Here is a 111,942-nt window from a genome sequence, read left to right as displayed (position 1 = left end):
ATGCCGTTGCGCACGCTCTCGCGCCGGGTTGACGGTGCACTACCGGGCATCGTCAACCCGGTCGCCATTTGGGAAATCAAAGAATACTATTGGACGACCACCTTCGGCTCCAGGGTGGCAGATGGTGTTTACGAGACCCTGCTGGATGGCATGGAACTCGAGGAGATGCGTGAGCACGAGGGCCGAAACATCCAACACATGTTGGCACTCGATGCTCACTACACGTGGTGGGTCAAGGGGCGCAGCTACCTATGTCGTATCGTCGACATGCTGCACATGGGCTACGTCGACGAAGCACTCTTTGGCTACGAAGTCGTCGAGCGGCTGCCTGTTCTCGTGGACGAGTGGATTGCGATGGCGCGAGCCCAGTACGGGTACGAGCCCCAAATCCGTGGAGATGAGAGCGCTGAGGATGACAGTCAGGAGTCGCTGATTTGACCTAGTCAGCGTGAAATGGAGCCCGCGTTGTCGGGCGTCGTCGTTTTCAGAGGTGATAGCTCCGATGGCTACGCCCGTGCAAGGTGCCGGGCCTGCTGGACGGCATCCCCACCTCGGTCCAGACCGGCGTGGCGCGCACCCGGGGCCTGGAGCTGGAGGCGCTGGCCTCGCAGGGCGACCTGGACCTGATCGCCAGCTACACCTACCTGGATGCCCGCGTCGCCAGGGGCAAGCCTGCCGAAGAGGGCAGGCAACTGTCCGGCATCGCCCGGCATATGGCATCGTTGTGGGCCAACTACCGCTTCCGCGCATTCGGCGTGGCGGGCCTGGTCGCGGGGGCCGGCGCGCGCTACAACGGCACCCACGACGACGGCACCGGCCACAATGGCATGGCGGCCGTGACCCTGTACGATGCCGTGCTGGCCTACGATGCGGGACCGATGCGGATGGCGCTCAATGTCACCAATCTGTTCGACAAGCGCTACGTCGACGTTTGCCTGGCGCGCGGCGATTGCTTCTTCGGCACCCGGCGCAGCGTGGTTGGCAGCGTGACGTACCGCTTCTGACCGGGCCAGGGCGGGCCAATGCCTCCAGCGCCGCGATGATCGCTTCCTGGCATTCCGCTGAAACAGTGTGACTATAATTCCGCCTCAACATGTAATAAGACTGGTTCTTATTGCCATTCACATGCGAGCGGAGTTTCCATGGCTGTACGCCTTTCGTCCCGCCGGCGCCCGGTGCATTTCCGGGCCCGGCAATTGCCTTTGATCGTATTCGGCCTGGGCCTGCCGGGCGCCGTCCTGGCGCAGTCCGCCCCTGCCGAGGTCCACTTGCCCGCCGTCACCGTGACGGGCAGCGATGTCGAACAGACCGCGGTCGGCCCCGTGCAGGGCTTTGTCGCCAAGCGCGCCGCCACCGCCACCAAGACCGACACGCCGGTGATGGAAACGCCGCAGTCGATCAGCGTCATCACCCAGGATCGCATGACGCTGCAGGGCGCCCAGTCGGTGCAGCAGGCGGCGGGCTATACCGCCGGCGTCACGGCCGGCGCGTTCGGGCCGGACAATCGCGGCGACTCCATCAAGATCCGCGGCACCGATTCCACCCAATACCTCGACGGCCTGCTCAACGCCGTGGGGTCCTACAACAACACCCGGCCCGATCCCTACGCGCTGGAGCGCATCGAGATCCTGCGCGGGCCGTCGGGCATGCTGTACGGGCAGGGCGCCATCGGCGGCATCGTCAACCAGATCAGCAAGCGGCCGCAGCCCGAAGCGATGCGCGAGATCGGCGTCAGCTACGGCAACCACAACCGCAAGCAGATCCAGGCCGACCTCACCGGCCCGATCGACGAAGACGGCAAGTGGCTGTATCGCGTGGTCGCGCTGGGGCGCGACAGCGACAGCTCGGTCAAATACGTCGACGACGACCGCTATTTCATCGCGCCGTCGTTGACCTGGCGGCCCAGTGCCGCCACCTCGTTGACGCTGCTGGCCAATTTCCAGAAAGACAATAGCGGGTCGATGGTCGGTTTCTTCCCGTGGCGCGGCACGCTCACCAGCACGCCGGCCGGCCGCATCCCGCAGGACTTCTTCGTCAGCGAACCCGACTTCGACAAGTACACCGCCAGGCAGAGCGCGGTGGGCTACCAGTTCGAGCACGCCTTCAACGACAACGTCACGGTGCGGCAGAACCTGCGCTACACGCACAGCGAGGTCGACTATCGCAGCATCTACACCGCCGGCTTCAACGGCGCCGGCCACGGCTGGGTGCCGGGCAGCGACACGCTGCTGCGCCGCGTGATCTACCAGAACCAGCCGACCCTCAAGCAGTTCGTGGTCGACACCCAGGGCCAGTTCAAGTTCCAGACCGGCCCGATCCGCCACACCCTGCTGACCGGCATCGACTACCAGCGTTCCGTGCTGGATGCGCGCCAGGGAGTGGGCGGCACGGTCGCGCCCATCGACGTGCACAACCCCGTGTACGGCAACTTCACGCCGCCCACCTCGACGGTCAGCGCGCCGACCTCGCGCGGCAACCAGTTGGGCCTCTACATGCAGGACCAGCTCGAATGGGAGCGTTGGCTGCTGATGCTGGGGCTGCGCCATGACCGCTCGCGCGCGTCGGTGGACGATACGCCGTCCGGGTCGCGCGATGACAACGAAATGAGCAAGCGCTTTGGCCTGATGTATCGCTCCGAGGCCGGCCTCAATCCCTATCTGAGCTACTCGGAATCGTTCCAGGGCCTGGCCGGCTTCAACCGTGCCAACCAGGCGTTCAAGCCGCTGCGCGGCAAGCAATGGGAGGCCGGCCTGAAGTACCAGCCGCCGGGCGAAAACCTGACGGTCACCGCCAGCGTGTTCGACATGACCGAGAAAAACCGCAAGGTCGCCGGCGTGGTCAACGGCATTGCCGACACCGTGCAAGTGGGCGAGGCCCGCACCAAGGGCGCCGAACTGGAAGCCCTGGCGTCGCTGGGCAATGTCGATCTGGTGGCCACCTACACCTTCCTGGACGCCAAGGTGGCCAAGGGCACGCCGGCCGAAGAGGGGCGCCAACTGGCCAGCATTCCCCGACACATGGCGTCGTTCTGGGCCAACTACCGCTTCAGCGTGATGGGAACCCCGGGCTTCCTGGCGGGGGCGGGCGTGCGCTACAACGGCAGCAGCGACGACGGCACCGGCCAGAACGGCGTGCCCGCCGTCACCCTGTATGACGCCGTGCTGGCCTACGATGCGGGTCCCATGCGCCTGGCGCTGAACGTCACCAACCTGTTCGACAAACAGTACGTGGGCACCTGCCTTGCCCGTGGCGATTGCTTCTTCGGCACCCGCCGCACGGTGATCGGGAGCGTGACCTACCGGTTCTGACGTCCCGCCGGGAGCGCGGTCAAATTGGGGACTTATGACCCCCGGGGCGACCGCTTTCCCGTCACCTATCCGCGGCGGATTTCCCCCTAAAATTGCGAACGCCGCCGCAATTTCCTCCTGGCGTGCCACCTCTTTCCGGCCGAGATGCACGTCGATCTCCTCACCCTGTACTTCATTACCATCGGGACGCTGCTGGCCAGTGCCGGCCTGACGTTCTGGGAGTATCGAACCCACCCCCACCGCAGCCGCTCGCTGGGCATCCTGGCGGCCGGTTTCGGCACGCTGGCGCTGGGCTGTATCTGCGCCTTGTTCCGCGCCGACCTGCCGGCCGCGATCGGCGCGCCGCTGAGCAACCTGGTGATCCTCGGCGGTTACCTGCTGGTGCTGGACAGCGTCGCCTCGCTGAGCGGGCGCCATTACCGCAAGCGTTCGATGGGCTTGCTGGCGGTCATGGCGCTGATCTGGCTGGCGGCCGGCGTGGCGGGGCAGGACGTGGTGTGGAAATACGTCAGCGCCTTGCCCATCGCCCTCGTCAGCGCCCTGACCGCGTGGGAACTGCTGCGCTGCGATTCCATGGGGATGCCGAAAACCCGCAACTTCGCCGTGGCGGTGGCCGGCGTGCACGCGCTGATCTATTTCGGCCGCGCCTTCCTGCTGCCGTGGTGGGTGGCCGCCGAGGGGCCCTCGGTGCAACTGCTGGCCAGCAACATCACCATGTACGAAGGGGTGCTGTATTCGGTGCTGCTGCCGATGACGCTGATCAAGCTGATCCGCGAGGAAACCCACGTGCAACTGGTGCACGAGTCGCAGACCGACTACCTGACGCGGCTGGGCAACCGCCGCTGGTTCTTCGAGCAGGGCGCGCGCCTCATCGCGGCCAGCGCGGGGCGCGAGCCTGTCGCCGTGCTGGCGTTCGACCTGGACCAGTTCAAGGCCATCAACGACCGCTACGGCCACCATACCGGCGACCTGGTGCTGGCGGCGTTCGCCACCGTGGCCCGCGACGCGCTCGGGCCGCAGGTCATCCTGGCGCGCCTTGGCGGCGAGGAATTCGCCGCGCTGCTGGCGGGCGATGACGCCCGCCGCGCCCATCAATTGGGGGCGGCGGCGGCCCGCCGCTTCGCCACCACCATCGCCAACCCGGTCGACGGCCTGGGCATCGCCGCCACGGTCAGCATCGGCCTGGCCTATTTCGACGAGGACGTGCCGCCGCTGGCCGATGCGCTGTCGCGTGCGGACCTGGCGCTGTATCGCGCCAAGTCCCTGGGCGGCAACCGGCTGGAAGCGGCCCTGGCGCCGGAGCGCGCCGCCGCGGACTGAGGCGCCGCCGTCGCGGCCGGCGCCTCAGTCCGCGCGGCGAAATGCCCGGGGCCGTTCAGGGACGGGCCGACGCTTTGCCCTGCCGCTTTGCATCGACGGTTTGCATCGACGCTTTGCATCGATAATGACGGCCATGACGCCTCCCACCCATTCCGCTTCCTCCGACCGCGACGGTTTTTGGTTCGACGCCGCCGATCCCGACATGGCGCTTGAACGCGCCGGCAATCATGTCCGCCTGGCGCGCGCCGAGCCGCCCTGGCTGGTCGTTGATCAATCCATTGCCACCATGACGCTGGGCCGCCGCTGGCCCGGGCAGTTGTGGCGCGTGCGCGTGGCGCAACTGGGCGACATGTCCGGCCTGGTGGCGCAACCCGGCTACTGGCGCGCCGCCGCGATCGAACTGCTGCAACCGCTGCCGCTGGGCACGCTGTTTGGCCCGCACGGCCAGGCGGTGGTCGACATCCTGGCCCGCATTCCCGAACTGACGCGCGAACAGGCGCGGGCGTTGGGCGCCGATCTGCCTGCCGACGGCTGGGACCGCTACGGTCGCGCCTGGGAGCGCTGGTCGAAAGACGAAGAGGGCGTCCCCACGCCTGCCGATGCGCCGCCGCAATCGGAATGGTATGGCGTGCTGGCCGCGGCGCGCCGCCGGGGCGGGGCGCGTTCGCCCGTGCATGGCGGCTTGCTGCAGATCCACGGCTTGCTGCGGCAACGCGCCCAGGCCGTCGATGGCGACGCCGCGTTCATCCGCGAAGTGGACGAGGACGGCGAGGTCGACGAGTCGCTCGCGGCGCCGTGGGACGGGGCCAGCGACGCCTTGCTGTTCGCCGCCATGGCGCAGGGGGCGCCGCAATACCTGTCGACGGCGGACGCCGATGCGCTGTCGCGGCCCTGGCGCGAGGTGTTTGGCGACCCGGCCGGATCGATGTGAGCCAACTCGGCCATGGCTGCCGTCAGGGCATGCCGCGCGGCGCAAGGGCGCGCCGGCGCGCTTTATTCCTCGCCCCGCCAGGACTTGCGCCGCCGCGCCCGCGGCTTGGGCGCCACGCCCAGGCGCGGATCGCGCGCCAACGCCAGTTCCACCAACCGGGCCGCCAGCGTCTCGAACGCCTCGTCGGTCTGCGGCAGGTACAGCCACTTGCCCAGTTCCGGGTGCGGCAGCAGGCTCGGCATATCGGCCAGCAGCGCCGCGTGGCGGTCATGCGAGGTGCACACCATCACGCCGTTCCAGGGGATGTCGCGGTCGGCCACCACCAGGTACAGCGCGCCGTCCAGGTAGGCGGCGTCGCAGCCGAACATCTTGCGGCGCAGATAGCCGGGATCACGCTCGAGCGGGTCGAGGATCCACAGCAGTGAATTGGCGCGGGCGGCGCGCTGGCGGGAGGGGGGCGAGAACAGGTCGGGGCGTTGGGGCATTGCGAACGGCACGGGCGGATGGGCCAGGTTCAGACGATACCCGATCCCGGCCGCACGCCGTTCAGGGGTAGCCGTTACCCAGGCCGGCGGGCGCCGGCCCGCGCGGTGTCCGCACAAAGCAGATATGCGATCCCGCGCATAGCGCCATCGCCGCCCCGCGCCTACCATGCTGCAAACACAAGAACCCCCAGGGTGGAGACAGCATGAGAATGGCAAGTGCGCTGACCGCGGTCAGCCTGTGGCTCGGCGCGGGCCTGATATCGGCGGCCGTGGCGGCCGGGGCCTATCCCGACCGGCCGGTCAAATTGATCGTGCCGTTCCCGGCCGGCGGCGCCACCGACCTGATGGCGCGCTCGCTGGCGCAGGGCCTGAGCGAAAAGCTGGGCCAGACCGTGGTGGTGGAGAACCGCGGCGGGGCGGGGGGCACCATCGGCGCCGAGGCCGTGGCCAGCGCCGCGCCCGATGGCTACACGCTGCTGTACTCCACCATGGGCGTGCTGACCATCAACCCGTCGCTATACCCCAAGCTGCGCTACGACCCGCAGCGCAGCTTCGCGCCGGTGTCGATGACCAACCTGACCTCCAACCTGCTGGTGGTCAACCCCGGCCTGAAGGTCAGCTCGGTCGCCGAACTGGCCGAACTGGCGCGGCAGCGGCCGGGCGAGCTGACCTTCAGCTCCTCGGGCAACGGCACCACCAGCCACCTGGCCGGCGAGATGTTCAAGACGGCGGCGCATGCCGACATCCGCCACATTCCCTACAAGGGCACCTCGGGGGCCATCAACGACTTCCTGGCCGGCCGCATCTCGATGATGATCGACACCTCGTCCAACTTCATCGAGCAGGTCCGGCAGGGCAAGGTGCGGGCGCTGGCCGTGACCAGCCGCCAGCGGCTGGCGGCGCTGCCCGACGTGCCGTCGATGTCGGAGACGCCGGGTTTCGAGGACTACGAGGTCAGCCTGTGGTCCGGCGTGCTGGCGCCGGCGGGCACGCCGCGTCCCGTCATCGACCGCCTGAACGCCGACATCAAGGCGGTGATGACGTCGCCGCGGATGGTCGAGCGCATGGCCGGCTACGGCATCCAGACCACCCACAGCACGCCCGAAGCCTTCGCCGAACGCATCCGCGTCGATACGGCGAAATGGGCGCGCATCATCGAACAGTCCGGCGCGCGCGCCGATTGAGGCCCCGGCTCCCGGCCCACCCGGCGGCCGGGCCCCTGGAAGGAAATCCCATGCGATTGATGCTTCGATCCCTGCTGGCGGCGGTGGCCCTGTCCATCGGCGCCGCGTCCGCGGCGGCGGCCTATCCAGACCGGCCCGTCATCCTGGTCAATCCCTACGCCGCCGGCGGCCCCGCCGACGTGGTGGCGCGCAGCTTGGCGCGGGCGCTGGAAAAGCGCCTGGGCCAGCCGGTGGTGGTGGAGAACAAGCCCGGCGGCGGCGCCTCCATCGGCACCGGCTTCGTGGCGCGTGCCAAGCCGGACGGCTACACGCTGCTGCTGGGCACCTCGGCCGGCCACGTGGTCACGCCGCTGATGCAGAAGACCGTGTACGACGGGGTCAAGGGTTTCGCCTTCTGTTCGGTGGTGGCGGTGCAGCCCATCATGCTGGTGGTCAATCCGTCGCGCGGCATCCGCTCGGTGTCCGAGCTGATCGCCCGCGCCAAGGCCGAACCCGGCAAGTGGAGCTACGGCTCGGCCGGCGTGGGCGGCGCCACGCACCTGGGCGCCGAGCTGTTCCAGCAGGTCGCCGGGGTGCAGCTGAACCACATTCTCTATGCCGGCGCCTCGCCCGCCATCAATGACGTGGTCGGCGGCCAGACCGACCTGGCCATGCTGAATCTGTCGGCCAGCCTGCCGTTCATCCGCCAGGGGCGCCTGCTGGCGCTGGCCTATGCGTCGGACAAGCGTTCGCCGCTGCTGCCGGACGTGCCGACGCTGGCCGAGGCCGGCGTGGCGGGCGCGGACGCGGCCACCTGGTACAGCCTGGCCGCGCCGGCCGGCACGCCCGCGGACATCGTGCGCACCCTGAGCGACGCCGTCCGGGCCGTGAACGACGATCCCGACTACCGCCGCGTCATGCAGGAGCAGGCGATAGCGTTGATGGCGCTGTCGCCGCGGGAAGCGGACGCCTACGTCGCCAAGGACCTGGCCGACATGCGCCGGCTGCTGGGCACGCTGGGCTTGCTGGCCAAATGAACACAGGGTCACTGGACACACGACCCCGCATGCCCACGGCCGCCGGCCAGGCGCGGACGCGGCGCCGGCCACCAGGAACGCATCCATGAACTTCGATTTCAGCGAACTCAGCGCCACCAACGCCTTCAAGCTGCTCTCCAGCGTGGTGGTGCCGCGCCCCATCGCCTGGGTGGTGAGCCAGTCGGCGCAGGGGCAGCGCAACGCCGCGCCGTTCTCGTTCTTCAACGTGGTCAGCAGCGACCCGCCCATCGTGGCGCTGGGCATCGGCCCGCGCGGCGGGCAGTTGAAGGACACCTCGCGCAACATCCTGGAGACCGGCGAGTTCGTCATCAACCTGGTGTCGGCCGAACTGGCCGCGCAGATGAACCACACCAGCCTGGACTACGTGGCCGACGTCGATGAGCTGACCCGCGCCGGGCTGGCGACCGCTCCCTCGCGGGTGGTCGCGCCGCCGCGCATCGCGCTCAGCCCGGCGGCGCTGGAATGCCGCGTGTGGCAGGTGCTGGATGCCGCGCCACAGCGCGTCATCGTGCTGGCGCGGGTGGTGGCGCTGTACCTGCGCGACGACGCGCTGCTGGACGCGCAGCGCTTCCATGTGGACACCCCCGCGCTGCGCCTGCTGGGCCGCATGCACGGCGCCGGCTGGTACGCGCACACCAGCGACCTGTTCCAGATGCGCGCGCCGGACGCCGCTAACGATCCGGCGGTGCGGCCCGCGCAGGGCCATTGAACCGCGTCACGATTTCAAATTTCCTGGGAGCCTCTTGATGAAACTGCATTGGTCGCCGCGCTCGCCCTTCGTGCGCAAGGTGATGATCGTCCTGTACGAAGCCGGCATCGCCGACCGCGTGACGCTGGTGCGCACGCCGGTCGCCATGGACAAGCCCAACCTCGACCTGGTGGCCGACAACCCGCTGATCAAGCTGCCGACGCTGGTGCTGGACGACGGCACGCCGGTCTACGACTCGCGCGTCATCTGCGCCTACCTGGACGGCCTGGCCGGCGCCGGCCTGCTGCCGGCGGACCCGGCCGCGCGCCTGCTGGCCGAGCGGCGCCAGGCGCTGGGCGACGGTTTCCTGGACGCGCTGCTGTTGTACCGGCAGGAACGCAACAAGCCGGTCGAGAAGCAGACCCAGGCCTGGCTCGACGCCTTCGCGCTGAAGACCCGCGCCGTGCTGGCCGTGCTGGAGGCCGAGGCGCCGGCCCTGCGCGCCAGCCGCTTCGACCTGGGCCTGATCGCCATCGGTTGCGCGCTGTCGTATCTGGACTATCGTTTCCCGGACCTGGCCTGGCGCGATGGCCATCCGGCGCTGGCCGCCTGGCACCAGGACTTCAGCGCGCGGCCCTCCGTTGCGCGCAGCCAACCCGACGAAACGCCTTGAGCGAAGGACGATGATGAGCCGCATCCCCCTGCCCACGCCCGACAGCATGAGCGACGACCAGAAGCGCGTCTACGAACGCATCGTCTCCGGCCCGCGCGGCCGGCTGGTCGGCCCCTTGCGCGCCGCGCTGCACAACCCCGAACTGGCCGAGCGCTGGCAGGCGCTGGGCGCCTTGCTGCGCTTTGGCACCAGCCTGCCGCCGCGCATCAGCGAACTGGCCATCGTGGTCACCGCGCGCCGCTGGAACAGCCAGATCGAATGGCACATCCACGCCCAGGCCGCCCGCGCCGCCGGCATTGCCGACGCGGTGCTGGACGCCATCCAGGCCCGGCGCGAACCCGTATTCGACAACCGCGACGACGAGATCGTCTACGCCTACGCCCGCCAACTGCAGGAGACCGGCCAGGTCGAGCCCGCCCTGTACGCCGAGGCGGTGCAGCGCTGGGCCGCCGTCGGCGTGGTCGAACTGACCGCCGTCATCGGCTACTACACCATGGTGTCGATGACGCTGAACGCGCACGAGATCCCGATGCCGGACGACGCGCCCGCGCCGCTGGACGCGCCGCAACAGGACGGCTGGCCGGCGCTGAGCCGGCTGGCGCCGCTGGCGGGGGAGGGCAAGGCATGACCGCGCCCGCCGACTCCACGCAACCCTACGTGCCCGACAGCGTCGAGACGCCGCGCATGCCGATGGCGCCCGCGCAGCCCCTGCCGCCCCAAGCCTGCGACACGCATTGCCACGTGTTCGGCCCCTACGAGCGCTTCCCGCTGTGGCATCCGTCCTCTTACGCCGCGCCCGACGCGCCGGCGCAGCGCTATCTGCGCATGCTGGACACCCTGGGCGCCGCGCGCGGCGTGCTGGTGCAGCCCGCGCCCTACGGCACGCATCCCGACGCCTTGCTGGACGCGCTGGCGCAGGGCGGCGACCGCCTGCGCGGCATCGCGGTGGCCGACCCGTCGGCCAGCGACGCGCAACTGCGGGCCTTGTATGACGGCGGCGTGCGCGGACTGCGCTTCGTCGAGGCGCGCGACCCCGCCGGCAATCTGTTTCCGGGCAGCGTGGGGTTCGACCAGGTCGCCGCGCTGGCCCCGCGCATGAAACACCACGGCCTGCATGCACAGTTGTGGGCGCCGTGCGATACCTATCTGCGCCACCTGCCGGCGCTGGCGAAGCTGGACCTGCCGCTGGTGATCGACCACCTGGGCAGCCTGGTCCCGGCGCGTGGCGACCAGGACCCGGCGTTCCAGTTGCTGCGCGGCCTGCTGGCCGACGGCCGCCTGTGGATGAAGCTGACGCTGTGCCGCGTCGGCAGCGCGCCGGACTACGAGAATGCGCGCTTCCTCCACGACGCCTTCGTCGCCGCCAACCCCGACCAGGTGCTGTGGGGCTCGGACTGGCCGTTCGTGCGCATGGGCGCGACGGCGCCGTCCGCCGACGCCCTGGTGGCGGTGGCGCAGCGCTGGCTGGGCGATGACGCCATGCGCCGCAAGGTCTGGGTCGACAATCCCGCGCGGCTCTACGGCTTCGATTGAAGCGCCGGCCCCGTCAGGGGCTGGCGTGCCACACGCCTTCGCCGCCGATCTCGCGCACCAGGCTCTGGATCTGCGCGGCCACCTCGGTGACGGTGCGGCCCGGCCCCTTGGCGCGGGCGAAGGCCATCGAGATGATGCGTCCCATGGCCGGATCGCGCAGCGCCGCGATGCCCAGGCGGCCTTCCTGCACCTCCTGCCAGACCGCGTGCAGCGGCAGCACCGTGTACATGTGTTCGTGCTCGACGATGGACTTCATCAGCGGCAGCGAATCGGCCTCGATCAGCGGCGCGATGCTGATCTTGCGCGCCCGCGCCAGCCCGTCCAGCGCATTGCGCAGGCCGTTGGGCGCGCCGGGCAGGATGAAGGGCAGGCCGTCCAGTTGTTCGAAGGCGACCTCGCCGCCGCGCGTCAGCGGGTCGCCGGCCGCGCCCACCAGGTACGAATCGACCGAGGCCAGCGCCTGTTCGCCCGGCGGGCATTTGTCGCCATAGCGGTACAGGATGGCGATGTCGACGCGGCTGTCGGTCAGCCATTCCTCGATCTGGCCGCTGGAGCCTTCCAGGATCTTCAGGTGCACCTTGGGAAACTGCTTGCGCAGCCGCGAGAACAGCCGCCGGATCAGCGGATGCGCGGTGGACGGCAGCAGCCCCAGCGTGACCTCGCCGGCCGGCTCGCGCGCCTCGCCGTTCAGCTCCAGTTCCAGCCGCTCGGCGTCGCCCAGCAGCGTGCGCACCAGCGGAAACAGGCGTTCGCCCACTTCCGACAGGTGCACGCCGCGGCCGGTGCGGTTGAACAGCCGCGCGTTGCACTCGCGTTCCAGCGCGTTGATGCGGCGGCTCAGCACCGACTGGTCCTGGTCCAGATAGAGGGCGGCGCGCGAGATGCTGCCCAGTTCCGCGATCGCCAGGAAGGCCCGCCACTTGTGCAGGTCGGCGGTGACGTCCAGGCTCAGGCCCGTGGCTTTGGCAGGCGGCATGATGGATAAGGCGGCAACGAAAGAGACGGCATAAGGGTACGGCAAAAGCGGGCCGGCATGGGACTATTCCAGCCCCAGCTTGCCGCGCCGGATCACCTCGCCCCATTTCTTCGATTCGGCCTGCATCAGCGCCTGGTAGGCCTCGGGCGTGGTGGCCGTGGGAATGGCGCCCTGGTCGATCATCTTCTGCCGCAGGGCCGGTTCGGCCAGCGTCTCGGCGATGGCTTGCGACATCTTCTGCACGATCTCCGGCGGCGTCCCGGTCGGCGCGATGATGCCGTAGTTCGATTCGACGATCACACCGGGAAAACCCGCCTCCTTGGTGGTCGGCACGTCCGGCAGGCCCTCGAAGCGCGTCGGGCTGGCCACCGCCAGCGTGCGCAGCTTGCCGGCCTTGATGAAGCCCAGCACCGCCGAGGCGTCGCCCGGGAACATCTGCACCTCGTTGGACAGCAGCGCCGTCACCGCGGGCGAGGCGCCCTTGTACGGCACGTGCATGATGTCGATGCCGGTCTGCTGCTTGAGCAGCTCGCCGCCCAGGTGCGGCGTGGTGACGTTGCCGGCCGAGCCATAGTTGTACTTGCCGGGCTGGCGCTTGGCGCTGGCGACGAAGTCGGCCAGCGTGGCGTCGGGCAGGGACGGGTTGACCACGATGACCAGCGGAATGCGCGCCACCAGCGACACGTACTGGATCCTGGACACGTCATACGGCACCTTCATGACGTGCGGCAGGCCGGTGATGGCGCCCGGCACGCCGAAGCCGAAGGTGTTGCCGTCGGGCGTGGCGCGCACCGTCGCGTCCACGCCGATGGTGCCGCTGGCGCCGGCCTTGTTCTCGATCACGATGGTCTGGCCCAGCCGCTGGCCCAGCGCCGGCGCCAGCAGCCGCGCCAGGTTGTCGACCGAGCCGCCGGGCGGGTAGGGCACGATCAGCCGGATCGGCTGGCTCGGCCAGGGCGCGGCGGCCTGGCCCGGGGCGGCAAAGGCGGCGCCCAGCAGCAGGGCGGCCGCCGTCAGTGCGGTAGCGTGTTTCATCTGTCTCTCTCCTGTGGCGCCGGCTCGCGGCCGGCGCGTCGTTGTCATGCGCCTTCCAGCCCCAACTGCTTGGCGTAGATATTGCGCTGGATCTCGTTGGTGCCGCTGAAAATGGTCGCCGCCAGCGCGTTGACATACGGCGCCAGCGCGTGCACCTGGCCGTTGCCATAGCCCAGCCGCATCGCCGCGCCGCCGTATTCCTCGGCGATCTGGATCAGCAGGGCGCCCAGCCGCTCGTGCGTCTCGGTGGCCCAGACCTTCAGCAGCGACAGCTCGGGCGGCAGCGGCCGGCCGGCCTTGGCCAGCTCGGCGAAGACGCTGTACATGGCGGTCAGGTCGGCCGCGTCCAGCCGCAGCTCGGCCAGCCGGTCGGCGAACGCCGGGTCGGCCAGCAGGCCGCGCTGGCGCGCGATGCTGAAGATCTGCTGCAGGGCGTGGTTGGCGTGCTTGGGACTGCCGCTGAACAGGCGCTCGAAGCCCAGCAGCGCCTTGGCGATGCCCCAGCCGGCGTTCAGCTCGCCTACCAGGTTGGCGCGCGGCACGCGCACCTGGTCGAAGAACACCTCGCAGAACTCCTCGTGCCCCGACAGCGTGCGGATGGGACGGCGGCTCACGCCCGGGCTGGCCAGGTCCACCAGCAGGAAGCTGATGCCGGCCTGCTTCTTGACCGTCTTGTCGGTGCGCACCAGCATGAACATGTGGGTCGCGTCCTGCGCCAGCGTCGACCAGGTCTTCTGGCCGCTCACGATCAGGTCGTCGCCGTCCACCAGCGCCTCGCAGCGCAGTGAAGCCAGGTCCGAGCCGGCGTTCGGCTCCGAATAACCCTGCGCCCACACCGCCTCGCCCGACAGGATGCCCGGCAGGAAGCGCGCGCGCTGTTCCTCGGTGCCGTGGCGGATCAGGATCGGCCCCAGCATCACCAGCCCCTGGTCCGGCGCGCGCGCCACGCCGTGGCGTTCGGCTTCCTCGATGAAGGCGATCTGGCGCGCCGGCGACAGCGCCATGCCGCCGTGCTCGCGCGGCCACGACGGCGCGATCCAGCCCTGGCGCGACAGCGTGAAATACCAGTCCTTGATTTCGTCCCAATGTAGCCGCCACGGCACGTGGCGCAGGTGCTCGGGGTAGTGGGCGCGGAAGAAGCCGCGCACCAGCCGGCGGAAGTCGGCTTCCGGCATGCCGTTCCAGTCGGCCTCGCGCGGGAAGTCCGTGATGGGCGTGGCGTCGTCGTCATCGGCGCTGGGCGCGGGCAGCGCCGCCAGCGCGCCGTAGCGCTGGCGATGGGCGGCGGCATTGCCCAGCCAGGCCGCCAGGTGCAGCGCGCTGCGGAAGTACAGGCTGACGTCGCATTCCTCGGTGTAGCCGATGGCGCCGTGCAGTTGGATCGCCAGCCGCGCCGCCTCCAGGCCGGCGCGCGCGGCGCGGGCCTTGGCGCGGCTGGCCAGCGTCTTGCGCAGGGTGGCGTCGTCCGGTTGCGCGGCCAGTGTATCGAGCGCATCCAGCAGGCTGTTGGCTGCCAGCTCGACCTGCATGGCGGCGTCCACCAGCCGGTGCTGCAAGGCCTGGAACGACGCCAGCGGCCGGCCGAACTGCTGGCGCGTGTTCAGATAGGCCACCGAATCGGCCAACACCTGCCGCGCCACGCCCACCAGTTCCGCCGACTGCATCAGGCGGCCCAGGTCCAGCGCCTCGTCGACCGCGTCCAGCACGCCGTCGCGCGCCAGCAGCGCGTCCGCCGGCACCACGGCCGACTCGATCGCCAAGTGGCAGGCGGCGGCGCCGTCGGCGCGCGCGTGGACCTGCGCGGTCACGCCCGGCGTGCCGGCCGCGACGAAGAAGAGGGCGGTGCCGCGCTCGCCATCGGCCGTGACCAGCCAGCCATCGACGCCGGCCCCCGGCACTACGTGGCGCTTCTCGCCATTGAGCACATACGCGCCCTCGCGTTCGATCACGCTGACGCCGAAGGCCGTGGCGGCCTCGCCGGCCTCCAGCTGGCCCTCCGTTTCCTGCCAGGCCAGCCCCAGCAGCGTTTCGCCGCCGCACACGGCCTGCAGCAGCGCGTCGCGCCGCGCCGCATCGACCGGCGCGATCCGCGCCAGCAGCGCCGCCGGCAGCACGCCGGCGCCGACCAGCGGCTCGGGCAGTTGCGCGCGGCCGGCTTCCTCCAGCACCGCCGCCATCGCCCGCCAGCCCAGCCCCAGGCCGCCCAGCGTCTCGGGCACGCTCATGCCGAGCCAGCCGACCCCGGCGATCTCGCGCCAATAGTCGCGGTCCGGCGGCTCCTCGGCGCGCTTGCGCTGGCGCTGGTCGCGCCGCTGCAGGAAGTCGCGCGCGCTGTCGCGGATCTCTTCGATCAGGTCGTGGTCGACGCCGCTCATACGATGCCCTCCGCCCGCAGCCGGGCGATCTCGTCGTCGGACAGTCCCAGTTCGGCGCGCAGGATCTCGGCCGTGTGCTCGCCCAGCAGCGGCGGCGGCAGGCCGCCCGTGATCGGCGTGCCGGAAAAATGGATCGGGTTGCGGATGACCGGCACGGCGCCCAATCGAGGATGCTCGACGCTGCCCAGCACGCCGCGGTGGCGCACCTGCGGATCCTCGAACACCTGGTCCATGGTGTAGATCGGCCCGCAAGGCACGTTGGCCGCCGCCAGCGCCTGATTCCAGTCCCGCACGCCGCGGGCGCGCAGCGCCGGCTCGATCAGCCGCGACAGTTCGGGCTGCGCGGCGGCGCGCTTGGGGTTGGTATCGAAGCGCGCATCGCGCCCCAGCTCGGGCAGCCCGATCACCTCGCAGAAGGCGCGGAACTGCGAGTCGTTGCCCACCGCCACCATCAGGTGGCCGTCCCTGCATTCGAAGGCGCGGAACGGCGCGGTGATCTGCGAGGCCGAACCCATGCGCGCCGGCAACTGCCCGCTGGCCAGGTAGTTCATGCCGATGTGCGACAGCGCGGCGATCTGCGCGTCCAGCAGCGCCAGGTCGATGTGCTGGCCCGCGCCCGACACCTGGTCGCGGTGTCGCAGCGCCGCCAGGATGGCGCATACCGCATAGAAGCCCGCCGTCAGGTCCGACACCGAGTAGCCCGCCTTGACCGGCCCCGCGCCCGGCTCGCCGTCGGGCACGCCGGTCACGCTCATCAGCCCGCTCATGGACTGGAAGATCGGGTCATAGCCCGGCAGGTGGCTGTAGGGCCCGCTCTGGCCGAAGCCGGTGATCGAGCAATACACCAGGCGCGGATTGACCGCCGCCAGCGCGGCATAGTCCAGCCCGTAGCGGCGCAGGTCGCCGGCCTTGAAGTTCTCGATGACGATGTCCGCCTGCCGCGCCAGCCGCCGCACCAGCGCCTGGCCCTCGGGCCGGGAGATGTCGATGGTCAGCGACTTCTTGCCCCGGTTCATGGCCACGAACGACGAGGTCTGCGGGCTCGGCGCGCCGTCGCGGCCGGGCAGGGGATAGCCCTGGTGGCGCACGTCGTCGCCGCGCCCGGGGCGCTCGACCTTGATCACGTCGGCGCCGAAGTCGGCCAGCATCTGCGCCGCCCACGGTCCCGAAAACACCCGGCTCAGGTCCAGCACCTTCACGCCGTCCAACGCGCTCGTCATGTCGTCTCCTTGTCTTTTTTTGCGAAGTGTAGGCAGCGCCGGGCCTTGCACCTACGGCGCCGCCGCAATAGCTGTTATGCGCGGGGTCCGTGCCGCTAACGGCCCTGGAACACCGGCGCGCGCTTTTCCAGGAAGGCGCGGCGCGCCTCCATGGCGTCCTCGGTCTTGGCGATGGCGGCCGTCATGTCCTGCTCGTAGCGATAGCCGTCGCGCAGGCTCATGTCCTCGATGGCGTTGAGCGTCTGCTTGGCCAGCATGGTCGCCAGCGGGCTCTTGGACGCCAGCTCGCGCGCCAGTTCCAGCGCGCGCGGCATCAGCGCGTCCGACGGCAGCGCCTCCTCGACCACGCCGAGCCGGTACAGCTCGTTGCCGTCCACCCGCAGGCCGGTCAGCATCATGCGCCGCAGCCGCGAATGGCCGAACAGCCGCATGCCATGGCGGCCGCCGCCCAGCAGCCCGACGTTGATCTCGGGCAGGCCCACCACCGCGTCGGACGCCGCCAGCAGGATGTCGCACGAGGCCACGATCGCCAGCCCCGCGCCCAGCGCCGCGCCGTTGATGGCGCCCACCACCGGCTTGGCGCATTCGCGGATGGCATGGAAGCACTCGCGCGTGCGGCGCGAATGCTGCGGCAGGTCGCCCGGCCCCTTGATGGTGGCGGCGCGGTTCTTCAGGTCGGCGCCGGCGCAGAAGGTCTTGCCCTGGCCCGACAGCACCACCGCCCGCACCTCGGGCGTCTCGGAAATGCGGTCCAGCACCCACGACAGCTCGTTCATCATCTCGGTGCTGAGCGCGTTGACGGGGGGATTGGCCAGCAGGATGGTGGCGACGCCGCCGTCGAGGCTGACGTCCAGCGCGGTGTAGGGCCCGGCCAGGTTTTCCGGCATGGTCATGGTGTGTCTCCTTGTGGTCCGGTCTGTGGGGCCGGTCAGATGATCTTGCGGTCGCGGTAGTCCTGGATCTGCGCCGCGCTCAGTCCCAGTTCGGCCAGCACCTCGTCGGTGTGCTGGCCCAGCAGCGCCGGCGCGCGGTCCACCCGCAGCGCCGATTGGCCGAAGCGCAGCGGGTTCATCACTTGCGGCACCTCGCCGGCGGCGGGATGGGGCAGGCGCCGCAGCATGCCGCGGTGCAGCACCTGCGGGTCCTCGAACACCTCGGGCACCGTGTTGATCGAGCCGGCCGGCACCCCGGCCCGCTTGAGCAGGTCCAGCCAATGGGCGCGCGGCTCGCCGATGAAAATGGCGTCCAGCAGCGGATCGAGCGTGTCCAGGTTCTTCACGCGCTGGCTGTTGCTGACATAGCGCGGATCGCGCGCCAGGCCGGGCTGGCCCAGCGCCTCGCACAGGGTGGCGAACTGCGCGTCATTGCCCACCACGATGACGATGTCGCCATCGGCGCAGGCAAAGGTGCGCTGCGGCTGGATATTCGGGTGCGCGGTGCCGGTGCGGCGCGGCACCCGCCCGCCCAGCAGGAAGTTCATGGCCTGGTTGGCCAGGAGGCCGACCTGCACGTCCAGCATGGCCACGTCGATGTACTCGCCCTGGCCGGTCTGCGCGCGCCGCAGCAGGGCGGCCACGATGCCCAGCGCCGCGTACACGCCGGTGGTCAGGTCGACGATCGGCACGCCCACCTTCTGCGGCCCGCCGCCCGGTCGGTCGTCGCGCTCGCCGGTCACGCTCATCAGCCCGCCCATGGCCTGGATCAGGAAGTCGTAGGCCGGCTCGGCCGCGCGCGGCCCGGTCTGGCCGAACCCCGTCACCGAGCAATACACCAGGCGAGGATTGATCGCCGACAGCGACGCATAGTCCAGCCCCAGCCGCGCCAGCGTGCCGACCTTGTAGTTCTCCAGCACCACGTCCGCGTCGCGGCACAACTGCTTGACCAGCGCCTGGCCCTCGGCCGTCTGCAGGTCCAGCGTGATCGAGCGCTTGCCCCGGTTGGTGGCCACGAAATAGGCGCCGTCCGCCGTGTCCTGGCCCTGCTCGTCCTTCAGGAAAGGCGGCCCCCAGGACCGGGTGTCGTCGCCCTGGCCGGGCCGCTCGACCTTGATGACATCGGCGCCCAGGTCGGCCAGGATCTGGCTGGCCCAGGGGCCGGCCAGCACGCGGCTCAGGTCGAGCACTTTCAGGTTTGATAACAGCGGCTGCAACGCCTTCTCCTTGACTGCTGTGAAGTGCGGCCAGTCTAGGATTTCCGCGCGGCGGCAGGCTCCACCCGGATGGCAAAGCTGTTATGCGTGATGGGACGCCGTCCCCGGTACAATTCGGCCCATCATGCCCGGGTCGCAAGGGGCATTCCGGTAGTCCGTGCAGCGTAGACAAAGGTCCCCCGATGCGCCTGAGCCAGTGCCAGAATTTCCACGACTTTCGCCGCATGGCGCGCCAGCGGCTGCCCGGCCCGATCTTCAACTACATCGACGGCGCCGCCGACGATGAGACCACCTACCGCCGCAACACCGAGGCCTTCGAGGCCTGCGACCTGGTGCCCGACGTGCTGCGCGGCGTGGCGGATGTGGACATGTCCGTCACCGTCATGGGCCAGAAGCTGGCCATGCCGGTCTATTGCTCGCCCACCGCGCTGCAGCGCCTGTTCCACCACGACGGCGAACGCGCCGTGGCCGCCGCCGCCGGCAAGTTCGGCACCATGTTCGGAGTGTCGTCGCTGGGCACCGTCAGCCTGGAAGAGGCGCGCCAGATCAGCGGCGGCCCGCAGGTCTACCAGTTCTACTTCCACAAGGACCGCGGCCTGAACCGCGACATGATGGCGCGCGCCAAGGCCGCCGGCGTGCAGGTCATGATGCTGACGGTCGACAGCATCACCGGCGGCAACCGCGAGCGAGACAAGCGCACCGGCTTTGCCATCCCGTTCCGCCTGAACCTGGCCGGCATCGCCCAGTTCGCCATCAAGCCGGCCTGGGCCATCAACTACGCCACCCACGAACGCTTCCGCCTGCCGCAGCTGGACGGCCACGTCGACATGGGCGGCGGCGCCATGTCCATCAGCCGCTATTTCACCGAGATGCTCGATCCCGCCATGACCTGGGACGACGTCGCCGCCATGGTGCGCGAGTGGGGCGGCCAGTTCTGCCTGAAGGGCATCATGTCGGTCGAGGACGCCAAACGCGCTGTCGCCATCGGCTGCACCGGCATCGTCCTGTCCAACCACGGCGGCCGCCAGCTCGACGGCTCGCGCAGCGCCTTCGACCAGCTCGCCGAGATCGTCGACGCCGTCGGCGACCGCATCGACGTGATGATGGACGGCGGCGTGCAGCGCGGCACGCACGTGCTCAAGGCGCTGGCGTTGGGCGCCAAGGCCGTGGGGCTGGGCCGCTACTACCTGTTCCCGCTGGCCGCCGCCGGACGGCCCGGCGTGGAACGGGCGCTGGAACAGATGCGCGTGGAGATCGAGCGCGCGATGAAGCTGATGGGCTGCCGGACGGTGGCGGAGCTGCAGCGCCGGCACCTGCGGTTCCGCTGAAGCGGCCGCTGGCGGCGGGTTTGATACAGTCGCGGAACTGCCCGATAAACAGAACCCCACGCCGGTGGACCGCCGCTCGTCAGTTGGATAGCAATCCGGCTTGCGGGATGTCGAGGACCACCCTGACCCGGATCGTCGACGCTTTGGAGATTTCATGCACATTCGTCCCCGTCTGACCGCTTCGATCGCCGCGCTGACGCTGGCGCTGCTGGCCGCGCCGCCGGTCATCGCCGCCTCTGTTCAAGCCGAAGCCCCCGCGGGCGCGACCACCTGCGCCTTCAGCGCCTGGGCCAACTACGACAAGCCGTCTATCACCGTGCGCGACGCGCCGTCCGCCGGCGCCAAGGTCCTGGGCCAGATCCCCGCCAGGCCCGCCGCCGGCGAGCCGGAGTATTCCTACAGCGTCACCTTCGACGTGAAGGAAGCGAAGGACGGCTGGCTCAGGATCGCCAACGCCAGCGACGCCTACAACGAGGAAGAATATCCGGAGCGTGCGCCGCGCAAGCTCTACAAGGGCGAAGGCTGGATTCGCGCCGACGATGCCCGGGTCGGCATCCAGTCCGCGCGCGGCTATGCCAGGCCCGACGCCGCCAGCCAGCGGCTGGTGGACCTGGGCAGCGACTGGCTGACCGAAATGGGCAAGATCCAGGGCATCCGCGCCTGCCACGAGGACTGGGTGCTGCTGGATTACCTGGTGGACCGCAAGCGCTCGCCGCAGGACGAGATCGTCGAGCGCGCCAAGGGCGAACGACTGGCGGGGCGGGCGTGGTTCCGGGGACTGTGCGACGTGCAGGAAACGACCTGCGACATGAAATCGGTGGATCGGTGAGGGCAGGGTTCATGCCGGTGATCCTGGCGCAGGCATCCATTGCGCAACCGGAACAGGGCGACCCGTGGCCGGCTCCAAGGTGATTCAACAGTGCTTATTCATGACTTCAGCGGATGAGGCTGAATTCGCCGGCGCGCTCATGAAAGCCCGCCCCTCTATCCGGTTCATCAACATGCAGGAGCAGCCGGACGTCGAGCGGCCGGGATACAGGAATCGAATCGAAGCGTGTGAAGGGGTTCACGTGACGATCGTGGATTCCTCCATCATCTCCGAAGCGGATTTTCACAATCGCTATGTGAAACGTCATCCCTCGGGAAAGGGGTGGATCTACGCGCTGGTTGGGTCAGGGCTGGTCAGCCTTTTGAGGTCAAGAGCGGCGGATTTTCTCCCGGATTCCCTTCTCAACGGCGAGCTGCGGGCGTCAATTCCGGCGGATGACGAGGATACCGAGGCATTCGTGGCGATCGTGCTGCGCGAGGCAAAGGCGCGCGCGGAGAAGTTGGTATCCATCGACGCGGCCACCGGTCAGCGCGGAACCAGGGTCGACCGGAAATTCATTGCATGGCCGGACGCGGCACGCAGATTCGACGGCGTGAACGGGGCATACCTGGCCAATGGCGCGCACGCATTATTTGTTCCGACGGGTGTTGGGAAGTAGTTCCCGCCAAGCCAGGCCCGACGCGGCCAGGACAGCGGCGCCATAGCCCGGACGCGCGCGTGCCACGCGTCGAAAACCCCTACAAGGCCTGGCCAAATCGGGGCTATCCCTATTGTGCATATTCGCAACACAAATGCACATGATAAGAGTTCGCATTACACTTGCTTGCCAATTATTCACCAACCCTGCAAGGAAGCGTCATGCAAGACCCGCGGCCCGCCAGCCTGATTTTCCCCATTCGTCCACGCCTCGCCCTGCGGCGCACCACCAGCCTGGTGCTGATGGCGCTGGCCAGCGGCACAGCGCTGGCGCAGGAGTCGGGCGTCGCCACCTTGCCCGCCGTGCAGGTCCAGGCCGACGGCGATCCCACCACCACCGAGGGCACCGGCTCCTACACCCCGCGCGCCACGGCCGCCAGCACCGGCCTGCCGCTGACGCTGCGCGAAACCCCGCAATCGGTCACCGTGGTCACGCGCCAGCGCATCGAAGACCAGGACATGCGCTCGCTGACCGACATCCTGGGCAACACGCCCGGCATCTCGGTGCAGAACTACGACAGCGAACGCTACACCTTCAGCTCGCGCGGCTTCGCCATCAGCAACTATCTGTACGACGGCGTGCCCACCAGTTTCGAGACCGGCTATGCGGCGGGCGAATCATCCATCGACCCCATCATCTACGATCGCGTCGAAGTCGTGCGTGGCGCAACGGGCCTGCTGACCGGCACCGGCAACCCGTCCGCGTCCGTCAACCTGGTGCGCAAGCACGCCACCAGCCGCGAATTCACCGCTGACCTGAGCGTCAGCGCCGGTACCTGGGACACCTACCGTGCCACCGCCGACCTGTCCTCGCCGCTGAACGCCAGCGGCAGCGTGCGCGGCCGCATCGTCTCGGCCTACCAGGACAACCACTCGTACCTGGATGGCTACCAGAACCGCAAGAAGGTCTTCTATGGCGTGGTGGACGCCGATCTGACCGCCCGCACCACCTTGAGCGTCGGCTTCAACTATCAGGACAACGACCCGCAACGCAGCAGTTGGGGCGGTTTCCCGCTGTGGTACGCCGACGGCGGCCGCACCGACTGGAAACGCTCGCTCAACACCGGCGCCGACTGGACCAAGTGGGCCAGCACCACCGAAGGCGCCTTTGCCAGCCTGGAGCACCGCTTCGATAACGGCTGGCGCGTGCAGGCCGTCGGTTCGCACTCCAAGCACGAAATGGACGGCAAGCTGCTCTACCTGTATGGCTGGCCCGACCGCAACACCGGCCTGGGCATGGGCGCCTCGGCCCAGCGCTACTACGGCGACCGCAAGCAGAACAGCCTGGACCTCAAGGCTTCCGGCCCATTCTCATTGTTCGGCCGCCAGCACGAAGCGGTGGTCGGCGCCAGCTTCACCCGCCAATACGCCGATTTCCGCAACCGTGGCGCGGTCTCGCCGGCGCCCATCGGCAATTTTCTGGACTGGGACGGCTCGTATCCCGAACCGCAGTGGAGCGACACCTCCACCCTGGCCAGCCGCTACACCACCAAGCAGGCCGGTTGGTACGGCGCGCTGCGCTTCAGCCTGGCCGACCCGCTCAAGCTGATCGTCGGCGGCCGCTACAGCACGTGGAAGACGGATGCGGTAGGGTGGGGCGGCAGCAGCCGGCAGGCGTTCGACAAGGATGCGTTCGTGCCGTACGCCGGCCTGCTGTACGACATCAACGAGAACTACACGGCGTACGTCAGCTATACCGGGATCTTCAATCCGCAGGACAAGCAGGACCGCAACGGCAACTGGCTCGATCCGCTGGAGGGCAAGGCCTACGAGGCCGGCATCAAGGGTGAATTCCTCGAAGGCCGCCTGAATGCCTCGGCGGCGGTATTCCAGATCAACCAGGACAATCTGGCGCAGGACGACGTCGGCTATCTGGTGCCCGGCACGCTCAACCAGGCCTCGCGCGCCGCCAATGGCACGCGCAGCCGGGGCTTCGACCTGGAAGTGTCGGGGGAAGTCTCGCCCGGCTGGAACGTGGCGGCGGGATGGTCGCACTGGACCGCGCGCGATGGCGACGGCAGCCCCATCCAGACCGACCAGCCGCGCAGCCTGGTGCGCTTGTTCACCACCTACCGATTGCCGGGCGACTGGAACCGGTTGACGGTGGGCGGCGGCGTCAACTGGCAGAGCCACGTCTACACGATCGCCAACGGCCCCAATGGCGAGGAGCGCGTGGGGCAGGGCAGCTATGCGCTGGTCAACCTGATGGCGCGCTACCGGTTCGACAAGAGCCTGTCGGCGCAGTTGAATATCAACAACCTGATGGACCGCAAGTACTACTCGCAGATCGGCTTCTACAGCCAGGGCGCGTGGGCGGCGGGGCGTAGCGCGACGTTGACGATGCGGTATCAGTATTGAGCGCGAGCCCGGCCGGTTCGGCCGGGCTGACTCATCGTCCTGGAGACGGCGCCCGTCATGCCTATCGCGGGCGCCGGGCCCGGTCAGAAGCTCGGCTTGCGGCTGTTCGACTGGTTGATGAACTCGATCCGCGCGTTGGTCCAGGCCGGGTCATACAACTGCACGCTGACGCCGCTGTATTTCAGCACCGCTTGCGTCATGTCGGTCGAGCAACCCATGCCGGGATTGGTGCTGGGCTTCTGGCACCACTCCAGGTTCAACTGGTTGGGAAAGTTCGACTGCTTGCCGTATTTCTGCACCACGGCCTGCGCCATGGCGTCCTTGTTGGCCGGCGTCCACGGCATTTCGTAGCGGACCTGGGACACCGCCAGCGGCCGCTGCTTGTCGACCGGCACGCGTGGCTCGAAATGCACCACCAGCCGAACGCCATCTTTTTCGTAGCTGAAATTCTGCGGCTGCTTGGTATTGGTGACGGGGTTCAGCGTCGGGTAACCCGCCTTGATCTGATGCTTGCCCACGCCGAAATTCTTCGCCGCGGCGGCGACCGCTTCGTCGTAGTCCATGCCCGTCTTGACGCCGGCGATGTCGAAACTCCGGGCATCGACCGAGCGCGGCGGCTCGGCATTCGCGGGGGCGGCAACCACGGCGGTGATGGCGGAGATCAGGAGTGCGGCTTTGAACTTCAAAATAATATCCTCTGCAGGTGGCGACCGGCCTGATCGATGGCGCGGCCGGTTGGCCTTTCAGTGAAGCTGGTCGGAGCCTTCCGGCTGTAGTTCCGCCAGGCCATTCCAATCGGGATCCTTGTACGTGCCCAGTCGGATGGGATAGACCGGATGCCCCGCCAGGCAGGCATTGAACGCATCCAGGAACGCTTCGACGTCGTGCGTGTAGAAACGCCATTCCTTCTGGTGATTGCCGGTCAGGCAGGCCACCTGCACGCCGATGTCGGAGTCGTCGAAAGCCTGTTCGATGGCTTCTTCGAAGCGGTTGGTGCTTTGCTTGTCTTCTTCATTGGGCATGCCGTTTTCGATGCCCGTGTACGGCCAGGAAATGATGACCAGGTTCTCATTGACCTGGCGTGTGGGCACCGGCGGCAGGCCGGTGCGCAAGCGGACCACGACCAACAGATCGTTGATGCGGGCTTCGCCCACGGACCAGAGGTCGCCTGGAAAAATACGGCTCATTGAATGGGATCCTGGGTTGCTGGCCGGGCCCGCGGGCCCGGCGCTTCTTATTGCCCGGCAACGTTGCGCGCGCGCGCTGCCGAGGGAAGGTCCGCATTATCAAGGGCGGATTTGCGTATGTCCCCAATAAAGTGCAACCGGATCTTTCGCCAGGTCGGCGAACGCGGGGATCACTGGCGGGGATAAGAGCCCAGCAGCCGTATCTCCGGATGGGCCGCCAGCATGGACGCCAGCGGCTCCTGCCGGGCGTGGCCGGCCACCTCGATCACGTAGCGATGCGTGTCCAGCGTCTTCTTGCTGGGCCGCTCGTAGATCGTCAGCACCGGCACCTTGGCATCGACCAGCGCCGCCAACGTGTCGTTGAACCTGTCGTCGGATGTGTCGACCAGCAGCGAGCTCTTGTCGCGCCCCGTCGGCGCCGGCATCGCGCGGCCCAGCACCCACCAGCGGGTCACGTTGTGCGGCCCTTGCTCGATGCCATCCACCAGCGATACCAGCGAATAGACCGACGCGCCCACCTTGGGGCCGAACGACGCCTTGTCATGGCCCGGGCTGTCGGCCACCGTCTTGGCGGCGGCGCCGCCGCTGGCGGCCTCGGTGCGCTTGACCTTGGGCATCTCGCGGTCGACCCACGGCTTGACCTCCTCGAACGCCACCGGGTGCGCTAGCACCTCCGTGACGTCCGCCAGTTTGGTGCCCGGCTTGGCCAGCAGGCTGTAGCCGAGCATCTTCGGATACTCGGCCACGATCGTCACGTCCGGCAGGTCCAGCACGGCATCCAGGTACGGCGTCACGCCCACCACCGACGTGGTCACGGGCACGCAGGCGCGTTCGATCTTGCCGGACTGGTAGCCCTTGAACAGGTCGTCGCGCGTCAGCGGCACCAGGTCAGCGGGGCCGAACAGATCCAGGCAGGCCTGGTGCGTCCAGGAACCCGCGGGCCCCAGGTAGCCGATCTGGCCGGCCGCGCTGGCGGCCAGCGGCAGCGCGAACATCGAGCAGCCGACGAGCGTCGACAGAATGGTCTTCTTCATGCTTTCCCCTTGTAGAGCGCGGGTCAGGCGCCCGCGTTGGCATACTCTACAACGGCAATGTCGCGAAAGGCGCGGATCAGCGCCAGCCGTGGCGACCCGCGCGACCAGATCAGGCCGAAGCGGCGCGGCTCGCAGGGCTCGGGCAGCGGCAGGGCGAGCAGGCCGAGCCGTTCGATCGCGCCGTTGGTGGAGCGCGGCAGGATCGCCACGCCCAGGTCGCGGCTGACCATCACCGCAATCGATTCGATGGCGTTCAGCTCGAAGCGCTCGCGCGGCGTGATGCCGACGCGCCGCAGGTAATCGTCGATGTGCTGGCCGCCCCAGTCGCTGCGCTGATAGCGGATGAAGGGCTCCGCCGTCAGCAGGCTGTGCGGGTGCCGACCGGCATGGCGCGGCGCCGCCGCCAGCACGTAGGGTTCTTCGCGCAGCAACTGCCAGCCCAGGCTCTTGGACAGCGGGTAGGGGGCTTGCAGCGCGATGGCGGCGTCCAGTTCGCCGCTTTCGATGGCGGGGTAGAAGCGCGCCGAATGGCCCGGCTGGATCTCGACGTTGATGAGCGGATGGCGCCGCACCAGGTGTTCCAGGATGGCCGGCACCATCGAATTGAGCGCCGTATTGCCGGCCCCGAGCCGCAGCTCGCCCATCATTTCGTCGGAACGGGCCAGGTAGCGGATCTTCTCGATCCGTTCCAGCACCTCGCGCATCGGCCCGATCAGTTCGGTGGCCTTTGCGGTCAGGTGCACGGTGCGGCCGGCGCGCGCCACCAGCGCCACGCCCAGCTCCTGTTCCAGCTTGCGGATCTGCTGCGCCACGGCGCCGTGGGTCAGCCCCAGGCGGCGGGCGGCCTCGGCCATGGAGCCATGGCGCGCCACGGCGGCCAGCGTGTGCAGGAAGTCGGTGTTCATGATGATAGATATTCTATCGTCTTATCGTAATTTGGCTGTCCCCGATCGCACGTCTCCAGCGCCACAATGCGGCCAGGAGACATCAATGAGAAGCAAGCTTTTCGTTCCCGCCTCGCGTCCGGAACTGTTCGACAAGGCCCTGGCCAGCGCGGCCGACGCGCTGTCCTTCGACCTGGAGGACGCGGTCGCGCCGAGCCGCAAGCAGGAAGCCCGCGCCGCCTTGGCGGCCTGGCTGGCCGCGCCCGCGTTCGCCGCCGTCCATAAGCAACATCCCAAGAAAATTATCGTTCGCGTCAACGCCGCCGACACGCCCGACTTTGCCGCCGACCTGGCCGCGCTGCGCGGCCTGCCCATCGACGTGCTGAACCTGCCCAAGGTCGAAAGCGCCGCCGCGCTGCGCACCGCGATCGACGAGGCCGTGGACGCCGGCTTCGCCGGTGAATTTCTGGTCACCGTCGAAACCCCGCGCGCGTTGGCCGACGCCGCGCAACTGGCGGCGGCCCATCCGCGCGTCGCCGGCCTGCAACTGGGCCTGGCCGACCTGTTCGAGCCGCTCGGCATCGAGCGTTACCAGCCCGACACGCTGCGCGCGGTGATGCTGTCCCTGCGCCTGGCCGCCGGCTGCGCTGGCAAGTACGCCATGGACGCGGCCTACGCCCGCGTGCGCGATGCCGAGGGCTTTCGGGCCGAGGCGCAACTGGCGCGCTCGCTCGGGTTCCTGGGCAAGTCCTGCGTGCATCCCAGCCAGATCGCCATCGCCAACGAAGTGTTCGGCTTCAGCGCGGACGAGATCGCCCAGGCCGAGCGCATCGTGTCCGCGAGCCGCGAGCATGACGGCGTCGGCGCCTTCGTGCTCGACGGCAAGATGATCGACGCCCCCTTCGTGCGGCGCGCCCAGGACGTGCTGCTGGCCGCCGGTCGCGCCGCCTGACGCGGTCGCGCTACCGATTTTGAGTGAATCCGCAATGCAACAAGCATCCCCCGCCGACCTGCCGCTGGCCGGCATCAAGGTCCTGGACCTGAGCGCCTACATCGCCGGCCCCTATGGCTGCGCCCTCTTGGGCGACATGGGCGCCGACGTCATCAAGGTCGAGCCGCCCGAAGGCGACAACCTGCGCAAGTACCCGTCGACGCTGGCCAGCGAAAGCCGCGCGTTCCTGGGCATCAACCGCAACAAGCGCGGCCTGTGCCTGAACCTGAAGGAAGCCGCTGGCCACGAGATCCTGCTGCGGCTGGTGCGCGAGGCCGACGTGCTGGTCCACAACTTCCGGCCGGGCGTGCCCGAGCGCCTGCGTATCGACTTCGCCACGCTGTCGGCGGTCAACCCGCGCCTGGTCTATTGCGCCATGACCGGTTATGGCGCGGTCGGCCCGATGGCGCGCCACGCCGGCTACGACCAGGTGCTGCAATCGATGACCGGCATGTGCGCCGCCCAGGCCAAGGCCGACGGTCCGCCTGAAGTGCTGTACGGCTCGGTGGTCGACTACTACGGCGCCGCGCTGATTTCCAACAGCGTGGCGGCGGCCCTCTACCGCCGCGAGAAGACCGGCCGTGGCCAGGCGATCGAGGTCTCGCTGCTGGGCAGCGCGCTGGCGATGCAGTCGGCCCGCCTGGTCTGGGCCGATGGCGAACCGCGCCACATCGAGCGCGACATGCGCTCGGGCGGCATCACCGGCATCCATCCCACCCGCGACGGCTACCTGTACCTGTCGGCCAACACGCCGCACTTCTGGCGCGCGCTGTGCGGCCACCTGGACCTGCCGGAGCTGGCCGAACACCCTGACTACGACTCCGTCAAAAAGCGCGCCGCCCAGGCCGCCGTGCTGGTGCCCCGGGTGCGCCAGGCGCTGGCGCGCGCTTCGGCGCGCGAATGGGCCGAGCGCTTTGGCCAGAGCGTGCCTTGCGCCGAAGTGCGCCCGGTCGAGGACATGTTCGATCATCCCCAGGTCGAGGCCATGGGGCTCATGCGGCCGTACCACAACCCGCAGGCCGGCGACTACCTGGGCCTGGCGCAATGGGCCCACTTCGGCGGCGCCGCGCAAGCGCCTGCCGATGAGTCGGGGGAGGGGCGCGGCGAATCTGGAGCAGGGCGCGGTGAGTCCGAGGCAGCGCGCGACGAGTCCCGAGCAGGGCGCGGCGCGCCCGGCCTGGGCGAACACAGCGAAAAAATTCTGTCCACCCTGGGATACACCGCGTCCGAAATTGCCCAATTACGGCAATCCTCGGTGGTGCAATAGCCGCCACAACGATCATAAGACTCGTCCGAGACAGAACGAGGAGACAAAAAAATGCTTCCACGCTACCAGCAGCGTCCCGACGGCTCCAACTGGGGCGACTTCGGCGACGACGACCAGCTCGGCACCCTGAACCACCTGGGCCGCCAGGCGCGCCTGGCCGCCGTCGCGGAAATCCGCGAAGGCCTGTCGTTTTCCCTGAGCCTGCCGCTGACGGTGCCGCGCGCACCCGTGCTCAACCCGCGGCGCAAGGGCCCCGTGATCCAGCCCGCCGAAAAGAACGGCGTGCCGGTCTACCGCTATCCGCTGGCGCGCGACGTGCCGGGCGCCACCGACGTCGTCAGCGACGACCGCGTCACGCTGTCGCCGCAGTACTCCACCCAATGGGACGCCCTGGGCCACGTCGGCGCGATGTACGACGCCCACGGCACCGGCCAGCCGCAACCGACCGGCTACAACGGTTTCACCGTCAGCGAGCCGCGCACCGACGGCTTCACCGGCACCCAGGACCTGTCCATCGCGCCCATGGCGCGGCACGGCATCCAGGGGCGCGGCGTCATGGTCGACCTGCGCGCCCGCTTCGGCGACGCGCATCGCAAGGTCTCGTACCAGGACCTGATGGACGTGATGCACGCCGACGGCGTGCAGGTGCGCCCCGGCGACATCCTGTGCCTGCATACCGGCCTGGCCGACCTCGCGCTCACGCTGGGCGATGACGAGCAGGACCGGCTCAAGACCAGCTGCTGCGTACTGGACGGCGCCGACGCGCAATTGCTGGCCTGGATCAAGGACAGCCGCATTGCCGCCATCGCCGCCGACAACCACGCGGTGGAATTGCGCAACCATCACCTGGAGAGCGGCAGCGGGCCGCTCTTGCCGCTACACGAACAATGCCTGTTCAAGCTGGGTTTGCCGCTGGGCGAACTCTGGCACCTGACCCCGCTGGCGCACTGGTTGCGCCAGCACGACCGCCACGCCTTCTTCCTGACCGCCGCACCGATGTACGTGCCCGGCCTGGTGGGCGCGCCGGTCAACCCCATCGCGACCGTCTGACCTCGGACGGACCGCGCCACGATCCTTGATCCATTCAACATCCCCGCAGGGGAGACGTGAGGAGCACACATGAAGAAAACCCGTCACGCGGCCCTGGCCGCACTGCGCCCCGTGGCCGCCGCATTGGCCCTGGCCGGCACCCTGGGCGCGGCCCACGCCGCCGGTTACCCCGACCAGCCCATCACCGTGGTGGTGCCGTACTCGGCCGGCGGCGGCGCCGACAACGCCGCCCGCATCATCGCCCAGGGCATGGGTGAAGTCGCCGGCCAGAGCGTCGTCATCGAAAACAAGGGCGGCGCCAGCGGCTCCATCGGCGCCGCCTACGTGGCCCGCGCCAAACCGGACGGCTACACCGTGCTGTACGACGCCTCCGCGTTCTCCATCAACCCCGTGCTGCGCAAGCTGCCCTACGACGCCAAGAAGGACTTCATTCCCGTCTCGCAGGCCGTCAGCGTGCCCAACATCCTGGTCGCCGCCACCGGTTCGGCCTTCAACAGCCTGCCCGACTTCGTCAAGGCCGCGCGCGCCAACCCCGGCCGCTACACCTACGCCTCGTACGGTCCGGGCAGCCTGGCGCAGATGGCCGCCGAACTGCTCAAGAAGGACGCCAAGATCGACATCGTGCACGTGCCGTACAAGGGCGGCGCGCCCGCCATCGTCGACGTCATGGGCGGGCAGGTCGACGTGTACTTCGCCAACGCCGCGTCCAGCCTGAACTACGTCAGCACCGGCAAGCTCAAGGCGCTGGCCGTCTCGTCGGCCGCGCGCATGCCCGACCTGCCCAACGTGCCCACCGTCAGCGAAGGCGGCGTCAATGCCTTCGACGTCGTCGAATGGAACGGCTTCTTCCTGCCGGCCGGCGCCGATCCGCAGGTCGTCGCCAAGCTGCAGGACCTGGTGCAGAAGGCGCTGGCCCGCCCCGAAACCCGCGACAAGCTCGCCAAGCTCGGCCTGACCCCGGTCGGCAGCAGCGCCGCGGACTTCGCCAAGTTCGTCGACGCCGAACAGGTCCGCTGGGCCGAGGTCGTGAAAACCAATAACATCACCGTGAACTGATCGGCCGGGGCGGGCAGCGCCGTTGCCCGCCCCGCCGACGCAAGCACCCAAGGGGAGATGCCGCAATGAGCCGGGAAGACGATTTCGAGCGCGGCCTGGCCAACCGCCGCGCCGTGCTGGGAGAAGAATGGGTGCAGCGCTCGCTGGACCGCGCCACCACCTTCACCGCCGATTACCAGAACCTGATCACCCGCTACGCCTGGCACGACATCTGGAGCCGTCCGGGCCTGCCGCACAAGGCGCGGCGGATGATGGTGCTGGCGGTGACGCTTTCGCTGGGCCGCTGGGAGGAGTTCGAGCTGCACGTGCGCGCCGCGCTGACGGCGAAGGACGAGTCGCGGCTGAGTCCGGATGAACTGAAGGAAGTGCTGCTGCAGAACGCGATCTACGCGGGCGTGCCGGCGGCCAATACCGCGTTCAACCTGGCGCAGGGGATTCTGCGCCAGGTGGCGGGGGAAATTGGGTATGTGTTGGAGCCGGCGGATGCGCGGGGGGCGGATTTGTTTGGTGGGGGAAATTGAGGTTTTAGGCGCGAATGGCGAACAGATACCGTTATCTGCCTGATAATGGGAATTCCATAGCGCTTAGATGTTGGCAGTGTAAGATTGCTCGCTTTCCTAATAATGCAAGGTTATGCAGCTCCCTACGCTTACGGAAGAACAAGTCGGCAAGTTCCGATGGATATGCGAACGCTTTGGGCACGATATCCGACTGCCGCCAGCGGATCATTGGAAAACGATGTCCGATACCGATATTTGGATCCGCGTCGTAAGCCAGGTTGTCGTGGTGGGAAAATCCGATCCCGCCAAGCGGCTTTCCGAGGCCGCCATCCGGGAAAAATTGAACTACGAACGTCTATGTGCCATGCCCGAAGCCCAGGTGGCAATGGTGCTTGGCGAAGTGTTGCGTGAAATAGGTGCGCGCTATGTGTCCGACGTTAATCCGGAGCTTTCGCCAAAGGTCCTTGCCCTGATAAAGAACTTCGCCTTTCTTAAGGCGTACAAAGGCGGGCCGAGCGGTTTCATACGGTACGTGGTGGCGCTGAAAACGTCAGAGGAACGCTGGCAATATGTTGCGAAGTCTCTGGCCTATGTCAAGAACAAGGGAGCGCGTGACTTTCTTACATCCGGCTTTGGTCTGGCCACTGATCGCATTGCATTGGATAGCCGGGTCATGGGAGTGGTGAACAGAATCGTTCCTGAACTTCCAACAAAGGTACCTGCAACCTCATATGCCGCCGTCGAGACTCTTCTCGCGCAGGATGTATGCAAACCGCTTGGCATCACCCCTGCATTTTTGGATCAACTCCTGTTCAAAAATTATGGCTCGATTCTTGAAGGGCTTGGGTCGTCGATGGGTGACGCAGATCTGACTCGCGTGAGTACCGAATCCCTACTGCTGCAGTATCGTCAAATACAGCATGAATTGAAACGACGGGAAGTCCTGTACGAATAGCGAGAGAGTTAGGGTGCGTCAATCGAGGGTATCGCACCCGCAATCGAGCCGGGCAATATCAAATTCGACGTGTCCGGTCTCGGGTGTTTCTCCGAATTCGATCAAGAATCCCATCGTTTCAACCAAGCCTTCAGACGCCTTGGCTACGCGCCCGCGGCCTCGATAGGCGTAATGTCCGGTACGCTCCAGTTGTTCCGCCGACGCGGCGTCTTTCTCACCCTGAGGCCAGTCAACTCCGTAGGCGCCGCCGACTTCACCATCCATTGCAGACAGGCGATTCATGACGACGTCACCGGCCTTGACGGAGCAGGGCCAGCAGAAAACGGTGACTTCCCCTTGGTCGCTGCGAAGCGTGACCGAGGCGGCATCGTCGTCTGGTGCGTATCTTTCTACTGATACAACGGTGAGTGGTTTCATATCTCGGCTGCTCGCCTCTGTTTCCAATGCAGGATCATAAATCGCTGTCTTTATGTCGTTCCCGGTTCGGCACGAAACACTCCTTGTGGTCGAGGGAGGAATGGGGAGGCCGGTTGCCCACGTTATGCCCCTTGATTTCCCGTGTTACGCCGATGAGAACTCGCCGGTAACTATAATCCCCCCTCGATCCCCGCTTTGACGGCATTTCCCGCCGTGTCTCATGTCCGCCACGCCCCTTCGCGTGCTGTCCGTCATCCCGCCGATGACGCAGCTCAATACGCCATACCCGTCCACCGCCTACCTGACCGGCTTCCTGCGCTCCCGCGGCGTCACGGCCACGCAGGAAGACTTGGCGTTGGCGCTGGTCTTGCGCCTGCTGTCGCCCGAGGGCCTGCGCGCCGTGGCGGCCAAGGTGGATGCGTTGCCGCTGGACAAGCACACCCCCGCGATCCAGGCCTTCATCGCCATGCAGCCGCGCTACCTGGCCACCATCGGCCCGGTGATCGCCTTCCTGCAAGGGCGCGACTCGACACTGGCGCACCGCGTCGTCGGCCGTAACTTCCTGCCCGAGGGCCCGCGCTTCGCTTCGCTGGACGTGTACGTCGACGACGAGGGCGGCGATCCGCTGGGCTGGGCCTTCGGCGCCCTGGGCCTGCAGGACCGCGCCAAGCACTTGGCCACGCTGTATCTGAACGACCTGGCCGACGTGTTGCGCGACGCCATCGATCCGCGTTTTGAATTCGTGCGCTACGCCGAGTCGCTGGCCGGCAGCCAGCCGACCTTCGACCCGCTGGCCGAAGCGCTGGCCGTGCCACTGAACCTGGTCGACGACACCCTGCGCGACTTGACCCTGGAAGCCCTGGCGCGCCACCAGCCCACCATGGTGCTGCTGTCGGTGCCGTTCCCCGGCGCCGTCTACGCCGCCTTCCGCATCGCCCAGGCGATCAAGGCGCAAGACCCCAGGATCATCACCGTGCTGGGCGGTGGCTTCGTCAACACCGAACTGCGCGAACTGAAAGACCCGCGCGTCTTCGACTATTTCGACTTCGTCAGTCTCGACGCCGGCGAGCGCCCCTTGCTGGCGCTGATGGAACACGTCGAAGGCAAGCGCTCGCGCCAGCGCCTGGTGCGCACCTTCCTGCGCGACGCCGACAGCGGCGCGGTGCGCTACGTCAATCTGGTCGAGCCCGACGTCGCCTTCGCCGAGGTCGGCACACCCACCTGGGACGGCCTGCCGCTGGACCGCTACCTGTCGCTGCTGGACATGCTCAACCCCATGCACCGCCTGTGGAGCGACGGCCGCTGGAACAAGCTGACCGTGGCCCACGGCTGTTACTGGAAGAAGTGCAGCTTCTGTGATGTCAGCCTGGACTACATCGGCCGCTACGAAGGCGCCTCGGCCACGGTGCTGGCCGACCGCATCGAGACCATCGTGCAGGAAACCGGGCAGACGGGCTTTCACTTCGTCGACGAGGCCGCGCCGCCCAAATCCCTCAAGGCCCTGGCCACGGAACTGATCGCGCGCAACGCCGGCATCTCGTGGTGGGGCAACATCCGCTTCGAGAAGACCTTCACCCCCGAGCTGTGCGAACTGCTGGCCGACAGCGGCTGCATCGCCGTCTCCGGCGGCCTGGAGGTCGCCTCGGACCGCCTGCTGAACCTGATGAAGAAGGGCGTGTCGGTCGACCAGGTAGCGCGCGTCACGCGCGCCTTCAGCGACGCCGGCGTCCTGGTGCACGCCTACCTGATGTACGGCTTTCCCACGCAGACCGTGCAGGATACGGTCGATGCGTTGGAGTACGTGCGCCAGCTATTCGAGAACGGCTGTATCCAGAGCGGGTTCTTCCACCGCTTCGCCTGTACGGTGCATTCCCCGGTGGGATTGAATCCCGAAGAATACGGCGTGACGCTGCGGCCGCTACCGGACGTGACGTTCGCCAAGAACGATATCGGCTTCGACGACCCGACCGGGGTGGATCACGACGCGTTGGGACGGGCGTTGAAGAAGGCGATCTACAACTACATGCACGGGATCGGGCTGGACGAGGACGTGCGTAGCTGGTTTCCGTTCAAGGTGCCGAAGACGACGGTGGGGCGGCATCGGATTGCCAAGGCGTTGAGCCAGCGGGGGTAGGGGGCTGGTTGCGCTTGTATTCGCCAGGGCCAACGCCGAATTGCTTGCGGAACGCCACCGCGAAATGACTGGGGTTCGAGTACCCGAGCCCGAATGCCACCTCCATGACGGTCACCCCGCCTGCCCGCAGGCGCCGACGCGCCTCGCGCATCCGTTCCTGCTGGAACAGCCCGTACACGCTGTGCCCGAACAATTCCCGGAATCCGCGCTGGATGCGTATGGCGCTGATGCCAGCTTCAAGCGCCATCTGTGCCAAGGTTGGGGGACGGGCCAGATCGGCGAGCAGGTGATCGCGGGCGGCCAGCAGTTGCTGGCGATGCGTCACGACCCGACCCTGGCGCCCGCCGCTGGCGCGCCCGGTCTCCAGGAAGTGACCCACCAATAGCAAGGCGTGGCCTTCGCGAACCAGGCTGGCGCCCGCCGTCACCGGTGTCGTCGTCGCGGCATGTTTGAGCGCACGGCTGAGGGTATAGGCCGCCTCGTGTAGCCGGGCGCCGCGATAGCCCGCCATGAAGCACGCGCCGGATTCCACCGATCGCCGCAATGGTCGGTCCAGCTCGCCGATCCAGTCTTGCAGCATGTCCGGACGCACCGCAACCGAGACACTCTCGCACGCTCCCTGTTGATGAAAACGGCTGTGCCGGCCCGGCGCGAATTGGATGCTGCCAGCGTTCTCACGCATGTATTCGCCTCGGCTTGCCGTCCCCCGATCCAGCCAGCATTGGGTGCGGCCGCGCAATTGGTACGTGAATAGCACGCGATGATGATCGCCTCGCGCGTCCAATGTCACCGGTTCGTTGAACGCGCTCTGCCAATAGTGCAGTTCGATGCCGTCGCTGGCGGGCAGGGAGACCAGGCGGTGGCGTTGCCGCGCCAGCAGCGTCGCCAGGCGGGCCGGATCGAGCATGGCCGACATGTGTACTTCGGACGGGGCGGGCAGTTGGCAGGGCGTCATGGTGTCGATGGTGATCCGATGCGGGTGGAATGGACTTGATTCAGGTGTGGCCGGGCAGGGCACGCCACATCCAATGAGGTGGCTTGAAACAGCATCCATGCGCGTCCGAGGAATGGCTTCTGTCGCCGCGCGGGTGCCTTGCCGTCAACCCACCGGATGTACGACTATGATCTTCCAATTCCGCTCCCCATATGCGACGTCCCGACTTCTCGGCGTCGGATTTCCCCTGCTGCTATTGGCGTGGACCCAACCGGGCGTCGCGCAATCGGCCAATGCTGGCGAGGCCGCCACGTTGCCCGTCATCGAAGTCGCCGCGCCGGCCGAGGACGACGGCCTCGTGCCCCGGCACGCCAGCGCGGCGACTCGCAACAGTACGCCGCTAGTCGAGATCCCGCAGTCCATCTCAGTGGTCACGCGCTCTCAAATGGATGCGCAAGACGTCCATTCGGTCAACGAGGCCTTCCGCTATGCGCCCGGCATTGCGACAGAAGCCTGGGGCGGCGTCAGCGGGTATGACGAGCTCACCATCCGTGGTTTCACGTCGACCAACGATATGGCGGACACCTTTCTGGACGGCTTGCGCATGGGCGAAGGCCTGGTCTTCGGATCGCAGCAGGTCGACGCATTTCTACTTGAACGCATGGAGGTTCTGCGCGGTCCGGCATCGGTGTTGTATGGCAGGGCCAACCCGGGCGGGGTGGTGGTCCTGACCAGCAAATTGCCGCGCGATCAGGCCATCCGGCGGGTCGAGCTGGAGGGGGGCTCGTATGGCAACCGGCGCGCTTCCTTCGACCTGGGCGGCATGGCCGATGCGAGCGGCACACTGCTGTTTCGCGTCGTCGGCACGGCCATGAACAGCGAAGGCCACATGGACGGCGCGCCGGCTCGCCGCCGCGCGGTTGCGCCGTCGTTGACCTGGCAACCGAGCGCGGCCACCCGCTTTACGTTGTACGCGCGTTATCAGGGGGACCCCCAGTCCGGCATGATCGGTTCGCTGCCCGCGCAGGGCACGATGCTACCCAACCCGCATGGTCGGCTGCCAATGCGCTTCAACACGGGCGAGCCTTCGTATGATCGCTTCTCTCGCACCCAGCGCGCGGCGGGCTATCAATTCGACCAGCGTCTGGCCGACGACTGGTCGCTGTCGCTGAACGGCCGCTACGCCGATATCGACGTGCAGTACGCCGCCGTGCGCATGACAGGCTTGGGGCCGGACCTGCGCACCATCGATCGCTACGCCAACGCGTCGGACGAACGCTATAACACCCTCGCGCTCGATAACCAGGTGCGCGGACGATTCGCCACCGGGGTCTTGCAACACGAACTGCTGGCCGGCATAAGCTGGGAACAACTGCGGGGTCGTGGCGACTTCAGAAAGGGCAAGCCGCCGTCGCTGGACATCCCGTCGCTGGACATCTTCGAACCGGCGTACGGGATGCCCATCCCCGCCGCCTTGCCCGTGGGCATGGACAATCGCGTGCGCTCGACGCAGATGGGCTTCTACCTGCAAGACCAGTTGTCGCTCGGCGGTTGGCACACCATGCTCGGCCTGCGGCATGACCGCTCCACCATCGACACCGTGGACTTTCGTTGGCACAACGACTTTACGCAGCGTGATCACGCCACTACTGGCCGCATCGGCACGCTCTATCGTTTCGAGAACGGTTTGGCGCCCTATGCCACCTACGCGCAGTCGTTCCAGCCCATCAATCAGCTTTCGGCCAGCGGCACGCCGTTCAAGCCCAGTCGGGGAGAATTGTTCGAGGCGGGCCTCAAATACCAGCCACTGGAGTGGGACGCGCTGTTTACCGCCGCCCTTTACAACCTGACGCAAGCCAACGTGCTCATCCCAGACCCCGCCAATCCATGGCAGCGTATCCAGGAAGGCGAGATGCGTTCCCGAGGCCTGGAACTGGAAGCCCGTGCGCGCCTCGCCGCGCAATGGAGCGTGATCGCCGCCTACACCTGGCAACAGGTTGAATACACCAAGGGCAGTGCGGATATCGTCGGCAAGCGGCCCGTGCGCGTGCCGGCTCAATTCGGCGGCGTTTGGCTGGCATGGGATGCGCCGTCGGGCCTCGGTGCGGCGCTGGGCGCGCGCTACCACGGCAATACCGCCGGCGGCATGCAGGTGGAGGAATTCCGCGCGCCGTCATTCACGCTGTTCGATGCGCAACTGCACTACGATTTCGGACGGCAATCGCCATCCATGAAGGGCGCCCGGCTGCAGCTTAACGTTGCCAACCTGACCAACAAGCGCCACGTGGCGGGTTGCTATGACATGGGCACGGGTTGCTTCCCTGGGTTGGGCCGGCAGGTGAATCTGACTTTGGCGTATCAGTGGTAACCGGGACGGGGCCGGCATTGCGAGGCGACGCCGGCGCTTCAGACGCCCGCCGCCCTGCGCTTATATTCCCCCGGCCCCACGCCAAACTCCTTGCGGAATGCCGCCGCGAAGTGGCTGGGATTCGAATACCCCAGGTCGAACGCCACCTCCATCACCGTCACCTTGCCCGCCCGCAGCCGCTGCTGCGCCTCGCGCATCCGCGTCTGCTGGAACAAGCCATAAACACTGTGCCCGAACAGCTCGCGGAACCCGCGCTTGATGCGCATGGCGCTCAAGCCCGTTTCCGCGGCCATCTGCGCCAGCGTGGGCGGATGGGCGAGGTCGGCCAGCAGATAGTCGCGCGCCGCCATCAGGCGTTGCCGTTGCGGCGTGGCGGCATTGGCGCGGCGAGTGTCCGCATGGCCGGCCTCGAGAAACAGCCCCGTCAGCATCATGGCCTGCGCTTCGCGGATCAGCCGCGCGCCGGGCGTGTCGCAGACGGGCGTGCGCAGATGCTTCAACTCGCGGCTGATGGCGAGCGCGGCTTGATGCAGCTTTTCGCCGCGGTAGCCGGCGCGAAAGCAACTGCCGGAGTCCAGTGAGCGCCGCAGCGCCGCGTCCTCTTCGTCCTCGATCCACGTGCGCAGCACGTCCGGCCGCAGCGCAACGGTCAGGCTCTCGCACACCCCATGTTGGGCAAAGTGTCCACGGCGATCTGGCGTGTAGTACAAGCAGCCCGACGTTTCCCTGATGGCCTCGCCCTGTCCGGCGACGCCGCCTTCCAGCCAGCAATCGGTCTCGCCGCGCAATTGGTACGACAGCAATACGCGGTCGCCGTCGTCACGCGTGTGCACGGTGAACGGCTGCTCGAATGCGCTTTGCCAATGGCAAAGCTCGATGCCCTCCGCCACTTCCGCGTACACCAACCGATGTCGTTGTCCTGACAGGTAGTGCGCCAGGAAGTCCGTGTCGAACATCGAGGACGTGGGCACATCGGGCAGGGAGGAAATGGCGCCGTGGCGCGGCGCGTCGGGATGGGTCTTCATGAAGCGATGCCGGGGGACCCGTTTCGGGGGTGACGACCCGATCCGGGTAGTTAAAGGAATGAGACGCAATATTAAATGGAGCGGCTTCCAAGCAATGCCCATACATCGCGCCCGGCGACACGCGCCGGGTCTCGGGATGCATGCCATCAAACAAACGGACCACGCTCATGATCTTCCAATCCCGCGCCAGATGCGCATCGCCCCGGGTTCTTACCGTCGGATTTCATTTGCTGCTGCTGGCCTGGACCCAGCCCGGCGCGGCGCAGGCGGCCGCAGCGGCCACGGCGGGGGACGCGCGCACCTTGCCGTCCGTCGAGGTCGTCGGCATCCCGCAGGACGACGGCGTGGTGCCGCGCCGCTCCAGTGCCGCCACGCGCACCGACACGCCCCTGATCGAGACGCCGCAGTCCCTCTCGGTGGTCACCCGCGAGCAGATGGACGCGCGCAACGTGCGCTCGGTCAACGAGGCCTTCTGCTACGCGCCCGGCGTCGCCACAGAATCCTGGGGCGCCGTCACCGCCTATGACGACATGAGCATCCGCGGCTTCAGCACGGGCAACGGCCCCGTCGACACCTTCCTGGACGGCATGCGCCTGAACCGCGGCGTCGTCTTCGGCGGCCAGCAGGTCGATCCTTTCCTGCTCGAACGCATGGAAGTGCTGCGCGGCCCCGCCTCGGTGCTGTACGGCACCTCCACGCCCGGCGGCGTCATTGCGCTGACCAGCAAGCTGCCGCGCGAAGACGCCGTGCGCCTCATTGAGCTTGAGGGCGGCACCAGCCGCTACCGTCGCGGCTCGTTCGACCTGGGCGGCAAGGCCGACGAACGCGGCACGCTGCTGTTCCGGGTCGTCGGCACCGCCATGAACAGCGATGGCCAACTGGACGGCACCTGGCTGCGCCGCCGCGCGGTCGCGCCCTCGCTGACCTGGCAACCCAGCGCTGCCACCCGCTTGACGCTGTACGCGCGCTACCAGGACGATCCCGGCCTGGGCATGATCTCGTCGGTGCCGGGCATCGGCAGCGTACTGCCCAACCCCCATGGCCAACTGCCGCCCCGCTTCAACGTGGGCGAGCCGGGCTACGACACGTTCGCGCGCACCATCCGCGCCGTGGGTTACCAGTTCGACCAGAAGCTGGCGGGCGACTGGTCGATGAGCCTGAACGGCCGCTACACCCGCGTCGACAGCGACTATGACGCCGTGGTCCTGGCCGCCTTGCAACCGGACCTGCGCACCATCGACCGCCAGGTGCTCGGTTCCACCGAGCGCTACGACAGCTTCACCCTGGACAACCAGTTGAAAGGCCGCTTCGCCACCGGCGCCGCGCGCCACGAACTGCTGGCCGGCCTGGTGTGGGAGCAGATGCGCGGCGACGGCGACTACCGCACGACCTACAACGGCACCAAGCTGGATATCTACAGCCCCGTCTACGGCGCGCCGCAGCCCGTCCCGCCCACGGTCATGGACAAAGGCATGCGCTCGACGCTGACCGGCCTTTACGTGCAGGACCAGGTCGCGCTGGGCAACTGGCACACCACCGTCGGCGTGCGCCAGGACTGGTCGACCATCGATTCCACCGACAGGCTCTGGCACAGCGGCTTCACGCAGAAGGACCAGGCAACCACCGTGCGCGTCGGCACGCTGTATCGCTTCGGCAATGGCCTGGCGCCGTATGCCACCTACGCGCAGTCCTTCGAGCCCGTGAACAGCCTGTCCGCCAGCGGCGAGCCGTTCAAGCCGACCCGGGGCGAACTGTTCGAAACCGGCCTCAAGTACCAGCCGGAGAACTGGGACGCCCTGTTCTCCGCGGCGATCTACCACCTGACCCAGACCAACGTGCTGAGCGCCGACCCCGCCAACCCGCGCCTATCCGTGCAGTCGGGCGAGGTCCGCTCACGCGGGCTGGAGCTGGAAGCGCATGCGCGGCTGTCGCCGCAGTGGAGCGTGATCGCGGCCTATACGTGGCAGAACGTCGAATACACCAAGGGCAATGCCAACGAAGTGGGCAGGACGCCCTCGCGCGTGCCGACGCGCTTTGGCGGCGTCTGGCTGGCGTGGGATGCGCCCTCCGGCCTGGGCGCGGCGTTCGGGGTGCGGCATAACGGGGGAAGCTGGGGCGGGTACCAGACGTTGCAGGATTTCCGCGTGCCGGGATACACCTTGGTGGATGCGCAACTGCATTACGACCTGGGGCGGCAGGTGCCCAGCTTGAAGGGGACGAAGGTGCAGTTGAATGTGTCGAACTTGACGGACAAGCGGTATAGCGGGGGATGCTATGACCTGGATAACGGCTGCTTCGCGGGGGCGGGGAGGGTGGTCAGTTTGAAGGTGGGGTATCAGTGGTGAGGCGGGTGGATTGATGGCGGGGGCGGGCGCGTCGGTGGGCGGCCCGCCTCCCCGGCTATTGAATCCATGACGCAGGGGCGTGCGCTCATGCAGCTATGTCGTCGCCGCGATGTTGGAATGCCGTAGTTTGGCTCGCAGCTTGGCTTCCAATTCACCCAGGCCGATATTGCCGCAACCCACCAGGGTCAGGTCTTGCAGGGCGGGCAGCGCCTCCAGGGTATTGATATCCGTGATCCGCTTGCAATATTGGATATTCAATTGTTCCAACGCAGGCAGGGCGGCAATCGGGCCAATGGTTTCCAACAGGCCTTGATTCTTGAGCCGCAATGAACGCAGTCCGGAAAGCTGTTCGATTCCCGCCAGCGTTTTCAACGAGCGCCCCGCCATCAGACCCAGCGATAACAGGGGCAACGCCGCGATGCGGTGAAACAACGATTCATCGAACGGGACATTGAACAGATTCAATTCCTGCAGCGGCAGCCGCAAGGCCTGATCGAGCAGTTTGCCGGGTTTGTCCGGCAACATCGACAGCGACTTCAGCGCCGGAAAATCCTCCGCCTTGAACCGCATCGGAACGTTGACCTCCAGCGACTCCAACTGCGGCATCGGCCCCGCCGACCAGGTATATGACCCTGGGCAATCGAAAATCGACAGATGCCGCAGGCTGGCCGGCAGCATCTCGGCGCGCAGGTTCTTGACCACCGAGGCCTGGATATTGCCAGGGCCAATGGACAGATGGGTCAGGGATGGTAGCCGCGCGATCAATGCCGGCAATTCCTCTACCGGGTCCAGGGGCGGCGCCCACAGATGGACATATTCGATTGCCGCTAGCGTCGCCGTACTCGGCGGCGCATCGTAGAAAAGGACTTGATCCGAGCCAAGCGCCTGCGCGGCCTGCCGGCTGTGCATCAACAGCCATCGCTTGTCGCGGCCGGGTTGATGGGACGAAAACGGGGCTAGGGACATGGGGTTCCGTAAGAATAGTGTCTCGGGGCAGCACGAATATCGCCGATAGCCTGAGGTGTGTCTTGGAAGGGTAGAGCAATAAAGCAAAAAGAGCCTTGGCCAAGCGCACTTGATCACCCGAAGTATGCGTGAGATGACTATGAAGTCGGGTGTGTTGCGTGCCTTACTGGGGCAGCCTGTTGTAGGAAGTCACGCGTAGAGCTGGCCCAATGGGCTGGACGCTGGGGGGCGGAATTTCCTGATGCAGGCGACGGAGATCTGTCGAGTGGAAGAACCAGGGGGCATAACGAAGTAGACAGCCTGGAAAATTTAACAATAGTTGAAAATAGATTTCAAAGTACTATGTCGCGGTTCCGTGCAATTTTTCGCTTTTCTAGGGGGGCGAACCCCCCGGGGCGCGTGTACTGCACTTGATCTTTTTGATTGCGGATTGCCAAACGGGTGTGATTATGCGCGATCTTTCGAGGGTGGATTTTGTGTGATAGTTAATAGAATGTAATGTCTGTGTTAGTCGATCGTTCTGGTCGTTTTTAAAGTGAGAGGTTCCGATAAGTGATTAATCCGAGTCTATTCTGGCATGAACCTCAGTTTTTACGTTCCTATCCCTATGTTCCAGATCTGGATGTTGTGCCAAAAAAAGGTGGTGTGTATATCTACTATAGAGTGTATGGTGGTTTAAGTGACGTTTTCTATGTGGGCCGCGCGTTGAACCTTAGACAGCGAATTAAGGGGCAGATGAATAACTTGAAACTTATGAATGGGATAAAGGCTGCCGCGAAAGGGAAAAGATATTTGGCATACGCTGAAATTGTCCTCAGGCCCGGGCAGACAAAGAGCGCCGCCGTTAACGCTGCAGAAAAGCTCCTGATTCGTCATTTTGTTGATGATGGTCATAATCTGATGAACATTCAAGGTGTAAAAATTAAACTCCAGACGCTTGAAAACCAGCGACCGACCGCGCTCAAATCTGTTGTACCAATCCGCACCCAGATAGTGGCGCAACGTTGATTTTTTTGCCTGCAATGGCCCCCAGGGAACTTGGGGTTATTAATCTAATTAATATTGAGTTCAGGATGTTATGGCTTCGAATGGATTGGGGCTTTCATGCCGCGAGTGCTGGTGGCGGGTGCTGGTAATTTTTGCTGCTATTGGCTTTTTTGTAGTGGCCTGTGTGTCTAAATGGCCTTGGATGGAATCTCCTTGGTCCGCTGCCTCAGCCGTGGCCACGGCGGCGGCGGCACTTGTGGCTCTTTGGCTTGGAAGGATAAATATTGCTTCGGAGGAAACGAAGGAAAAAAACAATGCGTCCGTTATGAAAATATGCATAGAAGAGGACTTGAAAGAAATGCTTGTCCTATTGGGGCGCATCGCGGTGATAGTGAGAATGGCCGAAACAGCGAAAATTCCGGAAAAGGACCATGCGGCACTCTTAGGAGCTTTTAAAGATGCCGCTGATCGCATAGAAATGCCGTCAGCATCAAAAATGATTGATAAAGCTTCCTTTCTTGAAGTCGAACAGAGAGAGGCTTACCTGAAAATTCACACGGGCCTTCCTCATCTAAAACGACGGTGTGATAAGCTCCCTGACCTTAATAGATTTGGCCTGGATGCTGCAAAGTATTTCGATTCGGGTCTTCAAATTAAAGATGATATAAAAAAAATATCTCATTTCTCCAAAGTTTTTTTATCTGATCAAAAAAAATATTATTGGAGAAGCTTGAAATTTTGGTCGGATGCTTATGATTCTGGGGGAAGGAGTTTTCATGATCACCCGCTGGATCGATAAATATGTATTCGGATAAAAATGCTGTTTTATGCATTATCTCGGATATGGGTTGAGAGATTTCCTTTGACGGATGTATCATTTTGATCGGTAAGATTAAGGTGGCTCGTTCTGAGTCCTTCAATCTGGTCACGTCAGCACTATGTCGTGGGTACAGGCCGGGTAGGGGGTAGGCATAAAGAGCACACTTGTCGCGGCCTTCAGCCAAGCTTCCGTCCTTTGCTGATCGGCTGGGGGCGTATAAGACGGGAGGACCAACGCCATCGAGAGCATCAATGCGCAACTGTGCCGTGAACCGGTTCGCCACCATTTATGCCGAACGCTTCACTGACCCGTATCGCTGAGATAGCATCAACAAGCCTGACAGATCCTCGACCGGGTGTTTAATGCCTTAAACACAAGAATACTCACAGTCCCCTGGGAGTCGATATTCAGGACTGGATCAGTTTGAACGTCGATGATCCCAGGGTCCGTCTGCTTATTCCGCGGCCTTCGGCGGCAGATCCTCCGCCGTCACGCCGCCCCGTCCCAGATACGCCCCGAACACCGTGCCAATGGTCTTGACCAGACTGTGCGAGTTCATCACCTCGCCATGGATCTCGTCGATACCTTCGTCGTCCGGTTGCAGCTTGCTGGCGTGCCCGACCCATTCGATGGCGGCAAAGCGGTTCTTCTTGGCGCCGTGGCCGCGCGCATAGGCCAATCCGATTTCGGCGCTGGCGCGGGCGGCGCGCCAGTCGTCGTCTTCGTCGACCAGCGGCCGCAGATAATCGCGCACGCCGCTCTGTTTTTCCGCGTCGGTGCCGTGGTCGCGCAGCAGCACCCCGATGCGCAAACGCGCCAGGCCGTCGGCGCGCGGTTCCTCGCGCGACTCCTGTAGCAGCCGCAATACCGTCTCGATATTCTCGCGGCGCGAGAAATCCATCTTGCCGTCGAACAGGTGCCGATGCGCCATGTTGTACTTGGCCAGCGGCGAACCATCGTCCACCGCGCGTTGCAGCCATTCGTCGCGCACCGCCTCGTCCAGATAATGGTCGGGCGTGTTGTCGCGGAAACCGCGGTGAATGTCGTACATGCTGCTGGCCGAGTCGGGAAAACGCCGATCCGCCAACTGGCGGGTCAGGAAATAACCTTCCTCGTGCGCGCCGCCATCCCACAGCATCGCGGCCGCCGCCAGCACATTGAAACTGTCGTCCGTCTGGTCGCGGCCGAGTTCGGCGGCGCGATCCAGCAGTTGTTGCGCCTTGGCCGGATCCTTTTCAAACCCCCACAGCCCGAACTGATGCGCCACCGCCACCAACCCCTGCGGCGTCGCCAACTGGTCCCAGCCGCTCATGCGCTCCAGCACGCGCTTGAACGCGCCGTCGTCGTCCGGGATGTGGTGAATCAGCGTCACGTGCGCGAAACTGCGGAATGGCCCGTCCACTTCGCCAAAATACATATTCCCCGGGAACGCCGCCACGCTCTGCGCGTGCAGCTCGCGGGCACGCGCGTGGTCGCCCAGCGAATAACTGACGAAATTCGCGAACCGACCGAGCGCCTCGCCGCGTTCCTGGGGCCGCAGATCGCGTTGCAGGAACGATTCGAAGGCCTGGCGATGGGCTTGCACCGCCTGCGTTTCTTCGGCGTCCGGAAAATCGCTCAGCTCGTCCCATAGGCCGATCCAGCGGATCGCGTTGCGCTGCGGTTCCGTCAGCGTCTCGCACAGCGGGCCGCTGGCCAGGCCGTCGATATCCTCGTAACTGCCGCCCCAACGCGGTTGCAGATACTGCGCATACGCGATCAGCGTTTCCAGGTGGCCCGGGCGCAATTCCAATGCGCGCAGCAGCCAGTAATCCTTGCCCTGTTCCATTTCATGCTCGGCGCGCGGCGCGAGCCATGCGGGCAGGGACTGCGGCGCCTGATTCGGTTGCAGGCGCGGCACGCCGTATTCCGCCAGATGCGCCAGCGCGGCGTCCATCAGGCCGGGTTCCTCGACATCGTCGTGGGTAATGGTTTCCGGAGGATTGCCTTCGAACAACTGGCGCAGCCAATACGGCTCTTTGAAATGCGCCGCCATTTGCATCATGGTCACGCAGGCCGCGACGGGACGCGGCGACAGCGTCATGGCTTTCAACAGCGCGGCGGCGGCGGTTTCGCAGGCCAGGGCGGCGCCGATCCAGCGATCCTGCGTCACGCTGTCCGCCCAGCCAAAGCCGCGGATATCCGCGGCGCGGCCGAAGCAGAAGTTAGCCAGGACCAGGTGCGCGTGGTAGGAGTCGGGGCAGGCGGCGATCCAGGCCTGGAGGAAGTCGGCGGCCTGCGGGTAGGGGACGGTGCTGTAGTCGAAGAGGGTGCCGGAGAGGACGGCTTCGGAATACAGCGAGTCCGATGTACCTGCCGCGGTCCAATCCTGCTGCTCAAGGTCGGCGAAGTAGGCGTCGATTTCGCGGACGGAGTTGGATTGCACTAAGACGCGCAGGCGGCGGCGCACGGTCATGAGATTGAGCAAGATGCATCCACAGAAAGTTTGGGGAAAATCCCTATTCTCTCAGCAGAAGAAACTTCTAGGTGACAAGAAAAAACTGTAGTTTCGAAATGTTATATAACATAGGGCGTACATAGCCGATTTCGTTCGTTCAAGTGGTACCTCATGGCTAGAGGCCAAGACGTGCTTTGCTATGAGGGTAAACCCTCTTTTTGTCAGACGGGAACTGCAAGGAGCAGTGGTCTGGATCGAACGTACTCGCTTTCACACGGTTGGGGGGGCACGTAGGATGTGTGGGGGGTTACCACAGCGTTTTTCCAATCTATTTGATGTGTCAAATGCTCGGAGATCTAGGGGTGAGTAATAATAATGAGGAAGCTAAATCGCATGCGGCGATAATTTTCGTATCCGCTTTTGTTGACTGGAACTCACAGATTTATATAAGTGGTGATTCTGCCGAGCGTGATCCTGTTCAAGTGGCAAAGCTAGTGCTACGAAAAACTTCTGAACGAATTTCGCGGTGTCTGCAAACGCTGGATTCGTCGCTTAGGTTTAGGGTCCAGCTTCGCTTGTACCATGGCTGGCACAAGGGCTATGAGCCAACCGCAAACAAGAAGGCAATAACATACGTATTGGCTTCAACGAATTGCGCTGACTTATCTTCGGTTAGAAATGTGGTATTTGAGAGCAATGTTGGTTACGGCGACCGTTTGCTTCATGCTCTGCCCCAAAGACTACATGAGAAGTTGGGAATCCATTTGCCTAATACGTTGCGCGAACAGAAAGGAATTTTGGGCGAAAAAATGGTTGATACTGCAATGGCTGCTGATGTTGTATTGGCAGCAGCCAATGAGCCGCGAGAGTGGATTCTAGTGGTGGCAGAGGATGATGATTTAATACCGCCTATATTTACAGCCGAGGCTTTGCTGTCAAAATCGTCATCGCGAATTATTCTGCTTCAGAATAGGCGGCGAACCAGTAATTTTGTCAAGTTGGAAAATATAATGGTGAGGCTCTAATGTTCTCTAAAGAATCCATCGCAAATGATCTGTTGCCCTTTGTGGATATAGGTGCGGAATCTCCAAAAGTTACGCAAAAGTCTGGGGTAATTAATGCAAAGCTGGTTAGAGATGGACGAGAGTTTAGAGTATCTATAGAAGAGTCAAATGGGAAAGTTCTTCTTCAGAAGAAAGGATTTCCTGCGAAAAATATAGCTTCCTTTTCCGCAATGCTGGCGTCGGAAGATTTCGCCAATCTTCGGAGATGGGCGGAGTCTCAGGCGGAATTGTTGCGACGTCTTGTGGTGGATTCGAAAAAGCTCTTGCCGATCAATGGTCATACTCACAAGCAAGAGCGAATTGAGGGAGTGCACAAAGTCGCTTCGCTTCTCGGCGCTGAGCCGCGCAACCCGGAAGCTGCAGAGGTGATGCTAATTGATGGCCCGGCTGGGATCGGTAAGACCAATCTCGTCGAGCAGCTTGCACTAATGAAAGCCGAGGCATATCGGACCTCGCCGTCCTCGCTTATTTTGCACGTACGCAGCCGCGGTAGGGTGCTTTCTAATTTGCAAGATCTCATGGCATTCAGTTTGCAGACTTTGCGATCTAACACTACCTATGATCAAGTCCCTATTCTTCTAAAATATGGTCTTATAACCGTGGCGGTGGATGGTTTCGATGAGCTCGGGGACCCGAATGGATACGAACTCGCGTGGTCCCAAGTAAATGATCTAATTTCGTCTGCGCGCGGAAAGGGGGTCGTGCTGTTGTCTGGAAGGGACACATTTCTGGGGCGAGATCGACTTTTTCGAGATGTTAAATCACTGCGTGAGGGATATGACATTGTTTCGAGTCTGACCCTTGATCCACCAACCCCAGAACAAGCATGTGACTGGCTGAAAACGAAAGGGTGGGCGGACGTTCATCTTAAGATCCCCGCAGTTTCTTCTTTATTAGAAGATGGATCTTTTGCATTGAGGCCCGTGTTCTTGAATTTGATGGCGGATCACTTGGAGCCCAAGCGACTTCGAGAACAGAGCGACAGCTTCCTTACCCCTTTGCTAGTCGAGCATATGCTCAAGCGGGAGGCCGCTCTTTTTGGTGATAGTGTCGAAGCGGTAATTTCGCGCCCTAATCTGGAAAATTTCCTATTACGTTTTTTGATTGAAGTGTCGCGAGACATGGCTGATAGTCAATCGGATTCTCTCGATGAGACATCATTGTCTTGGCTCGTGGAAATCTCGTTGGACGAGGGAATTCCACAGGAGATCGTTCGTTTAATTCGGAATCGAGCTGGCGTCATTGCGGCTTTAGGACCCGATGTCAGAAATGGATATAAGTGCTTTGTACATTCGCATCTTCAAAGCTACTTTCTCTCGCTAGCGTCCTTAGATGCGATTGGAAAAGGAGAGATACCAAAGTACTTGAAAAGAAATGTGCTTGGATCGGAGCTGGTGGCAGTCTTCAGCGAAGTTGCGGCAAAAGCTGCGGAATCTCAGGTCCCTCAGATGAATGCGTTTGTAAATAGGGCAACCTCTCTTGCTAGTGTATATGGAGGAGCCGATCGAGCCGGAAGAAATATTGGTGCTCTGGTAATATCAGCGCTTGCGCAATTAAACGACGGTCAAGAGATAAATGATTGCGAAATCGATGAGACCGTGGTGAGGGGCACCGCTAGTAGAGTTTCGTTGATTCGTGTAAACATTCATCAGTTGGACTGCCGAGGGGCTGATTTAAGTGGCGTCAGATTTAACGAATGCCGAATTGTAAATGTCATCGCTAATGAGGCAACGAGATTTTCACCAACGTTCCCATTGCCAAAGCAAATCGTTGTTGGCGGAGGAGGAGACCTTATCACCCAGGCACCAATGGAGCAGTGGTTGAATCGATACGGTAGAAATGCAACGTCTACTGTAGCTACAGGACTGGCTTTGCCAGCCTTGACAGCACATGGCATATATAAACTATTGGGGAGAGCTTGTCGTGTACGCCAATATTGGCTTCGCCTCGGTGACGATTTTCAGGCAGACAAAATCTTGCGCGATGAATTTTGGGTTGATTTGGCTCTAATGCTAAGGCAGTGTAACCTCTTGCGTGAAGAGGCCCGCCAAGCTTCTGGTGCGAGCTCCACATTTACACATATTCGCATGCGAGAGAGGATTCTCGTTGAGGACGCTTCCGTAGCAGAGGTAGTAAATTTGTTCCAGAAGTTGAATGCTTATGCCTATGCCGATTCCTAAGTCGATACCAGGCTGTGGGGGGCTTATTTGAGTTCATCCTCTATGCCGCCATATGGTTGCATTCGTATAAATATTTGTTTCTCCTAAGGTAAATAATTTTTCTTGGAGAATGAGTGGCCTGATTTTCATTGAGGTTGTGGAATAGTCATGTCGACTGTTTGGACATTTTTGCTAGAGAATAGTGGCCCACTTTCTGTTTTGCTGGCTGGCATTCCGTTGCTGGTTACAGCCATCAGGTATGTCAATGTGCGATCAAGTGAGGCGGAGCGCGAGCAGTTTGCTAGGTATCATGAGATTATTAAGCGTATTAATGTTAATCATGATCCTAGCGATTCTAATGATTTGGCTCCTTACCTGGAGGTTCAAATTTCTTCGGTCTATGAGCTTAGGCGGTTGCCAAAATACTTCCCAGTAACGCTGAGAATACTTGAGCGCAGAAAAAATACTGCCCGCCATCCAGCTTTGCAAGAGGAAATTTTATTGGCCATAAAGCACATAGAAATGCGAATGAAATCGTGTGTGTGGGCTATGAAATATGAGGATAAGGAGTGAGCGGGCGGGGAAATCTTAGGGTGATGTGTTGATAAATTAATGGTGCATATTGCCACGCCGATGCGAATGTAAATGCACTTAGCTTCGTAGAAAACTATCGAAGTATGTTGCTCCCGGTCCTCACTCACTGGCCGTCTTCATCCCGTACACTACCCCCATCAATTAAGGAGCCCCATGTCGATTCAAACCCTAGGCCGTTGCGGTGTCGTTCTGTTTCTCGCCGCGCTGACTTCCGGCTGTTCCCTGACCAACGAATGCCGCTGGAATCGCAGCAGCTGCATGTATGACGGCAAGTATGAGCCGGGCGAGGAAGACTACGCGGAATCCGAGGCGAAGCGCCTGAACAAGGCCTCGACCGATCGGTTGCGTAGAAGCTCGGGGGATTGAGCGATAGTTCAGCGCTGGCGGTGGCGCGGCTAGTGGCCCGGCATCCTGTCGATTGCCCACTCTTGCGACGTGCTGGCATCCCAATGGCGCCAAGCACATCGCAACCGCGCCAATCAATGCAATGACCCTTCCGTCATCGCTATCCCAAGGTCCAACCGTGCCCCGTCCATAGCCGACTCTGCAAGATCCGCAATGTGATCGCAGAGGCTCTCAATGCCGCCTAGCAAGTTGGCGTTGATCCACGGTTCCAGCGGTTCCGCGCCGGTGCTCTCGGGTTCTGTTGCGCTATTGCCCACGATCCGGGCGATGGCCCAGATGCCCAGGCAAGCCCGTTCTATCTTCCGAAGATCTGCAAATCGAATAGGGACGCTCTCCGGATCATCCGGCGTGGCCCAGCGGTCAAGGGTATAGGGATGGTGGCTCATTGCACGCTCCTTTGGGGTGTGAACTATGGCTGTTGCTGTTTGCTCCCTTGGCCTTCCGGCTGTCATCCCGGGCGATCATTGGTGTGATCGCAGGGCGAGTGTAGGCACAACGCATATGGGTGCCAGTGCTAAAGGTGGCGTTTTCATCCCTTTCCGAGACAAGCGCTCAAAAATAAAAAGGACCTCGCAAGGTCCTTTTTCAATTCTCAAGCCGCTTCCGGCAAGAAAAACCGATCCTTCAACTCCTGCAACCCGATCCGATCCAGCATCTCCGTCAGCCGTTCCGCCGGCTTCCGACGCGGCAGATCCTTGTACTGCGCAATGATCAGCTCATTCTTCATCGAATGCTCCCACCCCACCAGCTCCGTCACGCTGACCTGATACCCGTGCGCTTCCAGTTGCAAGCACCGCAGCACGTTCGTGATCTGGCTGCCAAACTCCCGCGTGTGCAGCGGATGCCGCCAGATCTCCGCCAGCGGATCGGCCAGCGCCTTGGCCTTGTTCTTTCTCAGCACCGACGCCACTTCCGCTTGGCAGCAGGGCACGACCACGATGTACTTGGCCTTTTTCTCCAGCGCGAAATGGATCGCGTCGTCGGTGGCGGTATTGCAGGCGTGCAGGGCCGTGACCACGTCGATGGTGGCGGGCAGTTTGTCGGAGGTGATGGATTCGGCCACCGACAGGTTCAGGAACGACATGCCGCCAAAGCCCAGGCGCGTGGCCAGTTCTTCGGATGACTTGACCAGTTCCTCGCGGGTTTCGATGCCGTAGATGTGCGAGCCGTTCTTCAGCGCCTCGGGCTGTTCCTTGAAGAACAGGTCATACAGGATGAAGCCCAGGTACGACTTGCCCGCGCCGTGGTCGGCCAGGGTGACGGCGCCGCGTTGTTGCTGGACGTCCTTGAGCAGCGGTTCGATGAACTGGAACAGGTGGTAGACCTGCTTGAGCTTGCGGCGGCTGTCCTGGTTCATCTTGCCGTCGCGGGTCAGGATGTGCAGGGCCTTGAGCAGTTCGATCGACTGGCCGGGGCGGATGTCGTGGGTTTTGTCGGACATGGGGGTAAGGCAATGCGCCCCGCGTGGGGCGGGGCGCAGTGGAAGGCGGAAAGCGTCATTTTAACGAAACCGGTGACTCTCCGTCCGGCAGCCGACAGGGCGGGCCTGCTTGGCGTCGAGCCGTGCGCGGGTCGGCCGACTATCCGGCGGCTATCCGCCGGCGGCCGGCGCGACGGCGGCGCCGTCGATGCCGTGGCGGGCCAGGGCCTGGGCCACGAAGCCGCTGCGTTTCATGTCTTCGACGAAGTCGGCCAGGACGCGCGCCGCCGCTTCGCCGCGCCCGCGCGGCAGGCCCATGGCCTGGCGGATGGTCATGAAGCTGCCGGGCAGCAGGCGCAGGCCGCCCAGGCGGCGGGCGTCGGCTTCCAGTTGCTGGCGCACGCCGGCGGCGACGTCGGTGCCGGTCTGCAGGAAGGTGTCGACCACGGTGGGAGAGGTGGCGGCGCGGGTGATGGCGGCGCGTTGTAGTTCGCGCGTCAGGTAGAGGTCGTAGGCGCTGCCCAGGCCGACGGTGACGCGATGGCGCGGGTCGTCGACCTCGGCGATCTCGCGCAGGGGCGAATCGTTGCGCACCAGGTAGGCGCCTTCGATCAGGACGTAGGCGTCGGTGAAGGCGATGCCGGCGGCGCGCTTGGGGTCGATGGCGAAGAAGCCGATGTCGGCGGCGTCCTGGCTGACGGTGTCGACGGCCTTGCCGGCGCTGTCCAGAACGATGAGTTCCAGGGCCACGCCGAGCCGCTGCGCGAAGGCGCGGGCCAGGTCGACGGAGACGCCGGCGGCCGCGCCGCTGGCGTCGCGGGTGGCCAGGATGGGGTTGCCGAGGTTGATGGTGGCGCGCAGCGCCCCGGTGGGGGTGAAGGCCTGGATGATGTTGGCGGGGATGTTGGTGGCGCCGGAATGGGCGGGGACGTCCGAACGTGCGGTGGTGCTGGAAATCGCGGTCATGGCGTTATTGGTGGAGGACAGTGGGAAATTCAAAGGCGATTGCTGATGGCTTGTCTGCCGTGGCGGAAGCTCAAGGCGGCAGCTACTGTTCAAGGGCCGCGGCGGATGGTTCACACCGGGTAGCAGCCGATTCACACGCTGTACCGCCCCGCACCCGGCGCACAGCACAGGTCGATCCGTTGCGGCTCCAGGTCATCCCCGAACCACGCATTGATCGCGGCGCGGCGCTCGCCGACATAGACCGGCGCGCCATCGGCGTCGAGTTTCATGCCCAGGTCATGGCCCGGCACCAGCAGCGTGCCGGGCCGCTTGCGCCACCATTCCCAGATGCGTTCCAGGCTGGCATGGCTGGCGGCGGCGTCGGCGGTGTCGACCACCTGGCCCGAGACCAGTTCGGCGCGGTTCTTGGCGGCGTCGCCGGTGAAGAGGATGGGCTGGCGCGGATCGTCGACGTAGAACAGCAGGTGGCCCGGGGTATGGCCGGGCGCGGCGATGGCGGTGATGCCGGGCAGGAAGGCGTCGCCGTCGCCGATACGGCGCACGCGGTCCAGCCGGTCGAGTTCGCGCACGTACAGTTCGGGCAGCGGGTTGAAGCCGGGCGGTTGCGCGGCGGCCCATTCCATTTCCCGCGCGCCGATCCAGACGGTGGCGTTGGGGAACAGCGTGAAGTTGACGGCGTGGTCGTAGTGGGCGTGCGTGAGGACGACGTCGGTGATGTCGGCCGGCGCGACGCCGCAGGCGTCCAGGTGGCGGCCGAGCAGGTGGCGCACGCCGAACGCGCCGACGTCCACCAGGATCCTGTGGCGGTCCGAGCGCAGCAGGGTGCTGGTGCTCCAGCCCAGGCCGCCATGGCAGACGGCGCGGCCGGGGTAGCCCTGGATCAGGATGTCGATCTGGTACATGGGGTCACTCCGCGGTGATGTGGGCTTCGCTGATCAGTTGGCGGTAGCGTTGCAGGTCGTCGCGCAACTGGCGCGTGAATTCCTCGGGCGTGCCGGCGATGATTTCATTGCCGCCTTCGGTGGCCAGCTTGCGCACCACTTCCGGGTCCTTCACCGCCTGGACCACGGCGTCATGCAGGGTGGCGATGATGCGCGGATCGGTGCCGGCGGGCGCCAGCAGGCCCTGGAACTGGGTGATGACGAAGTCCTTGTAGCCCAGTTCCTGCATGGTGGGCAGGTCGGGCAGGCTGGAGGCGCGGCGCGGGCCGGTGACGGCGTAGGCGCGCAGCTTGCCGGACTGGATGTGCGGGGTGGCGGTGACGGTGGTGTCGAAGGTGAACGACAGTTGCCCGCCCAGCACGTCGGTCAGGGCCTGGGCGTTGCCCTTGTAGGGCACGTGCGTCAGTTGGGTGCCGGTGCGCAGGGCCAGCAGTTCGCCGGCCAGGTGGCCGCCGGCGCCCAGGCCGGCCGAGCCGTAGGTGACCGCGCCGGGTTTCTTGCGGGCGGCGGCGAGCAGGTCGTCGATGCTGTGCGCGGGCGATTGCTGCGGCACCACCAGCGCGTACTGGTAGCTGGTGATCTGGCTGATCGGGGCGAAATCCTTCAGCGGGTCATAGGGCGTTTTCTTGTACAGCGACGGGTTGACCACCAGCGGGCCGCTGGCGTCCAGCAGCAGGGTGTAGCCGTCGGGCGCGGCCTTGGCGACGAAGTCGGTGCCGATCATGCCGTTGGCGCCGGGCTTGTTCTCGACCACGATGGTGCCCTGCAGGGTCTTGGCCATGCGGGCCGCGACCACGCGCGCGGTGATGTCGGCCGCGCCGCCGGCCACGTAGGGCACGATCAGGCGGATCGGCTGGCTGGGATAGTCGGCGGCGCCGGCCTGCGGCGCGGCCAGGGTCGCCGCCAGGACCAGGGTGAGTCGGGCGATGTTCTTCATGTTGTCGGTCTCCTCCGGGATGCCGGCTCAGCCCTGGCCGGCGTGTTGGCGCAGCAGGGCCAGGACGTCCGCGGCCACTTCGATGCCGTGGGCGCGCTGGCGCGCCAGCTTGGCCAGCTCGATCTCGCCGGGCTGGATCACGGGGCGGGCCGGGTCGGCGGCCGGGCTGGCGTGCAGGATGGCGGCGAAGTCGTTCATGCGTTCGGCCAGCCATTGGGTCGAGCCCAGGCGGCGGGTGTCGATCAGCAGGAAGAAGTGGCCCAGGTTCTGCGGTTCGTCGGGCGCGTCGACCCAGGATTTGACGTGGGTGAGGTAGGCGGCGTTGGACAGCAGGCCGGCGAACAGGTCCACCATCAGCGCCAGGCCGTAGCCTTTGTGGCCGCCGATCGGCAGCAGGAAGCCGTCCAGTGCCTGCCTGGGATCGGTGGTCGGTTGGCCCTGGGCGTCGGTGGCCCAGGTGTCGGGGATGGCCTGGCCGGCCTTCAGGGCGTTGCGGATCTTGGCGCGGGCGACCACGCTCATGGCCATGTCGAGCAGGAAGTGCGCGCCGTCCGGATTCGGCACGGCAAAGCCGATGGGGCTGTTGCCGACGCGCGCGTCGGTGCCGCCCCAGGGGGCGATGGTGGTGGTGGCGTTGCTGCCGATGATGCTGGCGTAGCCGGCCTCGGCGGCGATCAGGCCGTAGGGCGAGATCGGGCCGAAATGGTTGCTCTGGCGGGCGAACGCCAGGCCCACGCCGCATTCGCTGGCGGCCTGCATGGCGGCGCGCAGCGCGTGCATGCCGACCAGCGGGCCGACGCCGTTGTCGCCGTCGACCAGGCGCAGCGCGGGGGCGGGGCTGTCCACGCGGATGCGGGCCTGGCGGTTGATGCCGCCGACCTGCAGGCGCTCGCCATACGATTCGATGCGCGACAGGCCGTGGGTGGACAGGCCGAACAGATCGGCCAGCACCAGGATGTCGACCACGTCGACGGCGTCCTGGCGCGGCAGGCCCAGGCCTTCGAAGGCGCGCGCGCCAAGCTCGCGCAGTTCGGTTTCCGGGACGAGGGAGGGGGAGCCAGCAGTGGCGGCCATGATCAGCAATCCTTGTGTGAAAAAAGAGGGGGGATTTATTCGGCGGAAAGACGGGCGTCTTTCACCACCTGGCTCCAGCGGCGCTCTTCGGCGTCGATGAAGGCGGCGAATTCGGCCGGCCCGGCGCCGGAAGGCTCGGCGGCGTCATGGGCCAGGCGCTGGCGCACGGCGTCGGTCCGCAGGGCGCGCTGGGCGGCGGCCTGCAGGCGCGAGATCGCTTCCTGCGGCGTGCCGGCCGGGGCCAGCAGGCCGAACCACTGCGAGCTTTCGAAGCCGGGGTAGCCCTGTTCGGCCACGGTGGGCACGTCCGGCAGGATCGGCAGGCGCTGGGCCGAGCCGACGGCCACGATCTTGATCTTGCCGGCCTGCGCATGCGGCAGCAGGCCGGGGATGCCGGCCGCGGCGGCATCGATGTTGCCGGCCAGCAGGTCGGTGACCTGGGCGCCGGTGCCCTTGTACGGCACATGCACCACGTCGATGGCGGCGGCGGTCTTGAGCATTTCGAAGGCCAGGTGGCCGGCGCTGCCGTTGCCGGCCGAGCCGTAGTTCAGGACGCCCGGTTTGGCGCGCGCCAGCGCCACGAATTCGGGCAGGCTGGCGGCCGGCACCTTGGCGCCCACGGCGAACACCATGGGCAGCTTGGCCAGCAGGATGATCGGGGCGAAGTCGCGGCGCGGGTCATACGACAGGTTGGGCATCATGGTCGGGTTCACCGCGAGGGTGCCGACGTGGCCCAGGATCAGCGTGTAGCCATCGGGCCGGGCGCGCGCCGCTTCCACCGTGGCGATGCTGCCCTGGCCGCCGCCCTTGTTCTCGACGATGACCTGCTGGCCCAGGTCGCGCGACATCTCCACGGCGACGGCGCGCGCCACCACGTCGGAACTGCCGCCTGGGCCGTAGGGCACCAGCAGGCGGATGGGGCGTTGCGGCCAGGCGTCGGCGTGGGCCGAGAAGGGGGCGGACGACAACAAGGGGGCGGCGGCCAGCGCCAGCGCGGTGCGCAGGCAGGCTCTCCGTAGCGGATTCATGGGTGGGGTCTCCTGTTCGGGCCGCTATTGGTTGCGGCTGGGAGACATCGTGCCCCGCCCTCGGAATCGAGTAAAGTGCAAAAATTCGTTCAATTCTTGATGAAAACGCATGAATTTCGATCTTGCCGATTTGCGCGCCTTTCTGGCGGTGGCCGACCTGGGCAGTTTCCGCGCCGCGTCCGAGGCGCTGCACCTGTCGCAGTCGGCGCTGTCGCGCCGCGTCGACAAGCTGGAGGCGGCGCTGGGCGTGCAACTGATGACGCGCACCACGCGCAAGGTCGAGCTGACCACCCTCGGCCGCGGCTTCGTGCCGCGTGCCCGCAGCGTGCTGAATGAGCTGGAGAGCGCGCTGGTCGGCATCCGCGACGTGGCCGAGCGGTTGTCGGGCATGGTGACGATTGCCTGCGTGCCGTCGGCGGTGGCGTATTTCCTGCCGGATGTGATCCGCGAATACCACGCCAGCTATCCGCGTATCCGCATCCGCATCATCGACGAGTCGTCCTCGCAGGTGCTGACGGCGGTGGCGCGCGGCGACGCGGATTTCGGGCTGACCTACATCGGCGCCAATGACGCGGAGATCGAGTTCAAGCCGCTGCTGGAAGAGCCGTTCGTGGCGGCGGTGAGCCGCAAGCATCCGCTGGCCAAACGCAAGTCGGTGGATTGGGCCGACCTGGAGGCGCATCCGTACATCACGCTGGCGCAGGGCAGCGGCAATCGTTTCCTGATGGACCAGGCGCTGGTGCACAGCGGCAGCCGGCCGCGCCATTTCTGCGAGGTGCAGCACGTGCCGGCGCTGGTCAGCATGGTGGAGGCGGGCCTGGGCGTGGGCGTGGTGCCGCGCCTGGCGATGCCGGATGAGGATCATGGCACGCTGGTCAGCGTGCCGCTGCGCAATCCCGCCGTGAGCCGCACGATCGGCCTGATCCATCCGCGCGGCAAGACCTTGAATCCGGTGGCGCGGCTGTTCTACGACCTGCTGTCGCAGCGGGTGGAGGCGCGGCAGAAGTAGGCGGGTGCGCGGTTCAACCGGCACGCCGCTGCGTTGTCGGCCGCCTGCGGACGACGGGCATCAACCGCGAGCCGCAAAGCAGACAGGCCGCGAAAACGCGGCCTGTCCAGGTACTGCGCGGCGCGATGCGCGCGCGATCGTCAGACCTGCACGACCACCGGCTCGCCCAGGTTCAACATCAACCGGTTGGCCCACGCGAAGATCGCGTCCGAATGCAGCAGGTCCAGCACTTCGCCGTCGCTCAGGCCCACGTCCTTCAACGCCTGGATGCTGGCCGCATCCACCGAGGCCGGCGCATCGGTGATCTGGATCGAGAACTTGCCGATCGCCAGTTCGCGCGCGGTGGTGCCGGCGGTGGCCGGGTCCTCGAACACCTGCGCGATCACGTCATTGCGCTTGGCCAGTTGCTCGAAGCGCTGCGCGTGCACCGAGGCGCAGTAGACGCAGCCGTTGACGCGCGACACCACGGTCGCCCCCAGTTCCCGCTCGGCGCGCGACAGGCCGCCGGGCGCGTACATGATGGCGTTGAACGCGGTGGAGCGCTGGCGCAGGATCTCGGGCTGGTGCACCAGGAATAGGTAGTAATCCGAGACCTTGGCCTTGGGGTGGCTTTCTTCCAGGACCGCGATCTGCTCGGGCGTGGCGCTGTCGACCTGGACCACGTCCAGCCACGCCTTCCACTCCAGCACTTCGTTGGTGAAGCCGTGGGCCTTGATGACGTCGCCGGGTTCGGTGGCGGCGGTGTTGGCCGGGAAGGGCGCGGGCGGGGTGCCGGCCGCGATCGGCTTGGTTTCCAGCGCCAGCATGGCCTGCAGGCCGGCGACCAGGCGCACCTGATACGACAGGAACGCCACCAGTTGCGACAGCGTGACCACGGCGGGCGTGGAGACGCCGGCGGCCGGCAGGGTCTTGAGCGCGGCTTCGTCGCCTTCGACGGGCTTTTCGATCAGCTTGCGGGTGAACTCCAGGATCGCGGCCAGGCGCGGGTCGGCGGCGTCCGCCGGCTTGCCGGACTCGGCCACCTGGATGTCGGCGGCGCCGGCGCCGGCCTCGACCAGGCGCTGGCGGTAGTGCGCAACCAGCGCCGGCGACGGCGTCAGGCGCGCGGCGTACAGCGCGACCAGCAGGCGCTCGGCCAGCGTCAGGCCGGGCAGGGCCGGGTCGAACAGGGCGTCGTAGCTGCCCTGGGTGGCGGCGGCGACCTTGTCGCGCTGGTGGCGCACGGCGTAGGTGGCGCTGTCGGCCTTCAGGCCGACGAGCTGGTCCACCAGGTCGCGGGCGGCGTCATAGACGATGGGGGGTTGTGCCATTGAGAAAGTCTCCTTGGATGTCGTTCAGCCGGGGTTGCCGGGCGTGGCGGCCGCGCGCCTTGACCGCGGCGTCCAGGAACTTCAGCACGCCTTCCCACGATTGCTCGTCGGCGCGCGCGTTGTCCTTGGGGTTGCCGCCGCTGGTGCTGATCTTGCCGGACACGGGGTGGGCGTAGACCAGTTGCGTGGTGGGCACGTAGGGGAACAGGATCGAGTGGCCGCCGTTCTCGTAGTCCAGCCATTGGACCGGATACGGATGCTGCACCTCGGCCAGCTTGTCGCGCACCATCTTCGAGTACAGGCTGGACGGCCACGAGCCGTCGTCGGTGGCCGACAGCAGCATCACCGGGCCCTGGATGTCCTCGACCCTGATGCGGGCGCGGGCCACGGCGTCGGGGTCCTGCAGCGCGGTGAGGATGGCCTTTTCGTGACGATGCGGCGCGGGGCCTTCGTCGAACGGCGCCCAGGTGGCGGTGCGGTTGTTTTCCCAGACGTGCGGCAGGGGCTTGCCGCCCAGCAGCCAGGTCGGGCCTTCGCGGCCGATCTTGGGATCGCAGGCGTTCTGGCCGCTGTGGACCACGGCGCCGGGCACGTAGGCCACGACCGCCGATACTTCCGTGGGGAAGGTGGCGCCCAGCAGCAGCACCAGTTCGCCGCCGCGCGACTGGCCGCTGATGGCGACGAAGTCGTGCTTGGGCTGGACCTTCTTGCGCAGCCAGCGCAGGCCGGTCTGGAAGTACTCCAGCGGCGTGTTGGAGATGTAGTCCGACAGGCCCGGCGCCTTGAAATAGGCCAGGGCGAAGGCGGCGTAGCCGCGCGACGCATACAGCGCGGCGCGCGGTTCGTTGATGCCGCCGCCCGAGCCGTTCAGGATCAGCACGGCGGGATGCGAGCCGGGCGTGGCGCCGGGCGGCAGGTAGAGCGTGCCGACCAGTCCTTCCTCGCGCACCTCTTGGCGGGTGACGCCGTCGGCGGCCAGGCGCTGGGTGAAGCGCGCCACGCTCTGGGCGCCGGCCACGCGCGCCACCACTTCGGTGACCAGCGGCTCGCTGACCGGGTGGTTGAAGTGCTCGCGGCTGGGCGAGTCCACGGGCGACTGCGACCACACCAGGCCCATGGGCGAGAGGCCGCTGTAGTCGCCCGAGACGGGCGCGTCGCGCGTCAGGTCGACCACGCCGTCCTCGCCCGCGACGAAGGCGGCCTGGCTTTGCCAGAGCACGCCGTTGCGGCGGGTGAGGGCGGTGATCTCCACCGTCTGGCCGGGCGCGACGTGCTCCACCCGGATCTGGCGGGGCACGTCGATGAGCGCGTCGGCGGGTTGGATGCTCAGGGTAGGAACCATGATGCGCGCCTTACTTGGCCGAGTCCTTGGTGACCATCATGGCGGCGGTGCGGTCGCTGGTCATGGGGGTGACCTTCAGGCCCTTCTTGGCGGCCCAGATGTTCTTGTAGTGGTACAGCGGGATGATGCCGACGTCGTCGGACACCAGCTTGACCGAGTCGCGCAGGATGGCTTCACGCTTGGCCACGTCGAATTCCGAGGTGGACTGGTCCAGCGCGGCGTCGACCTTGGGGTTGCTGTAGTGGCCCCAGTTGGAGGCGCCCAGGCCCTTCTTGGCGTCGACGGTGGCCAGGATGTTGACCAGCGCGTAGCTGGCTTCGCCCGTGCCGTTGCCCCAGGCCAGCATGCTGACCGCGAATTCGTTCTTGTTGGCGCGGCCCGAGTACACGGCCCATGGCACCACTTCCACTTGCGTCTTGACGCCGATGCGGGTCCAGAACTGCGCCACCGCCTGGGCCGTTTCCGGGCCTTGCGGGTAGCGGTCGTTGGGCACGTGCATGGTCAGCTTGAAGCCGTCGGGAAAGCCCGCTTCGGCCAGCAGCTTCTTGGCCTTCTCGACGTCGTTGGGGATGTCCTTGACGTCGGGGTTGTAGCCGAAGGTGCCCTTGGGCATCCACTGGTTGGCTTCGGTGGCGGCGCCCTGCAGGATGCGGTCGGTGATGGCCTTGCGGTTGATCGCCAGGTTCAGCGCCTGGCGCACGCGCACGTCCAGCAGCGGGTTCTTGTCCAGCGGCTTGCCGTTGTTGTCGGTGATGTACTGATTCGGCGCGGGGTTGAAGCTGGGCTGCAGGATCATGACGCGCAGGCCGTCGTACGGGTAGACCGAGATGTTGGCGGCCTTCTGCAGCTTGGCCAGGTCGGACACCGACACCTTGTCGATCACGTCGACGTCGCCGGCCAGCAGCGCGGCGGTGCGGGCGGCGGCGTTGTTGATGTAGCAGTAGTTGACCTTGTCCCAGGTGGCCTTCTCGCCCCAGTAGCCGTCGTTGCGTTCCATGATGACGCGGTCGCCGGGGGTGTAGGACACGAACTTGTAGGGGCCGGTGCCGATCATGGCCTTGCCCGAGTTGTAGTCCTCGGTGGTGGACTTCTCGCCGACGTGCTTGCTGACCACGTGCACCGACGCCAGGTTCAGGGGCAGGTCGGGGTTGGGCGCCTTGGTCTTGACGATCAGGGTCAGCGGGTCCTTGGCGGTCATCGTGTCGATGGTGCGCAGGTAGCCGGCGTAGGTGGCCACGCTGCCGGGCACGGCGCGGGCGCGGGTGTACGAGTAGATCAGGTCGTCGGCGGTGAACGGCGTGCCGTCCTGCCACTTGACGCCTTCGCGCAGCTTGAATTCCCAGGTGGTGCTGTCCAGCGGCTTCCAGCTCACGGCCAGGCCGGGCTGCAGCTTGTTCCACTTGTTCTCGATCAGCAGGTCCCAGAAGTGCAGGGCCACCGAGCGGTCGCCGGCGTGGTTGTTCAGTTGCGGGTCGAGCGAGGACAGCGGATCGGCAAAGCCGATCGACAGGTTGTCGGCCGAGGCCGCGGCGGACGCGCCCAGGATGGCGGCGGTCAGGGTCGAGAGAATCAGGCGTTTCATGTTCGGGGTCCTTGGTGAGGGGGAACTTCTTTCAGGCCATGTCGTTCAGGTGACAGGCGCTCAGGTGGTTGATGGCGATTCCCTTCAGGGTGGGAACCTCGGTTTTGCAGCGCGCCATCGCATGCGGACAGCGCGGGTGGAAGTGGCAGCCGCCGGGCGGATTGAGCGGGCTGGGAATCTCTCCCTTGATGGCGGTGAAGGTCTTGTGGCGCGATTTCAGGTTGGGGATCTCGGCCAGCAGCGCCTGGGTGTACGGATGGTTGGGGCGGCGGAAGACTTCGTCCACCGGCGCCGTCTCGACCACGCGGCCCAGGTACATGATGACCACGCGGTCCGAGAGGTGCTCGACCACGCCCAGGTCATGGCTGATGAACAGGTACGTCAGGTTGAGCTGTTCGCGCAGGTCCATGAACAGATTCAGGATCTGCGCCTGGATCGACACGTCCAGCGCGGCCACGGCCTCGTCGCACACCAGCATCGACGGCTGCACCGCCAGGGCGCGGGCGATGCCGATGCGCTGGCGCTGGCCGCCGCTGAACTGGTGCGGATAGCGCTGGCGCAGGGCCGGATCGAGGCCGGCGCGTTGCAGCTGGGCGCTGACGTAGTCGTCGAAGTCGCCGTTGCCGACCAGGCCGTGGATGCGCGCGGCCTCGCCGACGATCTCGTCCACGCGCAGGCGCGGGTTCAGGCTGGCATACGGGTCCTGGAAGATCATCTGCACCTTCAGGCGCGCGGCGTGGGCCTGGGCTGGCGTCATGTCGGCCGGGCGCTGGCCGTTGATCAGCACCTCGCCGCCGGACGGCGTCAGCAGGCCGGCCGCGATGCGGCCCAGCGTGGACTTGCCGCAGCCGGACTCGCCGACCAGGCCGACCACTTCGCCGGGGCGCACCAGCAGGTCCACATGATCGACGGCGCGGGTGATGGCGGGCGGCTTGGACAGGCCCAGGCGCTGCAAGGCGCGGCCGGCGGTGCCGACGGGGCGTTCGCCGAAGCGCTTGCTGACCTGGCGCAGGTCGATGAGCGGGGTGGCGTTGGCGCCGTCGCGGGTATCCGGAATCGTCGTCGAGCTCATGCCGTCACCTCGCCCGGTTGGCGCGACGGATGAAAGCAGCGCACCTGGTGGCCGGGCAGCACGTCGGTGATGGCGGGCTGCTGGCCGCATTGCGCCGTGGCGCGCGCGCAGCGCGCCGCGAAGGCACAGCCGGCGGGCAGGGTGAGCAGGTTGGGTGTCATGCCGGGAATCTGGCGCAGGCGTTGGCCGCGCTGGTTGTTGCTGGGCAGGCTGTCGATCAGGCCCACCGTGTAGGGATGTTGCGGACGGTCGAGCACGTCGTCGACCTTGCCGTGTTCGACGATGCGGCCGGCGTACATCACCGCCACGTCGTCGGCCAGGCCCGCCACCACCGACAGGTCATGGGTGATCCAGATGAGGCTGGTGCCGTGTTGCTGCGCCAGCTTCTGCACTTCGGACAGGATCTGCGCCTGGATGGTGACATCCAGCGCCGTGGTCGGCTCGTCGGCGATGATGAGGTCGGGCCGATGCAGCATGGCGATGGCGATCGCCACGCGCTGGCGCATGCCGCCGGACAACTGGTGCGGATACGCCAGCAGCCGTTCTTCCGGGCTGGGAATGCCCATCATGCCGAGCGTGTCGCGGGCCAGCTCGCGGGCCTGCGCCTTGCTCATGCTGTTGTGGGCGCGCACCGTTTCGATCATCTGCACGTCGACCCGCAGCACCGGGTTCAACGTCATCATCGGATCCTGGAAGATCATGGCGATGCGGTTGCCCTGCAGCTTGCGCAGCTCGCGCGGGGCCAGCTGGGTCAGGTCGCGGCCCTGGAACAGCACCTGGCCGCCAACCACGCGGCCGGGGGCGTCCACCAGGCCCATGATGGAAAAGCCGGTGACGGATTTGCCCGAGCCGGACTCGCCGACCAGGCCCAGGATCTTGCCGCGCTCCAGCGTGAACGACACGTCGTCCACGGCGGGCAGGGTGCCGGCGCGGGTGAAGAAGTGGGTGCGCAGGTTGCGCACTTCCAGGGTCGGCACGTTGGCGGCGGCCGGCGCCGCGACGGGACGGGCGGCGCTCATTTGTGGGTCCTCGGGTTCAGCACGTCGCGCAGGCGGTCTCCCACCAGGTTGATGGCGACGATGGTGATCAGCAGCGCGATGCCGGGGTAGAAGCTGATCCAGTATTCGCCGGACAGCATGTATTGGAAGCCGTTGGAGATCAGCAGCCCCAGCGACGGCTCGGTCACGGGCACGCCCAGGCCCAGGAAGCTCAGCGTGGCTTCGAGCGTGATGGCGCGCGCGATCTGCAGGGTGCCGATGACGATCAGCGGCGGCAGGCAGTTGGGCAGGATGTGCTTGAGCATGATCCGCCAGTTGGGGATGTCCAGGCAGCGCGCCGCCTCGACGTACTCGCGGCGACGCTCGACCAGGGCCTGGCCGCGCGCGGTGCGGGCGTAGTAGGCCCATTCCAGGATCACCAGCGTCAGCACCACGTTGCCCACGCCCTTGCCCAGGTAGGCCAGGATCATCATGGCCACCAGGATCGACGGGAACGACAGGATCAGGTCCACCAGCCGCATGATCAGCGCGTCGACCTTGCCGCCGGCGTAGGCCGCCAGCAGGCCCAGCAGCGTGCCGATGATGCCGGCGATCAGCGCCGAGCCCACGCCCACCATCAGGCTGATGCGCAGGCCGTACAGGATGCCCGACAGCAGGTCGCGGCCCTGGCCGTCGGTGCCGAGCCAATAGTGGAAGGTGTTCAGGCCGTTCATCGTGCCCGGCGCCAGGCGCGCGTCCAGCACGTCGATCTGCAGCAGGTCGTAGGGGTTCTGCGGCGAGATCCACGGCGCCAGGATGGCGGCCAGGATAAGCAGGGTGGCGATCACCAGCCCGAACACCGCCGTCTTGGACGACAGGAATTCCAGCAGGTTGCGGCGCCAGGGCGATTCACGCTTCAGCGCGGGGGCGGCGGTTTGCATGGCATTTGCCTGGGGAGTGTTCGGAGCGCTCATGCCGACGCCTCCAGCCGCACCCGCGGGTCCAGCACTTTGTACAGGATGTCGACGATCAGGTTGAGCGTCACGAACAGGCACACCACCACGATCAGGTAGGCCACGATCACCGGGCGGTCCAGCGCGTTCAGGCTGTCCAGGATCAGCTTGCCGGCGCCGGGCCAGGCGAAGATGCTTTCGGTGATGACGGCGAAGGCGATGGTCGAGCCCAGCTCCAGGCCCAGCACCGTCACCAGCGGGATCATGGTGTTGCGCAGCACGTGCACACAGACCACCCGGAACGGCGACAGGCCCTTGGCGCGGGCGAACTTGACGAAGTCCAGCGGCATCACGTCGCGCACGCCGGCGCGGGTCAGGCGGATCACCAGCGAGATCTTGAACAGCGACAGGTTCAGCGCCGGCAGGATCAGGTGGCGCCAGCCGTCGGCCGTCAGCCACGACCACTGGAAGCCCAGGAATTCCACCGTCTGGCCGCGGCCGCTGGCCGGCAGCCAGCCCAGCGACACGCTGAAGGTCATGATCAGCATCAGCGCGACCCAGAAGGTCGGCAGCGAGAAGCCGACGATGCTGCCCGCCATCACCAGCTTGGAGAAACGGCTGTCGGGATACAGCCCGGCCAACAGGCCCAGCGGCAGCCCGATGATCACCGCCAGCAGCAGCGCGGCGATGGCCAGTTCGAGGGTCGCCGGCAGGCGCTGGATCACCAGTTCCACGGCGGGAATGTTGTAGACGAAGCTGTTGCCCAGGTTGCCGTGCAGCGCCCCGTTCAGAAAGCCCAGGTACTGTTGCCACAGGGGCTTGTCCAGCCCCAGTTCGGCGATGATGCGGGCGCGGTCGACCTGGTCGACGTCCTGGCCGATCAGGATGTCGACGGGGTTGCCGATGGCGTGCAGCCCGACGAAGACGATCAGCGTCATCAGGAACACGACCACCGCGGCTTGCGCCACGCGGCGGAGCAGCCAGCCGGTCATTGCGCGGTCTCCGCCTGCCGGGCCGCGCCGGGCGCCGGGGCCGGCGTCCATTCGTCGCCGAACACCTCGGGTTCCGCGAACGCTTCCATGTTGGCGTAGTGCGTGGCCACGTCCTCGCGGTAGAAGAGGCCGGCGATGCCCTGCGCCAGGCGCTTGGCGCCTTCGCTGATCGCGGGGATGTCGCCCGACACGGTGCCGTGCGTCAGCGCGGCCGGGTACGAGAAGCAGTGCACCCGGTCCAGGCCCGGACAGGCGCCCGGGGTCTTCTCCTGCAATTCGAAGGCCGCGCCCAGGTCGGGCGAATCATGCAACTCCTGGTCTTCCTCGCCGGCGGGCGGGGTGTAGCGGTCGCCCCAGGCGCGCACGTGCGGCGCCAGCGCGGCGAATTCCGGACGCACGGTCCAGTCGATGCGGAAACCCGTGGAGAACACCAGGAAGTCCAGCGTGAAGATGCCCTTGGGCGTGGTGACGCGGATTTCGTCATTGACCAGCGCCAGGTCCTGCACGCCGCAGCCCAGGTTGAAGCGGGCGTTCGGGTGGCGCGACACGCGCAGCGTGCTGCCGCGCGGCGGCGGCACCTGGGCGGCGTTGATGTAGTGGCGGATCTTCCACTTCCATTCATCGGGCAGGTTCAGGTGGCCGTGGGTCAGGCCGGGGTTGCCGGCGCCCTTGCCCTTGTTGATGCGCGGAATGTCGTCGCGGCGGATCAGCAGGTCGACGCTGGCCGCGCCCGCTTCCAGGGCGGTGGCGGCGCTGTCCATGGCCGACGCGCCCGCGCCCACCACGCCGACGCGCTTGCCGGCCAGGGTGGCGTAGTCCAGCACGTCCGACGAATGCGCCCAGCGGTCGCGCGGCAGCTTGCGCGCGAAGTCCGGCACGTAGGCGCCGCCCAGGCCGTCGCGGCCGGTGGCCAGCACCACGCGGCGCGCCAGCACGGTCTGGCGGCCAGTGGGCGATTCGATGTCCAGTTGCACCAGCCGGTCGGCGCGCGGCAGCACGGCCAGCACGCGGTGCTGGTTGCGCACGTCCAGGTTCAGCACGCGGCGGTACCAGCGCAGGTAGTCCATCCACTGCAGGCGCGGGATCTTGTCCAGCGCTTCCCAGGCCTCGGCGCCGAACTGTGCCTCGAACCAGGCGCGGAAGGTCAGGGCGGGCAGGCCCAGCGCCGGACCCGTCAACTGCTTGGGCGAGCGCAGGGTCTCCATGCGCGCGGTGGTGGCCCACGGGCCTTCATAGCCTTCGGGCGACTGGTCGAAGATTGGCGCGACGATGCCCAGGTGCGTCAGCGAGGCCGCCGCGGCCAGGCCGGCCATGCCTCCGCCGATGATGGCCACGTCCAGCACCGGCTGGCCGTCGACCAGGCGCGGCGTGACCCAGGGCTTGGCGGGGATTTCCAGCCAGGACAAATCCTGGCGCAGGCGCGCTTCCAGCGCGACCAGGCCTTGCGGGGCGGGAGCGAGGGGGTGGTTCATGCGGGGGTATCCGTAAGAGGGGTGTCATCGCCGTAGATCGACTGCAGCAGCGCGCCGTGCTGGCAGGCGTCGTGCAGCACGAAGCCGGGCAGCAGTTGCGCGGCGGCCTGCGCCAGCGCATCGGCCATGGCCTGGCAGGCCGGCGTCAGGGGCTGCGACTGCGAGGTGATGACCCCGAAGAAAAAGGGGATGTCCAGGTCGATCGGGCGGATCGCCACGCCCGCCATCGGCGCGCCGTAGGCGGTAATGGGTTCCAGCACCGACACGCCCAGGCCTGCGCGCACGGCGGCCAGGGCGTTGACGGACGAATTGGTTTCGATGGCGCCGGCGGCATGGCCCAGCGCCGCGTCCAGCCGGCGGCGCAGGCGGTAGGGATTGGCCATGGTGATGACGCGGCGCCCGGCCAGCTCGGCCACCGGCACCACCTCATGGCGCGCGGCCGGATCGTTTTCGGGCAGCGCCACCACACAGGGCGCCTGGCCGATCCAGTGCACGGTCAGGCCGCGATGCTCCAGCGGCAGGCTGGTCGCGCCCAGTTGCGCCGCGCCGCTCAGCACGGCGTGCACCACGCGCTCGGGCGAGGCGCTGCGCAGTTCGATGCGGGGGGCGAGGTTGGCGTGCGGCTCGATGCGCTTGAGCGCGTCCGGCACCAGCCCGGCGGCCAGCGCCGAGGTGGCCGCCAGCAGCAGCGGTTGCGCCTGGCCACGGGCGATTTCCTCGGCCCGGTCGCGGATCTGGCGCAGGCTGGACAGGGCGCGTTCCACATCGTCATAGAGCAGGAAGCCCTGCTCGGTCGGCGTCACGCGCGGCCCGCTGCGGGCGAACAGGGCATAGCCGATCTCGGCTTCCAGTTCCTGCAGCAGGCGGCTGATCGCGGGTTGCGAGCGGCCAAGCAGACGCCCGGCAGCGGTGACGCTGCCCGTGGACATGACGGCCGCGAAGGCCTCGAGTTGACGAAGTTCCATCTGTCTTGCTTTATGCCAAGGACGAATTCTTGCGTATCGAGTATGCGCCCGGCAAATAATTAAAGGGCATAAGCAAATTCCCTAATCGGGATTTCCTTATGCTCTTTCATTACTTCGCGTTATTTCAATGACTTAGGCGTTCATGGCGAGGCTCGCAGCGGTTGCCCTGGCGGAGCGGCGCCCGCTACAGGCGATAACAAAGCCACGGATAGGCTCGGAAAGGCTCAACCCGTCCCGGTCTGAAGTACACCGTGTAACGCCTGCTTCGCCCTGGTTGCAGGGAGCCGAAATACACTGCCGCATCCTCAACTCGCCGTTACTGACATGAAAATTCTCTGTAGCCTGACCGTCATGGTTGCCCTTCTCGCCGGCTGTGCGGTCTACACGCCCGATGGGGCAGTGGTGGTGGACCCCCACCGCGGCGGCGGCGGCGGCGGCGGTTTCTGTCCGCCGGGCCAGGCAAAGAAAGGGAACTGCTGACCAGGCGCCGCGGGCCCGCCGCGCATTGCGGGCCTGCCTGCATCGCTCCCCCGGGACTGTCCCGCAAGATCGGGCGTGTCACGCCGCGCGCGGCCTCGCCGGCGACTTCCTCGGCATGGAAGTTGCTGAAAGCATGAGATCTCGACTACCGGGAGGCGTGAGATGAATGCAATCGAGCGGGTGGCGGCTTTCATGCATAGGGAAGGGCTGACATTGGTCACTGCCGAGTCCTGCACGGCCGGACTCATCGCCGCCACCTTGGCGGACGTGCCCGGCGCCGGGGCACTGTTGGATTGCGCATTCGTCGTCTATTCGCCCCAGGCCAAAATGCGATGCCTGGGCGTTTCGGCCCGCACGCTCAGAACCCACAACCTGACGAGCGAAGCCGTCGCGGGCGAAATGGCTCTGGGCGCGGCCCGGCGCAGCCGAGCGAACGTGGCGATATCGAACACCGGCGTGACCGACGACACCGATGCGGCAATCCCCGCGGGCACGCAGTGTTTTGCCTGGGTGTTCAAAGAAGGGGCGGCGGATTCCGCGCCCGCGGTTTACGCGGAGACCCTGCGCTTCACCGGAGGCCGCAATGCCATCCGAGCGGCGAGCGCGCGGCATGCCTTAGAAAGGATGGTCACCTATTACACCGAGTGGCGCGCGGCGCAACGCTGACAAGGGGCCTGGATATGAGCGAGCTTTCGGAGATCTTCGCGCTGCAGGCCGGCTTTGCCGAGATGTTCATTCGCGGAACCACCATGTACTGGGTCCTGTATGCCTTGCTCCGGGCGTCGGGCCGGCGCGATCTGGGGTCGCTCGGCGTGGCCGACATGCTCGTCCTGGTGTTGGTCGCGGACGCGGCGGGCAATGCGATGTCCGGCGATTCGTATTCGCTCGGCGACGGGATCATCGTCGTGGCGACCATTGTCGGTTGGAGCTATTTTCTGGATCGCGTCAGCTATTACGTCCCGCCGCTGCGTCGGGTGCTGGAGCCGAAGCGGGTATGCCTGGTTCGAGACGGGCAGTTGATTGTGTCCGGCCTGCGGCGCGAACACATCACCCGGGGTGAATTGATGGAGCAATTGCGGCTGAAAGGGGTGGACCGCCTCTCGCGCGTCAGGCGGGCGTATCTCGAGTCGACGGGCGAGTTCAGTGTGATCGAGTTCGAGGACGGGCGGCAGGAGAGTCCGAAGGCATGAGACAGCCCTTCGGCATGGCAATTGCTGGCCCGTCCCGCACCGGCGCAGCGCGGCCGGTGAAATCGGAGAACACCATGTCGAAGCCAATATTTCATGCAGCGTCGAACAGCGAGCGGCATAACGGCCAACCCGAGGCGGACAAGCCGGGACGCGACGTTCCCAATCCCGACCCGGATACGGGCTCGGGCTACCCCGCCGGCGGGCATCGGCGCGAACAAGGCAAGGACGCATACGGCCGCGGCCCGCTGCAACGTCGTCAGGCTGGCTTGCCGCCCGATCCCGCCACCGACGAGCCGTCGTGAGCGCGGCGGGCAATGCCGATCCGGGTGCGGGACAGATGATGAATGCCCGCACAGGTCAAGGCCGCGGTCCGGGATACTCCAACTGCAGCGCGACGAATTCCGCGGTGTCCTGCCCATAACGCGTCCGCAGCAGTTCGAGGATGTCTGCCAACACGGGTCGGGCAGCCGTGCGGTCTGGGCCTGGTTCCCGCGCCTGCAGTGGCAGGGGATCGCCCGCGCCCCATCCTCCGCTGTCGGAGAGGTAGATCAAGCCGCTTGCCAGCGCGACGGGCGCCGCGTCGATCGTGGCGCCGACCACCGCAGTGCGATAGGTGCGCGCAAATGCGTCGGCGGCGAGCGCCAGGCGCAGGTCATCGGCGCCCGGCGATAGCCGCGCCACCAACGTCTCATGGTTCCAGAGGGCGACGGCGTTCTTCGCCGCAGTGGCGACATGCCCGGGCCGTAAGCGAAAGGCCGATCCGTCATGCGTATCTTCCCAACCTTGCTCGCCCAGGTCCCGCGCCAATTCACGGGCTTTCGATTGGCCCGCGATGACTTCCACCAATGCCAGCGACAAGGGGATCGAGGCGCTGACACCCGTGGTGGTCACCACGTTTCGATCCGCCACGTAGCGCCGGTCCTGCCGCCACTGAACCGAGGGGAAGCCGCGCGCCAGGGCGCCTCGGGAATACCAGTGCGAAACCGCCTGGCGCCCGTCCAGCAGACCTGCCCGCGCCAGCACCCACGCGCCGTCGCAAATGCCGATGACCACCGCGCCTTTTTGGGACTGGGAACGTACCCAGGACAAGAGGCGCGGGTCCGCGTCGTCATGCACGGCGGGAACAATGACATAGTCGGCGCCCTGGGGATGGCGTTGATCGAAAGCGGCGACATCGGCATCGGGCCGCGCGCTCAACGCCGGAAAGAAGCGTATTGGTCCCGACTCGAGCCCCAGGGCCCACACCTCGGCGGCCCCCGATCGCTTCAGCACCGCGTACGGCACCACGAAATCGACCAGCTCGGTATTGGCGTTGTGCGCGATGACGGCAATCACTGGCTTGCGCTGCGCCACCGGCAGGCGTGGATCGGGTAGCGGGGGCGAGCTTTCGCCGCTCAGGATCGGCGCGGATATGTCGGCGCGATCCCACCCCAACCAAAGCGCGGCGGCCGCCGACGCAACAGCCAACGCACAATAAAAAAAGGCCACGCGATACCGCTTACCGAACATTGACACACCGCTTCCAGACGACGAGGGCTACCTCAATCCCGTTAGCCTACGTGCCGGGCGCAGTTGGCAGCAATGACAAAATCCGGCTGTTTTCTGCCAACCCCGCGTTAAGATCGCCGGTTCCGCATTCACCGCTTCGAACGCCATGCCGTCTGCCGCTGCCTCGCCACGCCTTGTCGCCATTGTGGCGTTTCCGAAAGCACAACATCTGGATATCGCGGGTCCGGCGGACGTCTTTGCGATGGCCTGCGCGTTGGGCGTTGACTCGCCCTACCGTGTTGTCGTGCTGTCCGGCGGCGGCGGCCCCGTCACGCTATCGAACGGGCTGACTTTGCATACCGCAGCCGCGGCGGACATCGATCCGCTCGGCATCGACACGTTGATCATTGCCGGCGGCGAACGCGAAGGGTTGGAGCACGCCGCGGCCGACGCCTCGTTGGCGGCCTGGGTAGGGCGCGCCCGCGCGCCTGTGCGTCGCCTGGCTTCGGTATGCACGGGCGCGTTTCTGTTGGCGCATTGGGGCCTGCTCGGCGGCCGGCGCGTGACGACTCACTGGGAGTCGGCGCGAGTGCTGGGGCAGTACTTCACGGACATGGACGTGGATGCCGATGCCCTGTACCTCCAGGATGGCAAGCTCTGGACTTCGGGCGGCGTGACCGCGGGCATCGACATGTGCCTGGCCATGGTCGAACAGGATGCCGGGCGCTGGCTCGCCGCGCGCGTTGCCCGGCAACTGAATCTGGCACTGAGGCGCCCAGGCAACCAGGCGCAGTACTCCCTGATACTGGAGGGGCAGGCCGGCGCCTATGGCGAGTTGGTCGATTGGCTACGACAACACCTGGCCGAAGCGATCAGCGTCGAGCGCATGGCTCAAGTCGCGGGTCAGGCGCCGCGCACCTTCCACCGCGGATTCACGCGCGCCACCGGATTCACGCCACGCGACTTCCTGGAAGCGCTGCGCCTGGAGGCGGTGCGAACCGGGCTGGAGGCGGATCAATCGCTCAAGATGTTGGCCAGGGCCACGGGGTTCCGTTCGGAGGCGCAGCTTTCCAAGGCATTTCAAAGACGCTTCGGACTCGCGCCTTCGCAGTATCTCGGCCGCGGCGCAAGCGGCGGCAGCCGCCACGGATCCCCTGCGCTTGACAATCCTTGACTGTTGAGTCCTGGCGATACATTACGACACACTGTAATCTTTTCGGCACACATTGTGTCAGTCGGGCAAAGGCCGGACTGGGTGTCATTCCAAGCGTCCCCTGACTATGCCCGTCACCCTCCTTGAGTGGTCCGTGCCGGCGGCGATCCTGATGTGCGCCGCAGGCCTCTGCGCCGCGCGCTTTGCCGGCTTCCACACGCTACGGTGGGGCGGCGCCCTGGGCTGCCTGGGCGCGGGCTACGCCGTCATGCTCGTACAGGCGAGCAACCTTGCCCCGTACAAGCAGGTCGTCGAGGATGCTTTCATCCTGGGCGGCGTCATCCTCGCCTGTCGCGCATTGCTGAGCCGGCGCGGCCGCCAGATTCCGCTCCACTTCGATGTTGCGGTCCTGCTTGCCTCGACGGCGATGGTGGTTGTCTCGGTGGCGCTGTTCGCGAGCGCGAAGCTGGAGACCTTCTTCGTCCTGGCCTGTTGCGCGCTGGTCACCTGGCGGACCACGCTGTCCTTCGCCAAACAGGCCGCGACCACGTCGGACAGGGTGCTTGCCGCCACCTTTCTCTTCATCGCGCTGGTATTGACGGGGCAATGCGTCCTGTACATCGCTGCTCCTGCACCCATGCTCGCAACGGGAGAATGGCGAGCGTCCGTGTGGGGGATCCTGATCCAGTACACCGGCCTGCTTGGCAGCATTGTGCTGACGCTGGCGGTCTTCATCGCGACGAGCTACGACGCGATAGAGAAATACCGGCGTCACGCTCATACCGACGCCCTCACGGGCCTGTTGAACCGGCAAGGCCTCGACAGCCTGCTCGCCACCGTTTCGGGACGCCCTTTTACCGAAGGCGAGACGCCGACGGCCCTGATCATGGCCGACATCGACAACTTCAAGCGCATCAACGATCGGTACGGCCACCCGTTTGGCGATATGGTGCTGGCGCGATTTGGCGCCTTGCTCCTGCCGCATGCGCAGGCGCGTGCCCATGCCGCGCGCCTGGGAGGAGAAGAGTTCCTGCTGTTGCTGCCCGCTGCGGATCTGGAGAGCGCTGCCGCGATCGCCGAGGAGATCCGTGCGGATTTCGCGGCGCAGCGCTGGGCGCAGCATGCGCCTGATTCACGCTTCACGGCCAGCATGGGCGTGACGCTGATGCAGGCGGGAGAGCCCTTCGCCAGCGCGCTCAAGCGCGTGGATGACCTGCTCTACACGGCCAAGCGGCGAGGACGGAACTGCACGGTCGCGGGTCCGGCGCCAGCCGACGCGGGGCCTGGCCGGCGCGCCTTTGGCGCCTCGGGAACAGGTCCGGCGCGGCGACACGGCGTCGAAGGAGCCGTCCAGCATGGGTAAACACCTATAAAAACACGGCGCCGCGTGCCGTAGTGCTCGCGTGTGGCTCGCATCTACTTGGGAGGAATATCGTGGTCGACGAAAAGCGTAATCGTGCCGGGTGGTCAAGTTGGATAATCCTGGCCGCTTCCGCCGCCAGCCTCTCGAATCCCGCTGGCGGGCAAACGGTCTCCAGTACCGGCGACGTGCAGCCCGGGCCGGTGGTATCGCCGGACTGGGACGTCGGCGGCGACCTCATCGTCGGCGATTCCGCCACCGGCACGCTGACCATCAGCAATGGCGGGTCGGTGCGCAACGATTGGGCCTTCATCGGCAATCTCAATGGCGGCGTGGGCACGCTGACCGTGACGGGTATCGACGGCAGCGGCAAGGCGTCCAGTTGGACTAGCCTCAGCGCCGTGTATATCGGCACCGACCCGGGCAGTACCGGCACGCTGCGCATCCTGGACGGCGGCGTGGCGCAAAGCCAGTCGGGCACCCTTGGCGGCAGTGCCGGCAGCGTCGGCACGGTTGTCGTATCCGGTGCGCGATCCACCTGGAATCTCAACACGGTCAGCGCCTTCCTGATCGGTTCGGACGGCAAGGGCACGCTGCAAATCGACAATGGCGGCGCCGTGCATAGCGGCCAGGGGATGATCGGCTGGAACGCCGGCAGCGAAGGGCACGTTACGGTATCGGGGCGCGCATCGGTCTGGGACCCGCTGAACAACATCTACGTCGGTTTCGACGGCACCGGGGAGCTGCTGGTGCAGGATGGCGCCACCGTGCACACCGAGGCGTCGACCCGCCCCGGGGGCGCGGCATCGATCTACATCGGCAGGGGCGTGGGCGGCATCGGCACGGTGACCGTCTCGAGCACGACGGGCGACATCTCGACCCTCTCATCCACGGACCGCATCGAAGTTGGCTCGGCGGGCACGGGAACGTTCACGGTCGCGAAGGGCGGCCTGGCCATCGCGGCCGTTGATACATGGGTTGCCACCGACGGCACGGCCACCGGCACGCTGAACCTGACCGGCGATGCCAGCGGTCGTGGCGTGCTGGAGACGGGTTCGGTCATCAAGGGCGCGGGCAATGTCACCGTCAACCTGAATGGCGGCGTCCTGCGCGCCAACCGGGACGAGGCCAATTTCCTGAGGGGCTTTGCGACGCAGGCGGTGGGCGCCGGCGGCGCCTGGTTCGACACGAACGGCCATGATGTCGGCGTGCGCACCGCTTTCTCCGGCACATCCAGCCTCAACAAGCTGGGCGCTGGAACGCTGACGTTGTCGGGCAACAGCGCGGCCTTCACCGGCAACACCGAGGTGCAGGCCGGTACGCTGCAGGTCGACGGCGTCCTGGGCGGCCCGGTGGATGTGCTGACCGGCGCGCGGCTGACCGGGACCGGACGCGTCGGCGCGACGAGCAACAAAGGCACCATCGCGCCGGGCCCGCGCACGGGCTTCGGCACCTTGACGATTGCCGGCGACTACGCCGCGCAGGGCGGCAACCTGGAAGTCCGCACCCGACTGGGCGGCGATGACTCGCCGACCGACAAGCTGGTGATCACCGGCGCCACCGCGGGCGCCACGCCGGTCACCGTGAAGAACATCGGCGGCGCCGGCGCGCAGACACAACGCGGCATCCAGGTCGTGCAGGTCAACGGCGTCTCCGCGGGCCAATTCAACCTTGCCAACGGCGACTACGTCATCGGCGGGCGCCCGGCCCTCGTGGCGGGCGCCTATGGCTATGTGCTGCAGCAGGATCCGGCCGACGGCGGTTGGTATCTGCGCTCGTCCCTGGCCGACCTCGGCGCGCCCCAGGTCGGCAGCGGTTCGCCGGCCGCACAACGCCCGTTGTACCAGCCCGGCGCGCCCGTCTATGAAGCCTACGCCAACACGCTGCTTCAATTGAGCCGTCTGCCGACGCTGCGTCAGCGCGTGGGCAATCGCCTTTATGATCCTGCGGACAGCGGCCGCAACGGCGTATGGAGCCGGGTCGAGGGATCCACGGCCAGGCTTGAGCCCTCGGTGTCCACCACGGGCCAGCACCAGAATATCGACAGTTGGAAAGCGCAATTCGGCGTGGATCGCATCCTGTCGGGCGAGCCGGGCGGCTCGCGCCTCGTGGGCGGTCTGGCCTTGCACTATGGCAAGGCCGACACCCGAGTGTCGTCAGTGTATGGCAATGGCACGATCGACACGGCGGCCTACGGCCTGATGCCGACGCTGACCTGGTACGGCAAGGACGGCCTCTATGTTGATACGCAGGCGCAGGCAACCTGGTTCGACAGCGACCTGAAGTCCCGGCTCGCGGGCAAGCTAAAGGATGGCCAGCACGCGCGCAGTCTTGGCCTCGGTATCGAAGCGGGCAAGGCCTTCTCCTTGAACGATCGCCTGGCCCTGATCCCGCAGGCTCAGCTTGCGTACGCATCGACGCACTGGGGCAGTTTCAATGACAGGTTTGGCGCTCGCGTCGACGGCGACAAGGGCAACAGCCTTATGGGCCGCTTCGGTGTGGCGCTGGACTACAAGCGCGATTCTCAGGCCGGCGGGGGCAACGGTGAAGCGAGCGTCTACGGTGTCGTCAACCTCAAGCACGAGTTCCTGGACGGGACCCGCCTGCGGGTTGCCGATGTGCCGTTCAGCAGCCGAATGGCGCGCACCTGGGGCAACCTGGGCGTCGGCGCCAATTACGGTTGGGGCGGGCGCTATGCCATCTACGGTCAGGTCGACGCCGATGCGGATTTCTCCGGCAGCTATGTCGTCACTGCCACCGCAGGGTTCAGGATGTCGTTTTAGCGGCAGGGCCGACTTTGAACGCCAGCCAGTGGCAATTCTTCTCCTGGCGCTTGCCATTCATGGCCTGGTTTCGCATTGCCTGGCGACGCTATATAGAATGGGGTCCGAAATCCGGTCGGGCGGCAGATGCGCGTCCCGATTCGTCAACCCTGGGGAGAACCGATGCAAAGACGGATGTGGGGAGCGGCGCGCGCCACGCCGTTGGCCGCCGGCCGGCGCCGCGTCGCGAGTGACCGCGCGCGCCTGTTGCGTCCGCTTGCGGCATTGCTGTGCCTGGGCTTGAGCGCCTGCATCAATGTCCGGCCGATGCAGCCGCCGCCGCTGTACGCCCTGTGGGCCAAGCCGGGCGTCGACCGGCAAGGCGTGCGTGACGCGCTGCTCGACTGCGGCTTTCCCAGCGCCAGCCATGTCGACGGCACGACCATCACCAACAACGACTATGCGCGGGGTGAGCAGTGCATGCTCGGCAAGGGCTTCGCCTACCAGGAGCGCCACACCTACTGTGACGCCCATCCCCATCTGGCGGCCTGCCCGGCAAGCGACGGCGCCGCGGCGGCGGGGTCACGGCAACGTCCGCCCGCCTATGAACAATGGACCCGGCCGGACGCCGACGCCCAGCGCGTGCAGCAAGCCATGCGGGCGTGCGGCTACGCCTCGGTCATCGAGCCGGGCGACGACATGCTGCTCAACGATATCGCCGCCGCGCAGTTGTGCATGCTCGACGGGGGCTTCCAGTTCACGTTGCCGGCCAGCGCGCTGTTGTGCAGGAATCCCCCCCTGCTGGCGGCCTGCCGCGGCCGCGTGATCGACACCGCCCATTGCTGCGCGCCGCCCCGGGCTGCCGGCCAGCGCTGACGCCGCGGCCCTGCGTCAGTCGGTGCCCGGAAACGCATCCACCCACTTGACCGTCACGTCGGGGAAGGCGTCCACGAACTGGATCTTGAAGTCCGGGAAGGCATCGACGATCTTCCATTCGCCGCAGCGGTCGGCGAAGGCGCTGACTTTCTTCACCCGGATATCGGCGAAGGCGTCCACCACCTTGACGCGGATGTCGGGAAACGCGCTGACGATCTTGACCTTGCCGCGCAGCGGAATGCCTTTGTAGGTGCAGCTACTTTTGTCGACATCACCGGCCTGGGCGGTGAAAGCGGCGCCCAGCAGGGCGCAGGCGAGAAGGGCGTGGGGCAGAGCGCGCATGAGCGGTGTCTTTTCAAAGCCGGGCCAGGCCGGCGGGCGGGGGGGATTATGCCCGAGTCCGCCGCCGTGCCATGCGCGTCTGCTGGGGTACGGTCTTGCCTATACCGCCGAAACTTGCGCCGCCGACGGTCCCCGTGCCACCCCCGGCGGCGCCGTCACGATTGACGTCAATGCCGGCTCCGCCGCCTTCAGCCCCGCCAGGTCCGGCCGCGGCCGCCGCAGTTCCTCATTGCCCGCGAACGCGGACTCCATCCCCTGCGCCGCCGCCAGCACCTCGCGATCGCCCCGGAACCGTCCCACGATCTGCAACCCGAACGGCATCCCCTTGTGATCCCGCCCGCAAGGCAGCGTCAGCGCCGGATGCGTGGTCAGCGTGATCACGTACGTCAGCGCCAGCCAGCGGTAATAGTTCTCCTGCCGCTTGCCGTTGATGGCCTCGGCATACAGCCGCGTCCACGGAAACGGCGACACCGGCGTGGTGGGCGACAGGATCAGGTCGTAGTCGTCGAAGGCGCGCTGGAAGCGCTTGATCAGGCGGGTCTGCTCGGCCTGCGCCCAGGCGCAGTCCTTCAGGCTCATGGCCGCGCCCATCTCGAAATTGGCGCGGGGGTTGGGGCCGAGGCTGGCAGGGTCTTTCTCGTAGGCCTCGCGCATGCCGGCCACGAAGGCTTCGGCGCGTAGCACGTCGAAGCAGCGGTGGGCCTCGCCGAAGTCGATCTCGATGGGATCGCAGGCCGCGAACAGGTGGCGCATGGCGGCGATCTTGGCGCGGAAGGTGGCGCGGATGCCGTCGTCCACGTCGCACAGCCCGAAGTCTTCGCTGTAGGCGACGCGCAGGCGGCCCAGGTCGGCGTTGCCTGGCGCCAGGAACTGCAGCGGATCGAGCGGATAGCTCAGCGGGTCGCCGGCGTCCGGGCCGGCGCTGGCGGCCATCTGCAGGCAGGCGTCGGCCACGGTGCGGCCCATTGGGCCGACCACCGAGATCGGCGTCCAGCCCAGCGGCTTGCGCACGCTCGGCACCACCCCCGGCGACGGCCGGAAGCCGACCACGCCGCACTTGGCGGCGGGGATGCGCAGCGAGCCGCCAGTGTCCGACCCGGTGCACAGCGGGAACAGGTCGCTGGCCAGCGCCGCGGCCGAGCCGCCCGAGGAGCCGCCGGCATTCAGGTTCGGGTTGAAGGGATTGCCCGTCGCGCCCCACACGGTGTTGCGCGAATTGGCGCCCGCGCCCATCTCGGGCACGTTGGTCTTGGCGGCCACGATGGCGCCGGCGTGGCGCAGGCGCGCCACCAGCGTGACGTCCTCGGTCGGCACGTGGTCGCGGTAGATCGGCGAACCGAAGGTGGTGAGCAGGCCGGCGGTGGGCTCCAGGTCCTTCACGCCCAGCGGCAGGCCGTGCAGCAGGCCCAGCGTGTCGCCGGCCATCACCGCCTGCTCGGCCGCGCACGCCTCGATGCGGGCGCGCTCGAAGGCCGTGGCGGTGACGGCGTTGATGTACGGGTTGACCGCCTCGATGCGTGCAATGCACGCCTCCAGCAGTTCCACCGGCGACAACTGGCGCGCGCCGATCAGGCGCCGCAGTTCCACCGCGGATAACGAGACGAGCGAATCGTCCAGGGTCATGAGTGCTTCCTTCAATCGATCTTGATGTTGGCGCGCTGCGCGACGTCGCGCATCTGCGGCAGTTCCTTCTGGATCAGCGCTTCGCCCTCGGCGGCGCTGGAGAAGGCCGCCTCGAAGCCTTGGGCTTCCAGGCTCTTGCGCACGTCGGGCGATTCGACCGTGGCGCGCAGCGCGGTTTCCAGTTTGGCCTTGACGTCCGCCGGCAGGCCGCGCGGCGCGGTGAACATCAGCCAGGTGTCCATGGCCACCGACGGATAGCCCTGTTCGGCGAAGGTCGGCACGTCGGGCAGGAAGGCCGAGCGGGTCGGGGCCGACACCGCCAGCACGCGCACCTTGCCCAGCTTGCTCTGCGGCAGCGCGGCCGCCACGGTGTCGACCGAGAACGGAATCTGGCCGCCGATCAGGTCGGTCATGGCCGGCGCGCTGCCCTTGTAGGGGACGTGGATCATCTTGATGCCGGCCGCGGCCAGGAACGCCTCGCCGACGAAGTGCGCGGTGGTGCCGGCGCCGAACGAGCCGTAGGCGGGCGGTTCCTTCTCGCGCGCCTTGGCGTAGGCCACCAGTTCCTTCAAGTCCTTGACCGGCACCTGCGGATTGGCCAGCAGCGCCAGCCCGGTGCGGCCCACGATGCCGAGCGGCTCGAAGCTCTTGACCGGGTCATACGGCAGCTTGGCCTGGATCGCGGGGTTGACCGTGAAGGTGGTGCCCGAGCTGACCAGCAGCGTGTAGCCATCGGGCGCGGCCTTGGCGACGTAGCCGGCGCCGATCGCGGTGCCGGCGCCCGCGCGGTTCTCCACCACCACCGTCTGGCCCAGTTCCTGGCCGAGCTTCTGCGCGATGACGCGGCCGAGCACGTCGGTCGCGCCGCCGGGCGGAAATGGCACCACCAGCGTGATGGGGCGGGTCGGATAGCCGGTCTGGGCGCTGGCTGGGGCGGGGGCGGCAAGGGCGCCCGCCAGGGTGACACCAAGGGCAATCAAGGCAGTCTTCATGGTCATGCTCGACGAGAGAGGTGGAAGGACGGCGCGTCGGTCGGCGCCTGGGGGACGGCCGCGAGTCGTTGCCCGTGGCTCAGGAATCGGTCGTACTCTTCGGCCGGCACATACAGCCCGCCGGTGGTCCAGGCCAGATGCGTGGCGCGCGTCAGATGCGGCAGCAGGCCGCGCTGGCGCAGCCACTGCTGCCCGGCCGGGCTGTGCAGCAAGTGGCGCGGCCCGGAAAACCCGGCCGCCGCCGACGGCTCGATGCGCAGGCCTTCGCTGTCATGCAGCCGCGCCAGATCGCCGTACAGGGTGTCGTCGGCCACGGTGTAGACGCCGGCCAGCGACCGGCCGACGGCGGCATACGCCAGGTCGGAGGCGCGCGGCACCGCCAGGCCGTCGGCCTCGGTCTGGTTGGTCAGGCCGATGTCGTAGACCGACGGCGGCACCGGCACGCCGGGCAACTGGCCATGGCCGGCCATCATGCGCAGCAAGAAGCAAGGCGACTGCACCGGTTCGGCGAAGAAGCAGTGCGCGTGCGCGCCGTACAGCAGCGACAGGCCGAAGGCGATGCCGCCGGGCGCGCCGCCCACGCCGCAGGGCAGGTAGACGAACAGCGGATGCTCGGCATCGACCACGATGCCGGCCTGCGCGATCTGGTCGCGCAGCCGCAGCGCCGCCGCCGCGTAGCCCAGGAACAGCGAGGGCGAGCGCTCGTCGTCGACGAAGTAGCCGCGCGCATCGGCCTGGACCTGGCGGCGGCCGGCGGCCACGGCCTTTTCGTAATCGCCGGGGTGTTCCACCACCTCGACGCCCCGGGCGCGCAGGCGCGCCTTCTTCCATTCCTTGGCGTCGGCCGACATGTGCACGGCGGCGCGAAAGCCCAGCGCCGAAGCGATCACGCCGATGGACAGGCCCAGGTTGCCGGTCGATCCGACGGCCACCTGGTATTGCGCGAAACACGCGCGGGCGGTGGGCGCGGCGAGCTTGCGGTAATCATCGCCGGGCGCGATCAGGCCTTGCGCCCACGCCAGCTTCTCGGCGAACTCCAGCACCTCATGAATGCCGCCACGCGCCTTGATCGAACCGGCCACCGGCAAAGCGTGGTCGGCCTTGATCCACAGGCGTCCGCCATCCGGCGCCAGGCCCAGCGCCTGCTGCATGGCGGCGGCCTGGCGCAGCGGCGACTCGATCACGCCGGCCGAGGCTTCCAGTTCGGGGAACAACTGCGCCAGCAACGGCGCGAAGCGCGTGAAGCGGTCGTGGGCCGCCTGCACGTCGGCCAGGCCGAAGGGGACGCCGGTGTCGGCCGCGCCGCCATCGGGGCGGGTCCACAGCAGCGGTTGCGCCGCGCGCAACGCCTGCAATGAAAAAGCGGGAACGGAAGCCTGGGACGGGGTCATGCCTGCGTGTTCCATAGAGGGAGCGTCATGCAACGGTCACATCCTAGGCGGGGGCTCCGTATTGCGGCAATATGAATTGCTAGAATCATTCATTGCGTTTTACGCAAACCAAGGGCAAACCCGATGAACCCGCAAATCCTGCAGGAAATGGCCGTGCGCTACTTCCTGGAAGTGGCGCGCTGCGGCTCCGTCAGTGTCGCGGCGGAGCGGCTGGACGTGGCGCCGTCGGCGGTCAGCCGCCAGATCGCCCGGCTCGAACGCGAATTGGGCACCCTGCTGTTCGAGCGCCGCTCGCGCGGCATGGCGCTCAACGCCGCCGGCGAACTGCTGGCCGCCCACGCCAAGCGCGCGCACCAGGACGTGGAGCGCGTTGCCGGCGAGATCATGGGCCTGCGTGGCTTGCGGCAGGGCCTGGTGCGGGTGGTCTGCACCGAAGGCTTCGCGCATGACTTCCTGCCCGCCGCCATCGCCGTTTTCCGCCGGCAATACGCCGGCATCCGTTTTTCGCTGGACGTGTGCTCGCAGCGCGAGGTGCCCGTCCGGGTGCGGGACGGCACGGCCGATATCGGCGTCACGCTCAGCCTGACCTCGCACCATGACGTACGGGTCGAGCTGCGCATGCCGGCGCCGGTGCGCGCGGTGGTGGCGCCCGACCATCCGCTGGCGGGCCGGTCCGAGGTATCGCTGGCCCAGTTGATGGCCTATCCGCTGGCCTTGCCCGATGCCGATTCGACGCTGCGGCAACTGATCGACATCAGTTGCAGCCGCCAGCAGTTGTCATGCGAACCGATGTTCTCCAGCCGCAGCGTCGACGCGCTGGTGGCGTTCGCGGGGGCGGGCGGCGGCGTGGCGTTCTGCGGCGAACTGGCGATCCGTTATCGCCTGCGCGCCGGGCAGGTGGTGGCCCTGCCGCTGCGCGACCGCGAAATGAACGAACGGCACTTCGAGGTGCAGACGCTGGCCGGACGCGTGCTGCCCGAGGCGGCCAAGGCCTTCATTGCCAGCCTGCGCGCGCAACTGCAAGCGGACGGCGGCGCGGCGCCGGCGCGCTGGCGGGAGAGCGGCGCGGCGCCCGCGCCTTAGCGGGAGCGGGGCGCGGCGTCCGCGCCTTTATTGGGAGAGCGTTGCGACGCCCGCGCATTTAGTGCGAAAGCGGCGAGACGCCAGCGCCTTGACGCGGTGTCGCGATCATGGCGGCCTGGCGCGCGGCCAGCCAGGCGCGGCCCTTTGGCGTCAGCGTGGCCACGGCGGTCCCGGCGTCGCCGGCAGATCGGCGCGCCAGATCCACCAGGCCGTTGCTCGTGGCGTCTTCCCAGGCCGACAGGCGCGGACACGAAGTGCGCCACGCCTCCATGATGTCGGCATAGGTGCGAGGGCGCTCGGCAACCCAGATCAGGAATTGCATCAGGTTGCCCAATTGCGAGGCGCTGGCCTCGATGGCGGGAGTGTCGTCGGACATGGCGTGCTCCAGGCGCGAAGTACCGGTTTTCACGATACTCCTGCGCCGGCGCCGTATCCCGGCCCTCTACTGGCTGATGACTTTTTTCATCGACGGCGCCGCATGCAGCGTGTATTGCTCGCGTTCATAGAATGGAATCGCGTCGGGCCGGGCATCCAGGAACACCGCCCCCATGCCGCGAGCGCGGGCGTCCGCCTCGGCGTAGGCCATCAGCGCGCGGCCGGCGCCGCTGCCGCGCACCGCTTCGTCGACCACCAGATCGTCCACATGCAGGTGCGGACCGCGCGCCAGCGTGTGCACGGGCCGCATGCCCATCACGCCGATCAGCCTGCCGTCGCGGTAGGCGCCGACCAGTTCGTAGCCGCCATGCGATTGCCGCCGCACGCGCTGCAGGAATTCGGCTTCATCGAGGGCGGCGCGCAACTGGCTGATCAGGGGAAAGGCCTGGGCCCAGGCGGACGGCTCGATTCTGCTGCAGATCACCATGATGTCTCCGGATCGTTTGGCGGCAGGCTACCATGGCCCGGCCCCAAACAGAGGAGCGGCCATGGAAGAAGCATTGAACGGATTTCAGATCACGCGTGGCGCGTTGCAGGTGCAGGACGGCTACGTGCCGGTCATCGAGGCGCGGGGGCCGGCGCCCGACGGCCGCATCCTGCATGGCGCGGTGGCGGTGACCGAATATGGCGTGTTCGACGATCAGGAAGAGGCCATCAACGCCGGCTGGACGATCCGGGTGCGGTCGATCGCGGCGCGCGCCGATGGGCTATCCATCACGATCGATGCGTGACGCGGGCAATCGCGTCGAATGTGGGGCGATGGCGCCGCAATCGCGGAAAAATGCCAATACGCCTGGGCGGAGATTGCTGGCATCCCGACTCGCCGCCAGGCGCCAATGCAAAAAAAATCCGGCCCGAAGGCCGGAAAAAACTTACAACAACAAGCACAACGGCTCGCCGGCACGAGCCAGTGCGGTGAGAAATTTATCATGTATGAGATAAATTACAAGATGTAGTGTCCATTAAATGGACGCTTGCTGCGGCCATCCCTCTCAAACCACCCGCGTCACCGTCTTGCCGTCGCGGAACCAGCCGTCCAGGTTGGCCAGCATCAGGTCGGCCATGGCGCGGCGGGTCTCGTGCGTGCCGCTGGCGATGTGCGGCAGCATCACCACGTTGTCCATCGCGTTCAAGGCGGCCGGCGTGGCCGGTTCATGCTCGAACACGTCCAGACCCGCGCCGGCGATGGCGCCGGTTTGCAGCGCCTGGACCAGCGCGGCTTCGTCGACCACCGTGCCGCGCGCAATATTGATCAGCCAGCCGCGCGGGCCCAGCGCCCGCAACACCTCGCCATTGACCAGGTGGCGCGTGGCGCCGCCGCCCGGCACTGCCAGCACCAGGAAATCGCACTCGGCCGCCAGCGTCGTGATGTCCGGGCAATAACGGTAGTGCGCCGGCGCGTCCGCGCGCGGCTTGCGGTTGGTGTAAAGGATGGGCATATCAAATGCTTCGGCGCGCCGCGCGATCTGCAGGCCGATATTGCCCAGTCCGACGATGCCGCAGCGCTTGCCGCTCATGCGCGTGCCCAGGCCGAAGCCTTCCTGCGGCCAGCGGCCGGCGCGCACGAAGCGGTCGGCCTCGGCGATGCGGCGCGACGCCGCCAGCATCAATGCCAGCGCGGTGTCCGCCACGCAGGCATCGAGCACGCCCGGCGTGTTGGTGACCCGCACGTCGCGCGCCTGCGCCGCCGCCAGGTCGATGGTGTCGTAGCCCACGCCGAAACTGAATACGCCTTCCAGCGCCGGCAGCGCGTCGATCAGCTCGCGCGATGCGCCGAAGCGGCCGCTGGTGGCGATGCCGCGGATCGCCGCGCCGTGGTCGCGCAGCAGCGCCGCCTGGTCGGGGCTTTGCCACCAGCGGTGCACGCGGTAGCGCGACTCCAGTTCGGCGGTCAGTTCGGGCAGCAAGGGGCCCACCATCAGCAGGTCGGCGAGGGGCTGGGAAGCAGTCGTGGTCATGTCGGGTGTCATGGTTGTTGCAGCGACCCGCGGGCGCGGGATTCGCAAGAAAAGGGGCGGCGGGACGGCCGAAGAGGAAAGCCGTCCGCGCCGGGACGGACAGGGGGCAAAAAATGGGCGGTGCGCAATGCAGCGCCCTCGGGGCGCGTCATCGCGTCGTGGGCGGTCGCTGCGCCCGCCCGATCATTGGGTCTGGATATGCCGTGTCTTGATGATCTCCCCGTAGCGCGCGCGTTCGCTGGCCGCCAGCGCCTGCAGTTCCTGCGGCGTCGAACCGTGCGCCTGCGCGCCCTGCGATTCGAGCTTGGCCTGCATCGCCGGGTCGCTGGCCACCTCGCGGATCGCGGCCGACAGCTTGTCGATCACCTCCTGCGGCGTGCCCGCCGGCGCCAGCACCGCCGTCCATGAGCCGGTCTGCGCGTTCTTGACGCCGGCCTCGTCGATGGTCGGCACGTCGGGCAGCGCGGGCGAACGCGTCGCGCCGGTCACCGCCAGCGCGCGCAGCTTGCCGGAATTGACGTACGGAATGGTCTCCAGCACCGATGCGAACAGCATGTCGACGCGGCCCGCCATCAGGTCGGTCATGGCCGGGCCGCCGCCCTTGTAGGGCACGTGCATCAGGTCGGTGCCGGTGGCCTGCTGGAAGATCTCGCCCGACAGGTGCGGCGCGCCGCCGGTGCCGGAACTGGCGAAGGTGTGCTTGCCGGGTTGCGCGCGCGCCAGCGTCACCAGGTCCTTCACGTTCTTGGCGGGCAGGGTGGTGGGCACCACCAGCACGAACGGCAGGTCCGAGAACAGCGATACCGGCGCGAACGCGGTGGCCGGATCGGAATGCAGCTTGTAGATCCACGGATTGATCGCCAGCATGCCCGAATTGGCGAACAGCAGCGTGTAGCCGTCGGGGTTGGCGCGCGCCACCAGATCGGCGGCGATCTGCCCGCCGGCGCCGGGGCGGTTGTCCACCACCACCGAGGCCGCCAGCTTGTCGCCCAGCGCCGCCGCCAGCAGGCGCGCGGAAATGTCGGTGCCGCCGCCCGGCGAGAACGGCACGATCAGGTTGATCGGGCGGTCCGGGAACGGCGCGGCCTGCGCCGCGGCGGGCAGGACGCCACAGGCGGCCAGGGCCAGGGCCGCGGCAAGGAAGCGGCGGCGCGGGCGTGCGGAATTGCGTGTCTCCATGGTCTTCTCTTTGTAGTAGTAAGCGGCGCGGGCCGCGGAAAGTCGATGCTGCGATGGCACTCCTTTCGCGGGGCGGAAAAACGCGCCCCGGTGCTGTGGCCGAGTATAGGAACGCCGGCCGATGGATGACTATTCGAGCTATAAATAGCATTGATCAATTCAAGGATTGAATCGATGGAATTCCGCCAGCTCGAATGCTTCATCGCCGTGGCCGAGGAACTGCACTTCGGCCGCGCCGCCCAGCGCCTGTGCATGACGCAGCCGCCGCTGTCGCGCCAGATCCAGTTGCTGGAGCAGGATCTGGGTGTGACGCTGTTCGAGCGCAGCAGCCGCCAGGTCGAACTGAGCGCCGCTGGCCGCCGCTTCCTGCGCGACGCGCGCCACCTGCTGGAGTACTCGGCCCGCGCCACCGCCAGCGCCCGCCGCACCGCCGGCGGCGACGCCGGCCACATCACGCTGGGCTTCACGGCGGTGGCCTCGTACCGCCTGATGCCATCGCTCATCATGCGGGCCCGCAAGCGGCTGCCGGGCGTGGAGATCCAGTTGCGCGAAACCGTCAGCACCGACCTGTCGCGCCTGCTGCTGGCGCGGGAGCTGGACGCGATCCTGGCGCGTAGCGTGCCGCAGCAGGCCGGCATCGAGGCCCGCCTGATCGAGCGCGAGCCGCTGGTGCTGGCGCTGCCGGCGGATTCACCGCTGTGCGAACAGGAGGTGGTGCCGCTGCGGCTGCTGCAGGGCCAGCCCTTCGTGCTGTATTCGCCGCGCGAAGGCAAATACTTCTATGACCGCATCGTCGGCGCATTCGGCCTGGCCGACGTGCAGCCCGACTACGTGCAGCGCGCCAGCCAGACGCATACCTTGCTGGCGCTGGTGCGGGCCGGACTGGGCGTGGGCATCGTGCCCGATTCGGCGCGCGAGCTGCGCCTGGAGGGGGTGGAGTTCCGGTCGCTGGGCCAGCGCGACCTGTATGCCGATATGTACCTGGCCTGGCATGCGCAGCACGACAACCCGGCGTTGGCCGCGTTCCTGCGGCAGGTGGCCGAGGTGCTGCCCCCCGCGCCCTGACGGGGGCGACAGCCGGGGGCGCGCCAGGCGCGTGTCGTCGCCGTTCAACGCGATGGGAAGGGCATTGCGCAGGCGCCCGTGGCGTTCAACGCGATGGGCAGGGCATTGCGCAGGCGTCCGTGGCGTTCAACGCAACCGGCCAGGGCATTGCATGGCGTTCGCGGCGTTCAACGCGACACGGCGTTCGCATCCGACTTCAGGCTCTCGATGATCCGCAGTCCGTCCCGGTGGCGCTGTTCGCCGGTCTCGCACGACTTGCAGATCGCGCCGACGTACAGGCCGTCGACCACCGTCTCGGCGAACACGCCCGACCGGTACTGGTGCCGCGCATCGGTCTCGACCCGGTACCAATCCCGATCGCCGATCCGCACCCGCTCCAGCGGTTGGCGGATATCGGCGTCGGGACTGGTCGCGCGCAGCACCGCCCGCAACCGGAAATAGCGCTTGAGCGGCGAGGCATAAAGCGCTTGCAAGCGGGCGTCATCGTCGTCGCCTTCGAGCGGCTTGGCCTGCATCAGCAGGGTGCAGGTTTCCTGCGTCTGTTCGCAGGCCTCGCTTTCGCAGACCAGTTGCACGCGCCGCATGCCGCTGCGCGAGACTTCGCCTTGTGGCGAGCCGTCCACCACCCAGCCATCTGGCAATTGCACCGACAGGCCATGCGGCAGATCGAGGGTCTCGGCGGACGCGGCGGGCGCCAGCGCGCCAAGCGCCGCGCACAGGGCCGCCAGGCGGATCAAGGCCGGCCCGCTCATGGCGTACCCCCGCGCTGGCGATGGTCGCCGCCCGCGCCGCCCGTGAGAATGCGTTCGAACAGCGCCAACTGCTCCGCGTCCAGCGCGCGTCGGGGCAGGATCAGCGGTTCGCCCTCCCGCCGCATCAGGATCAGGTGGTCGCCTTGCCGCTCGACCCGGTCGAAGCCGGCCGTCGCGAAGCTGTTGATCCACCCGTCCTGCCGGACTTCGAGCCGGTCGTCATACAGCCGCGCCTCGTGTTCCTCGGCCGGCATGCGCCGGTGCATCTGCCCGGCCAGCTTGTACGCGTGGCGGCGCCGGGACCAGGGATGCAGCAGGATGATGACGGCCAGGATGGCCCAGAACCCCAGCGTGATCTTCCAGAAACTGTCCGTGAACATCTCGCCGAACAGCGGCCAGGCATAGCGCAGCGGCACCCGCTCGGGGTCCAGCAGCCACAGCAGCACGAATATCAGCGGCACCAGCAGGGCGGTCAGCGCGAAGGCCAGCAGGAAACCGCGCCGGCGGCGCCGCCGCATGCCGGGACGTTCGATCTGCCACGAAATCGCGGCGGCCCGGTCTTCCTGGTTCAGCAGGAAGCGCGTCGTCAGCAGCGGCGCCGCGGCCTCGGGCGCCTGCCGCGCTTGCGGCGGGTGCTGCGTCGCGTCCGGAGCGCCGGCGTGGCAGGATGCGGCCCACGCCTTGATGCGCGCCACCTGCTCGTCGGATAGCGCCTGTCGCGGCAGGGCGTACACGTCCTCGATGTTGCGCAACTGGATGAACAGGTGGCCTGGCGCCTCGGCAAGCCCCTGGATGCGCGAGCACGCCATGGCCGTCTTGCGTCCCGGCAGGGTGACGGTAAGCCCGCCAGGCTGAAAGTAATAGAGCGGGTGGATGGTCTGGTCGAGCCCTTCGTCGCGGCACCAGCGCGCCAGGCGCCCGCGCACGATCGCCGGATGGCGGAAGTAGTAGATCAGCACCGGGATGGCCACAACCAGGATGGGCACGCCGTCCAGGCCGAACAGGTCGTGAAAGAAGCGCGAGAGGAACGGGCCGAAGCCCCGCTCGCCGCTATCCCGCCAGGAAGAGAACCCCAGCATTCCCAACAGCGCCAGCACCACCCACGCCAGGAAGTACAGCGCGCGCCGCCGGGCGGCCCCGAACATGTCCGCGTAGCTGAACAGCGCGGCCGCGATGCGGTCCTGCAGCGTGATCGGCGCGGTCAGCGAGAAGCCGTCGGCCGGCATCGCGCCGGGCGCGTCGTTCGGGGGCGCAACGGGCGGCGTCAGCGTGCCGTCGGCAGCGGTGCTCGGCTCGGGCATGGGGTCTCCGTCAGGGGGTGACCCGCAATTTAGCATTGCTGAGGGGCGAGACGAGCCGAGACGGAACCAGGCTAGGCGGGACGGGGAGAGGTGCGGCGGGGAGAGGCGCGGTGGGGAGAGGCAGGGCGCGATGAGGCAGGGGCGCGATGAGACAGGGCGCGGTGAGGCAAGACGCGGCGAGGCAAGGCAACGCGAGGCAAGGCGCGCGACCAACCGCGCGCCGCCGCTGTCAGGCCGGCATCTTCTTCTTGCCCAGCAGCGCCAGCGTCAGCGCGCGGCCACGGCTCATGAAGGGATACAGCGCCGCCGACAGGCACGGGCGGCGGAAGATGGCCGCATTGATCTGGTTGAACAGGTCGCTGTCGGAACTGAGCAGCGCCAGCCGGTTGATGCAATCGGCGCCCCAGTAGATGTGCCCCTCCAGCCGCAGCAGCATGCCGTCGTTCAGGTCATAGCCACGGTCGCGGAAATACGCCACCAGTTCGGGATGCTGGCGCATGTCGAGCAATTCGACCGGGCCGACGGCCTTGCGCAACTGCACCATCCGCACGTAGTTGGTGCAGAACGGGCAGTCGCCGTCGTACAGCAGGAAGTTGCGGGGCGCGGTATCCGTATCCATGACGTACAGCTTACCAGCGGCGGGCGTCGCTTGCTTGGGGTGCCGGGATGCCGTCGACGCACGATTGGAAGCGGCGCATGACGCGCGCGCAGCCATGCGGCGCAGCGACGGCCCGCAGTCGTTGTGGGGAGGCATGGGGCGCAGGTGTGTGGCGCAGGTGTGTGCGTTGGGATAAGGCGCAGGAACAGGCCACTGGGATCGCGCGCGGCGATACGCGGTCTGCCGCTCAGGCCTGCTCATCCGCCCACGCCAGCGCCATGGCGTAATCGCGCACGTCCGCCGGCCATGCGGCCACCTGCCGCGTGAAACCCGCGCGATCATCGGCATACAGCGCCCGCGTGGCCTCCTCGAAGCCCGGCAGGTTGCCGCCCATGCTCGACATGAAGTGGTACGCCGCTTCCTGTCGTTGCCGCTGCTGGTCGCGCGCCTCGTTGTCGCGGCGCGCCTGTTCCACCAGTTTGCGCAGCGCCACCGACGCGCCGCCCGGCTGCGCCGCCAGCCAGTCCCAGTGGCGCGGCAGCAGCGTCACCTCGCGCGGCACCACGCCCAGCTTGGGCCGTCCGCGCCCGCGCGGGGCGGCGTCGGCGTGGTCCGCTTCCTCGGCGGGCGCGGGGGCGGCATCGGCCGGCGCCTGATAGCGCGCGCGGATGTCGGCGTCAGCGCCGCGCAGGTCCAGGTCGACCTGCTTGCCGGTGTGGTCGTCGAACACCAGAATCGCGCCGTCGCCATGACGGTTGGCGTGACCGTCCTGGGCCTGCTTGACGGCCAGGGCGACCTCGGCGAGCGCGCCACGCGCCAACAGGCGGTGGCCTTCGAAAGCGGTATGGGGAAGGAGAGGTTGGGTCATGGCGTACAGGGGTTTTATTTACCCGGATAAATTTAATGTCTGGCATTGTGCGGCTTGCCAAAGCGCTTGTCAATATAATCCGGGTAAAAATGGTGCAATGTCGCAACGCCTATTGAAAAAAGTCGCAAAAATTCCGTCCCGACCTAGGGTCAACACCTAGTCAAAACACGTCAGCGGCGTATAATCTTGCTTTGCGCCCGGAGTTACCCATGCGTCTCGTTCAAAAAGCGCTCACCTTCGACGATGTGTTGTTGGTGCCTGCGTATTCCGAGGTGTTGCCGCGCGACACCTCCCTGGCCACGCGCCTCACCCGCAACATCTCCCTGAACATCCCCCTTGTGTCCGCCGCCATGGACACGGTCACCGAATCCCGCCTGGCGATCGCCATGGCCCAGGAAGGTGGCATCGGGATCATCCACAAGAATCTGTCCGCCGACGCCCAGGCCCGTGAAGTCGCCCGCGTCAAGCGCCACGAATTCGGCATCGTGATCGATCCGGTCACCGTCACCCCCCAGATGAAAGTGCGCGACGCCATTGCGTTGCAGCGCCAGCATGGCATCTCGGGCCTGCCGGTGGTGGAAGGGCGCAAGCTGGTCGGCATCGTCACCAACCGCGACCTGCGCTTCGAAGAGAACCTGGACCAGCCCCTGCGCAACATCATGACGCCGCAGGAACGCCTGGTCACCATGAAGGAAGGCGCCACGCTCGATGAAGCGCAGGCCCTGATGCACAAGCATCGCCTGGAACGCGTGCTCATCGTCAACGACGGTTTCGAGCTGCGCGGCCTGGCTACCGTCAAGGACATCGTCAAGAACACCGAGCACCCGCTGGCCAGCAAGGACGCCCAGGGCCAGTTGCGCGTCGGCGCCGCGGTCGGCGTCGGTGGCAACACCGAAGAGCGCGTTGAAAAGCTGGTCGCCGCCGGCGTCGACGTGCTGATCGTCGACACCGCCCACGGCCACTCCAAGGGCGTGCTGGAAGGCGTGCGCTGGGTCAAGCAGAACTACCCCAAGGTCGAAGTCATCGGCGGCAACATCGCCACCGCCGCCGCCGCGCGCGCCCTGGTGGAACATGGCGCCGACGGCGTCAAGGTCGGCATCGGCCCCGGCTCGATCTGCACCACCCGCATCGTCGCGGGCGTCGGCGTGCCGCAGATCCACGCGATCTCCGAAGTCGCCAAGGCGCTGGAAGGCACGGGCGTGCCGCTGATCGCCGACGGCGGCATCCGCTACTCGGGCGACGTCGCCAAGGCCCTGGCCGCCGGCGCGTTCTCCTGCATGATGGGCGGCATGTTCGCCGGCACCGAAGAAGCGCCGGGCGAAGTGGTGCTGTTCCAGGGCCGTTCGTACAAGTCGTACCGCGGCATGGGCAGCCTGGGCGCCATGACGGAAGGCTCGGCCGACCGCTACTTCCAGGACCCGGCCAACAACGCCGACAAGCTGGTCCCCGAAGGCATCGAAGGCCGCGTCCCCTACAAGGGCAGCGTGCTGGCCATCATCTACCAACTGGTCGGCGGCATCCGCGCCTCCATGGGCTACTGCGGCGCCGCCACCATCGACGACATGCGCACCAAGGCCGAATTCGTGGAAATCACCTCCGCCGGTGTCCGCGAATCCCACGTGCACGACGTACAGATCACCAAGGAAGCGCCCAACTACCGCGCCGACTGATCCCCGTACAGTCAACTACAATGTCATGCATCACGCACCGGCAGAACCGCAAAATCAGTCAGCGGGTCTGCCGGTGCGGTTTTATTTACAGCGATTTCATTCCTTACCGGTAGAGTCTCCATGCACCAGCGCATCCTCATTCTCGACTACGGTTCGCAAGTCACCCAACTGATCGCCCGCCGCGTGCGCGAAGCCGGCGTCTACTCCGAAGTGCACCCGGGCGACGTCGACGATGCCTTCATCCGCGACCAGATGGCGCAGGGCCTGAAGGGCATCATCCTGTCGGGCAGCCACGCATCGGCCTACGAAGAAGGCTCCATGCGCGTGCCGCACGCCGTGTTCGAGCTGGGCGTGCCCGTGCTGGGCATCTGTTATGGCATGCAGTCCATGGCGCAACAACTGGGCGGCGTGGTCAGCTTCTCCGACCACCGCGAATTCGGCTACGCCGAAGTCCGCGCCCACGGCCACACCAAGCTGCTGGAAGGCCTGGAAGACTTCACCACGGACGAAGGCCACGGCATGCTCAAGGTCTGGATGAGCCACGGTGACAAGGTCACCGAGCTGCCGCCGGGCTTCAAGCTGATGGCCTCCACTCCGTCCTGCCCCATCGCCGGCATGGCCGACGAAGATCGCCGCTTCTACGCCGTGCAGTTCCACCCCGAAGTCACGCACACCGTGCAAGGCAAGGCCATGCTGGCCCGCTTCGTCAACGAGATCTGCGAATGCCAGGGCGACTGGAACATGCCCGACTACGTCGCCGAAGCCGTCGCCCGCATCCGCGAGCAGGTCGGTGAAGACGAAGTCATCCTCGGCCTGTCCGGCGGCGTCGACTCGTCGGTGGCCGCGGCCCTGATCCACAAGGCCATCGGCGACCAACTGACCTGCGTGTTCGTCGACCACGGCCTGTTGCGCCTGGACGAAGGCAAGCAGGTCATGCAGACCTTCGCCGAGAACATGGGCGTCAAGATCATCCACGTCGACGCCACCGCCCAGTTCATGGGCAAGCTGTCCGGCGTGGCCGACCCCGAAGCCAAGCGCAAGATCATCGGCCGCGAGTTCGTCGAAGTGTTCCAGGAACAGGCCGGCAAGCAGAAGAGCGCCAAGTGGCTGGCCCAGGGCACCATCTACCCCGACGTCATCGAATCGGCCGGCGCCAAGACCGGCAAGGCCACCTCGATCAAGTCGCACCACAACGTCGGCGGCCTGCCGGATACGCTGAACCTGAAGCTGCTGGAACCCCTGCGCGAACTGTTCAAGGACGAAGTCCGCGAACTGGGCGTGGCCCTGGGCCTGCCGCCGCAGATGGTCTACCGCCATCCGTTCCCGGGCCCGGGCCTGGGCGTGCGCATTCTGGGCGAAGTCAAGCATGAATACGCCGAGCTGCTGCGTCGCGCCGATGCGATCTTCATCGAAGAGCTGCGCAATACCAAGGACGAGGCCAGTGGCCTGACCTGGTATGAACTGACCTCGCAGGCGTTCGCCGTGTTCCTGCCGGTGAAGTCGGTGGGGGTGATGGGGGACGGTCGCACCTACGAATATGTCGTGGCGCTGCGGGCCGTGCAGACGTTTGACTTCATGACGGCGGATTGGGCGCCGTTGCCGCATCCGTTGCTGGCTCGGATTTCCTCGCGGATTATTAATGAGGTGCGGGGGATCAATCGGGTGGTGTATGACGTGTCGAGCAAGCCGCCTGCGACGATTGAGTGGGAGTGATTCCGCTTCGCTTCGCGAACGGTAAATGAAAAAGGCGCTTCGGCGCCTTTTTCATTGGTTGGGGACTGCTGCTGAAGCAGGCGGAGTCACTGTCGAGCGCTTGATCGAAGTGGGTGTGGCGTAGTGGGGGGGCTTCGGCTCCTGGCTAGACAATGTGAGATTGGAGCCGGATGGCAATGCGCTCGAAAGCGTCGCTACTCCATCTTTCGCACTGGCAAAAGACGCGCCTTTCTGGCGATAAAGCGTTTATTGATCACAGCCCATCAACAGTCAGGCCCGCATCGCGCCGCGACAATGCGCAGCGATACGGTTGCATCAGCGCTCGGACACTGCGTAGGCCATCAACCGGGTGACCCCCCATCCTTCGAGAGCAATGCTCTAGCCATCTCCACAGCCTCCTCACGCGAAGCCGCCAGAAGCAGCGGGTAGCCCCAGAACTTGGCGAAAAGGACGGCGAATGCCTTGTAACCCAGGCGTTTGGCCTGGTTGGGTTCGATCTGAATCATGGCCAGAACCTGCTTTCGCAATTGGGCCTTGTGCTTTTTCATCCAGAGCGCGAGGCGTTTCTTCTCTTCCGGCGAGTGCTGGTGTTCCTCCGCGGGCGGCGCGGTATCGCTCAAGATGACGAAGGGCTCGTCGCGCCGCAAATTGGCTTCGAACGCGTCGAAGTCCTTCTGGTGATCGTGTCCGGGTTCCTGCGCAAGATTCATCCAGACCAAGGGGAAGTCAGAGCTATTCATCGGCATGGCCGTTTTCCTTGTTTTTGATGCGACGCCAGGTGGCCGCGATAGCGAACACGCCGGGCAGCGTAATGAAGAACACAGCCGAAAAGGCCACGTGCCAACCGTCGCGCAACCCGTCGGCGATTCCCCCGAGGGTATTCAGAACGACAAGCAGGCTGCCCAGGACCAGCGCAACCCACTGGGTCTTACGGGTTCCGATCAGCGCGAAGAGCACCGCGACGATCCAGCAACCATAGAACGTGGGAAACATCCACAGTACGTCGGGCTCAAACGTGATCGCCGGTGTTGCTCCTTGCGCTCTCACGAAGTCATTGACGTAAAAGAACAACTGGAAGGTGACGAACAGCACGGCGCCAGCGGCCGTCGTCAACCAGAACAAGGCGACCTTGTCGGGATTGTTCACGGCCAGGGTTTGCGCGGGGGGCTGGGGAGGCTTGAGGGGCATAAGGGCTTTCTCGATGGGTTTGCGACGGCGGGAGCGTTCGCCTGGGTTCAAATCAATACCGATAGTTCAGCGTGACCATCACATTGCGTGGCGCGCCATAACCCACGGTGTCGAAATCGCCTTTTTGCAGCGCGTATTTCTTGTCCAGAACGTTGTTGACGTTGACGGTGACGTTGGTCTGCTTCGTGACGTCGTAACGGCCCATCAGCGATACCAGCGCATAGGAGCCCTGTTCCCCGCCCAGCGAACTGGTGCCGGTATTGGGCGCCTGGTAGAAGCGGCTTTGCCATTTGATGCCTCCGCCCAGCGTCAACTTGCTCCAATCCCCCGGCAACTGGTACGTGGTGAAAAGCTGCGCGGTGGTGCGCGGCAGTTGCGAATTCAAGCGAACGCCATCGCCGTCTTGCGCCGTGAAATGAGCGATACCCGCATAGATGTTCCAGCCGCGCGCCAGCTCGCCCTGCAAGTCCAGCTCGATCCCTCGGGATTTCGTCCCGTCCGCGCCTTTGTAGGCCTGGCCGCCGGCTGGCGTATAGGAGCCGGCGACGATCTGCGCCGCGTTGTCGAGCCGGGTCTCGAACAAGGCCACCGACGCATTCAGGCGCCCGTCCAGGTAAGCGCCCTTGAGGCCGATTTCCTTGGTCTTTCCCTTTGACGGCGTGAGCACGTTGCCATTGCTGTCGCGATAGTCGGTCTGCGGGTTGAAGATGCCCGTATAGCTGACGTAGGCCGAATAGGTGTTGTTGATGTCGTAGATCAGGCCGGCATACGGCGTGAATTCGTTGCGCTTCTTGTAGTGCAGCGAGCTGCCGTTGGCGGTATCGTCGATTTCGTAGTTGCTGAAGCGGCCACCCACGATGAGTTTCAGGGGCTCGGCCAGCGAGAAGCGGGCCGCGCTGTAGATACCGCTCTGCTTGATTCGGGTGCGGGTCGGTATCCAGGGCATGGCTTCGAAGTCGGGGCGGGGCAAGGCCGGAGTCAAGTCATAGATGTTGACCGGCGTAAAACCCGGATAGAACGGCGCGATGTCCTCCTGGCTGGCCGTGCGGCGCGAACTCGTCGCCCCGACCACCAGGTCATGCTGGCGGCCGAGCAGTTTGAAGGGGCCGCTCGCCATCACGTCGAAGGTGTTTTGACGGCTGCGGGCTTCGGACGCCAGTGCTACCGGATAGGCCCCGGAGGGAAAGAATCCCAGTCCCGTGGCGCGATCGGGGCGGCCGACCAGGCCGGCCAGTTTGGCATCGGAGTCGGTGCGGTACTGGTTGGCGATGGCACGCAGTTTCCAGCCGTTGTCAAAGCGGTGCTCGACCTCGGCAAACGCCGTCTTGAGGGTGTTGTCCCAATGGCTCCAGTCCTGCGCGTAAGTCCTGGAGCGTGAATATTCCGCCTGCGTGCCGTCGCTGAACCATAGTGGCAATCCACCCCAGGTGGCGCCCTTCGGCGTGATGTCCTGATAGTCATAGCCCAGGCTCACCGTCGTGTCCGGGGTCAGGTCTGCCTCGATGATGCCGTAGAACGACTTCCTTTCCGGTCTGTAGCCGTCAAGATACGAGTGCCCATCTTGGTAAGTGCCGACGAGGCGGGCGCGGATGCGGCCGTCCTCGGTCAGCGGCGTCGAGATGTCGCCCATGCCCCGGTAGGTGTCCCAGCTCCCCGCGCCAAGCGAAGCGGCGGCCGAGAAATCACGGGTCGGTCGCTTGCGCACCAGATTGATGGCGGCCGACGGGTTGCCGGTGCCGGTCAACAAGCCGGACCCGCCGCGCACGACCTCGACGCGATCATAGAATGCGGTATCGATGGAACCGATTCCGCTCCCGTTGACGGTGTTGCCGACGACGGTGGGGATGCCGTCGTACTGAACGTTGTTGATCAGGAAACCACGCGAATAGAAACTCGTTCGTTCGCTGTCGGACTGGTAGGAGGCGATGCCCGTCGTGTTATCCAGTACGCTCTGCACCGAATTCAACTGCTGGTCGTCCATGCGCTGACGCGTGATCACCGTGACCGCCTGCGGCGTTTCCCGCAGCGACAGCGGCAGGCGGGTGGCGGCCGTTGTTTCGCCCGTCGTGTAAGAGCCCGTACCTTCGGTGGTCGCCGTATCCGTGCGGCCGGTTACGGTTATGGCCGGCAAAGCGATCTCCCCTTGAGATGCTTCCCGCGCCTCGGGTTGGGCCGGCGCGGGTTCCGCGGCAAATACGCCCTGTGCGCTAATAAAAAATACGGCCGCGGCGGCCGAGCCGAGCGCGCTACGGGGCGCAGCCCTCATGGAGTGACCATCCGGACGAGAACGGACGAAGCGTTCGTTCGGCATATTCATCGGCCAACGGGGCTTCCCAGCGGGGGTGAGAGTAGGCATCAACAAGACTCATTTGCATTTGGATGCCAAATTAAACACTGCGCATGGGGCGGCCACATGGCGAAACTGGGCCAGATTGTTATTCAGTTAGGCCAGATCCCGTCAGGGCATTCAATCGGGAAGCGTGATGCCGGGAACGCCAGCCACCGCTTCGCCGTTCAGGCGATCCGAGAGGTATCGTGCCGGCGGCTTGCCCATTGCCTTGCGGAACATCGTTACGAACCCGCTCGCGTTTTCGTACCCGAGCTCCAAAGCCACCGTTTGCACGCTTTCGCCCTTGGTCATGCGTTGCAGGGCAAGGATCACATGCAGTTGCCGACGCCAGCGTCCGAAGCTCATGCCAATTTCGTGCAGCAGAAGACGGCTCATGCTTCGCTCGCTCATGCCGATGCGAATAGCCCAGTCGGCTTTCGAGGTCTTGTCCGTGGGATCGGCCAGCATCATTTGCGCCAGGCGGCGCAAGCGCGCGTCGCGCGGCATGGGCAGATGCAGGTCTTCGACGGGCGCTTCCACCAGCTCGTCGAGCAACGCGGCAATCAACCGGTCTTCCCGTCCCCCCAGCGGGTATAACTCAGGAAAACCGGCCGCCCGCAGCAGCAATTCGCGCAGAAGTGGCGATACCGAAATCGTGCAACAGTCTTTGGGAAGATCCGGTGTGGCGTCCGGCTCGACAAACAGGCAATAGCATTCCGTTTCACCGGCCCCGCGCGCCGCATGGGGTAAATCTCCCGGTATCCAGATGGCGCACTGTGGCGGCACGATCCAGACGCCGTCTTCAATTTCGCAGTTGAGGATGCCTCGCACGGAGTAGATCAGTTGCGCCTTGCGATGCTGGTGCCTCGCGTTCTCCCAGTCCTTTCTCACCGATGTGGCACTCAAGGCGACAACGGGGCGCGAGACGCTATCGACGTCCCTTGGCACGGTTAGATCGGTGATTGCGACGCGCGACATAGTGTCTCGTAGCGGCTCGACTGGAAAATGAGGCTTTGGCCTGAACGAAAAATATTATGGTCATCTTGCTCAGTTGCGTCCAGCGTCGCCAAAACCAAGGTGCGATTCACCGTGCTGCCCGGCCGTGCTGTACGGGCTGCGGCGGGAGCCGTCGGTTGATCGGGCAGGGTACTCGCCAGCCACGATGTCCGGGACGCCGGTCATAAGTGAGGAGGTGGTGTCGCTTTGCGAACGGTAATTGAAAAAGGCGCCTTGGCGCCTTTTTCATTGCTCGCGTTTGCCTCGTCAGGGCGCGCGGCGTCACATACGGATGTCGGTGCGGCAGCCTACGGCTTGCTGGACGCAAAGCGCCAGCAGGCCGTGCGCGCCTTGCTGCCGACGCTGATCTGATTCGTGTCGAACGACTCGATCAGGGGCTGTCCGCCGACGCAGGCGACGATGAACGTGGCTTGCGTGTCGTAGCGATATGCCAGGCGGTGCGTGGCGCCGGGCGCGAGCCCCAGGTCCTGGGTGACGTAGGTCCGTTTCGTGCGGGAGAACTCGCTGTTGTGCGAGGCGCAGACCGTGCCGTCCTTCTGCCCCTTGGCGGCGTACACATTGCAGTAGCCGACAGCCACTGATGCCTTGCAGGTGTTGGTGTAGGTGATATAGCCGTCGGCCGTCCGCCCTTGCTTGAGACATTCGCTCTGGTTGGGGCCGTAAACCAGCGTCTGGCTTGCCGGCTTGGGCTTGGCGGAGGCATTGGCGGCGGCGCCGGCCGATGCGGTCTTGTTGGCATTCGGACTCGAACTGGCGGCCGCCTGTTTCAGCATCTCATCCCTGGCTTTCTGCAGGGCGCCGAGCTGGCAAGTCCGCCAGGTTTTATAAGGACCTGCGGGAATCCTCCCCAATTCATCGCGGGTGAGGTCTATCTCTTGGTCTATTACATTGGTGTTTTTGCTTGCCTGGAAGCTCTCCTGATAGCGCTGCAGATTTTTATTCAACCCATTGGCATATTCGGGGCCATAAACTTGAATCTGTTCAGCCTCACATGCCGCCAGGGCATATGGGGAGGCCTGGCTGCAGATGACGAGAGCAATGATTCGACTGGCAATTTTCATGGCGGCTGTCCTGCGCGTTGTGCGGTATCGGGATGGGGAACGTGGACGGGGGGGACAATATTCGAAACCCGCCGACGCGCGCATCTCCAAGATTGGGGATGCGCTGCGGCATTTACATCAGCTAATGGCTCGGCACAGATCGCAAGAGTCACGGGTAAGAACGCCCCATCCCTGCGGTACGATCTTCGCTCCCGCAGCGTCCCCCAACAGATCAAGAAAACGGAGAAACCCGAATGCGCATGAAGGCCCTTGCACTGTGTTTGATGACAGGGTTCGCGGCCACGGCTGCGGCCCAGGACAGCACCCTGACACTGCGGCAGGCCTTGAAGCAGATGCCGCAGGTGGTGCTGTCCAGTACCGACGCGATGCAGATCGTTTTCCTGGATGTGCAGGCCTGGCGCGGCCTGGAGCCGGCTGCGCCCTCGGCGGACGGCATGCGGCGGCTGAGCATTGCGCGACAGATCCGGCCGCTCGAATCCATCGGGTCTGGCTTGCAGTCCTGGTCAGAGAACGCGAAGGTGCCGTTCGATGAGGTGGCCTTCTTCGCCGGATTTGGCCGCGCGCCCGCCAACATCAGCTATTGGGGCTTGAAGAACAAGGAGGCCGTCGGGAAGCTGGTCGCCAGCCTCAAGCGCATCGATTTTGCCGCGGTGGAGGGCGATGCGCCGGGCCTCATCGCCAATGACAGCGAGGGCAAGATGAATCTGCAAAAGGCCAACCAGCAGGATCCCTGGCGCGGCATGATGGGCATGCCGAGTTTTGTCCTGCCGTTGAACCGGGCGCTGATCCAGGCGTCTTCGGCAAAGGGGATGCAGATACTGGCCCAACCCACGCCGTCGGTGGCCGATAGCGAAATCGTGGCCGCCTCGCTTGCCGGGCTGAAGGAAGGCGTGCCCGCGGACCGGGGGCAGATCGTGCAGGCCGCGGTCATCTCTCCCATCATGGGCCTGGCCACGGTGGATCCCGCGAAGGTGCTGTTGTCGACGAGTGTCGATGCGGATATCGCCAAGCAGAATCTCAAGGCAGCCGTCGAAGCGAACCGCAAGGGTATTCCGCCGTACTTCTCGGGGATCCTGGCCGATGCCCAGGTCAATAAGCTGCCGGCGGTCGTGATTTCCCTGGCTTACGCCGATTGCGCCACGGCCAGGCAGGCCGTCGACGGGATCCGCGCCGCCTGGAAGCAGAGCATGGCTGGCGCCCAGGATGCCAAGGTGACCGGCACGACGGTGCAGGCCGGCAAGCTGTGCGCCGCGGTCGTGAGGGCGACCGCGCCCAAGGCGGATGATGCCGGCAATCCGGTGCTGGCCGAGGTGATGAATCGGTACATGCGCCGCGAGTTCACTTTGCTGCAGATCGGCACGGCGCCCTGAGCGTAGCCGCGGGGGGCGGGTTGGTGCGGTTTACGCAGCCGCCCGGTCCGCCACCGCAATCGCAATCTTCCCCCGCAACCCATTATTCGCGCTCTCCAGCCGCGCATGCGCCGCCGGAATATCGGCAAGCGAATACACCGCGCCCACGTGCGGCCGCAGTTGACCACGCTCGACCAACGCGCTCAGCTCATCCAGCTTGCCGCGATTCTGGCGTGTGAACACGAAGTGGAAGCTGGTGTTCCTGCCCCAGGCCTGGATCAGATTCTGCGGCTGGGCGATATCGACAATCGAAACGACGCGCCCGAGTTGCGCCAGCACGTCGGGGCTGCGCGATAGCGTGTTGCCGCCGATGGTGTCGAACACGACGTCGACGCCGCTTCCGCCGGTCTCGCGCTGGATCGCGTCGACATAATCTTCCTTCTCGTAGTCGATGACGACGTCGGCGCCCAGGCCGCGCACGAATTCGACATTGCCTTCGCGCACGGTTGTGTAGACCCTGGCGCCGATGGCTTTCGCGAGCTGGATCGCGATATGGCCGACGCCGCCGGCGCCGCCGTGGATCAGGATGCTTTCGCCGACGCGCAGCCCGGCGCGCACCACCAGGGCTTCCCAAGCGGTGCCGCCGACCAGCGTCAGGCTGGCCGCTTCCAGGTGGCTCAACGAGGCGGGCTTCCTGCCGATGATGTTCTCGGCGGCCACGTGGTATTCGGCGTAGCTGCCTGGGCCATCGAAGATCTGCGGGGTGTACCAGACTTCATCGCCGGGGGCGAAGGCCGTCACGCCCGGGCCGACGGCTTCGACCACGCCGGAGACGTCGTGGCCGGTGATGGCGGGCAGGGGCACCAGATCGGGGTAATCGCCACGGCGGACCTGGTAGTCGAGCGGGTTGATGGAGGTGGCGTGGACGCGTACCAGGACCTGGCCGGGTTGTGGAACGGGTTTGGGAACGTCGCGCAGTTGCAAGGAGTGGGGGCCGCCAAAGGCGGTGAGTACGATGGCTTTCATGGAGGGGATCCTTATTTCGGTAAAACGGGATATCGCAAAATGTCGATTTGATGGGTCAAAAAAAAGCAAAGCCGGAACCCTACAGCTCTTTCCCGATGATCTCGGCCAGGGCGCTGATGGCGGCTTCGTTGCGCTTGTAATACGTCCAGGAGCCGATGCGGGTGGCTTCGACCAGGCCGGCGCGTTGCAGCGTGGCGAGGTAGTCGGACACCGTGGACTGCGACAGCCCGACGCCTTCCTGGATGCTGCTGACGCAGACGCCGACCGTATGCACATCTCCCTCGTCCTGCGGGGGGAAGCTGTTCACGGGGTCCTTCAAACCCTTCAGGATTTCAAGGCGCGTGCGGTTGGAGAGGGCTTTGAAGACGTCGAGCAGGTCCATGGGAAGGATGATATCGGAACTTCGCGATATGTCAATATCGCGAGTCACCGCGCGCCAGCCGGTAGATGCGGCCGATCGAACCTGAAAGGGCTGTCACGTAGATGTCGGGCGGTTCCGTCGCAACGGCCAGATTCGAGTGGTGCTCGCCGGGGATGTCCCGCACCTGCAGCAACGCTCCTGTACGGTCCAGCACCCAATAGCCGCCGCCGTTGTACAGGGCGACGTACATCAATCCATCCGGTCCGATGCGAACGCCATCCGGCGTATGCCGCCCCTTGGACGAGGGCGGGGCCAGGGCGTCGAGCCGTGCGAACACACGGGGATGAGTCAAGGTGCCGTCGCCGGCCGTCTGGTATTGCAGGATGCTGTCCGTGCCGCTCTCGCCGACATACAGGGTTTGTTCATCGGCGGCGAGCGCGATGCCGTTCGCATTGTCGAGGCCGCTGGCCACTTCCTCGGCGACGTCGCTTGCTTTGGGCAGGAAAAAGACCTTGCCTTCGCCCGGCCGCTCTCCGGACGCGGTGAAATAGAGGTCGCCCCGCCGGTTGGCGATCAGGTCGTTGGGGCGGTTGAATCGTTCGCCCGATCGCGCCTGGCGGACAGCGCCCAGTCGCTTGCCATCGAGGGAAATGTTCTCGATCACGCCGCCGTCGTAGCAGGCCACCCACAGCGTGCCGTTGGCGGCCGCCAGCCCATTGGCGCCGCAGCCGGGCAGGGCGGCAACCACCTTGTGGCCCGTGGCGTCGAGCTTGTTTACCGTCGAGGCCTGGTAGTCCACGAAATACAGCGTCTGGTTCACGAGAATGGTGCCTTCTGGAAAGCCCAGGCCGTCGGCGACGACATTGATTGCCGTGGATTCGGCGCAGGCGCTGCTCGCCAGGGTCGCGGCGAGCAAGAGGCTGGTGAGAAGTCTGGACATGGAAGGGCTCCGGTCAGGGGATCATGATGACCCGGCCGAAGGCCTGCCGGGACATCACATGGCGATGCGCCGCGCGGGCATCGCTCAAGGGGAATGTCTTGTCGATCGCCACGCGCAGTTCCCCCGCGGCCACGCGCTGCAGCAGTGCCTGGACGCTGGCGTGCACGCGCGCGTGCTCTTGATCCAGGAGCGTCGGGAAGAAAACGCCGTGCAGGCTCTGGTTGCCGCGCCAGAGGCTTACCGGATCGAGTTTTTCCTGGTCGCGCCCGGACACGCCCACTGTCACCAGCCTGCCTTTGTAGGCCAACGCCCGGACCCCGCGCGCCAGGGTGCTGCCCGCGATGCTGTCGACGATGACATCCACGCCACGCCCGGCCGTGAGGCGGGAGATCTGCTCCACAAAGTCGCTGCTGGCATAGTTGATGCCTGCCGTCATGCCATAGGCGCTCAGCCGCGCCAGCCGCGCGTCGTCCGATGCCGTGGCGTACACCGTCGCGCCGGCGCGATGCGCCAGTTGAATGGCGGCCAATCCGAGCGCCCCGGCGCCGGCATGTATCAATACGGTTTCGCCGGCGACCAGGCCGCCTGCCGCAAAGAGGCATTCATGCGCGGTTCCCCAGGCGACGGGTACCGCGGCGGCGGTTACCGTGTCCAGCGTCGCGGGGATCAGCCAGGTGTCCGCGGCCGGCGCGGCGACGCGTTGCGCATGGGAACCCCAGCCCAATACCGCGACGACGCGGTCGCCGGGTTTTCGGTCGCGCACCTGCGCGCCCACGTCCAGGATGGTGCCGGCGCATTGGTATCCCACGATGTGGGGAATCCGCGCCAACGGGCGGATCTCGCGATTGATGAGGTCGCCGCCTTCCACGGAGATCGCCTCGATGCCGATCAGCACGTCATCGGGACCGCAGGCCGGTTCGTCGACTGTTTCGTAGCGGAACACGTCAGGCGAGCCGTTTTCATAATAGACCGCTGCTTTCATGGTGAATCTCCTTCCTGGATCGCTATTGCGCGGAAATGGGAACGATCGAGCCGATGCGCCAGCCCGCCGGTGTGCGTACCGCCACTTCGTAGACCAGGTAGGCGGCCGTGCGCGCGTCGGCGGCGGTGCGCCCCAAGGTGATCCGGGTCGGGGCGTAGAGCTGGGCAACATCCGGCGTCAGGGGAACGATGCGCAGCTTTGCCAGGTCGGGCTCGAATTTCCAGATGCCCTTGAACGTCTCGCGGAAGTGTTCGATCAATTCGGCCTTGCCCCAGAACTGGTATGGCCGGGCGACGAACGTCACCGGGTCGCCCTCGGCGCCGGACGGGGCGAAAACAGCGCTGAAGGCGTCGAGGTCGTGGGCTGTCGCCGCCCGGGCCTGTTGTTCAAAGACCGCTTGCACCTGTTGCCGATCGGCGAGCGTGAATGCGGCGCCGGCGCCGGCGTGGGCGGCGAGCGGCATGGCGCTGGCCATGCCGCCGAGCAGCGCCATTGTGAATGCCGTCTTCATCTTGTGCAGCCGCAAGGCGGCCTGCGGCATCGCGAGAGAGGGGTTCAACATGATTTAGCCTTATATGCCCATATTTGGAGGCATTGACGGAACCTGGGCGCGTCACGCAATGCGGCTGAAGGGGGCGGGACGGGGATTAGCTTGGAACCGAAAGGTCCAGGGTGGTGATGCGGTGCATGATGCGCCGCATCGCCAGCGCGTCTTCTTTGCCGAATACGGCCTCGAACTGTTGCTGGGCGCGTTGCCAGGCCTTTCTGCCCGCGGTTTCCATCTTCACGCCGGCGTCGGTCAGGGTGATTTCCCTTTCCCGGCGGTCCTGCCTGCCTATGGATATGCGGATGAGCCCGTCGCGCTCGAGAGGGCGCAGGTTATGTCCCATCGTTGCGCGATCGGTGACCAGGTGCTCGGCCAATTCGGCGATCGTGAGCGGCCCCCGCGTGGCGAGCAGATTCAGGATCGCGTATTGCGTGTTGCGCAGGTCCGCCTGGGCCAGGCACTGGTCGTAAAACCGGCCCAGGTGACGGGCGGCCTTGCGGATGGCGGTGCTATTGCAAACCCCGGGAGGGAGGTCTTGTTGGCTCATGGGTCGGATCGGGTCAGATGATGGTGCAATATTACGGGCATATAAGTATATTTGTAAAGACCATGCGGCAGCGAGACTGCCGCCAGCCCGGCGTGCCTTAGACTATCGCAACATTGCATTGCGGGTCGATGCGTCCGCTCCCCTATCCATACCGCGCCAGATGACACCTTCATTGTTCCGAGCAAGCGTTTTCGCCATGACCCTTCTGGCGTCCACGATCGTCCACGCACAGCAGCCGCAGGTCGGCGCATGGCGCAAGGTCTCCGATTCCCGGCTCGACAAGCAATTCCATTTTTCGATGCTGCCCGCCGCCGCGCCGGTGGCGAGCAAGTGGGCGGCCTTCGACGCCAAGGCCGGCAAGGTGGTGTGCTGCCTGGTGGTGCAGGGCGAAGCGGTCACCGAGGCCGAGCTGGAAAGCACCTACGACATTCCCGGCCCGTGGATCACCGACCTGACCAACGGTTGGAACCTCGACGCCGCGCCGTACCGGCCGCGCGTGCAGTTGCTGCGCGTCGAAGGGGCGCTGGCCGGGCACGAATTCGGCGGCGGCGCGGATGCGCGGGGCGGCTTGCTGGTGCCGGCCGATGCCCGCGCGGCGGCGCGGGATGCACTGGAGATTGGCGACCAGCGCTACACCGTGACGCGCAAAGATGCTTCGCTGGCCGACGACGATGGCGGCGTCACCACCTACAGCCTGCGCCCGGCCTCGGTTGGCGCGGCATTGAAGGTGGAAGTGCCGTTCGCGACGTATTGAGCATGAGCGATGCCCTGCGGATCGAAGAGGCCCCGCTGACGGGCGACGACATTGCGCTGCTGCGCCGATGCACCCGCGGCAAGACGCTGGCCCTGATAGCCTGCCTGCTCGTGTTCCTGCTGCTGGGCAGCACGATCCTGCTGGTCGGCGTCTTGGCCGTGTCCGAATGGCGCTCGCTGCGCGGCGCCGATGGCGTGATGGTGTTGCTGGTGGCCGTCGGCGCGGGCGTGGGCGTGGCGTTCTTCGGGCGGCGGTTGCTGCGGGTGCCGCGCGCCTGGCGCAGCGTCGCGCGCGCGCTCAAGGGGCGGGGGACCAAGCAGATCGTGTCCGGACACCTGACCGGCTTCGGGCCGGGCGAGAGGCCGGGCATCAGCTACGTGTTTGGCGAACAGCGGGTAGAGGTGGCGCTGCCTTTCTGGAACGAGGTCACCAGCGATACCCGCAGCGGCGCCCGGCCGGCCGACGCCGTGGCGTTGACGGATCTGCCGGTGCGGCTGCACGTGTTGCCGTTGCTGCCGGATGCGCCGGGCCTGTTGCTGCGGGTGGATTACCCGATGAGCGGGCAGGCCTGGACGTCGCTCGAGGAGATCAGCGACGCCGATCGCGAGAACGTGAGACGCGAAGAGCGGGGCGTGCGCAAGTTCTTCCTGCTGGCGGCGCTGGCGCCGCTGGCGGTCAGCCTGTTCGTGCCGCCGGTGATCCTGCTGGCGGCGGTCCTGGCGCTGATGGGGCTGGCGCTGGGCATGCGCAGTCCGCGCCTGAAGCGCGCGCGTCACAAGCAGGGCGTGCGCGGGGTGGTGGAAGAGGCCGTGACGTATCGCCTGCGCACGCCGAACTCGCTCACGGTGTCGCTGGCCCACAATTACCGCGTGGGCGGCGTGATGTATCGGGTCGACCATCTCGGGCCCGCCGCCCAGCCGGGGCAGCGCGTGGAATTCGAATACGTGGACGCCGGCGCGCTGGGGCAAAGGGAGCTGTCTTTCCGGATCGAAGAGCAGCCCCCCATGACGTTGTGACCGCTTGCCAGCCCGGCAGGCGTGCTGAATCTTGCTGACGAAAGGGAGTGTGGTGTGTCCGAACCCATCGATGTGTCCGGCGAACCTGCGGGGTCGGTGACCCGTGATGGCCGTTTCCGGCTGGGCCTGACCGGGCCCGACAGCCATGTGCTGGTCAGGGAGGCGGGGCGGGGGGACCTGGTCATCGGGCCGGCCGGCGTGGACCCGAAGGCCGATCTGCGCGTGGCGCTCGATGACGTGATTCACTGGCCGGCGTTCGATCCGTTCGCCACCCCGGCCGGGTCGCCGTGGCCGCGCCACCTCTACTACCACGGCAATGACAGCGGCTTCCTGCGCTGGTCCGAGCGGCGTCCGATCGAACAGTTCACCTGGGCGCCGGCGTTTGCCGACACGCGCCGCATCGACGCCCGCGCGGCCGATATCCAGACGCTGCAGATCCGGCTCGATGCGGTGGCGGGGCATCTGGACATCACGGTGCCAGGCGGGTTGCGGCTGGGCCTGCTGGGCGATCTTTCCCGGATCGCCGTCACGGGGGCGACGCCGGACATGCTGTCGCTGCATCCCGCGTTGGGCCGGCGCGCCAGCCAGGCGCCGTATGGGTTGCCCGACCTGGGCATGCTGCGGTCGGTGACGACGCTGGCGCTGTACGGCGAGCCGTTGGCGCAGCCAATATCGCTGCAGGGGATCGAGCGCTTTGCCGGGTTGGAGCGCCTGTCGTTGTGGGGCGGCTTTGCCGACTGGGACGCGCTGGCCCGTCTGCCGCATCTGAAGAGCCTGGAGATCCGCTTCGCGCCGGACCTGGCGGGCCTGCCGCCGCTGGACACCTGGCCGCTGTTGGAACGGTTCATTGGCTTTAACGTCGATGACGACGCCGGCAAGCGCTTGAAGGCGCAACTGAAGGCGCGGGAAAAGGTCCGGGCGTGGGCCGACTATACGTCGGTCAGCAAGCTGCGCAAGCCGCAGTGGTGGCAAAGCGAATATGGGCGGCCGTTTTCAGGATGGAGCGGCCGCATGGCGAAGTCGGCCAACGCGGCCTATGACATTGCCCTCGATGCCTTGCAGGGCGCCCGTGACGCCGACGCGGCGCAGTCGGCCATCCAGGCGTTCGCCGGCCATTTCAACGGGATGAAGGGCATCGAGACCGCCGAACGCGAAGACATCGGCGAGGCCGTGTGGCAATTCAGCCAGCTCGCGCGGCTGGCCGAGCTGGGCGTGACGGAGGCGCAGGCGCTGCGTTGGTTCGATGCGGTTCGGGACTATTGACGGCGTCAATGCGTGGCCGCCAGCCCCTCCAGCCGCGCGGCCGGCAATAGCGAAAACACGGTCTTCATCTCGCGCGCTTCCTCGCCGGGGCTGCGTCCGAACAGGCGCTTGAACTCGCGGTTGAACTGCGACGCGCTTTCATAGCCGACGCGTCCGGCGGCCGCGGCGGCGGTGAGATTGTCGCGGATCATCAGCAGGCGGGCCTGGTGCAGCCGGATGGACTTGATGTACTGGATGGGCGAGGTGCCCGCCACGGTCTTGAAATGGGCGTGGAAGGCGGGGGCGCTCAGGCCCGCTTCGCGCGCCAGGGTGGCGACCTCCATGGGCTGCGCATAGTCGTCGTGGATGCGTTGCAGCACCCGCGAGATGCGGCCGAAGTTGCCCTGGCTGGCCAGCGCCGCGCGGATCGCGCCGCCTTGTTCGCCGACCAGCACGCGAAAACACAATTCCCGCACGATGCCCGGGCCGATGATGCGGGCTTCGACCGGCGAGGCCAGCGCCCGCAGCAGCCGCAGCGTGGTGTCCGCCAGCGTATCGTCCAGCGGCGTGGAGGTGATGCCTTCCGGCGCCGGCGGCGTCTGGCCTTCGCGGCCGTCCAGCGAGAGAACCAGGTCGGCGATCGTGGTCGGGTCGAGCCGGATCTGTATGGCCAGCAGCGGTTCCTCGGGCGAGGCGTCGGTTTCGGTGGAAAACGGCAGCGGCACCGACAGCACCAGGTAATGGCGGGCGTCGTAGCGGTAGACCTTGTCGCCCAGGTAGCCGCGCTTGCTGCCCTGGCAGACGATGACGATGCAGGGTTCGTACAGCACCGGGGTGCGTCCCAGCGGGTGGTCGGCGCGCATGAAGCGCACGCCGTCGAGCTGGGACCGGGTGTAGCCCTGGTGCGGCGCGAGCTGGGCGAGCAGGGCGGACATGGTGTCACGGGCGGGATGCGGTGCCGTCATGGGGGAATGCCTTGGCTAAGAGTCTTGGGCATCATTTTGCACCGAATCCGCGATAAATAAAGGGCGAAAAAGAGGAATAGGCAATCATCCCATAGCCCTGTGCCTATCGGGACGGGGCCGCCGCGCCTAGCATTTGATCCTGTAATCCAACCCCTCAGGAGATCAGGAAATGCAGACGATCCAAACCAACAAGATCTGGTTCATCACCGGCGCGGCGCGCGGCATCGGGCTGTCGCTGGCCCGCCAGTTGCTGGCGCGCGGCGACTACGTGGCCGCCACTTCGCGCACGCTGGCCGGCCTGCACAAGGCGCTGGGCGAAGAGCATCCGCGCCTCTTGGCGCTGGAAGTGGACCTGGTGTCCGAGGCCAGCGTCCAGGCCGCCATCGACAAGACCATCGCCGCCTTTGGCCGCATCGACTACGTGGTCAACAATGCGGGCTACGGCCAGCAGGGCCCGCTGGAAGCGCTGGACGACGACGAGGTGCGCCACAACTTCGATGTCAACGTGTTCGCGCCGCTGCACGTGCTGCGCCATGCGCTGCCGCACCTGCGCAGGCAGGGCAGCGGCCACGTCTTCAACGTCGCCTCGATCGCC

The 111,942-nt window shown here is 66.3% G+C and carries 105 protein-coding genes (2 of these 105 only partly in view); 48 read left to right on the top strand and 57 right to left on the bottom strand.

The genetic code is table 11. The features are described from left to right. The 5 genes from ACUDCK_RS16650 to ACUDCK_RS16630 form a co-directional block, all read left to right on the top strand. Positions 1-438, top strand: the end of a protein-coding gene (locus ACUDCK_RS16650) for a DUF7687 domain-containing protein (protein ID WP_175166808.1). It extends 477 nt beyond the left edge of the window; 438 of the gene's 915 nt are visible here — the last part of the coding sequence; its start codon lies off the left edge, out of view; it ends in the stop codon at positions 436-438. Positions 439-521: 83 nt separating this feature from the next. Beyond that, positions 522-1,004 (top strand): TonB-dependent receptor domain-containing protein, encoded by a 483-nt coding sequence (locus tag ACUDCK_RS16645; RefSeq protein ID WP_175166809.1) that lies wholly within the window; start codon positions 522-524, stop codon positions 1,002-1,004. A gap of 138 nt (positions 1,005-1,142) precedes the next feature. Continuing rightward, the gene (locus ACUDCK_RS16640) at positions 1,143-3,308 is read left to right on the top strand and encodes a TonB-dependent siderophore receptor (RefSeq protein WP_244976829.1); all 2,166 of its coding nucleotides are present in this window, start codon (positions 1,143-1,145) and stop codon (positions 3,306-3,308) included. A gap of 144 nt (positions 3,309-3,452) precedes the next feature. Further along, complete coding sequence (locus ACUDCK_RS16635) at positions 3,453-4,628, top strand: GGDEF domain-containing protein (RefSeq protein WP_175166810.1); 1,176 nt, start codon at positions 3,453-3,455, stop codon at positions 4,626-4,628. Between the two features lie 133 nt (positions 4,629-4,761). Continuing rightward, the gene (locus ACUDCK_RS16630; RefSeq protein ID WP_244976830.1) at positions 4,762-5,559 is read left to right on the top strand and encodes a hypothetical protein; all 798 of its coding nucleotides are present in this window, start codon (positions 4,762-4,764) and stop codon (positions 5,557-5,559) included. Positions 5,560-5,621: 62 nt separating this feature from the next. Here the strand turns inward: ACUDCK_RS16630 and ACUDCK_RS16625 are convergent, their stop codons facing one another. Then, entirely contained in the window at positions 5,622-6,044 is a 423-nt protein-coding gene (locus ACUDCK_RS16625) for a hypothetical protein (RefSeq protein ID WP_063570071.1), read from the bottom strand. Between the two features lie 203 nt (positions 6,045-6,247). Here ACUDCK_RS16625 and ACUDCK_RS16620 point away from each other — a divergent pair, with 203 nt between their 5' ends. From ACUDCK_RS16620 to ACUDCK_RS16595, 6 genes are all read left to right on the top strand, one after another. Beyond that, entirely contained in the window at positions 6,248-7,228 is a 981-nt protein-coding gene (locus ACUDCK_RS16620) for a Bug family tripartite tricarboxylate transporter substrate binding protein (protein WP_175166812.1), read from the top strand. A 59-nt stretch (positions 7,229-7,287) separates the two neighbouring features. Continuing rightward, positions 7,288-8,244, top strand: coding sequence for a tripartite tricarboxylate transporter substrate binding protein (locus ACUDCK_RS16615; RefSeq protein ID WP_244976849.1), 957 nt, complete (start codon positions 7,288-7,290; stop codon positions 8,242-8,244). Between the two features lie 85 nt (positions 8,245-8,329). Continuing rightward, the gene (locus ACUDCK_RS16610; protein WP_020928207.1) at positions 8,330-8,974 is read left to right on the top strand and encodes a flavin reductase family protein; all 645 of its coding nucleotides are present in this window, start codon (positions 8,330-8,332) and stop codon (positions 8,972-8,974) included. A gap of 37 nt (positions 8,975-9,011) precedes the next feature. Continuing rightward, complete coding sequence (locus ACUDCK_RS16605; protein ID WP_063581554.1) at positions 9,012-9,626, top strand: glutathione S-transferase family protein; 615 nt, start codon at positions 9,012-9,014, stop codon at positions 9,624-9,626. A 13-nt stretch (positions 9,627-9,639) separates the two neighbouring features. Beyond that, positions 9,640-10,254, top strand: a complete 615-nt coding sequence (locus ACUDCK_RS16600; RefSeq protein ID WP_175166814.1) for a carboxymuconolactone decarboxylase family protein — start codon at positions 9,640-9,642, stop codon at positions 10,252-10,254. After that, positions 10,251-11,159 carry an amidohydrolase family protein gene (locus ACUDCK_RS16595; RefSeq protein ID WP_175166815.1) on the top strand — a complete coding sequence of 303 codons (909 nt, stop codon included), beginning with the start codon at positions 10,251-10,253 and terminating at the stop codon, positions 11,157-11,159. Before ACUDCK_RS16600 ends, ACUDCK_RS16595 begins: the two co-directional genes overlap by 4 nt. A gap of 13 nt (positions 11,160-11,172) precedes the next feature. Here the strand turns inward: ACUDCK_RS16595 and ACUDCK_RS16590 are convergent, their stop codons facing one another. The 6 genes from ACUDCK_RS16590 to ACUDCK_RS16565 all read right to left on the bottom strand — a co-directional run bounded on the left by ACUDCK_RS16590 (position 11,173) and on the right by ACUDCK_RS16565 (position 18,914). Beyond that, a complete protein-coding gene (locus ACUDCK_RS16590) occupies positions 11,173-12,135 on the bottom strand; it encodes a LysR family transcriptional regulator (protein WP_049073298.1) in 963 nt (320 codons plus the stop codon). Between the two features lie 63 nt (positions 12,136-12,198). Beyond that, a complete protein-coding gene (locus tag ACUDCK_RS16585; RefSeq protein WP_175166816.1) occupies positions 12,199-13,170 on the bottom strand; it encodes a Bug family tripartite tricarboxylate transporter substrate binding protein in 972 nt (323 codons plus the stop codon). Positions 13,171-13,214: 44 nt separating this feature from the next. Further along, positions 13,215-15,545, bottom strand: a complete 2,331-nt coding sequence (locus ACUDCK_RS16580) for an acyl-CoA dehydrogenase (RefSeq protein ID WP_175166817.1) — start codon at positions 15,543-15,545, stop codon at positions 13,215-13,217. After that, complete coding sequence (locus tag ACUDCK_RS16575) at positions 15,542-16,765, bottom strand: CaiB/BaiF CoA transferase family protein (RefSeq protein WP_175166818.1); 1,224 nt, start codon at positions 16,763-16,765, stop codon at positions 15,542-15,544. Before ACUDCK_RS16575 ends, ACUDCK_RS16580 begins: the two co-directional genes overlap by 4 nt. A gap of 95 nt (positions 16,766-16,860) precedes the next feature. Next, positions 16,861-17,658 carry an enoyl-CoA hydratase/isomerase family protein gene (locus ACUDCK_RS16570; RefSeq protein ID WP_175166819.1) on the bottom strand — a complete coding sequence of 266 codons (798 nt, stop codon included), beginning with the start codon at positions 17,656-17,658 and terminating at the stop codon, positions 16,861-16,863. Between the two features lie 35 nt (positions 17,659-17,693). After that, complete coding sequence (locus tag ACUDCK_RS16565) at positions 17,694-18,914, bottom strand: CaiB/BaiF CoA transferase family protein (RefSeq protein ID WP_049073302.1); 1,221 nt, start codon at positions 18,912-18,914, stop codon at positions 17,694-17,696. A 182-nt stretch (positions 18,915-19,096) separates the two neighbouring features. Here ACUDCK_RS16565 and ACUDCK_RS16560 point away from each other — a divergent pair, with 182 nt between their 5' ends. The 4 genes from ACUDCK_RS16560 to fhuE all read left to right on the top strand — a co-directional run bounded on the left by ACUDCK_RS16560 (position 19,097) and on the right by fhuE (position 24,125). Continuing rightward, the gene (locus ACUDCK_RS16560; RefSeq protein WP_175166820.1) at positions 19,097-20,242 is read left to right on the top strand and encodes an alpha-hydroxy acid oxidase; all 1,146 of its coding nucleotides are present in this window, start codon (positions 19,097-19,099) and stop codon (positions 20,240-20,242) included. A gap of 154 nt (positions 20,243-20,396) precedes the next feature. Beyond that, complete coding sequence (locus ACUDCK_RS16555) at positions 20,397-21,071, top strand: hypothetical protein (RefSeq protein ID WP_175166821.1); 675 nt, start codon at positions 20,397-20,399, stop codon at positions 21,069-21,071. 64 nt (positions 21,072-21,135) lie between these two features. After that, positions 21,136-21,729 (top strand): hypothetical protein, encoded by a 594-nt coding sequence (locus ACUDCK_RS16550; RefSeq protein WP_175166822.1) that lies wholly within the window; start codon positions 21,136-21,138, stop codon positions 21,727-21,729. A 200-nt stretch (positions 21,730-21,929) separates the two neighbouring features. Next, positions 21,930-24,125 (top strand): ferric-rhodotorulic acid/ferric-coprogen receptor FhuE, encoded by a 2,196-nt coding sequence (fhuE, locus tag ACUDCK_RS16545; RefSeq protein ID WP_175166823.1) that lies wholly within the window; start codon positions 21,930-21,932, stop codon positions 24,123-24,125. Positions 24,126-24,208: 83 nt separating this feature from the next. On the opposite strand, the gene ACUDCK_RS16540 is transcribed toward fhuE, so the two are convergent. From ACUDCK_RS16540 to ACUDCK_RS16525, 4 genes are all read right to left on the bottom strand, one after another. Further along, complete coding sequence (locus ACUDCK_RS16540; protein ID WP_144657875.1) at positions 24,209-24,811, bottom strand: hypothetical protein; 603 nt, start codon at positions 24,809-24,811, stop codon at positions 24,209-24,211. Positions 24,812-24,868: 57 nt separating this feature from the next. Continuing rightward, a complete protein-coding gene (locus ACUDCK_RS16535; protein ID WP_054514974.1) occupies positions 24,869-25,312 on the bottom strand; it encodes a DUF695 domain-containing protein in 444 nt (147 codons plus the stop codon). Positions 25,313-25,482: 170 nt separating this feature from the next. Beyond that, complete coding sequence (locus ACUDCK_RS16530) at positions 25,483-26,346, bottom strand: prephenate dehydratase (protein WP_054485128.1); 864 nt, start codon at positions 26,344-26,346, stop codon at positions 25,483-25,485. A 23-nt stretch (positions 26,347-26,369) separates the two neighbouring features. Continuing rightward, positions 26,370-27,251 (bottom strand): LysR family transcriptional regulator, encoded by an 882-nt coding sequence (locus ACUDCK_RS16525; protein WP_020928192.1) that lies wholly within the window; start codon positions 27,249-27,251, stop codon positions 26,370-26,372. An 85-nt stretch (positions 27,252-27,336) separates the two neighbouring features. On the opposite strand from ACUDCK_RS16525, the gene ACUDCK_RS16520 reads away from it, so the two are divergent. From ACUDCK_RS16520 to ACUDCK_RS16495, 6 genes are all read left to right on the top strand, one after another. Next, entirely contained in the window at positions 27,337-28,182 is an 846-nt protein-coding gene (locus tag ACUDCK_RS16520; protein WP_175166824.1) for an HpcH/HpaI aldolase/citrate lyase family protein, read from the top strand. 34 nt (positions 28,183-28,216) lie between these two features. Continuing rightward, entirely contained in the window at positions 28,217-29,488 is a 1,272-nt protein-coding gene (locus ACUDCK_RS16515; protein ID WP_175166825.1) for a CaiB/BaiF CoA transferase family protein, read from the top strand. 51 nt (positions 29,489-29,539) lie between these two features. After that, entirely contained in the window at positions 29,540-30,538 is a 999-nt protein-coding gene (locus ACUDCK_RS16510; protein ID WP_175166826.1) for a cyclase family protein, read from the top strand. A 69-nt stretch (positions 30,539-30,607) separates the two neighbouring features. Further along, positions 30,608-31,594, top strand: a complete 987-nt coding sequence (locus tag ACUDCK_RS16505) for a tripartite tricarboxylate transporter substrate binding protein (RefSeq protein WP_175166827.1) — start codon at positions 30,608-30,610, stop codon at positions 31,592-31,594. 65 nt (positions 31,595-31,659) lie between these two features. Beyond that, on the top strand, positions 31,660-32,115 hold the full coding sequence (locus tag ACUDCK_RS16500; protein WP_175166828.1) for a carboxymuconolactone decarboxylase family protein: 456 nt from the start codon (positions 31,660-31,662) through the stop codon (positions 32,113-32,115). A 217-nt stretch (positions 32,116-32,332) separates the two neighbouring features. Beyond that, on the top strand, positions 32,333-33,049 hold the full coding sequence (locus tag ACUDCK_RS16495) for a hypothetical protein (RefSeq protein WP_144419121.1): 717 nt from the start codon (positions 32,333-32,335) through the stop codon (positions 33,047-33,049). 18 nt (positions 33,050-33,067) lie between these two features. Here the strand turns inward: ACUDCK_RS16495 and ACUDCK_RS16490 are convergent, their stop codons facing one another. Continuing rightward, the gene (locus ACUDCK_RS16490; protein WP_144419122.1) at positions 33,068-33,466 is read right to left on the bottom strand and encodes a hypothetical protein; all 399 of its coding nucleotides are present in this window, start codon (positions 33,464-33,466) and stop codon (positions 33,068-33,070) included. Positions 33,467-33,686: 220 nt separating this feature from the next. Between ACUDCK_RS16490 and ACUDCK_RS16485 the strand changes: the two genes are divergently transcribed. Next, complete coding sequence (locus tag ACUDCK_RS16485) at positions 33,687-35,600, top strand: B12-binding domain-containing radical SAM protein (protein ID WP_175166829.1); 1,914 nt, start codon at positions 33,687-33,689, stop codon at positions 35,598-35,600. Here the strand turns inward: ACUDCK_RS16485 and ACUDCK_RS16480 are convergent. Further along, positions 35,536-36,516 carry a helix-turn-helix transcriptional regulator gene (locus ACUDCK_RS16480; protein WP_175166830.1) on the bottom strand — a complete coding sequence of 327 codons (981 nt, stop codon included), beginning with the start codon at positions 36,514-36,516 and terminating at the stop codon, positions 35,536-35,538. The two genes, ACUDCK_RS16485 and ACUDCK_RS16480, sit on opposite strands and share 65 nt — an antisense overlap. 205 nt (positions 36,517-36,721) lie before the next feature. On the opposite strand from ACUDCK_RS16480, the gene ACUDCK_RS16475 reads away from it, so the two are divergent. Further along, complete coding sequence (locus tag ACUDCK_RS16475) at positions 36,722-38,902, top strand: TonB-dependent siderophore receptor (RefSeq protein WP_175166831.1); 2,181 nt, start codon at positions 36,722-36,724, stop codon at positions 38,900-38,902. Positions 38,903-38,940: 38 nt separating this feature from the next. Here the strand turns inward: ACUDCK_RS16475 and ACUDCK_RS16470 are convergent, their stop codons facing one another. Continuing rightward, on the bottom strand, positions 38,941-39,927 hold the full coding sequence (locus tag ACUDCK_RS16470) for a helix-turn-helix transcriptional regulator (protein WP_175166832.1): 987 nt from the start codon (positions 39,925-39,927) through the stop codon (positions 38,941-38,943). A gap of 227 nt (positions 39,928-40,154) precedes the next feature. Here ACUDCK_RS16470 and ACUDCK_RS16465 point away from each other — a divergent pair, with 227 nt between their 5' ends. Beyond that, positions 40,155-42,272, top strand: coding sequence for a TonB-dependent siderophore receptor (locus ACUDCK_RS16465; RefSeq protein WP_175166833.1), 2,118 nt, complete (start codon positions 40,155-40,157; stop codon positions 42,270-42,272). Positions 42,273-42,365: 93 nt separating this feature from the next. Here ACUDCK_RS16465 and ACUDCK_RS16460 read toward each other — a convergent pair whose 3' ends face one another. Further along, complete coding sequence (locus ACUDCK_RS16460; RefSeq protein WP_175166834.1) at positions 42,366-43,238, bottom strand: leucine-rich repeat domain-containing protein; 873 nt, start codon at positions 43,236-43,238, stop codon at positions 42,366-42,368. 552 nt (positions 43,239-43,790) lie between these two features. Between ACUDCK_RS16460 and ACUDCK_RS16455 the strand changes: the two genes are divergently transcribed. Both ACUDCK_RS16455 and ACUDCK_RS16450 read left to right on the top strand, forming a co-directional pair. After that, positions 43,791-44,246, top strand: a complete 456-nt coding sequence (locus ACUDCK_RS16455; RefSeq protein ID WP_155755626.1) for a GIY-YIG nuclease family protein — start codon at positions 43,791-43,793, stop codon at positions 44,244-44,246. 70 nt (positions 44,247-44,316) lie between these two features. Continuing rightward, a complete protein-coding gene (locus ACUDCK_RS16450; RefSeq protein ID WP_155755627.1) occupies positions 44,317-45,024 on the top strand; it encodes a hypothetical protein in 708 nt (235 codons plus the stop codon). Between the two features lie 475 nt (positions 45,025-45,499). Here the strand turns inward: ACUDCK_RS16450 and ACUDCK_RS16445 are convergent, their stop codons facing one another. Continuing rightward, positions 45,500-47,512, bottom strand: a complete 2,013-nt coding sequence (locus ACUDCK_RS16445; protein WP_175166835.1) for a DUF4034 domain-containing protein — start codon at positions 47,510-47,512, stop codon at positions 45,500-45,502. Positions 47,513-47,844: 332 nt separating this feature from the next. Here ACUDCK_RS16445 and ACUDCK_RS16440 point away from each other — a divergent pair, with 332 nt between their 5' ends. The 4 genes from ACUDCK_RS16440 to ACUDCK_RS16425 all read left to right on the top strand — a co-directional run bounded on the left by ACUDCK_RS16440 (position 47,845) and on the right by ACUDCK_RS16425 (position 51,665). Further along, the gene (locus tag ACUDCK_RS16440) at positions 47,845-48,507 is read left to right on the top strand and encodes a hypothetical protein (RefSeq protein ID WP_175166836.1); all 663 of its coding nucleotides are present in this window, start codon (positions 47,845-47,847) and stop codon (positions 48,505-48,507) included. Next, on the top strand, positions 48,507-50,726 hold the full coding sequence (locus ACUDCK_RS16435; protein WP_175166837.1) for a hypothetical protein: 2,220 nt from the start codon (positions 48,507-48,509) through the stop codon (positions 50,724-50,726). Before ACUDCK_RS16440 ends, ACUDCK_RS16435 begins: the two co-directional genes overlap by 1 nt. Positions 50,727-50,873: 147 nt before the next feature. After that, the gene (locus ACUDCK_RS16430; RefSeq protein WP_175166838.1) at positions 50,874-51,278 is read left to right on the top strand and encodes a hypothetical protein; all 405 of its coding nucleotides are present in this window, start codon (positions 50,874-50,876) and stop codon (positions 51,276-51,278) included. Positions 51,279-51,452: 174 nt separating this feature from the next. Beyond that, on the top strand, positions 51,453-51,665 hold the full coding sequence (locus ACUDCK_RS16425) for a hypothetical protein (protein WP_054415713.1): 213 nt from the start codon (positions 51,453-51,455) through the stop codon (positions 51,663-51,665). 113 nt (positions 51,666-51,778) lie between these two features. Here the strand turns inward: ACUDCK_RS16425 and ACUDCK_RS16420 are convergent, their stop codons facing one another. The 7 genes from ACUDCK_RS16420 to ACUDCK_RS16390 form a co-directional block, all read right to left on the bottom strand. Next, on the bottom strand, positions 51,779-52,090 hold the full coding sequence (locus ACUDCK_RS16420; RefSeq protein ID WP_175166839.1) for a hypothetical protein: 312 nt from the start codon (positions 52,088-52,090) through the stop codon (positions 51,779-51,781). A 206-nt stretch (positions 52,091-52,296) separates the two neighbouring features. Beyond that, positions 52,297-53,145, bottom strand: coding sequence for a class I SAM-dependent methyltransferase (locus ACUDCK_RS16415; protein WP_175166840.1), 849 nt, complete (start codon positions 53,143-53,145; stop codon positions 52,297-52,299). Positions 53,146-53,295: 150 nt separating this feature from the next. Further along, complete coding sequence (locus tag ACUDCK_RS16410; RefSeq protein WP_244976850.1) at positions 53,296-54,090, bottom strand: transporter substrate-binding domain-containing protein; 795 nt, start codon at positions 54,088-54,090, stop codon at positions 53,296-53,298. A gap of 131 nt (positions 54,091-54,221) precedes the next feature. Further along, positions 54,222-54,992: an MBL fold metallo-hydrolase gene (locus ACUDCK_RS16405; RefSeq protein WP_049073321.1), complete on the bottom strand. Its 771-nt coding sequence runs from the start codon at positions 54,990-54,992 to the stop codon at positions 54,222-54,224. 4 nt (positions 54,993-54,996) lie between these two features. After that, positions 54,997-55,968, bottom strand: a complete 972-nt coding sequence (locus ACUDCK_RS16400; protein WP_175166841.1) for a Bug family tripartite tricarboxylate transporter substrate binding protein — start codon at positions 55,966-55,968, stop codon at positions 54,997-54,999. 27 nt (positions 55,969-55,995) lie between these two features. Further along, positions 55,996-57,042, bottom strand: coding sequence for an Ldh family oxidoreductase (locus ACUDCK_RS16395; RefSeq protein WP_175166842.1), 1,047 nt, complete (start codon positions 57,040-57,042; stop codon positions 55,996-55,998). Between the two features lie 35 nt (positions 57,043-57,077). Beyond that, on the bottom strand, positions 57,078-58,070 hold the full coding sequence (locus ACUDCK_RS16390; protein ID WP_054497434.1) for a Bug family tripartite tricarboxylate transporter substrate binding protein: 993 nt from the start codon (positions 58,068-58,070) through the stop codon (positions 57,078-57,080). A 109-nt stretch (positions 58,071-58,179) separates the two neighbouring features. On the opposite strand from ACUDCK_RS16390, the gene ACUDCK_RS16385 reads away from it, so the two are divergent. Then, positions 58,180-59,079, top strand: coding sequence for a LysR family transcriptional regulator (locus tag ACUDCK_RS16385; RefSeq protein WP_006387054.1), 900 nt, complete (start codon positions 58,180-58,182; stop codon positions 59,077-59,079). A gap of 140 nt (positions 59,080-59,219) precedes the next feature. Here the strand turns inward: ACUDCK_RS16385 and ACUDCK_RS16380 are convergent, their stop codons facing one another. Genes ACUDCK_RS16380 through ACUDCK_RS16340 form a run of 9 tightly spaced genes read right to left on the bottom strand, consistent with a single transcriptional unit; the run spans position 59,220 to position 69,744 of the window. Next, positions 59,220-60,389 carry a CMD domain protein gene (locus ACUDCK_RS16380; protein ID WP_175166843.1) on the bottom strand — a complete coding sequence of 390 codons (1,170 nt, stop codon included), beginning with the start codon at positions 60,387-60,389 and terminating at the stop codon, positions 59,220-59,222. Then, positions 60,364-61,731: an acyl-CoA thioester hydrolase/BAAT C-terminal domain-containing protein gene (locus ACUDCK_RS16375; RefSeq protein ID WP_175166844.1), complete on the bottom strand. Its 1,368-nt coding sequence runs from the start codon at positions 61,729-61,731 to the stop codon at positions 60,364-60,366. Before ACUDCK_RS16375 ends, ACUDCK_RS16380 begins: the two co-directional genes overlap by 26 nt. Before the next feature lie 10 nt (positions 61,732-61,741). Continuing rightward, positions 61,742-63,313, bottom strand: coding sequence for an ABC transporter substrate-binding protein (locus ACUDCK_RS16370; protein WP_175166845.1), 1,572 nt, complete (start codon positions 63,311-63,313; stop codon positions 61,742-61,744). A gap of 31 nt (positions 63,314-63,344) precedes the next feature. Then, positions 63,345-64,385 (bottom strand): ABC transporter ATP-binding protein, encoded by a 1,041-nt coding sequence (locus tag ACUDCK_RS16365; RefSeq protein ID WP_175166846.1) that lies wholly within the window; start codon positions 64,383-64,385, stop codon positions 63,345-63,347. Beyond that, positions 64,382-65,404, bottom strand: a complete 1,023-nt coding sequence (locus ACUDCK_RS16360) for an ABC transporter ATP-binding protein (RefSeq protein WP_060720373.1) — start codon at positions 65,402-65,404, stop codon at positions 64,382-64,384. Before ACUDCK_RS16360 ends, ACUDCK_RS16365 begins: the two co-directional genes overlap by 4 nt. After that, positions 65,401-66,303, bottom strand: coding sequence for an ABC transporter permease (locus ACUDCK_RS16355; protein ID WP_024069310.1), 903 nt, complete (start codon positions 66,301-66,303; stop codon positions 65,401-65,403). The genes ACUDCK_RS16360 and ACUDCK_RS16355 overlap by 4 nt, the downstream gene beginning before the upstream one ends. Before the next feature lie 29 nt (positions 66,304-66,332). Next, positions 66,333-67,307 carry an ABC transporter permease gene (locus ACUDCK_RS16350; RefSeq protein WP_054415963.1) on the bottom strand — a complete coding sequence of 325 codons (975 nt, stop codon included), beginning with the start codon at positions 67,305-67,307 and terminating at the stop codon, positions 66,333-66,335. Beyond that, on the bottom strand, positions 67,304-68,779 hold the full coding sequence (locus ACUDCK_RS16345) for a flavin-containing monooxygenase (protein ID WP_175166847.1): 1,476 nt from the start codon (positions 68,777-68,779) through the stop codon (positions 67,304-67,306). The genes ACUDCK_RS16350 and ACUDCK_RS16345 overlap by 4 nt, the downstream gene beginning before the upstream one ends. Next, on the bottom strand, positions 68,776-69,744 hold the full coding sequence (locus tag ACUDCK_RS16340) for a LysR family transcriptional regulator (protein WP_054507337.1): 969 nt from the start codon (positions 69,742-69,744) through the stop codon (positions 68,776-68,778). Before ACUDCK_RS16340 ends, ACUDCK_RS16345 begins: the two co-directional genes overlap by 4 nt. A gap of 642 nt (positions 69,745-70,386) precedes the next feature. Between ACUDCK_RS16340 and ACUDCK_RS16335 the strand changes: the two genes are divergently transcribed. Genes ACUDCK_RS16335 through ACUDCK_RS16325 form a run of 3 tightly spaced genes read left to right on the top strand, consistent with a single transcriptional unit; the run spans position 70,387 to position 71,716 of the window. After that, on the top strand, positions 70,387-70,890 hold the full coding sequence (locus ACUDCK_RS16335; protein WP_175166848.1) for a CinA family protein: 504 nt from the start codon (positions 70,387-70,389) through the stop codon (positions 70,888-70,890). 14 nt (positions 70,891-70,904) lie between these two features. Continuing rightward, the gene (locus ACUDCK_RS16330; RefSeq protein ID WP_175142762.1) at positions 70,905-71,414 is read left to right on the top strand and encodes a DUF421 domain-containing protein; all 510 of its coding nucleotides are present in this window, start codon (positions 70,905-70,907) and stop codon (positions 71,412-71,414) included. Further along, positions 71,411-71,716, top strand: coding sequence for a hypothetical protein (locus tag ACUDCK_RS16325; protein WP_155755541.1), 306 nt, complete (start codon positions 71,411-71,413; stop codon positions 71,714-71,716). The genes ACUDCK_RS16330 and ACUDCK_RS16325 overlap by 4 nt, the downstream gene beginning before the upstream one ends. A gap of 55 nt (positions 71,717-71,771) precedes the next feature. On the opposite strand, the gene ACUDCK_RS16320 is transcribed toward ACUDCK_RS16325, so the two are convergent. Then, on the bottom strand, positions 71,772-72,923 hold the full coding sequence (locus ACUDCK_RS16320) for a DJ-1/PfpI family protein (protein WP_175166849.1): 1,152 nt from the start codon (positions 72,921-72,923) through the stop codon (positions 71,772-71,774). 145 nt (positions 72,924-73,068) lie between these two features. Between ACUDCK_RS16320 and ACUDCK_RS16315 the strand changes: the two genes are divergently transcribed. From ACUDCK_RS16315 to ACUDCK_RS16300, 4 genes are all read left to right on the top strand, one after another. Next, positions 73,069-74,076: a GlxA family transcriptional regulator gene (locus tag ACUDCK_RS16315; protein ID WP_054502287.1), complete on the top strand. Its 1,008-nt coding sequence runs from the start codon at positions 73,069-73,071 to the stop codon at positions 74,074-74,076. A 106-nt stretch (positions 74,077-74,182) separates the two neighbouring features. Continuing rightward, positions 74,183-75,418, top strand: a complete 1,236-nt coding sequence (locus ACUDCK_RS16310) for a GGDEF domain-containing protein (protein ID WP_175166850.1) — start codon at positions 74,183-74,185, stop codon at positions 75,416-75,418. A 71-nt stretch (positions 75,419-75,489) separates the two neighbouring features. Next, positions 75,490-78,198 (top strand): autotransporter family protein, encoded by a 2,709-nt coding sequence (locus tag ACUDCK_RS16305; RefSeq protein WP_175166851.1) that lies wholly within the window; start codon positions 75,490-75,492, stop codon positions 78,196-78,198. 162 nt (positions 78,199-78,360) lie between these two features. Then, positions 78,361-79,053 carry a hypothetical protein gene (locus ACUDCK_RS16300; protein WP_175166852.1) on the top strand — a complete coding sequence of 231 codons (693 nt, stop codon included), beginning with the start codon at positions 78,361-78,363 and terminating at the stop codon, positions 79,051-79,053. 15 nt (positions 79,054-79,068) lie between these two features. Here ACUDCK_RS16300 and ACUDCK_RS16295 read toward each other — a convergent pair whose 3' ends face one another. The 4 genes from ACUDCK_RS16295 to ACUDCK_RS16280 all read right to left on the bottom strand — a co-directional run bounded on the left by ACUDCK_RS16295 (position 79,069) and on the right by ACUDCK_RS16280 (position 83,401). Further along, on the bottom strand, positions 79,069-79,395 hold the full coding sequence (locus tag ACUDCK_RS16295; RefSeq protein ID WP_049073331.1) for a hypothetical protein: 327 nt from the start codon (positions 79,393-79,395) through the stop codon (positions 79,069-79,071). Positions 79,396-79,494: 99 nt separating this feature from the next. After that, positions 79,495-81,018 carry an amidase gene (locus tag ACUDCK_RS16290; RefSeq protein WP_116792464.1) on the bottom strand — a complete coding sequence of 508 codons (1,524 nt, stop codon included), beginning with the start codon at positions 81,016-81,018 and terminating at the stop codon, positions 79,495-79,497. An 11-nt stretch (positions 81,019-81,029) separates the two neighbouring features. Further along, positions 81,030-82,016: a Bug family tripartite tricarboxylate transporter substrate binding protein gene (locus ACUDCK_RS16285; protein WP_054415700.1), complete on the bottom strand. Its 987-nt coding sequence runs from the start codon at positions 82,014-82,016 to the stop codon at positions 81,030-81,032. Beyond that, complete coding sequence (locus ACUDCK_RS16280; protein WP_175166853.1) at positions 82,013-83,401, bottom strand: D-serine ammonia-lyase; 1,389 nt, start codon at positions 83,399-83,401, stop codon at positions 82,013-82,015. Before ACUDCK_RS16280 ends, ACUDCK_RS16285 begins: the two co-directional genes overlap by 4 nt. A 123-nt stretch (positions 83,402-83,524) precedes the next feature. Between ACUDCK_RS16280 and ACUDCK_RS16275 the strand changes: the two genes are divergently transcribed. Next, complete coding sequence (locus ACUDCK_RS16275; RefSeq protein WP_175144508.1) at positions 83,525-84,484, top strand: LysR family transcriptional regulator; 960 nt, start codon at positions 83,525-83,527, stop codon at positions 84,482-84,484. 58 nt (positions 84,485-84,542) lie between these two features. On the opposite strand, the gene ACUDCK_RS16270 is transcribed toward ACUDCK_RS16275, so the two are convergent. Then, positions 84,543-84,860 carry a hypothetical protein gene (locus tag ACUDCK_RS16270; protein WP_175166961.1) on the bottom strand — a complete coding sequence of 106 codons (318 nt, stop codon included), beginning with the start codon at positions 84,858-84,860 and terminating at the stop codon, positions 84,543-84,545. A gap of 66 nt (positions 84,861-84,926) precedes the next feature. Further along, positions 84,927-85,346, bottom strand: a complete 420-nt coding sequence (locus tag ACUDCK_RS16265; protein ID WP_175142757.1) for a GNAT family N-acetyltransferase — start codon at positions 85,344-85,346, stop codon at positions 84,927-84,929. A 61-nt stretch (positions 85,347-85,407) separates the two neighbouring features. Here ACUDCK_RS16265 and ACUDCK_RS16260 point away from each other — a divergent pair, with 61 nt between their 5' ends. Continuing rightward, positions 85,408-85,650, top strand: coding sequence for a hypothetical protein (locus ACUDCK_RS16260; RefSeq protein ID WP_054415695.1), 243 nt, complete (start codon positions 85,408-85,410; stop codon positions 85,648-85,650). A gap of 261 nt (positions 85,651-85,911) precedes the next feature. Here the strand turns inward: ACUDCK_RS16260 and ACUDCK_RS16255 are convergent, their stop codons facing one another. Beyond that, positions 85,912-86,877 carry a 2-hydroxyacid dehydrogenase gene (locus ACUDCK_RS16255; RefSeq protein WP_175166854.1) on the bottom strand — a complete coding sequence of 322 codons (966 nt, stop codon included), beginning with the start codon at positions 86,875-86,877 and terminating at the stop codon, positions 85,912-85,914. Between the two features lie 183 nt (positions 86,878-87,060). After that, positions 87,061-88,056: a Bug family tripartite tricarboxylate transporter substrate binding protein gene (locus ACUDCK_RS16250; protein WP_175166855.1), complete on the bottom strand. Its 996-nt coding sequence runs from the start codon at positions 88,054-88,056 to the stop codon at positions 87,061-87,063. Positions 88,057-88,230: 174 nt separating this feature from the next. On the opposite strand from ACUDCK_RS16250, the gene ACUDCK_RS16245 reads away from it, so the two are divergent. Then, positions 88,231-89,121 carry a LysR family transcriptional regulator gene (locus tag ACUDCK_RS16245; protein ID WP_054482681.1) on the top strand — a complete coding sequence of 297 codons (891 nt, stop codon included), beginning with the start codon at positions 88,231-88,233 and terminating at the stop codon, positions 89,119-89,121. 167 nt (positions 89,122-89,288) lie between these two features. Here ACUDCK_RS16245 and ACUDCK_RS16240 read toward each other — a convergent pair whose 3' ends face one another. The 4 genes from ACUDCK_RS16240 to ACUDCK_RS16225 form a co-directional block, all read right to left on the bottom strand. Continuing rightward, positions 89,289-89,873: a hypothetical protein gene (locus tag ACUDCK_RS16240; RefSeq protein ID WP_175166856.1), complete on the bottom strand. Its 585-nt coding sequence runs from the start codon at positions 89,871-89,873 to the stop codon at positions 89,289-89,291. Continuing rightward, entirely contained in the window at positions 89,870-91,174 is a 1,305-nt protein-coding gene (locus tag ACUDCK_RS16235) for a YcxB family protein (RefSeq protein ID WP_175166857.1), read from the bottom strand. The genes ACUDCK_RS16240 and ACUDCK_RS16235 overlap by 4 nt, the downstream gene beginning before the upstream one ends. Before the next feature lie 229 nt (positions 91,175-91,403). After that, positions 91,404-91,793 (bottom strand): DCC1-like thiol-disulfide oxidoreductase family protein, encoded by a 390-nt coding sequence (locus ACUDCK_RS16230; protein ID WP_006387081.1) that lies wholly within the window; start codon positions 91,791-91,793, stop codon positions 91,404-91,406. Positions 91,794-92,019: 226 nt separating this feature from the next. Next, a complete protein-coding gene (locus ACUDCK_RS16225) occupies positions 92,020-92,640 on the bottom strand; it encodes a DUF2239 family protein (protein ID WP_054502298.1) in 621 nt (206 codons plus the stop codon). A gap of 209 nt (positions 92,641-92,849) precedes the next feature. Here ACUDCK_RS16225 and guaB point away from each other — a divergent pair, with 209 nt between their 5' ends. Together guaB and guaA are read left to right on the top strand one after the other, a co-directional pair. After that, positions 92,850-94,310, top strand: coding sequence for an IMP dehydrogenase (gene guaB, locus ACUDCK_RS16220; protein WP_006387084.1), 1,461 nt, complete (start codon positions 92,850-92,852; stop codon positions 94,308-94,310). A gap of 120 nt (positions 94,311-94,430) precedes the next feature. After that, positions 94,431-96,023 (top strand): glutamine-hydrolyzing GMP synthase, encoded by a 1,593-nt coding sequence (gene guaA, locus ACUDCK_RS16215; RefSeq protein ID WP_049073346.1) that lies wholly within the window; start codon positions 94,431-94,433, stop codon positions 96,021-96,023. A 341-nt stretch (positions 96,024-96,364) separates the two neighbouring features. On the opposite strand, the gene ACUDCK_RS16210 is transcribed toward guaA, so the two are convergent. The 5 genes from ACUDCK_RS16210 to ACUDCK_RS16190 form a co-directional block, all read right to left on the bottom strand. Continuing rightward, a complete protein-coding gene (locus ACUDCK_RS16210) occupies positions 96,365-96,769 on the bottom strand; it encodes a hypothetical protein (RefSeq protein WP_175166858.1) in 405 nt (134 codons plus the stop codon). Next, positions 96,756-97,169: a hypothetical protein gene (locus ACUDCK_RS16205; RefSeq protein ID WP_238909921.1), complete on the bottom strand. Its 414-nt coding sequence runs from the start codon at positions 97,167-97,169 to the stop codon at positions 96,756-96,758. The genes ACUDCK_RS16210 and ACUDCK_RS16205 overlap by 14 nt, the downstream gene beginning before the upstream one ends. Before the next feature lie 94 nt (positions 97,170-97,263). Further along, entirely contained in the window at positions 97,264-99,522 is a 2,259-nt protein-coding gene (locus ACUDCK_RS16200) for a TonB-dependent siderophore receptor (RefSeq protein ID WP_175166859.1), read from the bottom strand. Between the two features lie 156 nt (positions 99,523-99,678). Continuing rightward, positions 99,679-100,518 (bottom strand): AraC family transcriptional regulator, encoded by an 840-nt coding sequence (locus ACUDCK_RS16195; RefSeq protein ID WP_175166860.1) that lies wholly within the window; start codon positions 100,516-100,518, stop codon positions 99,679-99,681. A 326-nt stretch (positions 100,519-100,844) separates the two neighbouring features. Next, complete coding sequence (locus ACUDCK_RS16190; protein ID WP_175166861.1) at positions 100,845-101,618, bottom strand: hypothetical protein; 774 nt, start codon at positions 101,616-101,618, stop codon at positions 100,845-100,847. A gap of 233 nt (positions 101,619-101,851) precedes the next feature. On the opposite strand from ACUDCK_RS16190, the gene ACUDCK_RS16185 reads away from it, so the two are divergent. After that, entirely contained in the window at positions 101,852-102,988 is a 1,137-nt protein-coding gene (locus ACUDCK_RS16185) for a hypothetical protein (RefSeq protein ID WP_244976831.1), read from the top strand. Between the two features lie 30 nt (positions 102,989-103,018). On the opposite strand, the gene ACUDCK_RS16180 is transcribed toward ACUDCK_RS16185, so the two are convergent. From ACUDCK_RS16180 to ACUDCK_RS16155, 6 genes are all read right to left on the bottom strand, one after another. Beyond that, complete coding sequence (locus tag ACUDCK_RS16180) at positions 103,019-103,993, bottom strand: zinc-dependent alcohol dehydrogenase family protein (protein WP_064528824.1); 975 nt, start codon at positions 103,991-103,993, stop codon at positions 103,019-103,021. Between the two features lie 79 nt (positions 103,994-104,072). Further along, positions 104,073-104,375 carry an ArsR/SmtB family transcription factor gene (locus tag ACUDCK_RS16175; RefSeq protein ID WP_054415662.1) on the bottom strand — a complete coding sequence of 101 codons (303 nt, stop codon included), beginning with the start codon at positions 104,373-104,375 and terminating at the stop codon, positions 104,073-104,075. A gap of 31 nt (positions 104,376-104,406) precedes the next feature. Further along, on the bottom strand, positions 104,407-105,294 hold the full coding sequence (locus ACUDCK_RS16170) for an SMP-30/gluconolactonase/LRE family protein (RefSeq protein ID WP_081273685.1): 888 nt from the start codon (positions 105,292-105,294) through the stop codon (positions 104,407-104,409). 13 nt (positions 105,295-105,307) lie between these two features. Then, positions 105,308-106,276, bottom strand: a complete 969-nt coding sequence (locus ACUDCK_RS16165) for a quinone oxidoreductase family protein (protein ID WP_175166862.1) — start codon at positions 106,274-106,276, stop codon at positions 105,308-105,310. Between the two features lie 22 nt (positions 106,277-106,298). Continuing rightward, positions 106,299-106,838 (bottom strand): YybH family protein, encoded by a 540-nt coding sequence (locus ACUDCK_RS16160; protein WP_244976832.1) that lies wholly within the window; start codon positions 106,836-106,838, stop codon positions 106,299-106,301. Between the two features lie 85 nt (positions 106,839-106,923). After that, positions 106,924-107,370 carry a MarR family winged helix-turn-helix transcriptional regulator gene (locus ACUDCK_RS16155; RefSeq protein WP_054415657.1) on the bottom strand — a complete coding sequence of 149 codons (447 nt, stop codon included), beginning with the start codon at positions 107,368-107,370 and terminating at the stop codon, positions 106,924-106,926. A gap of 196 nt (positions 107,371-107,566) precedes the next feature. Between ACUDCK_RS16155 and ACUDCK_RS16150 the strand changes: the two genes are divergently transcribed. From ACUDCK_RS16150 to ACUDCK_RS16140, 3 genes are read left to right on the top strand one after another with little or no spacing between them, the layout of a single operon-like run. Continuing rightward, positions 107,567-108,124, top strand: coding sequence for a hypothetical protein (locus ACUDCK_RS16150; protein WP_231133086.1), 558 nt, complete (start codon positions 107,567-107,569; stop codon positions 108,122-108,124). Positions 108,125-108,126: 2 nt separating this feature from the next. Beyond that, a complete protein-coding gene (locus ACUDCK_RS16145; RefSeq protein WP_144657792.1) occupies positions 108,127-109,140 on the top strand; it encodes a hypothetical protein in 1,014 nt (337 codons plus the stop codon). A gap of 54 nt (positions 109,141-109,194) precedes the next feature. After that, entirely contained in the window at positions 109,195-110,403 is a 1,209-nt protein-coding gene (locus tag ACUDCK_RS16140) for a hypothetical protein (protein WP_175166863.1), read from the top strand. 5 nt (positions 110,404-110,408) lie between these two features. Here ACUDCK_RS16140 and ACUDCK_RS16135 read toward each other — a convergent pair whose 3' ends face one another. Next, positions 110,409-111,347 carry an AraC family transcriptional regulator gene (locus ACUDCK_RS16135; RefSeq protein ID WP_054502328.1) on the bottom strand — a complete coding sequence of 313 codons (939 nt, stop codon included), beginning with the start codon at positions 111,345-111,347 and terminating at the stop codon, positions 110,409-110,411. A gap of 169 nt (positions 111,348-111,516) precedes the next feature. On the opposite strand from ACUDCK_RS16135, the gene ACUDCK_RS16130 reads away from it, so the two are divergent. Beyond that, positions 111,517-111,942: the 5' end (the start) of an SDR family oxidoreductase gene (locus tag ACUDCK_RS16130; RefSeq protein WP_175166864.1), read on the top strand. Its footprint extends 429 nt past the window's final position; only the first 426 of its 855 coding nucleotides appear in the window; it begins with the start codon at positions 111,517-111,519; its stop codon lies beyond the right edge, outside the window.

The sequence above is a fragment of the Achromobacter sp. CF-sbj1-Ac2-l genome (assembly GCF_052698165.1).
This window is presented reverse-complemented; position numbering and strand designations above follow the sequence as displayed.

Bases quoted from the DNA above. Each gene is read 5' to 3' on its own strand.
- ACUDCK_RS16620 (WP_175166812.1), top strand. From the start codon at position 6,248: ATGAGAATGGCAAGTGCGCTGACCGCGGTCAGCCTGTGGCTCGGCGCG.
- ACUDCK_RS16520 (WP_175166824.1), top strand. From the start codon at position 27,337: ATGAGAAGCAAGCTTTTCGTTCCCGCCTCGCGTCCGGAACTGTTCGAC.
- ACUDCK_RS16610 (WP_020928207.1), top strand. From the start codon at position 8,330: ATGAACTTCGATTTCAGCGAACTCAGCGCCACCAACGCCTTCAAGCTG.
- ACUDCK_RS16420 (WP_175166839.1), bottom strand. From the start codon at position 52,090: ATGAGCCACCATCCCTATACCCTTGACCGCTGGGCCACGCCGGATGAT.
- ACUDCK_RS16155 (WP_054415657.1), bottom strand. From the start codon at position 107,370: ATGAGCCAACAAGACCTCCCTCCCGGGGTTTGCAATAGCACCGCCATC.
- ACUDCK_RS16450 (WP_155755627.1), top strand. From the start codon at position 44,317: ATGGCTTCGAATGGATTGGGGCTTTCATGCCGCGAGTGCTGGTGGCGG.
- ACUDCK_RS16530 (WP_054485128.1), bottom strand. From the start codon at position 26,346: ATGAAGAAGACCATTCTGTCGACGCTCGTCGGCTGCTCGATGTTCGCG.
- ACUDCK_RS16170 (WP_081273685.1), bottom strand. From the start codon at position 105,294: ATGTCCAGACTTCTCACCAGCCTCTTGCTCGCCGCGACCCTGGCGAGC.
- ACUDCK_RS16270 (WP_175166961.1), bottom strand. From the start codon at position 84,860: ATGTCCGACGACACTCCCGCCATCGAGGCCAGCGCCTCGCAATTGGGC.
- ACUDCK_RS16400 (WP_175166841.1), bottom strand. From the start codon at position 55,968: ATGAAGAACATCGCCCGACTCACCCTGGTCCTGGCGGCGACCCTGGCC.
- ACUDCK_RS16355 (WP_024069310.1), bottom strand. From the start codon at position 66,303: ATGCAAACCGCCGCCCCCGCGCTGAAGCGTGAATCGCCCTGGCGCCGC.
- ACUDCK_RS16410 (WP_244976850.1), bottom strand. From the start codon at position 54,090: ATGACCGCGATTTCCAGCACCACCGCACGTTCGGACGTCCCCGCCCAT.
- ACUDCK_RS16460 (WP_175166834.1), bottom strand. From the start codon at position 43,238: ATGTCCCTAGCCCCGTTTTCGTCCCATCAACCCGGCCGCGACAAGCGA.
- ACUDCK_RS16290 (WP_116792464.1), bottom strand. From the start codon at position 81,018: ATGACCCTGGACGATTCGCTCGTCTCGTTATCCGCGGTGGAACTGCGG.
- ACUDCK_RS16600 (WP_175166814.1), top strand. From the start codon at position 9,640: ATGAGCCGCATCCCCCTGCCCACGCCCGACAGCATGAGCGACGACCAG.
- ACUDCK_RS16150 (WP_231133086.1), top strand. From the start codon at position 107,567: ATGACCCTTCTGGCGTCCACGATCGTCCACGCACAGCAGCCGCAGGTC.
- ACUDCK_RS16190 (WP_175166861.1), bottom strand. From the start codon at position 101,618: ATGAAAATTGCCAGTCGAATCATTGCTCTCGTCATCTGCAGCCAGGCC.
- ACUDCK_RS16415 (WP_175166840.1), bottom strand. From the start codon at position 53,145: ATGTCCGACAAAACCCACGACATCCGCCCCGGCCAGTCGATCGAACTG.
- ACUDCK_RS16260 (WP_054415695.1), top strand. From the start codon at position 85,408: ATGGAAGAAGCATTGAACGGATTTCAGATCACGCGTGGCGCGTTGCAG.
- ACUDCK_RS16505 (WP_175166827.1), top strand. From the start codon at position 30,608: ATGAAGAAAACCCGTCACGCGGCCCTGGCCGCACTGCGCCCCGTGGCC.
- ACUDCK_RS16515 (WP_175166825.1), top strand. From the start codon at position 28,217: ATGCAACAAGCATCCCCCGCCGACCTGCCGCTGGCCGGCATCAAGGTC.
- ACUDCK_RS16310 (WP_175166850.1), top strand. From the start codon at position 74,183: ATGCCCGTCACCCTCCTTGAGTGGTCCGTGCCGGCGGCGATCCTGATG.
- guaA (WP_049073346.1), top strand. From the start codon at position 94,431: ATGCACCAGCGCATCCTCATTCTCGACTACGGTTCGCAAGTCACCCAA.
- ACUDCK_RS16535 (WP_054514974.1), bottom strand. From the start codon at position 25,312: ATGAGCCGTATTTTTCCAGGCGACCTCTGGTCCGTGGGCGAAGCCCGC.
- ACUDCK_RS16280 (WP_175166853.1), bottom strand. From the start codon at position 83,401: ATGACCCCGTCCCAGGCTTCCGTTCCCGCTTTTTCATTGCAGGCGTTG.
- ACUDCK_RS16245 (WP_054482681.1), top strand. From the start codon at position 88,231: ATGGAATTCCGCCAGCTCGAATGCTTCATCGCCGTGGCCGAGGAACTG.
- ACUDCK_RS16405 (WP_049073321.1), bottom strand. From the start codon at position 54,992: ATGTACCAGATCGACATCCTGATCCAGGGCTACCCCGGCCGCGCCGTC.
- ACUDCK_RS16175 (WP_054415662.1), bottom strand. From the start codon at position 104,375: ATGGACCTGCTCGACGTCTTCAAAGCCCTCTCCAACCGCACGCGCCTT.
- ACUDCK_RS16275 (WP_175144508.1), top strand. From the start codon at position 83,525: ATGAACCCGCAAATCCTGCAGGAAATGGCCGTGCGCTACTTCCTGGAA.
- ACUDCK_RS16225 (WP_054502298.1), bottom strand. From the start codon at position 92,640: ATGACCCAACCTCTCCTTCCCCATACCGCTTTCGAAGGCCACCGCCTG.
- ACUDCK_RS16135 (WP_054502328.1), bottom strand. From the start codon at position 111,347: ATGACGGCACCGCATCCCGCCCGTGACACCATGTCCGCCCTGCTCGCC.
- ACUDCK_RS16335 (WP_175166848.1), top strand. From the start codon at position 70,387: ATGAATGCAATCGAGCGGGTGGCGGCTTTCATGCATAGGGAAGGGCTG.
- ACUDCK_RS16425 (WP_054415713.1), top strand. From the start codon at position 51,453: ATGTCGATTCAAACCCTAGGCCGTTGCGGTGTCGTTCTGTTTCTCGCC.
- ACUDCK_RS16435 (WP_175166837.1), top strand. From the start codon at position 48,507: ATGTTCTCTAAAGAATCCATCGCAAATGATCTGTTGCCCTTTGTGGAT.
- ACUDCK_RS16330 (WP_175142762.1), top strand. From the start codon at position 70,905: ATGAGCGAGCTTTCGGAGATCTTCGCGCTGCAGGCCGGCTTTGCCGAG.
- ACUDCK_RS16510 (WP_175166826.1), top strand. From the start codon at position 29,540: ATGCTTCCACGCTACCAGCAGCGTCCCGACGGCTCCAACTGGGGCGAC.
- ACUDCK_RS16605 (WP_063581554.1), top strand. From the start codon at position 9,012: ATGAAACTGCATTGGTCGCCGCGCTCGCCCTTCGTGCGCAAGGTGATG.
- ACUDCK_RS16590 (WP_049073298.1), bottom strand. From the start codon at position 12,135: ATGCCGCCTGCCAAAGCCACGGGCCTGAGCCTGGACGTCACCGCCGAC.
- ACUDCK_RS16285 (WP_054415700.1), bottom strand. From the start codon at position 82,016: ATGACCATGAAGACTGCCTTGATTGCCCTTGGTGTCACCCTGGCGGGC.
- ACUDCK_RS16560 (WP_175166820.1), top strand. From the start codon at position 19,097: ATGCGCCTGAGCCAGTGCCAGAATTTCCACGACTTTCGCCGCATGGCG.
- guaB (WP_006387084.1), top strand. From the start codon at position 92,850: ATGCGTCTCGTTCAAAAAGCGCTCACCTTCGACGATGTGTTGTTGGTG.
- ACUDCK_RS16575 (WP_175166818.1), bottom strand. From the start codon at position 16,765: ATGACGAGCGCGTTGGACGGCGTGAAGGTGCTGGACCTGAGCCGGGTG.
- ACUDCK_RS16380 (WP_175166843.1), bottom strand. From the start codon at position 60,389: ATGGCACAACCCCCCATCGTCTATGACGCCGCCCGCGACCTGGTGGAC.
- ACUDCK_RS16160 (WP_244976832.1), bottom strand. From the start codon at position 106,838: ATGTTGAACCCCTCTCTCGCGATGCCGCAGGCCGCCTTGCGGCTGCAC.
- ACUDCK_RS16250 (WP_175166855.1), bottom strand. From the start codon at position 88,056: ATGGAGACACGCAATTCCGCACGCCCGCGCCGCCGCTTCCTTGCCGCG.
- ACUDCK_RS16570 (WP_175166819.1), bottom strand. From the start codon at position 17,658: ATGACCATGCCGGAAAACCTGGCCGGGCCCTACACCGCGCTGGACGTC.
- ACUDCK_RS16315 (WP_054502287.1), top strand. From the start codon at position 73,069: ATGCCGTCTGCCGCTGCCTCGCCACGCCTTGTCGCCATTGTGGCGTTT.
- ACUDCK_RS16340 (WP_054507337.1), bottom strand. From the start codon at position 69,744: ATGGAACTTCGTCAACTCGAGGCCTTCGCGGCCGTCATGTCCACGGGC.
- ACUDCK_RS16555 (WP_175166821.1), top strand. From the start codon at position 20,397: ATGCACATTCGTCCCCGTCTGACCGCTTCGATCGCCGCGCTGACGCTG.
- ACUDCK_RS16180 (WP_064528824.1), bottom strand. From the start codon at position 103,993: ATGAAAGCCATCGTACTCACCGCCTTTGGCGGCCCCCACTCCTTGCAA.
- ACUDCK_RS16385 (WP_006387054.1), top strand. From the start codon at position 58,180: ATGAATTTCGATCTTGCCGATTTGCGCGCCTTTCTGGCGGTGGCCGAC.
- ACUDCK_RS16630 (WP_244976830.1), top strand. From the start codon at position 4,762: ATGACGCCTCCCACCCATTCCGCTTCCTCCGACCGCGACGGTTTTTGG.
- ACUDCK_RS16300 (WP_175166852.1), top strand. From the start codon at position 78,361: ATGCAAAGACGGATGTGGGGAGCGGCGCGCGCCACGCCGTTGGCCGCC.
- ACUDCK_RS16470 (WP_175166832.1), bottom strand. From the start codon at position 39,927: ATGAAGACCCATCCCGACGCGCCGCGCCACGGCGCCATTTCCTCCCTG.
- ACUDCK_RS16495 (WP_144419121.1), top strand. From the start codon at position 32,333: ATGTCCGATACCGATATTTGGATCCGCGTCGTAAGCCAGGTTGTCGTG.
- ACUDCK_RS16145 (WP_144657792.1), top strand. From the start codon at position 108,127: ATGAGCGATGCCCTGCGGATCGAAGAGGCCCCGCTGACGGGCGACGAC.
- ACUDCK_RS16350 (WP_054415963.1), bottom strand. From the start codon at position 67,307: ATGACCGGCTGGCTGCTCCGCCGCGTGGCGCAAGCCGCGGTGGTCGTG.
- ACUDCK_RS16480 (WP_175166830.1), bottom strand. From the start codon at position 36,516: ATGTCGGCCATGCTCGATCCGGCCCGCCTGGCGACGCTGCTGGCGCGG.
- ACUDCK_RS16580 (WP_175166817.1), bottom strand. From the start codon at position 15,545: ATGAGCGGCGTCGACCACGACCTGATCGAAGAGATCCGCGACAGCGCG.
- ACUDCK_RS16625 (WP_063570071.1), bottom strand. From the start codon at position 6,044: ATGCCCCAACGCCCCGACCTGTTCTCGCCCCCCTCCCGCCAGCGCGCC.
- ACUDCK_RS16235 (WP_175166857.1), bottom strand. From the start codon at position 91,174: ATGCCCGAGCCGAGCACCGCTGCCGACGGCACGCTGACGCCGCCCGTT.
- ACUDCK_RS16360 (WP_060720373.1), bottom strand. From the start codon at position 65,404: ATGAGCGCCGCCCGTCCCGTCGCGGCGCCGGCCGCCGCCAACGTGCCG.
- ACUDCK_RS16615 (WP_244976849.1), top strand. From the start codon at position 7,288: ATGCTTCGATCCCTGCTGGCGGCGGTGGCCCTGTCCATCGGCGCCGCG.
- ACUDCK_RS16255 (WP_175166854.1), bottom strand. From the start codon at position 86,877: ATGACCACGACTGCTTCCCAGCCCCTCGCCGACCTGCTGATGGTGGGC.
- ACUDCK_RS16320 (WP_175166849.1), bottom strand. From the start codon at position 72,923: ATGTTCGGTAAGCGGTATCGCGTGGCCTTTTTTTATTGTGCGTTGGCT.
- ACUDCK_RS16230 (WP_006387081.1), bottom strand. From the start codon at position 91,793: ATGGATACGGATACCGCGCCCCGCAACTTCCTGCTGTACGACGGCGAC.
- ACUDCK_RS16395 (WP_175166842.1), bottom strand. From the start codon at position 57,042: ATGGCCGCCACTGCTGGCTCCCCCTCCCTCGTCCCGGAAACCGAACTG.
- ACUDCK_RS16185 (WP_244976831.1), top strand. From the start codon at position 101,852: ATGCGCATGAAGGCCCTTGCACTGTGTTTGATGACAGGGTTCGCGGCC.
- ACUDCK_RS16635 (WP_175166810.1), top strand. From the start codon at position 3,453: ATGCACGTCGATCTCCTCACCCTGTACTTCATTACCATCGGGACGCTG.
- ACUDCK_RS16345 (WP_175166847.1), bottom strand. From the start codon at position 68,779: ATGAACCACCCCCTCGCTCCCGCCCCGCAAGGCCTGGTCGCGCTGGAA.
- ACUDCK_RS16210 (WP_175166858.1), bottom strand. From the start codon at position 96,769: ATGCCGATGAATAGCTCTGACTTCCCCTTGGTCTGGATGAATCTTGCG.
- ACUDCK_RS16485 (WP_175166829.1), top strand. From the start codon at position 33,687: ATGTCCGCCACGCCCCTTCGCGTGCTGTCCGTCATCCCGCCGATGACG.
- fhuE (WP_175166823.1), top strand. From the start codon at position 21,930: ATGCAAGACCCGCGGCCCGCCAGCCTGATTTTCCCCATTCGTCCACGC.
- ACUDCK_RS16240 (WP_175166856.1), bottom strand. From the start codon at position 89,873: ATGAGCGGGCCGGCCTTGATCCGCCTGGCGGCCCTGTGCGCGGCGCTT.
- ACUDCK_RS16595 (WP_175166815.1), top strand. From the start codon at position 10,251: ATGACCGCGCCCGCCGACTCCACGCAACCCTACGTGCCCGACAGCGTC.
- ACUDCK_RS16375 (WP_175166844.1), bottom strand. From the start codon at position 61,731: ATGGTTCCTACCCTGAGCATCCAACCCGCCGACGCGCTCATCGACGTG.
- ACUDCK_RS16390 (WP_054497434.1), bottom strand. From the start codon at position 58,070: ATGAATCCGCTACGGAGAGCCTGCCTGCGCACCGCGCTGGCGCTGGCC.
- ACUDCK_RS16525 (WP_020928192.1), bottom strand. From the start codon at position 27,251: ATGAACACCGACTTCCTGCACACGCTGGCCGCCGTGGCGCGCCATGGC.
- ACUDCK_RS16490 (WP_144419122.1), bottom strand. From the start codon at position 33,466: ATGAAACCACTCACCGTTGTATCAGTAGAAAGATACGCACCAGACGAC.
- ACUDCK_RS16295 (WP_049073331.1), bottom strand. From the start codon at position 79,395: ATGCGCGCTCTGCCCCACGCCCTTCTCGCCTGCGCCCTGCTGGGCGCC.
- ACUDCK_RS16430 (WP_175166838.1), top strand. From the start codon at position 50,874: ATGTCGACTGTTTGGACATTTTTGCTAGAGAATAGTGGCCCACTTTCT.
- ACUDCK_RS16200 (WP_175166859.1), bottom strand. From the start codon at position 99,522: ATGCCGAACGAACGCTTCGTCCGTTCTCGTCCGGATGGTCACTCCATG.
- ACUDCK_RS16640 (WP_244976829.1), top strand. From the start codon at position 1,143: ATGGCTGTACGCCTTTCGTCCCGCCGGCGCCCGGTGCATTTCCGGGCC.
- ACUDCK_RS16165 (WP_175166862.1), bottom strand. From the start codon at position 106,276: ATGAAAGCAGCGGTCTATTATGAAAACGGCTCGCCTGACGTGTTCCGC.
- ACUDCK_RS16325 (WP_155755541.1), top strand. From the start codon at position 71,411: ATGAGACAGCCCTTCGGCATGGCAATTGCTGGCCCGTCCCGCACCGGC.
- ACUDCK_RS16585 (WP_175166816.1), bottom strand. From the start codon at position 13,170: ATGAAACACGCTACCGCACTGACGGCGGCCGCCCTGCTGCTGGGCGCC.
- ACUDCK_RS16475 (WP_175166831.1), top strand. From the start codon at position 36,722: ATGATCTTCCAATTCCGCTCCCCATATGCGACGTCCCGACTTCTCGGC.
- ACUDCK_RS16195 (WP_175166860.1), bottom strand. From the start codon at position 100,518: ATGTCGCGCGTCGCAATCACCGATCTAACCGTGCCAAGGGACGTCGAT.
- ACUDCK_RS16365 (WP_175166846.1), bottom strand. From the start codon at position 64,385: ATGAGCTCGACGACGATTCCGGATACCCGCGACGGCGCCAACGCCACC.
- ACUDCK_RS16265 (WP_175142757.1), bottom strand. From the start codon at position 85,346: ATGGTGATCTGCAGCAGAATCGAGCCGTCCGCCTGGGCCCAGGCCTTT.
- ACUDCK_RS16500 (WP_175166828.1), top strand. From the start codon at position 31,660: ATGAGCCGGGAAGACGATTTCGAGCGCGGCCTGGCCAACCGCCGCGCC.
- ACUDCK_RS16370 (WP_175166845.1), bottom strand. From the start codon at position 63,313: ATGAAACGCCTGATTCTCTCGACCCTGACCGCCGCCATCCTGGGCGCG.